Genomic DNA, 115,343 nt, shown 5'->3' with positions numbered 1-115,343 from the left:
TCCAACGTGCCGGCGAACCACGAGCCGATCATGACGGCCGACGCTCCTGCTGCCAGCGCGAGGGCGACGTCGCGCGGGTAACGCACCCCGCCGTCCGCCCAGACGTGGGCGCCGAGCGAGCGGGCCGCTGCGGCCGTCTCGAGCACGGCTGAGAACTGCGGGCGACCGACGGCGGTCATCATGCGCGTGGTGCACATGGCGCCGGGGCCGACACCGACCTTGATGATGTCCGCTCCGGCACCGACGAGGTGCGCGACGGCGTCGGCGGTGACGACGTTGCCGGCGACGAGCGGGATGCCGAGCCGCAGGGACGCGACGGTCCGGAGCGCGCGGAGCATGCCCTCCTGGTGGCCGTGCGCGGTGTCGAGGACCAGGACGTCCACGCCGGCGGCCGCGAGGGCCTTCGCCTTCGCTGCGACGTCGCCGTTGATGCCGACCGCTGCGGCGACCCGGAGGCGGCCGGAGGCGTCGACAGCGGGCGTGTAGATGTCGGAGCGGATCGCGCTCGTCCGGCTGGTGGTGCCGACGACGCGGCCGTGGCGCATCACCGGCGCGAAGTCGACCTCGGCGGCCGAGAGCACGTCGTACACGTGCCGGGGCGTGCCGGCGTCCTCGGCGTCGATGGCGGTCGAGGCGCCGTGCAGCAGGTCGCCGAGGATCGCGTCGGGGCCCGCGGTGCCGAGGCGGTTCGCGGGCACGCAGCCGAGGTACTCGCCGTCGGCGTCGCGGACGACCACCCCGCGGCCGGCGACGGGCAGGAGCTGCTCGAGGGCCTCGGCCACCGTGGTGTCCGCCCCCATGTCGTAGGCGGTGTCGTAGTCGACCGGCTGCTCCTTGACCCAGCGGATCGCGGCGTCGAGGTCCTGCAGGTGCATGTCCTGGGGCAGGACGCCGAGACCACCGCGGCGGGCCAGGGTGGCCGCGAGCCGGGGCCCGGTGACCGAGTTCATGTTGGCGCTGACGATGGGGATCGTCGCGCCGCTGCCGTCGTTCGCGGCGAGGTCCACGTCGAAGCGGCTCGTCACCCCGGAGCGGCTCGGGACGAGGAAGACGTCGGAGTAGGTCAGGTCGTGCGTCGGCCGGGTCTCGTAGAACCTCATGCGCTCCACTGTACGGCTCCGTCAGGGGCCCGGGTCGGGGGCACCACGGCGACCGACTCGCGCCGCGGCTGACACGGAACGGACATGTCGGAGCGGCTAGGCTTGTCCCTGTGCGGCGCAGGGTTGCTCCGCACGACACACACGAGCATCTATCGACGGAGAGTGGGCGATCGGCTGTGTCGAGCCATCTGACCGGAACGGACGAGACCGCGGGCGAATTCGGGGCGAACGAGTGGCTCGTCGACGAGCTCTACGAGCAGTTCGTCGCGGACAAGGAGTCGGTCGACAAGTCCTGGTGGCCGGTCCTCGAGAGCTACCACCGCACGCAGGTCGGTGACGCTCCGGCACCGACGGGCACCCCCGCGGAGCAGGCGCCGACGCAGCAGCAGTCGTCCACGCAGCAGCCCGCCACCGGCGACACCCCCGGCGAGGCCAAGTCCGGCCCGATCCAGGCGAAGACCACCTCGCGCCAGCCGGCACCGCAGCCGATCCCGGCCGAGGCGAACGACGCCGCCGACGACCACGAGGAGACCCACGAAGACGTGGCGACCCCGCTCCGCGGCATGGCGAAGACGCTGGCCTCGAACATGGACGCCTCGCTGACGGTCCCGACCGCCACGAGCGTGCGGACCATCCCGGCGAAGCTGATGATCGACAACCGGATCGTCATCAACAACCACCTGCGCCGGGCCCGCGGCGGCAAGATCTCCTTCACGCACCTGATCGGGTGGGCCATGGTCCAGGCGATCAAGGACTTCCCCAGCCAGAACGTCTTCTACGAGGAGCGCGACGGCAAGCCGTTCGTCGTCGCCCCGGCACACGTCAACCTCGGCATCGCGATCGACGTCCCCAAGAAGGACGGCACCCGTTCGCTCCTGGTGCCGAGCATCAAGCGCGCGGAGACCCTGACGTTCGGCCAGTTCCTCTCCGCCTACGAGGACCTCGTCAAGCGCGCCCGCGACAACAAGCTCACCCCGGCCGACTTCCAGGGCACGACGATCTCCCTCACCAACCCGGGCGGCATCGGTACCGTGCACTCGGTCCCCCGCCTGACGAAGGGGCAGGGCTCGATCATCGGCGCCGGCGCCCTCGAGTACCCGGCGCAGTTCCAGGGCGCGGCGTCGAAGACCCTGGTCGAGCTGGGCATCGGCAAGACCATCACCCTGACGAGCACCTACGACCACCGGGTCATCCAGGGCGCGGGCTCCGGCGAGTACCTCAAGCACGTGCACGAGCGGCTCATCGGCGAGCACCGCTTCTACGACGGCATCTTCGCCGCGCTCCGGATCCCGTACAAGCCGATCCAGTGGGCGAACGACATCAACGTCGACCTCGCGCACCGGGTGAACAAGACCGCCCGCGTGCAGGAGCTCATCAACAGCTTCCGCGTGCGTGGGCACCTGATGGCCGACATCGACCCGCTCGAGTACCGCCAGCGCACGCACCCCGACCTCGAGATCGAGAGCCACGGGCTGACCTTCTGGGACCTCGATCGCGAGTTCGTCACCGGTGGGCTCGCCGGCACCACCTCGGCGCCGCTGCGCGACGTCCTCGGGATCCTTCGCGACGCCTACTGCCGCACCGTCGGCATCGAGTACATGCACATCCAGGACCCGGACCAGCGCCGCTGGGTGCAGGAGCGCATCGAGGTCCCGTACTCGAAGCCGTCGAAGGAAGAGCAGCTGCGCGTCCTCGGCAAGCTCAACGAGGCCGAGGCGTTCGAGACCTTCCTGCAGACCAAGTACGTCGGCCAGAAGCGCTTCTCGCTCGAGGGCGGCGAGTCCACCATCGCCTTCCTCGACACCCTGATCCAGCACGCCGCCGGTGCCGGTCTCGCCGAGGTCGCGATCGGCATGGCCCACCGTGGTCGCCTGAACGTGCTGACGAACATCGCCGGCAAGACCTACGGCCAGATCTTCCGCGAGTTCGAGGGGTCGTCGCTGCCGGGCACGGTGTCCGGGCAGGGCTCCGGCGACGTGAAGTACCACGTCGGCACCGAGGGTGTGTTCCGCACGTCCGACGGCTCGAGCATCCCGGTGACGATCGCCGCGAACCCGTCCCACCTCGAAGCCGTCGACGGCGTGCTCGAGGGCATCGTCCGTGCCAAGCAGGACCGTGAGGCGCCCGGCAGCTTCGGCGTGCTCCCGGTGCTCGTGCACGGCGATGCGGCGATGGCGGGCCAGGGCGTGGTCGTCGAGACGCTGCAGATGTCGCAGCTCCGCGGCTACCGCACCGGCGGCACCGTCCACCTGGTGATCAACAACCAGGTCGGGTTCACCACCCCGCCCGAGTCTGCGCGCAGCTCGGTGTACTCCACCGACGTCGCGAAGACCATCCAGGCACCGATCTTCCACGTGAACGGTGACGACCCCGAGGCCGTCGCCCGCGTCGCGGAACTCGCCTTCGCGTACCGCGAGGAGTTCCACCGCGACGTCGTGATCGACCTGATCTGCTACCGCCGCCGCGGCCACAACGAGGGCGACGACCCCTCGATGACGCAGCCCCTGATGTACAACCTCATCGAGGCGAAGCGGTCCGTGCGCACGCTGTACACCGAGGCCCTCGTCGGCCGCGGTGACATCACGCAAGAGGAGTACGACGAGGCGCACCGCGACTTCCAGGACCGCCTGGAGCGCGCCTTCGCGGAGACCCACGAGGCGCAGACCGGCACCATCCCGGTGATCGAGGTCGACGACGACGGTGCCGTGCAGGGCCTCGAACGCCCGGCCGCGCAGCGCGACGACTCCGAGGTCGAGGTGCACGAGACCGCGGTGTCCGAGGAGCTCGTCCGGGCGATCGGCGACGCGCACAGCAACCCGCCGGCCGGCTTCTCGATCCACCCGAAGCTGCAGCAGCTGCTGACCAAGCGCACCGAGATGACGCGCAACGGCGGCATCGACTGGGCGATGGCGGAGCTCATGGCGATCGGGTCGATCCTGGTCGAGGGCAAGCCCGTCCGCCTCGCCGGACAGGACGCCCGCCGTGGCACCTTCGTGCAGCGCCAGTCGGTGTTCCACGACCGGGTGAACGGTCAGGAGTGGCTGCCGCTGTCGAACCTCACCGAGGACCAGGCCCGGTTCTACGTGTACGACTCGCTGCTGAGCGAGTACGCGGCGATGGCGTTCGAGTACGGCTACTCGGTCGAGCGCCCCGAGGCCCTCGTGCTCTGGGAGGCCCAGTTCGGCGACTTCGCGAACGGCGCCCAGATCGTCATCGACGAGTTCATCTCCTCCGCCGAGCAGAAGTGGGGCCAGCGCTCCGGGCTCGTCCTCCTGCTGCCGCACGGCTACGAGGGCCAGGGGCCGGACCACTCGTCGGCACGCATCGAGCGGTACCTGCAGCTGTGCGCCGAGGACAACATGATCGTCGCGCGGCCGTCCACGCCGGCGTCGTACTTCCACCTGCTCCGCCGCCAGGCCTGGGCGAAGCCGCAGAAGCCGCTCGTCGTGTTCTCGCCCAAGGCGATGCTCCGGCTCCGTCAGGCGACGAGTGCGGTCGGCGACTTCACGAACGGCACCTTCGAGGAGGTCCTCGACGACGCCCGGGTGAGCGACAAGAGCGCCGTGCGTCGCGTGGTGCTGCACTCCGGCAAGGTGCACCACGACCTCCGTGCCGAGGTCGACAAGCGGGGCGTCACCGACGTCGCGCTCGTCCGCCTCGAGCAGCTCGCGCCACTCCCCCTCGACCGCATCCTCGAGGTGCTGGCCGGCTACCCGGACGCCGACGTCGTGTGGGCGCAGGAGGAGCCAGAGAACCAGGGCGCCTGGCCGTTCGCCTGCATGAACCTGTCGCCGCACCTCGGCGGACGGCCGTTGTCCGTCGCCGCCCGACCGGCGAGTGCCGCACCGGCCACGGGTTCCTCCAAGCGCTCCTCGCAAGAGGCCACCGAGGTCATCAACACCGCATTGAGCACGTCCGCCTAGACACGAGGAAGCGCCCCGTCCAGGAGCCCGAGGGACTCCCGCACGGGGCGCTTCGTCGTTCGCGATGCGTGTGAGCGCTACGCGATCTTCGTGTAGCGGACCCCGGCGTCGTGGTAGCCGCGCTTCTGGTAGAACCGGTGCGCGCTGTCCGTCGCGGCCGCACTGACGGCACTGAGACGACGCGCGCCCTGCTCGACCGCCCATGCTTCGAACGTGCCGATGAGCGCGGAACCGGTGCCGAGCCTCCTGGCCGTGTCGTCGACGACCAGCAGCAGCAGCTGCGCCGTCGGTTCGTCGCTCGCGTACGCCCACGTGACCTGCGCGCCACCGACGGCGACGACGCGACCGTCGTCACCGCGGACCACCCAGGTGCGGTGCCCGGCCTCGGGGGTGAGCCGTTCGAGCCGGGCGCGCATCGACGCGGCGTCGACGTCGTGACCGAGCAGACGGACGAGGGTTGCGACGTCGGCGACGTCCGTGTCGGACCAGGAGGTGATCGACTCGACGGAGAGGGTCATGTCGGCCAACCTACCCGGGCGCCCGGTCGTGTTGCGACGGGGTTCCATCGCAGGTGATATTCATATACGCTGTATGCATATCACCCGCCGGGTGAACCGACCGACAGGACAGCCATGCACATCACCTCCCGCCACGGCCGCACCGCCGCCTGGATCGCCTTCCCGCTCGCCGCCGTCGCGAGCGGCGCCCTGATCGCCACGGCCTCGTACGCCGCTTTCTCGAGCAGCACCGACAACGGCGTGAACAACTGGCGCACCGGCGCCGTCGCGCTCACCGACGACGACAAGGGCGTCGCGATGTTCGACGAGGACGACCTGGTCCCCGGGTCCTCCGGCTCGAACTGCATCACCGTCACGGCCGGGACCACCAACCCGTCGACCGTGAAGGTCTACACCGACCAGCAGGCCGACGCCGACGAACTGGCGCAGTACGTCGGCATGAAGGTCGAGCGCGGCACCCTGGGCACCGCCGGGGACTGCAGCACGTTCACCGCCGGGACGACCATCCACGAGGGAACACTGGCCGACCTGATGTCCGCCGACTCCTTCGGCACCGGGCTCGACGCCTGGGCGCCCGCCACGGGCACGGACAGCACGACCTACCGCTTCAGCTACGACCTCTCGCAGGCCGCGCCGAACACCGTGCAGTCGTCCGAGGCGGCCACGACGTTCGTCTGGGAAGCCCAGACCGACTGACCCCGCCCAGGACCGAGCCGAGCACGACGAAGACCACGACCACGACCGACCGCGAGGAGCAGCAGATGCCGACCACCGTGACCCACCGAACCCCCCGGTGCGTCGGCGACGTCCCCCGGCTGCTCCTCGCGGTCACGGCACGCACGGCCCTCTGGTCGGTGCTGCTGCTCGCGGTGTGGGCGTCGCTCCCCACGGCCCTCGGCTGGCACGTGACCACGGTCGTGTCCGACTCGATGGCACCTGGCATCCGGACCGGGGACGTCGTCGCGGCGATGCCGACGGACGGCGATGCGGTGGAACCCGGCCGGGTCCTGCTCGTCGACGACCCTGATCACGACGACCGCCTGCGTCTGCACCGCCTCGAGCGGATCGAGCAGGACGGCGACCTCCGGCTCCGGGGCGACGCGAACCCGTCCGCGGATCGGACCCCGGTCGCACCCGACGCGGTGCTCGGCGTCGGCGTCCTGCGGTTCCCCGGTGTCGGATTGCCGGGCGTCTGGGTGCGCGAGCGGTCGTGGGTGCCCCTGGCGATCACCGCCCTGGTCGCTGCGTTGCTCGTCGTCGCCGGACGCGCCGACCGAGACATCGTCGCAGGGCTCCCCTGCCGCCGGTGCGGTGCCCCGCGTCGCGACCTCCACTCGCCGGCGGTCGCCGAGCCCGGGTCCGCGCCCGGGATCGACCTCGCCCCGACTTCCGCGGCGACGACGGTCGCAGCGGTCACGGTGGCGGCGATCACGCTGACGGTGGTCGCCGGTGCCGGGTTCAGCGGGACGACGGGCACCGCCTCGGCGCTCGGGACCGGCGAGTTCCCGTGCTTCCACCGCGCGGCGGGCGGATCCGTCCTGGCGTGGGACTTCGCGGAGAAGAACGGTCAGCGCGTGACCGATTCGAGCGGCACCGGCGCGGACGGATCCTTCACCTCGGCGGCGGCACGCGTCGACGGCGACTGCGCGGCGAATCCCTACGCGTCGTTCTGGACCGAGGGCAGTGCCGAGGGCTGGGCGGACACGGACACCGCAGTCGACGCGCCGAACACCTTCACGATCGAGGTCTGGTTCCGGACGGACGACACCAGGGGCGGACGCGTGTTCGGCTTCGGCTCCGACCGTTCCGCGGCCTCGGCCCACCGCGATCGTCACCTCTACGTCGACAGCGGCGGCCGGCTGCGGTTCGGCGTCGAGGAGTCCGGGTCACAGTTCAAGTTCACCCTCGGGTCGACGGCCGCGGTCAACGACGGCGAGTGGCACCACGCCGTCGCATCGTTCCGGTCACGCTCGATGGTCCTCTGGCTCGACGGTGTCCAGCAGGGAAGCCGCTCGGACGCCGTCACCCTCCGCCAGTACTCGGGACACTGGCGTGCCGGTCGGCAGACGCTGGCCGGCTGGCCGGGAGCAGCCGGCTACGCCTTCCGCGGGGACGTCGACACGGTACGGGTGTACGACCGGGTCCTCGACGCGGCGACCATCGCGGAGCACGCCGCCGCCGGACGCTGACCGAACACCGGCAGCGCGCCCGACCTCCACCCGACAGGACGGTTGCGGGCCCGTCGGGTCCGCGACCGACTTCGGTGTCAGTGCGTCGCCTGCTCCACCCGGATGCGCGCGAGGATCTCACTGCGCAGCTGGTCGGGAGCGGTCTCCTTGCAGGCACGACGGACGGTCTCCATGAGCACGACGCCGACCCGGTGCTCGGTCTGGCAGTCCTCGCACCCTTCCATGTGCTCGCGGATGTCCGCGGCGTCCTCGTGGCGGAGCTCGTCGTGCAGGAGCTCCTCGAGCTCGGCCTTCGCCTTCGAGCAGTCGCAGCCGCTCATCGTGCGTCCTTCCGTCCGGTGCGACCCGTGGCCGCGGTTGCCTTCGTCGTCTGAGCCGCGCCGCGTCCCCGTCCACGCATCGTCGCCGTCGACGCTGCGTCCGGGACGATGCCGGTCTCACGGGCGTGGTCCGCCAGGAGCCCACGGAGGAGCCGGCGGCCACGGTGGAGGCGGCTCATGACCGTCCCCACGGGGGTCTTCATGATGTCGGCGATCTCCTGGTACGAGAACCCTTCGACATCGGCGAAGTAGACGGCCATCCGGAAGTCCTCGGGGATGGCCTGCAGGGCGTCCTTCACGGCGGAGGACGGCAGGTGGTCGATCGCGTCGGCCTCGGCGGACCGGGCGGAGATCGACTGGGTGACGCTCTCCGCGCCGCCGAGCTGCCAGTCCTCGAGCTCGTCGATGGTGCCCTGGTACGGGTTCCGCTGGTTCTTGCGGTACGTGTTGATGAACGTGTTCGTGAGGATCCGGTACAGCCAGGCCTTCAGGTTCGTGCCCTGCTTGAACTGGCGGAACGCGGCGAAGGCCTTGACGAAGGTCTCCTGCACCAGGTCCGAGGCGTCGGCCGGGTTGCGGGTCATCCGCATCGCCGCGCCGTACAGCTGGTCCATGAAGGGCAGGGCCTGGTCCTCGAACAGAGACCGCAACTCTCCCTCGGAGACGGTCTTCGCGTCCACCGGCTCGTCTGCGGCGTCGTCGAGGGCGGTCTGCTCCTCTTCCACGGCGTCGAGCTGCACCTCGGTCTCCTCGACCAGGTGGTGCGGAGCTGCCTGCGGTTCGTCGGTCGTCATCGCCGCCAAGTCTAGGCCGAGCGTGCCGAGCGTCGTCGGCACCACGGTCAGCACGGTCGCCGTGCCGGTCCGCTCTCGTGCGAGTGTTGCTGTCGCCACTGATCCTCCCGGTGCGTTCAGTACCCTGGTGAACCGATGGCAGACACGACGCATTCCCACAGCGGGGCCCAGCCCGCCGGCCCCTGGATCGCCCCGGTCGCAGGGGGTCCGCTGCGCGGTGACGTCGCGCTGCCCGGGTCGAAGTCGCTGACGAACCGGGAGCTCGTGCTCGCGGCCCTCGCGGACGGCCCCTCGACGATCCGGCTCCCGCTGCACTCCCGTGACTCGGCGCTGATGATCGCGGGCCTCCGTGCGCTCGGCGTCGGCATCGAGGAGCTCGAGCCGGCGGCCGGCACCGCCCCGAACCCCTACGGCCCGGACCTCCGGATCACGCCCGCCCCGATGCACGGCGACGTCTGCCTGGACTGCGGGCTGGCCGGCACCGTGATGCGCTTCCTGCCGCCACTCGCCGCCCTGGCCGTCGGGCCCGTCACGGTCGACGGCGACCCCTACGCCCGCAAGCGACCGATGCACGCCATCGTGCAGGGACTCGTGGACCTCGGTGTCGACGTCGCGGACGACGGCGGCGGCTCGATGCCGTTCTCGTTCACCGGCACCGGCTCGGTCCGCGGTGGTGCCCTGACGATCGACGCGTCGGCGTCCTCGCAGTTCGTCTCCGGCCTGCTGCTGTCGGCGCCCCGCTTCGACGAGGGCCTGCACCTCACCCACGTCGGCGAACGCCTGCCGAGCATGCCGCACATCGAGATGACCGTCGCGGCGCTCCGTGCCCGCGGCGTCCGGGTCGACGAGCCGTCGGTCGGCGAGTGGGTCGTGCACCCCGGCCCGATCGGCGCGCGTGACGTCACGATCGAGCCCGACCTGTCGAACGCCGCGCCGTTCGCGGTCGCCGCGCTCGTCGCCGGCGGCACGGTCCGCATCCGCACCTGGCCCACCGAGACGACGCAGGTCGGTGCCGACCTCGAGACGCTCCTGCTCCTGTGGGGGGCGAGCGTGGCCCGTGACGGTGACGACCTGGTCGTCGACGGCGGCGTCGGGATCCGGGGCGGGGCCTCCCTGCCGGGTCTCCAACTCGACCTGAGCCGCGGCGGCGAACTCGCCCCGGCGCTCGTCGCGCTGGCCGCGCTGGCCGACGGACCGAGCGAGATCACCGGCATCGGCCACCTGCGGGGGCACGAGACGGACCGCCTGGCCGCGCTGGCAGCGGACCTCAACCGGTCTGGAGGCGCGGTGCACGAACTCGACGACGGCCTGCGGATCGAGCCGGCGCCGCTCCACGGCAGCGCCTGGGGCGCGTACGACGACCACCGGATGGCGACCGCGGGGGCGATCGTGGGCCTCGTCGTCGACGGCGTCGCCGTCGACGACATCGGGTCGACCGCGAAGACGCTGCCGCAGTTCCCGGAGCTGTGGGCGGCGCTGGTCGCTTCCTCCGGCTCGGCCGAGTCGGTTCCGACAGGTCTGAGCGCATGAGCTGGTGGGACGACGCCGACGGTGACGACTCCGACGCGGACGAGCCGTACGGACAGTACGACGAGTCGAGCGTGCGGGTGCGTCCGAACCCGAAGGGCAACCGGCCCCGCACGAAGACGCGGCCGACGTACGACGACGCCCCCGTCGGGTGGGTGACGAACGTCGACCGCGGGCGCTTCGGCGTGCTGATCGACGACCACGTCATCACCGCGACGAAGGCCCGCGAGCTCGGCAAGAAGTCCGTCGTCACGGGTGACCACGTGTCGCTCGTCGGGGACGTCTCCGGCGACCCCGGGTCGCTCGCGCGCATCGTGAAGGTCGCCGAACGCTCCACCCTGCTGCGGCGGAGCGCCGACGACTCGGACGAGGTCGAGCGCGTCATCGTGGCGAACGCCGACCAGATGCTCATCGTGGTGGCGGCCGCCGACCCGGAGCCCCGCACCCGGCTGATCGACCGGTACCTGGTGGCCGCGTTCGACGCCGGCCTCGACCCGATCCTCTGCATCACGAAGACCGACCTCGCCGACCCGGCTGCGTTCCTGGCGCACTTCGCCTGCCTCTCCTTGCGGATCGTGACGAGCCGATCGGACGACGTCCCGTTCGAGGCGCTGCACGAACTCCTGGACGACAAGGTGACCGTGACCGTCGGGCACTCCGGCGTCGGCAAGTCGACCCTGGTGAACGCGCTGACCGGGTCCACGCGGGCAATCGGCGTCGTGAACTCCGTGACCGGTCGCGGGCGGCACACGTCGTCCTCGTCGATCGCGCTGCGGGTCCGCGACGGCGGGTGGATCATCGACACGCCGGGTGTGCGGTCGTTCGGCCTCGGGCACGTCGACCCCGCGAACGTGTTCCGGGCGTTCGCGTCGCACGCCGTGCCGGTGCTGCCCGCGCGGGACGGCATCCCGCTGGCGCAGGCGCACGACTGGGAGATCGTCGACCGGGTGCAGGACGGGGAGCTCGGGCCGACCGGCGTCGAGCGGCTCGACTCGTTCCGGGCGCTGCTGACCGGGATGGGTGCGTCCGACCCCGGCTCGGAGTAGCGCGGGATCGTCAGTCCCGGGTGAGCCAGTCGGGCTCGGCTGGTCGGCGCTGGTCGGCCGACTGGTCACGACACCCCGCGGCGCGTTCGTCGAGCGGTCACCAACTGTCGGCTGGCGACGCGGCACCCGACAGTTCGTGACCACTCGAGCGCCGGCGCGCGGTGAATCGTGACCACTCCGGCGGGCGCCCCTCGCACCGTGCAGACCTCGCACCGTGCGAGGGGCGCGCGAACGGTGCGAGGTTGTGCACTCCGTGCGGGCTCGCGCGCCTCGCACGGAGTGCACGACCGCGCACCGGACGTGACCTCGACTCCGGGCCGGCGTCGACAGGCGCGCATCGGGGTTGTACTGTTGCGATCGTGTCTGAAGTTGCAAAGTACAACTTTGCGCCGGCCCCCGCTGTCGACGCCCCGTCCCCGAGCACGACGACGACGTCGCACGCGCACCACTCCCCCACCCACAAGTCCCCACGAGGCCCGAAGCAGCAGCGGTCCGCCAGCGTCCTGCGCCCCGCTGGGCTCGGTCGGGTGCTGCTGACCTTCGCCTCGCACATCCTCGTGCCGCTGTTCCTGGCCGCCGGGATGGGCCTGGCGTACCTCGGCGCCTTCCACGCCCCGGCCCCGCAGGAGCTGCCCGTCGGCATCGTCGGCCAGGGCGCGGCCACCCAGGTGTTCGCCCAGACCGTGACCGACCGGTCCGACGGCGCCCTCGTGGCCCACGTCGTCGCCTCGACGAAGGCGGCCGAGCAGCGGGTGCGCGACCGCGACCTCGCCGCCGTGTACGCGCCGACGTCGACGGGCGCCACGCTCTACGTCTCGACCGCCGCGTCGGAGACCACCGCGACCGCCGCACAGAAGGTCTTCCTGCCGATCGCCTACGAGCAGCACGTGCCGTTCCGCGTGGTCGACGTCGTCCCGACCGGCGACCAGGACACCACCGGCCAGGGACTGTTCTTCCTGCTCGTCGCCCTGAGCGTCGGCGGGTATGCGTCCGCGATCGCCGTGGCCTCGGTCGCGACGAAGCTCCGCGCCGTGTGGACCGCGGTCATCGGGCTCGCCACCGCTGGGGTCGTCGCCGGCATCGGCGTGATCGTCGCCGGACCGGTCTACGGCGTCATCACCACCCACCACTGGCAGGTGTTCCTGTTCGCCTGGCTCTACGACGCGATCATCATCGCGCTCGGCGTGGGGCTGCACCCCGTGCTCGGCCGGTGGACCACCCCGATCCTGACGATGCTGTTCGTGATGCTGAACTTCACGTCGTCGGGCGGGATCTTCCAGCCGGCGTTCCAGCCCGGGTTCTTCGCCGCGCTGCACGCCTTCTGGAGCGGTGCCGCGTGGCTGCAGGCGGCACAGGACCTGCAGTACTTCCCGGACGCCTCGCTCGGGCGGTCGTCGCTCGTGCTCGCGCTCTGGTTGGCCGCCGCGGTCCTGCTCTGCGTGGTCGTGCACGGGCTCGTCGCCCGTCGCACCCGCATCGCCCGCGAGCGCGAGGTCACCCGGCTCGAGGAAGAAGAGGTCGTCGCGGCGTAGCGACGGTAGGTTGGGCGACGTGGACCTCAGCGCCGACCTGGACTTCGCCCGCTCCCTCGCCGACACCGCCGACGCGATCAGCCTCGAGCGCTTCCGTGCCGCCGACCTGCACGTGACGAAGAAGGCCGACAGCACCCACGTCACCGATGCCGACCAGGCCGTCGAGCGTGCCCTGCGCGAGCGACTCGCCGCCGAGCGACCGGACGATGCGTTCCTCGGCGAGGAGACCACGGCGGACACCGGTGCCGAGGCCGTCAGCGAGGGGCACCGGCAGTGGGTGGTCGACCCGATCGACGGCACCGCCAACTACCTGCGCGGCGTGCCGGTCTGGGCGACCCTCATCGCGCTTGCGGTCGACGGTCGCCCGGTCCTCGGCGTCGTCAGCGCCCCGGCCCTCGGCAAGCGCTGGTGGGCTGCCGAGGGCGCCGGTGCGTACTCACTGGACGGCCCGCTCCGTGTCTCCGGGGTGGCCGACCTGGCCGATGCGAGCCTGAGCTACAACAGCATCCAACAGTGGGACGACGACGACCGGCTCGAGACGCTCGTCGACCTGTCGCGCCGGGTCTGGCGCACCCGGGCCTACGGCGACATGTGGTCGTACATGATGGTGGCCGAGGGTGTCCTCGACGTCGCCGGCGAACCAGACCTGAAGCCGTGGGACATCGCGGCCCTCGTGCCCATCGTGGAGGAGGCCGGCGGGCGCTTCACCTCGCTCGACGGCGACCCCGGCCCCTGGCACGGCAGCGCGCTCGCCACGAACGGCCTGGTGCACGACGCCGTCGTCGAGGTCATCCGGCGAGCCGACTAGGCCCGGTCGGCTGACTCCGCGGCCGCGTCGGAGCGTTCGGACTCCCCGTCCGAGCGTCGCGCCGCACGACGCCGCGACAGCAGGTCCGCACCGGCCAGCACCAGGGCGAGCGCCATCAGTGACACCGTGAAGGTCGTGCCGCTGCGGAAGGCGTCGTGGTACGCGTCGAGCCGGCTGGCCGAGCCGGGCCCGCCGGACCCCGACCCCGCGGCTTCGCTCCGCACGATGCCGTAGAAGATGCTCGTCGCCACCGCGGTGCCGATGGCCGTACCGACGCGCTGCCCGAGCTGCTGCATCGACCCCGCCACGCCGGACTGCTCGACGGGGATCTCGGCCAGGGTGAGCGTCTGGTTGGGCGACACCACGAACCCGCCGCCGAGCCCACCGACGAGGAAGGCCCCGGCCATCGCCCACGGGGTCACCTCCGGCGGGGTGGCCACGGCCGCGACCATGAGCAGCAGGAACCCGATGACGACCATCCCGAGGCCGGCCACGACCAGCGCCCGCCCGACCCGGTCGACGATCCGCCCGCCGATGTACGAACCGACCGCGCTCGTCGCGGCGAAGGGGATGCTCACCATGCCGGCGTACAGCGGCGAGAGTCCGATGCCCTCCTGCAGGTACAGCGTGACCATCAGGAAGGACGCCGGCAACGCCGCGAAGTACACGGCCACGATCGACAGCCCGTTGCGGTACGACGACAGTCGGAACAGCTCGAAGTGCACCACGGGCGACTTGCCCTGCCGCTTGAACCGTCGTTCCCAGAACACGAACAGCACGAGGAACACCACGAAGCCGACCAGCCAGAACCACCGGGTCGACGAACCGCCACCACCGCTGGTCAGCACGAACGGCAGCATCAGCGTGACGATGGCGGCGCCGAGCAGCAGGATCCCGACGACGTCCAGTTCGCGGTCCTTCGCCTTCCCCTGAGCCCCCTTCGGCAGCAGACGGACGGCGAAGAGCAGCGCGGCGATCCCGAGGGGCACGTTCATCCAGAACAGCAGCCGCCACCCGGACTCCTCGCCGCCGATCGCGATGAGACCACCGCCGATGGTCGGACCGAGGGCGGTCGAGATGCCGATCATCGCTCCGAACAGCCCGAACGCGCGGCCTCGCTCCGGCCCGCGGAACAGCTGCTGCACCAACCCGATGACCTGGGGCATCTGGATGCCGGCGGCGAAGCCCTGCAGGATCCGGGTGACCATCAGCACCTCGATGTTCGGGGCCACGGCGCACAGCAGGCTCGATCCGGTGAACGCGCTGAGGCCCACGATGAACAGGACACGCCGACTCTTCAGGTCGCCGAGCCGGCCGGCGGGCACGAGGGCGAGACCGAACGCCAGGGCGTACCCCGCCACGATGAGCTGGAGCGACGAACTGGTGGCGTCGAGGGACCGCTCGATCGAGGGCAGCCCGACGTTCACCTTGGACAGGTCGAGGATCGTCAGGGCCGCGACCGCCACGCAGACGGCGAAGGCCCGCCACCTCGTGCGGTCGTCGAGGCGGTCGTCGGTCTTCTCAGCGCTGGACATCCCGTCCGTGCTACACCTGCGGTGGCGAACACGGTCCGGACAGCGCTGTACCCCGGTCGGCTCGGACGGTCCCGATCGGGGTACCACCGAGTCCCAGACGAGCGGCCGGCGCACCCCCCTCGTGGCCCCCCGTACTGGGGGCACGGTTCTGGACATCCGCTCGCAGGAGTCCGCTCGGTGGGCCGGTACCTGAGTTATCGTGCTCCAGACGGCAGGTCACGTGACGCCCTCGGATTCCCTAGATCCGGACGGCGGAACCGACCGGTCGTGTTCGTCCGAAGACCCTAACCCGAGGGGTGATACAGACGATGACATCATCGTTCCCGAGCGGAACCGAGTGCACCCTCACTCGTCGACCGCATCCAATCCACGACAGTTCCGGCGCGCGCGCAGTCGCCGCCGCTCGTCCGCACTCCGCCACGGTCACCCGCCGTGCAGCAGTCCGGTCCGCCTCAGCGCGCCCTGATCGCGCGAACCACACGTTCGCCGACGACCTCCTCACAGCATCCGCCTCCGGACCCGGAGGCCGGTGAGTCATGGCACTCACCGGTCGACGTCTCGAGGTCGACCGGATCGCGACCCTCGCAGTGCTCCCCCGGGAGTCCGCGATGGTCGTGGTCGGCGACCCTGGTTCCGGACGCAGCAGCGTCCTCGACGCGGTCTCGAACCGCGTTTCCCTCCCCGTCGTCCGGGTCGGTGTCAACGGGAGTGAATCCCGTTGGCCGCTGGCCGGGGTGACCTCCCTGTTCACCGCACTCGACGACCCCCGAGCGACCGCGCACATCGCCCACCTCCTGCAGGCCGGCGAGACGGCGGCCGCCGTGACGGCCGGGTTGGCGGCGGCGCACGACTTCCTCGACGCCGTGCACGCCCTCACCCTGCCGCCGACACTCGTGCTGATCGACGACCTCGACCGGATGGACGCGGAGAGCCAGGAGCTCATCGCGTTCCTCGCCGGCCGGCTCGCCGGGACCGCACTGCGCGTCGTGGCCACGGTCCGGTCGGTACCGTCGGACGGTCCGCTCGCGGCCCTGCCGGCGCTCCGGATCGAACCGTTGCCGTCGGACGAGGCACTCGTGCTCGCCCGTGCCATGGCACCGGCCGAGGCGAACGACGGCGTCCTCGCCGTCCTCGCCGAGGAGACCGGAGGCAACCCCGGCGCGCTCCGCGAACAGCTCGCGGTGCTCACCCGGGAGCAGCTCACCGGTGCGGAGCCGATCGTGCTGCCGCTCCGCCCCACTCCGACGACCGAGGCCATCGCGGCACTCGCACTCGGGCCCGCCGCGGGACGCGATCTGGACGTCCTCGCGAAGCTCGCCCTGGTGCCGGTCGCGAAGACCACGGCGTGGGACCGGGACGAGCTGGACGACCTGGTCGGGGCCGGTCTCGCGACCGTCCGCGGGCAGAGCGTCACCGTGCGGGACCCCCTGGTGCGCTCCGCGCTGTACTGGCGGATGCCCGCACGGGACCGCCGTGCAGCGCACGCGGCGTTGGCCACGGCGAGCGCCGAGTCCGACCCGCGGGCCGCCGCGTGGCACCGGAGCTTCGTCGACGACGTCCCCGACGTGGTCGCGCTGCTCCAGGCCGCACGGTCGTACGTCGTGGACGGCAACGTGCACGCCGCGATCGCGCTGACCGAGCGTGCCCTGCACGTCGGCGGCGGGACGGAGGACGAGCACGTGGCGTTGCTCGGTGTCGCGGAGGCGATGCTCGGCAAGCGCCTGCTCGGCTTCGCCGCGCGGTACCTGGCGGCGCTCCGTCCGTTCCGGACGACGCCGAACGAGGTCCGTCGACTGCGCCTGCAGTACTCGGCCGAGTACCTCAGCGGGGACGCCGTGCACGCGGACGAACTCCTCGTCCCCGTCGACACGACCGACCCCACGGACGTGGACGCCATCGCCGGGCTGATGGCCATGGTGGCGTGCTTCCGGGCGGAGGCGTGGGAGCTCGACCAGGCGAAGGACCTGCTGCACCGCATCGAACCGCTCGAGGGGTCGGCGTCCGCGCACACCCTCGAGATCGCGACGACCGCGCGGGAGCTCATCGCCGCCGTGGACGGCGTGCTGCCGCCCGACACCGAGCTGCACGACGGGCTCGCGACGTCGGCGCTCGTGGCGATGTCGGACCCGGCCCTGCTGCTCCTCGCGCATGCCTTGAGCATCGGCGAGCGCTACCGGAGCGCGCGACGGGTGTTCGCACTCGTCCTCGCCCGGGGGCAGGAGACCGCGGCGGTCTGGACCGAGGCGGCCCGGTACCTGACGTCCGAGAACGAGGTGCGTTCCGGCAACTTCCGGCAGGCGCTCCGCGCGATCGACGTGTGGGAGGCCGGTTCGTCGGTCGCCGAGCGGCTGCGCGAGCCGTCCCGGGCGATCGCCGTGGCGTGGCGGCACTTCGCCGAGGGCCGGTCCGCCGAGGCGCTCGACGTCGTCGACCGGTGCCTCGGGCATCGGTCGACCGGTCGGCTGTGGGCGGCGACGGCGAAGCTGCACGCGCTCCGCGGCAAGGTCCTGCTGCTCGACGGTCGTCTCGACGAGGCGGCCACCGCGCTCGAGGCCGCCGACGCGATCGGCCGGTCCCTCCGGAACCCGGCGGTGCTCCGGCACCTCGGCGACCTGGTCGAGGCGTACGTGCGCCTCGGACGGGTCGACGACGCCCGGACCATCACGGCGCGCCTCGCGGCCGACCACCACGCCCGTCCCGGGCGCTGGGGTGCCCTCGTCCTGGCGCGGAGCCTCGCGCTCGTCGCCGACGACACCACTCGCGAGACGGCTCGTCGCCGCGCGCTGGAGCTGTTCCAGCCGCACGACTCGCAGTACGAGCGGGCACGCACCTTCGCAGCCCTGGCCGCCGTCGGCAGCCCGGCCGAGCGTCCGCGCCTCGGAGCGGCGGCCGCAGCGGCCTACGAGGCGGCCGGCCTGCGTCGTCCCCTCGTGACGCCGGCGCCGGCAGCGGCGATGCCGCAGTTCGGCACGCGTTCGTCGTCGCTCCGTTCCGCACCGGTCCCCTCGCCGGCGTTCCCCGGGACGCCGCGCAGCGCCCCGGACGCGTCGGCGGTGCTCACCTCGCTGACCGCCGAGGAGCGTGCGGTGGTGCAGAAGGTCACCGAGGGCTACCGCAACCGCGAGATCGCCTCGTCGCTGTTCATGTCGCAGCGCACGGTGGAACTGCGACTCACGCAGATCTACCGCAAGGTCGGCGCGCGGTCGCGATCGCACCTGGTCGCGCTCCTCACGTAGGAGAGGCACATCCGACCGGGCTCGCAGGCTCGCCCGGCGCTGGGTCCGCGCGCCGCTGGCGCGTCGCTCAGAGCGAAGACCGCGCAGACGGACGGGAGGCCCGGTACCAGCTGGTACCGGGCCTCCCGTCCGTCTGCGCTCCACGTCTTCACGCAACCGACCTCGCAGGCTCGGTCGGCGCTGGCGCCGCGCGCCGCTGGCGCGCCGCTCCACGCGAAGCGCGCGCGGTTGCGGGAGTCCGCACACGCCCGCAGCGCGGTGTGCCCCGCACGCGGGGAACCGCAAGAGCGTCCGACGGGTGTTGCCGTGCGGTCGGCGGCGGGTGAGGCTACTCCTGCACCGACCGCCGTGCCCCTCCCCCGGGGGCCAGCCCGCGGTACCCGAGTCCGGTACCCGAACCTCCCGGCCCACCGACACCGACGTCCGTCCTCGCCTGATCCGAGGACGGGCGTCGGTTCCCGGGCCGGGGGACCCCGGACGCGCGGCAGACCCGACGGCGGTCGGTGCCGCCCCACCACCCCGTTCCACCCACCCTCGTTCCCCCGAAGGGACAGCCGATGTGCGGCATCATCGCGGCCCGCGTGTCTGACGACGCGACCCCCTACCTGCTCGACGGACTCGAGCGGCTCGAGTACCGCGGGTACGACTCCGCGGGCATCGCCGTCCGGACGGCCGTCGGCCGCACCGAGACGATCCGCTCGGTGTCCCGTGTCGGTGACCTGCGCACGCTCGTCGCGGCCCGCTCCGGTGCCGCGCTCACCGGCGTCGGCATCGGCCACACCCGCTGGGCCACGCACGGTGCCGTCCGCGAGGCGAACGCGCACCCGCACGCCGACTGCACCGGCCGGATCGCCATCGTGCACAACGGCATCATCGAGAACGCCGAACAGCTGCGGCAGGCGCTCGAGGCGCAGGGACACCGGTTCCGATCCGACGTCGACTCCGAGGTCATCGCGCACCTGGTCGAGCGGGCCCTGGCGGTCGACCCGGACCTGATGCTCGCGGTGCAGATCGCGACGGCGCAGCTCGAGGGGTCGTGGGCGATCGTCGTCCTGGACGCCCGCGACGGCCGGATGGTCGTGGCGGCGGACCGCTCTCCGCTCGTCGTCGCCCGCTCCGGCCGCGGTGACTTCGTGGCGAGCGACATCGGCGCGATCGCCGAGTGGTGCGAGACCTTCGTGGCGCTCCGCGACGGCGACGTCGTCGAGCTCGGCGAGGCCTGGACCTGGTCGTCCGACGGCATCACGGTGCCGGTGCCGTTCCCCACGCCGTCTCCGTTCGCCGCCGCCGCCCTCGACCTCGGCGACCACACGGACCACATGGCGAAGGAGATCGACGAGCAGGCCGACGTCGTCGCCGGGATCCTGGACCGGGTGACCCGGCGCACGGCCGACGGCAGCATGTGGGTGGGGCTCGGCCTGGCCGGTTTCCACCGGCTGGCGATCGTCGCCTGCGGCACGTCGCTGAACGCCGGCCAGGTGATCGCGACGGCGCTGCGCGGCATCGGTGGTGTGCCCACGGACATCGTCGTCGCGAGCGAGGCCGACCAGGCCGTGCTCGGCCCGGGCACCCTGGTCGTCGCGATCAGCCAGTCCGGGGAGACCGCCGACGTGCTCCGCGCCCTCGACCGCTTCGAGGACCGGCACCCGGTGCTCGCGCTGACGAACAACATGCACTCCTCGCTCGCCCGACGGGCCGACGCCGTGCTGGACTGCCACGCCGGTCCGGAGATCGGGGTCGCGGCCACGAAGACGTTCACGGCGCAGGTCGTGGTGGGCGTCGCGGCGATGATCTCGGCGATGGTGGCGTCCGGCCGGATCGAGCCGTCGCGCGCCCAGGTGCTCGTCGACGAGCTGCGCGACCTGCCGGCCCGGATCGAGCACGCCGCGCGGGTGTCCGCCGAGCGGATGCCGCTGCTGGTGTCGAGCGTCAAGGAGGCGTCCGGGTTCCTGTTCCTCGGCCGCGGGGCCGGCCTGCCGTACGCAGCCGAGGGTGCCCTGAAGCTCAAGGAGCTGAGCTACCGCTGGGCCGAGGCCTACCCCGCCGGCGAGCTCAAGCACGGCCCGCTCGCCCTGGTCGACGACGGCACCCCGGTGGTCGTCATCGACCACGGCGAGCCGAAGATCCAGTCGGCGATCGCCGAGGTCCGGGCCCGCGGCGGCTTCGTCATCACGATCGGCGGCGAGACCGCGGACATCCCCGCACTCGGCCGGCGTGGCACCGGCGACCTGGCCTGGGGCGCGATGACCGCGCCGTGGGGCCCGCTCGAGGCCGTCGTCCCGCTGCAGATGCTGGCCCGCGAACTCGCCCTGCAGCTCGGGTGCGACGTCGACAAACCCCGGAACCTCGCGAAGTCGGTGACGGTCGAATAGCCGGGCGACGCCGCGTGAACCGCCTGACGGTGTTCCTCGCCGTCCTCACCGCCCTGGCCATCGCCGGCACCGTGGTCCTGATCGCGGTGGTGCTGACGACGTCCGTGCTCCCCTGACCGGGACCCGGATCCGCAGGGTCTTCCTGGGCGGGGCTGCGATGCTGGTCCCTTGACCACCGCAGCCCCGCCCCTCGTCTTCGTCGCGCTCCTCATCGGCGCCGTCCTGCCGTTCGTCCCGTTCGTCGGGCGAGTCGCCCGCATCGCCGCGACCATCGCGCACGAGGTCGGGCACGCGATCGTCGTCGTGCCGTTCGGCGGCCGCATCCAGCGGATCGAGCTGCACCCGGACGGGTCCGGCGAGGCCTGGGTCCAGCTCGGTCGGGTCCCCGGCGGCATCCGGTGGCTCGTCCGGATCCTCAACCTGTACGCGGGCTACAGCGCACCGCTCTGGGCCGGGGTGCTGCTGGTGACCGGAGTGCTGCACGGGTCACGCTGGTTGCCCGTGGTCGTGCTCGCGGTGATCGGGCTCGTGGCACTGGCCTTCGTGCGGAACTGGTTCGGTCTGCTGGTCGTGCTCGGCTTCGACGCCCTCGCCCTGTGGGTCGCCGTCCGGCCGTCCGAGGCCACGGTGCTGGTGGTCGCCGCAGTCGGGGCGTTCTTCGTCGTCGACGGGCTGCGCTCGGTGGCGCAGGTCGGCCGCTGGCTGCTCACCGGTGCCCGGGTGCAGACGGACTTCCACATCGCCGCGGCGGAGATGCGCGTGCCGGCGTCGCTGTGGTTCGTGCTGTTCGTCGTCGTGAACGGCGTCGTGGTGTGGCTGGCGCGCGGGCCGCTGCTCGAGGTCTGGGACACCGTCGTCGCCGGCGTCCGCGCGCTCGTCTGAGGCTGCGCTCGCGTAACCGGGGGCCGCAATCGTCTGTCCACGCCGAGGGGCTGCGAGGCTACCGCCAGACGACCCCCGGAGGTGTCCCATGGCGACCGACGTCCACGGCTTCGCGACCGAGCAGGTGCACGGCGGCTTCGTGCCCGACACGGGGCACGGTGCCCGTGTCCCCGCGATCCACATGTCCTCCGGGTTCCTGTTCGACGACTTCGACCAGGCGCGCGACCGCTTCGCCGACACCGACGACGGCTACACCTACACGCGCCTCGGCAACCCGACGAACGCCGACGTCGAGCGTCGCGTCGCGCTGCTCGAACGCGGCGTCCAGGCGATCCTGGTCGGCAGCGGACAGGCGGCGGCGACCGTGGCGTTCCTCGGGCTCCTGCAGGCCGGCGACCACGTCGTCAGTGCCCGGAGCATCTACGAGGGCACCCGCGGGCTGCTGCGGCAGAACCTCGGCCGGCTCGGCATCGAGGTCGACTTCGTACCCGACGCGCGCGACCTCGACGCCTGGGCCGCCGCGGTCCGACCGAACACGAAGGCGTTCTTCGCCGAGACGATCCCGAACCCGAAGAACGACGTCCTCGACATCACCGGCGTCGCCGAGACCGCACACCGCGCCGGCGTCCCGCTGATCGTCGACAACACCCTCGCCACGCCGTACCTGGTGCGCCCGGTCGAGCACGGTGCGGACATCGTCGTGCACTCGGCGTCGAAGTTCCTGTCCGGCCACGGCGCCGGACTCGGCGGCGTGGTCGTCGACGGCGGCACGTTCGACTGGTCCGCCGCGCCCGAGCGCTGGACGCACCTGACCAGCCCGGAGCGGTCGCTCGGCGGCGAGAGCTACGTCGAGCGGTACGGCGACCGCGCGTTCGCCGTGTACGCCCGCGACGTCGTCGCCGCACGCATCGGTCCGGCACCGTCACCGTTCAACGCCTTCCTGCTCCGCCAGGGCATCGAGACGCTGTCGCTGCGGGTCGAACGCCACTGCGCGAACGCGCTGGCCGTCGCGTCCTGGCTGGACCAGCAGCCGGAGGTGACGAGCGTCGACCACGCGGGCCTGGCCTCCAGTCCGTTCCACGACCTCGCCCAGCGCTACCTGCCCCGTGGGGCCGGATCCGTCTTCGCCTTCACGCTCGCCGGTGGCGAAGCCGCCGCGCGGGCGTTCATCGACGCCGTGCAGCTGTTCAGCCGGATGACCCACCTGGGCGACGTCCGCTCGCTGATCCTGCACCCGGCGACCACGACGCACGCCGGGCGCACCCCACAGGAACGTGCCGAGCAGGGCATCGACGACGGCCTGATCCGCCTGTCGGTCGGCATCGAGGACGTCGCGGACCTGCTCCGCGACCTGGAACGCGGGTTCGCCGCCGTGCGTTCCGCAGGCGCCGTCGGCGGTCTGGAGGCGCGTGGAGCGTCGCACGCGGAACACCCGGCAGTCGGTGGGCCGGCCCTCGACCGGCAGGAGCGCTGAATGGCCGAGCCGCAGCACTTCGGGTACTTCTTCTCACGCGGCTTCGGCCCGCAGGCGTGGGGGCGGTCCGACTGGGACTGGGGCCACGACTGGACGAAGCCGGACCTGTACCAGCAGTCCGTCCGGACGCTGGAGCAGGCCGGCATGGACCTGGTCATCGCCGAGGACGCCGTCTCGCTCGGGAACCCCGCGACCCTCGACCTGCGCATCCGACAGGCGTACGGCGGCCCGAAGCACGACCCGCTGCTGCTCGCCCCGTACCTGTTCGCCGCGACCTCGCACATCGGCATCGCGCCGACCGTGAACGCGGGGATCACCCCGCCGTACCTGGCGGCACGACAGTTCGCGACCCTCGCGCACCTGTCCTCCGACCGGCTCGGCATCAACGTCGTCACCGACGTCGGCAGCGCACGGCACGCCGGGCTGCCGCCGCTGCCCCACGACCAGGCGTACGACCGGGCCGAGGAGTGGATCACCCTGCTCCGCCGGCTCTGGCACTCGTGGGGCGACGGGTACGTCGGCGCACCGGACTCCTGGCACTTCGCGGACGGCGACGCGCTCGAAGCGTTCCACCACGATGGCACGTACTTCACCGCCGACGGTCCGCTCAACGCGCTGCCGCTGGCGTCGGACCCCGTGGTCGTCTCCCCGGGCGGGTCGGGTCGTGGACTCGCCTTCGCCGGGACCCACTCGGACGTGCAGCTCGCGCTCGCGCCGCTGTCCGCCCCCGCGGTGACGGACTACCGCGCCCGGGTGATCGCGGCAGCCGAGGCCGCCGGGCGGTCCACCACGGACCTGCGGATCCTGTTCGTGCTCAAGCCCGTGATCGTGTCCTCACCGGAGGAGGCCGACCGCATCGTCGCGGCGTCCGAGCACCCCACCGACGACGCCCTGCGAGCGGCGGCGATCGCGTGGTCGAGTGACTCGGAGACCGACCTGCTCACGCTCGACCTGGACGCCCCGGTGCCCGAGGGGACCTTCGGCGAGCACGTCTCGGCCGGCACGATCCGCGGGCTGCTCGGGGACACCCCGGACGCACCGCTGCGGGAGCTGCTCGCCCGGAAGGCACGGCAGGGGCGGATCGCGTCACGCTCGGGGTTCGTGGGGACCGCCGACGAGTTCGCGGACTTCATCGAGGAGCTCGGCAGCGACGCCGACAACGACGGGATCATCTTCTCGGGCGACCTGCACCCGGCGCAGATCCACCGGACGTTCGGCGACCTGGTGCCCGTGCTCCGGCGCCGTGGGCTCCTGCGACGGGAGTACGGCGCCGGAGGCATCCGGGCGAACCTGTTCGACTTCTAGCGGGAGCGGCCGCGAGCTACTTCTTCTTCTTGGACTTCTTCTTCGCGTCGTCCTTCTTGGACTTCTTCTTCTTGTCGTCGTCCTTCTTCGACTTCTTCTTGTCGTCGTCGTCCTTCTTCGACTTCTTCTTGCCGTCGTCGTCCTTCTTCGACTTCTTCTTGCCGTCGTCCTTCTTCGACTTCGCCTTGCTCGCACCCGTCGGCAGTGACAGGACGGCCGACACGGTCTCCGGCTCCGCCTGCGAGGCGTCGGCGTCGGCGGACGCAGCTTCGGTCTCCGGCGACTCCACCCCGTCGATCGGCTCGACGACCACGGCCGACCCGGTGTCCAGCTCGACGTCGACCGCGTGCTCCTCGAGCACCGGTGCCAGAGCGTCGGCGACCCGCTCGACCGTCAGGACCGCGTCCGCCTCGGCGAGCCGGAGCAGGGCCTGCGCGGTCCGCACCCGGGTGGTCGCCTTGCGCGCGAGGACGTCCGACCGTGCACCCTCGAGGAACGTGCGCAGGGCGCGTTCCACGGCGGAGCGTCCGCGCGGTGCGGCGCGGTCGAGTCGATCGAGTTCCCCGGCGACCCCGGAGACGTCGTCGGCGACGTGCTCGTGGCGGACCGACTCGATGAGCGCGGCGATGGCGGCGGCGGCACGTTCGACCCCGGCGGAGCGCTGGTCGAGCACGACGAGCATCTCGACCACCGAGCCGTAGGTGACGGTCTCGAGGCGGACCGGCTCCGCGCCGCGGCCGCGAACGACCAGGCGGGTGTCGGGGTTCGGCAGCCATGCGGCGAGGGCGGCCACCGTGGCGACGGAGCCCACGATCCGCTCGTACTCGCTGAGCACCACTCGTTCCTGCTCCCGCAGACGGACACGGATCGCGATCTCCTGCACCACGTGCTGACCTCTCGTTCGGGTTCGACGCGAGCGTGTTCTGCGCGCCTGCTCCGGAGCGTAGTCCTGCGGGTCGACGAGACAACGTGCGCCGCACCCGGTGTGGCCTCAACGGCGCCGTCAGGGGTTATGGGAGCCAAGGCCTGCTAATCAGCGAGTCGCTCTGCCGCGAAGCGCACGAGATTCGTCAGCCGACGGAGTGATAGCGGCGATTTTTGAACATTGGGGAAGGTAGTTTGCCGAGTTCCATAGGCAAGCACTAGGCCCCAAAATTCCCGAGGTGACGTCGTTCGATCCTGGATCCAAGCCACGAGTTCCCCATAGAAGGCGGGGTCCGGGGAGCCGCTAACAAAGGTGTCCCCGCAGAACTCCTCCGTCGTAGCATCCTCAGCCGGCCACGGGCCCCCAAAGTAAGCCGAATCGGGGTGGATCCAGCTGGACATCAACATCACGAGCGGATCGACGACCGAAGACGCAAACCCGCTGTCCTCAGAATCGATCACAACCGGAGCCCCATCGCAGACTAAAACGTTCCCGCCGTGAAAGTCGAGATGAGACATGCGGAAGGTCGTGGGCACCCAAAGGTCCAAGTCCGGAGTCGGAACGCCAAGGCCCTCGAGGACGCTCTGCAAGCGGTCTGGCTGGATCACGGGGGGTAATAGATCGACCAGTCGCACGTCCCGGCGTTCACCGGCCGGGAGGGCCGAATCCATTCCCAGACGCAACTGCTCTATCACAGGTAGCGAGCTTCCGTTTGATTCCTTCAAGACGTCAAATAGTGAGACTGGTTCCGGACCGGCAATTTGCAAGACACTAGCAACCGACCCAAACATCGCACCCCTCACCGTTGCCAGTCGACTAGCGACCAGACTATGAGGAAGCAACTCTTGTATCCCATTCGGCGTAGGTGCCGACGCGGAGACCTTAACGATTACGGAGGCAAGTACATGCTCGGCGTCCGCGATGCTACAGCGCCAGACCACGGCCTGCGTCAGCCCACCGGACAAGACCTCCGCACGAATTGAGGTTCCGCCATAGTGAGCCGCTACCCGACGAAGAGCGCGGACTTGGAGGGTGCGAGGCCTTGGGTCACTCATGACCGCAATTCGATTGATCTGTTTTATCGCGGAACTCAGTTCGGCTACAGCACGGTCGAAAAGATCGGTCTGCTGCTTTTTGTACACAGAGACTCTGTCCAACCGATCCCCAAAACCAAACTCGAGCGAACCGGATTTGGCTGTAACCTCCTGGAGGTGATCGAAGTCAGTGTACCCACTGAACACTATGATCCGCGAGTCCGGATGACTGGCCGAAACTTCCCAAAATAGTAGGTCACCAAGTTCATCGACAGCAGTTTCCCCACGCTGCATCGGAAGCTTTCGATCTAGAACAAAGAGATCGACCTCAGACCCCACGGCGCTAAGAGCTTCTCTCGCAGGCCCAACCGCCTCAAACGTGGACACGGAAAAACCCAATCGATTCAACGACGCAACCGTTTCGCCAAGCTGCTGCGCATCATCGTCCACTACAACTGCCAGCGGCTCAACCACTTTCCCACCTCGATCCACTCAAAACGAAAGTAGCGACGCTGGCCCGCCCCGAGATACGGAAAGAGTAGTGCAGCTGATTACAAGCCTGCTTCATGACGCTCAGACCAACCCCTTTATGTCCACTTTTTGTGGTGACCCCTTCCGCACTGACCTCGGAAATGTCGAACCTATCTCCATGGAAAGGATTACTGATCCGGACCCAAAAGCGAGACGAGGTCACTCCCCAGGTTACGGATATATCCCCGGAGAGCCTGAATTCAGAGACGCTATCAAGCGCATTCTGATAGGCGTTCGCGATGATCAACTCGAACAGTCCAAGGTCCGTGTCAAACTCGACTTCTGATGACTCTGCGTGCCCGTCGAAGGCGAAAATCGGCGCATCCAGCGGAATTGGCCACAGCGATTTCAACACGGCCTGTAGCGACGAGCGTTGCATGTCCAACGCTCCTTCCGATCGAATGAGCGCCACCAGGGCGTCGATACGCCTATCCAAGCGGTCGAGAGCGTCGGAAGTACTACTAGCAGCAAAGTCCTCGATCTCCGACGCTCCGGCCCGGCGCGCCCAGCCGATTGGTGGAGCGAGCTCATGACGAATCAACCGGGCAAGTTCCGCCTGTCCAAGCGCGGAATGCTCGACTCCTCCGAGTGAGGACGAACTGGACAAGCCAGGTGCCGGGCTTTCGGAACGAAGACGCAGTACGTCATTCAGTACCGTGCGGACCGGCGTGATGGTTTCGCGCTGCAGGGCACGAGCTATCTCCACAGCACTAGCCTCGAGCGGGTTCCGTTTTAGCCAGTACGCCGCTTGCAATCGAGCATTTGGTGACTCCGACGCTAAGCCATCCCTGATGTTATCAGGCAGTGCCATCGTTTAGACCACCATGGTCACGGTAGAAGTCGTGCCGTCGCTCGAATGCATCCTTACCACCCTCCATCAGTTTTGTGATACTTTTTACGACATCAGGCGCGTCGAAAGCCCCTATTCGCGCCACCTCACCCCGAGCGCCGTCGCTCGACATCACAAGCACGCGTTCCGCAGAACCGAGAACCGGAATATTCGCATTGTGAGTGGCGACGATCGTTTGCGTTCCATCTACGCTCCGCTTTATCAGGCCGGTCACAACGTGATCTACAAGGTAGGCGTTATCAAGATGGTCTTCCGGCTGATCCAAGATGAGAGCGCGGTCGCGCTCCGAAAGGACGATTGGCAAGGTCACAGCACACTTTTGCCCGGTGGACAAGGAGTCCACGCTCTTATCAATTCTTCCGTCGCGAAGGATGAAATCAACAGAGTCTTTCAACCTAATAGATGCAAGCTCTACTAGCGCTTCCTCGCCCTCGAAAGCCGCGTAGACCCGGGTAGCTTGGTCAGATGTCAAATCGCCAACCGACGCCAAGCCGGCGATGTCTTCCCCTTCCACTATCTCAAGTAGGGTACGAGGGAGAATCCTCGACGACAGATCTTCGATAACTGTCGCTCGCGTATGCGTTCCTCGAAGACGATTTGCAAGAACCGTCTTCAGCGAGCTTACGTCCGCAAAATGCTTAACCTCAACGGCGATGTTGTTGGTTACCTGCGCTGTCGTGTCGACCGCAACCCGCTGCCGGCGCACGAAACGCTGCTCTTCGATCTCTTCAATGAAGGCAAAGGCCTCGGCTCGGCGAGAAGCCAGGAGAGCGCCCTCTTTCCGGAGAATATTGACGCGAACGTCGTTCTCCTCAAGCTCGAGCAACTGAGCCTTGACGTTGCGGATTTGCGCGGTAATCTCGCCCAAGCCAGCTTCGCTCGCCTCAAGTTCTGAGCGCAATGGCCCTGCGATATCCGCCAAGCGATTGCCCTCTGAACGTGCAGATTCCAACACGTCGGTGGCTGCCTGAATACTCTCGATCATTGCCTGGTTAGCAGCAGCGATCAAGGCTTGAGACTGAACGAAGCCTTCGCGCAAGGATGCCTGCTCGACGAGTACATGAGGGAATCTGTCGATGACGCGCGAGACCGCGCTGTAACTACGTTGCAACCCATCCTTTGCTTCATCGGCGGCATCACGCACGTCCCCAAGATTCGAAACCTGCCGCGCGTTGTTAGCCGCCTGAGTTTCGACGACCTTCAATCTATTTCGACTAGCGGCGACGGGGCCTTCAGCATCGCCGATCAGGGACGCTTCTTGGGCAGAAAGCAACTCCAGATCCGCGACCAAGGTTGTACGCTTTTCCGAAAGTTCGAGTCGGCGACGCAACTCCGACCTCACTGTTGCCAATTGACGCGTGATCTCCCGCACCTCGCTGTAGTCGATCTCGTGATCCACGACACCTGCACGGAGATCCAAAAGCGATAGACGATTCTGAGCATCCGAGGCAATCCCCTCGAGCTCGCTTTGACCGAGCACCAACACACGGTCAGAGTACGCAGCCTCTACTCCCCGACCTTTAGAATCGACGACGAGTTGACGGGCGGATTTTTCGTCCTCCAGGTCAATCACCACCTCTCCGTCACCTAGGACAGATGAGATGAGGGTCCGACGCTGCCTCTCAAGATCTCTGTCTGCGTGCCTGGCACCGAGTCCGTGTCTAATTAGCTCCAGGAGAGTCGTCTTGCCCACGCCGCGTGGACCTACCACGACGTTCAGCCCTCTGGTGAAGTCGACATCGACTCCATTGAGGAACCCACCCGTGACGCGCAGTCTCGAGATCCACATACGTACCCTTTCGTCCTGAGCAAGCCTAGTGGCGTGACCGACAGCTCCGAGGGCGGTCCGACGTCGTCGTCGGACGGCGCCGCAGGTCCCAGCCCAACGGTGGCGGCAGCACCTGCTGGAGTGCAACTCACTACACAGCGAACGCCCCGGCACTGTCCAGGGGACGGTGCCGGGGCGTTCAGGTGGCGCAGCGTGACAGCGGTTCGTCGTTCGGCGAATGGTGGAGATGGGGGGAATCGAACCCCCGTCCATCGCTGCAATTCGACGTCTTCTACGGGCGTATCCGGATAGTTCGTTCTGCTCGGCCCCGTCCTTTGCTACCGGCTTCTAGGACGACGGGCCCAGTCTCAGTGCAAGTCCCGCACGGCCCTGAGGCGCAACCGTGCAGCAAGTCCTCTGGATGACGTCGGGATCAGGTTAGGGGACGGTCACCTGGCCGACGGACTTCATGTGCTGGGCTGCTTACGCAGCGAGAGCGAAGTCAGTGCGCTTGGAATTGGCACTTGTTGTTTTCCACGGATCGTTAACGAGATAACCGTGGGTCCTCGGCCCGCTTCCCGTCGGCACACAGGCAATGTCGAAACCGATCATCCCCATGCGGGCCGGACGTGCGAGCCGCTGTCACGCTGTTGAGTTGCCAATGCCCCGTGCGGGGCAGTCCCTCAGTCTAGCCGAGGCGATCCGTCGGCGCTACTCCCCGACGCGGTTCCGGGTGCGCATGGCCCGCTCGGCCTCACGCTTGTCGGTCTTCTCACGGAGCGCCTGGCGCTTGTCGAACTCGCGCTTGCCCTTGGCGACCGCGATCTCGATCTTGGCCCGGCCGTCGTGGAAGTAGATCTGCAGCGGCACGAGGGTGTAGCCACCCTGGGCCGTCTTGTGCGAGATCTTGACGATCTGCTGCTTGTGCAGGAGCAGCTTGCGCTTGCGCCGGGGCGCGTGGTTGTTCCACGTGCCCTCGGTGTACTCCGGGATGTGCACCGCGTCGATCCACGCTTCGCCACCGTCGATGTACGCGTACCCGTCGACCAGCGAGGCCCGCCCCATGCGCAGGGACTTCACCTCGGTGCCGGACAGGACCATGCCCGCTTCGTACGTGTCCTCGATGAGGTAGTCGTGTCGGGCACGACGGTTCGTCGCGACGACCTTCTCACCGCGTTCCTTCGCCATGACGACTCCTCTCGATGATGACCGGTGCACTGCGCCGCACCGGATGGCGCTGCGCAGCCCTACAGCCTACTCAACACGGAACGGGCGGCGCACCTTCCCGGCGCGCCGCCCGTTCGCGGATGTGGTGCTGCGTCAGACCTTCAGGTACCGCCGGATCGCGATCGACGCTGACGCCGCGGCGAGGAGCACCCCGATCACGATCACCGCCGGGACCACGATGGCAGCGTCACCCATGCCGATGAACGCCGTGCCCCGGAAGCGTTCGGCCAGGAAGTTCCGGACGAAGAACCACACGACTGCGGTGATCGCACCGCCGGCCAAGACTGCTCCGATGGCGGCGGCGATCACCCCCTCGAGCACGAACGGTGTCTGGATGAACCGGTTCGACGCCCCCACGAGCCGCATGATGCCGAGCTCTCGCCGTCGACTGAACGCCGACAACCGGATCGTCGTCGCGATGAGCAGCACGGCCGCCACGAGCATGAGCGCCGCGATGCCGATCGCCGTGTACGACGAGGCGTTGAGCAGGTTGAAGATCGGTTGCAGGTAGCTGCGCTGGTCGCTCACGCTCTGCACGCCGGCCACCTTCGACAGGCTCTCGACCAGGACGTCGGCCTGGGACGGGTTCTTCAGGTTCACCCAGAAGGTCTCGTTCAGGTACTCGGGCTTGACGAACTCCGTCGCGGCCGACTCCTTGAACTGCTCCTTGAACCGGGCGAAGGCCTGGTCCTGGTTCTCGTAGTACGTCTTCTCGATGTACGGCTTGAGCGTCGAGGACTCCAGCTGCGCCTGGACCTGCTCGCGCTGGTCCTCGGTGGCCTTGGCACCGGTGCAGTTGCCGGTCGTGTCGGTCTCGGTGCACAGGTAGACGGCGACCTGCGCCCGGTCGTACCAGTACCCCTTCATCTGGTTGATCTGCATCTGGAGCAGGATCGCGGTACCGACGAAGGTGAGGGAGATGAAGGTCACGAGGACGACGGAGACGACCATCGACGCGTTGCGCCGCAGGCCCGAGCCGACCTCGGACATGACGAGCCCGAGCCTCATCGGATGAGCCCCGGGATCGTCTGGATGCCGGTGGTGTTGGACACGGTGCCTCGCTGGATCGGGACGGCCTGGGTCTGGTAGCCGCCGGACTGCTCGTCGCGCAGGACGGCGCCGTTCGAGAGCTCGATGACCCGGCGCTGCATCTGGTTCACGATGCTGGCGTCGTGCGTCGCCATCAGCACGGTGGTGCCTCCCTGGTTGATGCGTTCGAGGAGTGCCATGATGCCCGCGGACGTCGTGGGGTCCAGGTTCCCGGTCGGCTCGTCAGCGAGCAGGATCGCCGGCTTGTTCACGACGGCTCGGGCGATGGCCACGCGCTGCTGCTCACCGCCGGAGAGCTCGTGCGGCATGCGGGTGGCCTTGCCGGCGAGCCCGACGAGCTTCAGCACGTCGGTCACGGCCTCGCTGATGAAGCCCTTGCTCTTGCCGATCACCTGCAGCGAGAACGCCACGTTGTCGAACACGTTCTTGTTCGGCAGCAGGCGGAAGTCCTGGAAGACCACGCCGAGGTTGCGACGGAAGTACGGGACCTTCCGCGATGCCAGGGACCCGAGGCGCTGCCCGAGCACGTGGATCTGCCCGCTGGTGGGCTTCTCCTCCTTGAGCACGAGGCGCAGGAAGCTGGACTTGCCGGAACCGGACGCGCCCACGAGGAACACGAACTCACCCTTGAGGATCTCGAGGGTGAGGTTGTCGAGCGCCGGACTCGGGTTGCCCGAGTAGACCTTGGTGACCTGGTCGAATTTGATCATGACCGGATCAGGGTAGGTCGCCCCGCTTGGAAAACAAGCGAGGCGCGCGGCTCACGAACCCCTACTCAGCGGCGGATTGCTTGCGCCAGCGGATGCCCGCGTTGATGAACCCGTCCAGATCGCCGTCGAACACGGCTGAGGGGTTGTTCACCTCGTGCTCCGTCCGGAGGTCCTTGACCATCTGGTACGGCGCCAGGACGTAGGACCGGATCTGGTCGCCCCAGCTCGCCGTGATGTTGCCGGCGAGCTCCTTCTTCTTCGCGTTCTCCTCTTCCTTCTTCAGGAGGAGCAGGCGCGACTGCAGCACGCGCATGGCGGCCGCACGGTTCTGGATCTGCGACTTCTCGTTCTGCATCGAGACGACGGTGCCGGTCGGGATGTGCGTCAGGCGCACCGCGGAATCGGTCGTGTTGACGGACTGCCCGCCGGGGCCCGACGATCGGAACACGTCGACACGGATGTCGTTCTCGGGGATGTCGATGACGGCGGTCTCCGGCATGAGCGGGATGACCTCGACCGCGGCGAAGGACGTCTGGCGCTTGCCGGCGGCACCGAACGGCGACATCCGGACGAGCCGGTGGGTGCCGGCCTCGACCGACAGCGTGCCGAACGCGTGCGGCGCGTCGATCTCGAACGTCGCGGACTTGATGCCCGCTTCTTCCGCGTAGGACGTGTCCATCACGGTGGTCTTGAAGTTGTGCTGCTCGGCGTACCGGAGGTACATGCGGAGGAGCATCTCGGCGAAGTCCGCGGCGTCGACACCGCCGGCACCCGCGCGGATCGTGATGACCGCAGGACGGTCGTCGTACTCGCCGTCGAGGAGCGTCTGCACCTCGAAGTCGCCGATCATCTTCTGGATCGCCTTGAGCTCGGCGAGCGCTTCGTCGGCGGACTCCTGGTCGTCGCCCTCGTTCGCCATCTCGACCAGCACCTCGAGGTCGTCGATGCGCTGCTCGGTGTCGGTGATCTTCTTCAGCTCCGACTGCCGGTGCGAGAGCGCGCTCGTCACCTGCTGCGCGTGGTCGACGTCGTCCCAGAGGTCCTGGGCCCCGGCCTGCTCGCTGAGGTCGGCGATCTCACGCTGCAGGCGGTCGACGTCGACCACCGAGCGGATGTTGCCGAAGGTCTCGCGAAGGGCGGAGAGCTGCTCGGTGAAGTCCAGTTCGACCATGGTCATCGATCCTACCGGCGCGAGTCCGGCTCGGCCGACCGGGAGGCCCGGTGCGGGTCCGCCCCGCTGGTCGCGGTCCTCCCCACGCGCCCTGCACCCCGGCCCCCCGGCCCCGGCCCAGCAGCACCAGGTCGCCGCCGCCTCTTCATCCGGGCCTCCGGTGCGACCTGGGGATGGCGTACCGGCGCAGCCGCACACCGTCGCGGTTCTCGGTCGACGACAGAACGGCGTCGTAGTGCTCCAACACCCCGATGGAGCCGTCGTTGTCGTCGCGGCAGACAGCGACCACCGGGTCGATCCCGACCCGCGATGCGTGCGCGAGCACCTGGCCCAGCGCCCACGTCGCCACGCCACGGCCCCTCGCGGACGGGCGGATCCCGTACCCGACGTGGCCGAACCGCTGCACGCCGGCCGCATCACCCGGAGCCCGGAGCGCGATCCCGCCGAGGACACGACCGTCCTCGACGATCCACCAGAGCGCCCCGGGTCTGGCGTGCAGTCGGCCGACCCAGCTGCGGAACCCGTCCTCGTCACCGACATCGTCGTGTGCGGTGATCCCGAACCCGTCCTCGTGCACGCCCGGCCCCCACTCGGCATGTGCTTCAGCCCACGCCTCGTACATCCCCGCCTGCGGTCTCACCAACTCGAGCATGTCCAAGTATCACAACGATGCGCGTCGGTGGCGATCCCCTCATGGACATCGCGCCAGGCCGTTCTGGGCTGCCTCGAGCAGAGGTCCAGTCGAGCTACCATCGCGCCGTGGCCGGAACAGTTCTGCTCGGAGCGAGCATCGCGGTCTTGCTGGGCACCGTCGCGATCTTCGTGTCGCGTGTGCGGAACCCGGCCTGGGTGCGTGACGCTCGGCTCACCCAGAACGCCAGTCCCGTGATCAGCGTCCTCCTGCTGGCCTTCAGCGCACTCGTGACAGCGCTCGTCCTCGCCCTCGGGGCGTTCTGGGTCGCGACCGGGCACAGCGTCGTCGGGTGGGCGATGGTCTGTCTCGCTGCGACCGGCCTATCGCACGTCTCGGTCGGCGTCTGGATCCGACGGCAGCCGCTTCCGTAGGGGCGAGCACGGCCGAGGACCGCTGGTCGCCCTATCGTCGGCCGCGGGCCAAGAGCGCAAGAACCACGAGCCCCGCGATGACCGCGCCGACCCGAACCAGTCCTGTCATGATTCCCCCTGACGGCGTCGTTCCTCCGCTTCGATCCCGGACGGACCGAGCGCGATGCGCACCCTGAGGACACCACGACACGGCTCACGCCTTCGTTTCCGGGGTGTTCACGACGCCGGGCGAGTGGTGAACGAAGAGGTGTTCCCCTCGCAGCGCGGTCCGCTTCGCGGGGCGGGAGCCCGATCCGCCGGACGTCGGTGTTCCGGCGGCCGAGGCTTGCTCGGTCGAGCTCGTTCGAACGCTCTCGTCGTGACCTCGGCATGACGAAGTCTTCTCCGCCATCGGCTCGGCGAAGGCTTCGTCGCTGCTGTCTGCGGCTAGTTCCGCCTTCGGCGGTCGGACGCCACAACAGCCAGCAGGGCAACGGTACCCAGACCGATGACCGGGAACGCGCCGACCGTGAGCGTCGACACCGCTGGGTCATCGGCGGGCAATGCGAACCAAGCAACACCGACCAGCGCGATCCCTGCCACCGCGAACACGGCCCCGATCGCGAGCACGGCGGCGCGGGCTGACCTGCTCATGATGACCGACTCCTTCCGCTTGCGTGGTCACTGTCCGTTGCACCAGACGACGGGGCCCGGCGCGATGTTGTGGATTGCCACTCCTCGTCCCTTCGCCGCACACGACGTCAGGATGCCGCCTGCGATTGCAAGCCCTCCGGCGATGATCCCCGCCGCCGCTCCACCGATCCCGGTCGCGGCCGTGATGATGCCGACCACGGTAGCCGCACCTGCGCCGGAGGCGATTGCTCCGAGGAGGCGGTTGGTGTTGCAGGAGTTGAGGTAGACGTTGAGTTGGAGACCGGTGTAGTCCCAGCGGTTCTTGCCTGCGCACGCCCTGATCACGCCCGACTGGTCGGCCACGGCCTGCACCATGTCGCGGTCGACGGATGCGTTCTGGGCAGTTCCTCCAGCGATGACCCACCCGGTCGCGAACGCCTCGATGTCCGCCGGACTCGCTCCCGCCGCGCGTGCAACCGCCCCGTCGAACGTGTGCGAATCCGGTGCGACGCCTGTCTGCAGCGCGTCGGCGGTCCTCGGGTCGAGCTGATCTTCCGGAGCAGCCTGGGCTGGACTGGCCACGACGGCCGAGACGACGATCGTGAAAGTCGTGGCGATCCCGACGAGCAGACGCCGGCTTCGGGACATGTGGACGTTCATGGGTACTCCGATCACTCCGTTGTGTGGAGTTGGAATATTACCGTCCGGCGACTCGCCAGTGTCAACCAGTTCGAACGAGGTCGACCGCTACCGCCCGAGCAGCGGCTCCCGCGACGCCATCCCCGCGGCACCGGCCCGTGCGACCGCATCCGGCAGCGCTGTCAGGAACGCATCCACGTCGGTATCGGTCGTCGTGTGGCCGAGCGTGATCCGGAGCGCACCACGGGCGTCCTGCTCCGACAGCCCCATCGCGAGCAGCACGTGCGACGCCTCGGGCACACCGGCCTGGCACGCCGACCCGGTCGAGACCGCGACCCCGGCGGCGTCGAGCAGGAACAGGAGCGAGTCGCCCTCGCACCCCGGGAACGTGAAGTGTGCGTTGCCCGGCAGCCGGTCGACGGGGTCCCCCATCAGCACCGCCGACGGCACGGCCGCACGGACCCCGGCGATCAGCCGGTCGCGCAGGGCGACGAGCGACGGGTGCGGCATCGGCTCGGCGACGACCGCGCTGGCCGCCACGCCGAAGGCCGCGGCCGCCGGGGCGTCCTGCGTGCCGCTGCGCACCTGCCGCTGCTGCCCACCACCGTGGATGAGGGGTTCGACGGTGGCCTTCCGTCCGAGCACGAGCGCACCGATACCGACGGGCCCGCCGATCTTGTGCGCGGAGACGCTGAGCGCGTCGAGGCCGGACCCGGCGAACGACACCGGCACCTGCCCGTAGGCGGCGACCGCGTCGCTGTGCACGGGCACGCCGGCGGCGTGCGCGAGCTCGACGATCCGCGACACGGGCTGGATGGTGCCCACCTCGTTGTTCGCCCACAGGAACGTGACCAGGGCGACGTCCGAGGCGTCGGCGAGGCGCGCCTCCAGTCCGGCGAGGTCGACGCGACCCTGCGCGTCCAACGGGACCACGTCGATGACGGCGCCCTCGTGCGTCTCCAACCAGGTCAGGGTGTCGACGGTGGCGTGGTGCTCGCCGCCGGGGACGACGATGCGGGGTCGCTGGCGGTCGCGCTGACGGGCCCAGAACAGCCCCTTCACGGCGAGGTTGATGCTCTCGGTGCCACCTGAGGTGAACACGACCTCGACGGTGTCGGCGTCGAGCGAGCGGGCGACGGCGGCGCGGCCGTCCTCGAGCAGCATCTTGGCGCGCTGCCCGGCGCTGTGGATGGACGACGGGTTGCCGACGGTGCCGAGGGCATCGGTGAAGGCGGCGAGCGCCTCCGGCAGGATCGGCGTCGTCGCGGCGTGGTCGAGGTAGACCGACAAATGCACCCCCTGGATCGAGCAGTGTCCAGGATACGCGCCGGTCCTCGTACCCTTGTCGCGTGCACGAGACAGCGATCGACCTGACGCCGGGGTTCTCCCTGGGCGGGACCGTCCCCCGGTTCACCCTGCGGTCCGCGACGGCGACGAGCGTCGCCCTGGTCGTGGCGAGCGGGGCGGACCAGGCGACCACCCACCCGCTCGAGCGCGTGCCGGACACGGACGTCTGGACCGCCGAGGTTCCCGGGGTCCGACCGGGCGACCGGTACCACCTGCTCGTCGACGGTCCGGTGGGGCCGCGCCACGGGTTCGACCCGACCCGGCCGCTGCTCGACCCGTACGCGCGCGGCATCCTGCCGACGGGCAACGACGAAGCGGCCGGCCCTCGCTGGACCAGCGTGGTCGTCGACGACGCGTTCGACTGGGGCGGCGTCGTCAAGCCGCAGGTGCCGCTCGACCGCGCCGTGGTCTACGAGGCGAACGTCCGCACCCTGACGGCCGCGAACCCGCACCTGCCGGAGCACCTCCGCGGCACCTACGCGGGGGTCGCGCACGAGAGCACGATCGCGCACCTGCACCGCATCGGGGTCACGACGCTCGAGCTGCTGCCCGTGCAGGCGTTCGACACCGAGCGGTGGCTCCGCGACGCCGGCCGCGAGAACGCCTGGGGCTACAACACGCTCGGGTTCTTCGCCCCGCACGCCGCCCACGCCTCGGCCCCGGCCCAGCAGGAGGGCGCCGACGCCGTCCTGCGCGAGTTCAAGGGCATGGTCCGGCTGCTGCACGAGGCCGGCATCCAGGTCGTCCTCGACGTCGTCTACAACCACACCGCGGAAGAAGGGCTGGGCGGTCCGACGACGAGCCTGCGCGGCATCGACGGCGCGAACCGGTACCGCTGGGCGCGCTCCGCGTCGCCGTACCGGGACTCCTACTACGACACCACCGGGTGCGGGAACACCCTCGACACCTCGGTCGAGGCGACCGCCGACCTCATCGTCGACAGCCTGGTGTACTGGGCGCGCGAGGTGCGGGTCGACGGGTTCCGCTTCGACCTGATGGCCGCCCTGGCCCGCGACGGCGAGCACCGGCTCGACCCGTCGCACCCGCTGCTCGAGCGGATCCGGAGCCACCCCGACCTGCAGGACACCCTGGTGATCGCCGAGCCGTGGGACGTCGGCCCCGACGGCTGGAAGACCGGGTCCTTCGGCGCGGCCGGGGACCGCACGAGCGAGTGGAACGACGGCTTCCGGAACACCGTCCGGCAGTTCTGGCTCACCGACATCGCCGAGGAGCGCCGAACCGGCCTGCCGCAGACCGGCATCGGCCGGTTGGCTGAGGCCTTGACGGGGTCGAGGAGCGTCTTCGGTGCCGACCGTGGCCCGCTGGCCAGCGTGAACTTCGTCACCGCGCACGACGGCTTCACCCTGCTCGACCTGGTGTCGTACGACGGCAAGCACAACGAGGCGAACGGCGAGGACAACCGCGACGGCTCGAACGACAACCGATCCTTCAACCACGGCATCGAGGGCGACACCGCCGATCGCGGGGTGCGCGCCGCACGCGGTCGCTCGATGCGCAACCTGGTGGCGACGCTGATGCTGTCCGCCGGGGTGCCGATGCTCACCGCCGGCGACGAGCGGAGCCGCACCCAGCACGGCAACAACAACGCGTACGTGGTGTCCGAGGACCTGACCCCGGTGGACTGGTCGGACGACGAGGACGCCGAGACCATGACCGAGGCCGTCGCCGCGCTGGCCCGGTTCCGGCAGGCGCACCCGGCACTCCGCCCCACGCGCTTCGGCGTCGAGGGGCAGGAGACCCCCGGTGCCTCGCGGATGTCCTGGTACGGGCCGGACGGGCAGGCGATGACGATCGAGGGCTGGGACCAGCCGGTCCACCGCGCCCTGCAGTACTTCGTCGAGTCGACGCCGGAGCACGAGCCCTTCGACCGCGTCCTGGTCGTCGTGCACGGCAGCGGACGCACCCGCGACCTCACCCTGCCGGTGCGCGAGGACGTCCTCGGCTACCGCCTGGCCTGGTCGAGCGAGAAGCACCGCGACCACGAGCGCCTCCGTCCCGCCGGCCAGGTCTTCACCGCCTACGGCCCCGGCATCCACCTGTTCGAGGTGGCGTAGCGCGCGCAGGCGGGTGCGGCCGGTCGACGCAACCGACAGGCGGACGGGAGGCCCGTGGCGGCCCCGCCACGGGCCTCCCGTCCGCCGTCCGGCGCGCCCGGGCGTGCTCGTCGCGACACGCGACCCGGGAACACTCCCCGTCCTTCCGGGTAGCGTCGCCTCCGTGGCCACCGCAGACCGACCCCGCCGCCCGAAGATCGGGCGCATCCCGATCACCGAGCTCGCCCCGAGGACGCCGAACGGCTTCCCCGGCAAGGCATTCGACGGCGAGGTGATCACGTTCGGTGCAACCGTCTTCCGAGAAGGACACGGCATCATCGGCGCCGACCTCGTCCTCGAACGCCCAGACGGTGGAACCCGCACCGTCCCCATGACCCTCGGCGCCCCCGGCACCGACCGCTACGAAGCCACGGTGCAGGTCGACCACGTCGGCGTCTGGACGTGGCACGTCGAGTCGTACTCCGACGACTGGGCGAGCTGGCTCCACGGCGCACGCCTGAAGATCGCAGCCGGCGTCGACACCGAGGCGACGCTCCTCGACGGTGCCGTGTTGCTCGACCGGCTGGCCGAGGAGACCGGCTCCCCGGCCGCCACCCGCGCAGCCGCACGCGTCCGCGACACCGACCTCGACCCGGCGGAGCGCCTGGCCGCCGTCGACGACCCGCGCATCGTCGCCGAGGTCGAGGACGCCCCGCTCACCTCGCTCCGCACCCACTCCGCCACCCAGCTGCTCGACGTCGAACGCACCCGCGCCGGCGTCGGCGCCTGGTACGAGTTCTTCCCCCGCTCCGAAGGCGCGAAGAAGAACCCGGACGGCTCGTGGAAGAGCGGCGACTTCCGCACCGCGGCCCGCCGCCTGCCCGCCGTAGCGCGGATGGGCTTCGACGTCATCTACCTGCCGCCGATCCACCCCATCGGCACCACCGCCCGCAAGGGGCCGAACAACACGCTCACCCCCGGACCGAACGACCCCGGCAGCCCCTGGGCGATCGGCTCCCCCGAGGGCGGGCACGACGCGATCCACCCCGACCTCGGCACCGAGGACGACTTCCGCGACTTCGTCGAGACGGCGAAGAACACCGGCATGGAGGTGGCGCTCGACTTCGCGCTGCAGTGCTCCCCCGACCACCCATGGGTCACCCAGCACCCCGAGTGGTTCACGCAGCGCGCCGACGGCTCGATCGCGACCGCCGAGAACCCGCCGAAGCGCTACCAGGACATCTACCCGATCCAGTTCGACACCGACCCCGAGGGCCTGGTCACCGAGGTCGAGCGTGTCCTGCGCCACTGGATCGCCTTCGGCATCCGCATCTTCCGCGTGGACAACCCGCACACCAAGCCGCTGTGGTTCTGGGAGCGGGTCATCCGTGAGATCCGCGACGAGCACCCCGACACCGTGTTCCTCGCCGAGGCGTTCACCCGCCCGGCGATGATGCGCGCGCTCGCCGAGGCCGGGTTCCAGCAGTCGTACTCGTACTTCACCTGGCGGAACACGAAGGAGGAGATCGAGGACTACTTCACCGAGCTCTCCCACGAGACGAGCGACTACCTGCGCCCGAACCTCTTCGTGAACACCCCCGACATCCTCACCGAGTACCTGCAGTTCGGCGGCCGTGCCGGCTACAAGGTGCGTGCGGCGCTCGCCGCCACCGGTGCGCCGACGTGGGGCATGTACGCCGGGTACGAGCTCTTCGAGGACGTCGCACGACCGGGCTCCGAGGAGAACATCGACAACGAGAAGTACGAGTACAAGCCGCGTGACTTCGCCCTGGCCGAGGCCGAGGGTGCATCCCTCGCCCCGTACGTCACGATGCTCAACCGGTTCCGCGCCGCGCACCCCGCGCTCCGGCAGCTGCGGAACCTGCACGTGCACGCCGCCGACGACCCGGCGATCGTCGTCTACTCGAAGCACCTGCCGGCGGAGTTCATCCGCTCGGGTCGCGCCGACACCGTGATCGTGGTCGTCAACGTCGATCCGCACTCCGCCCGTGAGGCCACCGTGCACCTGGACCTCGCCGCACTCGGTCTGCCGACCGAGGGCCTGTTCGACGTCCGTGACGTCGTGACCGGTCAGCGCTGGACCTGGGGCGCGTCGAACTACGTCCGCCTGGACGCGTTCCAGGAGCCCGTGCACCTGCTCGTCGTGGAAGGACCCCACCGATGACCACCGACCCGACCGACCCCACGAAGCGCGGACCGGCCGTCCCGCCGGTACCGCCTCCGCCGCCGGCCGTGCCGCGGTACGAGCCGAAGGTCTCCGCCCCGGACGAGGACCTTCCAGGCGCCCCGCCGACCGAGCGCGAGGCACCCGACCGCGGCGTGGCGGAGTCCGCCACGCTCGCGGGGCACCCCGCCGACCCGACGCATCCGCGGCAGCCGTCCGTCGCGGCCGCCGCGCCGTCGGACACCCCGAAGCCCCCGACGTCCGGGGCCACCCCCGTCGTCCGGCCCGCCTCCGTCGACGCCCCGGACGCCCCCACGGCTGCTGCCGCGGCTCGGGCGTCCACCGCGGAGCCGGTCCCGGCCGCGGCTCACGCCGGTGCGCCCACGGACCCGCGTCCGGCACCGATCGAGGACTGGCTGCGTCTGCAGGTCGCCGAGGGCCGGTGGTCCCAGCCGCACGACGTGCTCGGCCCGCACCCGGTCGACGGCGGCACCAGCGTGCGCGTCGTCCGGCACCTGGCCCGCGCGGTTCGGGTCGTGCGCCCCGACGGCGACGACATCGAGCTCACGCACGAGGGCGACGGGCTCTGGGCCGGCGCCACGACCGGTTCGCTCGGTCGCTACCGCGTCGAGTCGGAGTACGACTACGACGAGTCCTCGGACGAGGACGACGCCACCTGGACCACCGACGACGCGTACCGGTTCGCGCCGACGCTCGGTGAGCTCGACCTGCACCTGTTCGGCGAGGGCCGTGACGAGCAGCTCTGGCACCACCTCGGCGCACACGCACGCACCGTCGACGGTGTCGACGGTGTCGCGTTCGCCGTCTGGGCACCCCGCGCCACCGCCGTCCGCGTGATCGGCGACTTCGAGGGATGGGAAGGCCGCACCACCGCGATGCGCCGCCTGAGCGACCTGGGCGTCTGGGAGCTGTTCTGGCCCGGCGCCGTCGTCGGCCAGCGCTACAAGTTCCAGATCCTCACCGACTCCGGCTGGGTGGAGCGGGCCGACCCGTTCGCCCGCGAAGCCGAGATCGCCCCGGCGACGGCCTCGGTCGTCACCGAGTCCACGTACACGTGGTCCGAGGGCGACGCCGCGTGGATGGAGCGCCGCGCCCAGACCACCACGCACGACGCCCCGATGAGCGTCTACGAGGTGCACCTCGGCTCGTGGCGCCCCGGCCTGTCGTACCGCGAGGTCGCCGACCAGCTCATCGGGCACATGGAGTACACCGGCTTCACCCACGTGGAGTTCCTGCCGCTCGCCGAGCACCCGTTCGGCGGCTCGTGGGGGTACCAGGTCACCGGGTACTACGCGCCGACCGCACGCTTCGGCTCCCCCGACGACCTGCGCTACCTGATCGACCGCCTGCACTCCGCGGGCATCGGCGTGATCATGGACTGGGTCCCCGGGCACTTCCCGAAGGACGAGTGGGCCCTCGGCCGCTTCGACGGCTACGCGCTGTTCGAGCACCCGGACCCGCGCCGCGGCGAGCAGCTCGACTGGGGCACCTACGTGTTCGACTTCGGGCAGCCGCAGGTGCGGAACTTCCTGGTCGCGAACGCGCTGTACTGGTTCGAGGAGTTCCACATCGACGGCCTGCGGGTCGACGCGGTGGCCTCGATGCTCTACCTCGACTACTCCCGCACGGACTGGCTGCCGAACATCCACGGCGGCCGCGAGAACCTCGACGCGATCGCGTTCCTGCAGGAGACGAACGCGACGGCGTACAAGCGCTACCCCGGCATCGTGATGATCGCCGAGGAGAGCACCTCGTGGCCGGGCGTGACCCAGCCGACGAGTGCCGGCGGGCTCGGGTTCGGGCAGAAGTGGAACATGGGCTGGATGCACGACTCGCTCGAGTACGTGCAGCGTGACCCGGCGTTCCGCAGCTACCACCACGACGAGATCACGTTCTCGTTCGTCTACGCGTTCAGCGAGCAGTTCACCCTGCCGATCAGCCACGACGAGGTCGTGCACGGCAAGGGATCGCTGTACGGCAAGATGCCCGGCGACGAGTGGCAGAAGCTCGCGAACGTGCGCGCCTACCTGGCGTTCATGTGGGCGCACCCCGGCAAGCAGCTGCTGTTCATGGGCCAGGAGTTCGCGCAGCCCTCGGAGTGGTCCGAGGTGAAGGGGCTCGACTGGTGGCTCCTCGACCAGCCCGGCCACCGGGGCGTGCAGGACCTCGTCGCGGAGCTCAACCGCGTGTACAAGGACTCCCCCGCGCTCTGGACGCACGACGCGACGGCCGACGGGTTCGAGTGGCTGGAGGGCGGCGACGCGCCGCACTCGACCCTCGGGTTCCTGCGGAAGGACGGCGACGACCGCGTCGCGGTGTTCGTGAACTTCTCCGGCGTGCCGGTGGAGCGTCGTTTCGGGCTGCCGACCGCTGGCGAGTGGCACGAGGTGCTCAACACCGACGCGTCCGAGTACGGCGGCTCCGGAGTCGGCAACCTCGGCGTCGTCACGGCGGAGGACACCCCGTGGGCGGGCCGTCCTGCTTCGGCGCACCTGGTGGTGCCGCCGCTCGGCGCCGTCTGGCTGAAGCTGGCCCCGTAGCCCGACCCGCGTCCCGGACGCGACCGACAGACGGACGGGAGGCCCGGTGCCAGCTGGCACCGGGCCTTCCGTCTGTCCGTCGCCGGGTCCATCGCGATGTTCGGGACGCCGTCGTGTCCGCGAGACGCCGTCGTGTCCTCGAGACGCCCCGGAGACACCGAGACGCCGCCGAATTCGGCGGCGTCTCGGTGTGACGACGGCGTCTTCTGCGCCGTCGGACCCTAGTACAGGGCGCTCGCGAGGCGGCGACGCGCCGCGACCACGCGCGGGTCGTCACTGCCGATGAGCTCGAAGTACTCGACGAGCCGGACGCGCAGCGCCTCCCGGTCGTCGCCGAACACCGTCGGCACGAGGTCGAGCAGACGCCCGAAGGCGTCGTCGACGTGCCCGCCCGAGATGTCGAGGTCGGCGACGGCGAGCTGCGCCTGGATGTCCTGCGGGCCGGCGGCCGCAGCCGCACGGATCTCGTCGGCCGTCCGACCGTTCAGCCGGTCGAGCAGCGACACCTGCGCGAGCCCGGCCACGGCCATCTGGTCGTGCGGGTCCTGCAGGATGGCGGTCTTGTACTCCTCGATCGCAGTGGCGTAGTCGCCCCGCTCGATCGCGTCGTACGCGGCCTGGTGGTGCGGCGGGAGCGGTTCCGGCTCCGGCTCGCCCTGCTCGGCAGCCTCGACCGGGGCAGCCCCGTCGACGGTCACACGGCCGGACACGCCGTTCTGCTCGGCGGCCTGGAGCACCTGCTCGTAGACGTCACGGACCTGCGCCTCCGGCAGTGCCCCGACGAACAGCCCGAGCGGGCGTCCGCCGATCACGGCGGCCACGGTGGGGATCGACTGTGCCTGGAAGGCCTGCACGAGCTGCGGGTTCGTGTCGGCGTCCACCTTGGCGAGCACCACGCGGCCGTCGTACTCCGCGGTGAGCTGCTCGAGGATCGGTGAGAGCTGCTTGCACGGCCCGCACCACTCGGCCCAGATGTCCACGATGACCGGGACGACGTTCGACAGTTCGAGGACGTCCTGGAACGTGGCGTCGGTGACGTCGATCACGAGCGACGGGAGCGTCGGGCCGGCACCGTTCGCGGTGCCGACGTCAGAACCGGGCGTGGCTCCGGCGGGACCCGCCGGGGCCGGAGCACCGGACGGCTGGGGCGGCCGCTGTGCGCGGTCGACGAGGGACGACAGGTCCACGGCTCCGCGGAGCCCGGACGGGGTCGGGGGGATGTTGCTCATTGCACCTCACTCGCTGCTGTCAGGCCCTGCGTGAACCCGAGCAGGACCACTTTGCCATCCGAGGCGACCGGCGGCACGTAGAAGAGCAACTGGACGCTGTAGGTCGCGCTGATGCCCTTCTTGCTCGTGTCCACGCCGGACAGCGCCTTCACGGCACCCTCGGTGTTCACCTCGGCGCCCGACGCGGTCGGGGTCACCTTCTCGATCTCGTCCAGGTCGGCGGAGACCAGGGCGCCGGCGTCGTCGGTCGCGATGGCGACGGCGGAGTCGGCGGGGACCTCGGACGAGTACTCGATCTTCGCCGTGTCCGGCAGGGCCTTGGCCTTCTTGTCCTTGTAGGCCTTGCCGATGGTCGTCCGGAGCGCGTCGCCCTCGGTCGCGAACAGGTCGGCGTACTCGCTGGCGGTGTCCTTCGACAGGATGTCGCCGTAGGCGGTCGCGACCTGGTCCGGCTGGATCGTCAGGAGCTTCGACTCCGGCGCGAGCAGCGCGGCGCCGATCGTCGTGGGGGCGAGGCTCGGGATCTTCGCGTCGGCCTCGAGCGAGACGTCGTACGCCACCTTGTAGGGATCGCGGGCGGTGTCCTGCACCAGGGTCAGGGCCTGCGGGGCCGACTTGGCGTCGCAGTCCTCGGCGACGATCGTGAAGACCGTGCGCGGCCAGGTGTCGGTCTGCTGCGGCAGCGCGACGCACACCTGTGCGGCCGAGATCGCCGGCGGCGCCTTGACGTCCGAGTCCTTGCCACGGATCGAGTAGTTGGCCAGGCGGAGGTCGAGTGCCGCTCCGGAGAAACGGGTCCGTGCCAGGTCGCGGTCGCGCGCCCCGTCGGCCTGCTTCGCGACGGCCGCGGTGCGCTGCACGATGCGGGTGATCTGCTGCTTGGTCGCGGCGGTCGGCTCGGTGGTCTCCGCTGCCCCCGTGGCGGTGGCCGTCGGGGTCGGCGTGGCGAGCGAGGGGTCCCCTCCCTGCGGCCAGTAGTCCGAGGAGCAGCCGGCCAGGGTCAGGGCACCGACGAGCAGCACCGGGACGCCGACGAACGCACGCGTGCCGCGACGACCGCGACGCGGCACCTGGGCTCCGGCGGCGGCGGCACGGCGGGAGGCACGCACCCGCGGCGGACGGCTGCCACCGCTGCGACGGCGGGGACCGCGGCCACGGCGCTGGTGCAGGAAGGCGAGGACGAGCAGCACGAGACCTCCGAGGACGAACACGCCGCCGGCCACGAGCAGCGGGCCGACCGCCGGGGTCGCGGTGTCCTGCGGCCAGGTGACGGACACGTCGCTCGGGGCTGCGGCCTGGCCGTCGCTCACGATCAGGACCGAGACGTCCTGGGGCAGGCGGACGGTGAACTGCCCGGCACCGTCGTACTCCTGGTACCAGAGGTCACTGCCCTTCGGCGACGGGACGCTCGTCTCGCTGCCGGAGGTCGACCCGACGAGCGACCCCTTCTCGGCGTCGAAGCGGAGCGTGGTGTGCTCGGCGTCACCGATCCAGGCGTCGACGTCGGCGGTCTTGCCGTACGCCGCGAAGACCTTGCCGGAGCCGGACACGTTGATGCGCTGGTAGCCGGGGTTGGCGTTGAGGGTCGTCCCCGGGATCACCGTCACCGGGGCGGAACTGGTCGTCGAACTCTCGGCCACGAGCGAGGACGGCGGCGCGAACACGGTCCGCTGCCCCACCGCCAGCGCGACGAGCAGCAGGCCGATGACGAAACTGACGATCGCCAGGACGAATCGCACGAACTCTCTCCCTACCGCGCCGGGGTGGGGATGTCGGCGCGCGAATCAGCGACTCAGGATAGCGAGCAACGCTGGACAGCGCATCAATCCGCGCTGTCGCCGGACTCAGACGACCCGCTTCGGCCGCCACTACAATCGACCGCGGGCCGATCCGGGCCCTCCGCCGAGCACCCAGGAGCGACACGTGGCGAACGACGAGGCCGAGTTCGGGACCGAGCTGCGCGGGTACCGCCGCGACGAGGTGGAGCGTTCGCTGAACGACCTGCGCCGCGAGCTCATCAAGTCGAACAACGACCGCGCCGACGCCGCGAAGGAGATCCGTCTCCTGCAGGCCCGTGTGTCCGAGCTGCAGGGCGAGCTCGACGAAGCCGGCACCCCCACCTACAGCGGTCTGGGCACCCGCCTCGAGTCCACCCTGCGCGTCGCCGAGGAGCAGTCGACCCGGCTCATCAGCCAGGCGGACATCGACGCCCAGCGTCTCCGCGCCTCGAGCCGCGCCGAGGCCGAGCGCACCGTCCGCGAAGCGCAGGAAGAAGCGCGGGACACCCTCGAGGACGCCCGCACCCGCGCCACCAACGAGCTCACCCGCGCCCGTGCCGAAGCAGCCGACACCGTCGAGCGCGCCCGCGCCGAGGCCGGGCTGCTCGCCCAGGACGCCCGCAACGAGGCCGCCGCCGTGCGCGGTGCCGCCGTGACCGAGGCCGCCGAGGTCCGCTCCGTCGCCATCCGCGAGACCAACGCGCTCCGCGCCCAGGTGGAGCACGAGGTCGCCGAACTGCGCGAGATCGCCCAGCGCGAGTCGGCCGACGCCCGCACCGCCGCCGCCGAGCTCGACCGCGAGACCGAGCACCGCCGTTCTGTGTTCGAGGCCGACCACGCACGCCGCACCGAGGACCTCGACCGCGAGGAGACGACGCGACGCCAGGCCCTCGAGCGCGAGGTCACCGAGGGCCGTGCCGCCTGGCACCGAGAGCGTGACGAGGAGCAGCAGGCACACGCGCTGGCCCTCGAGACCGGTCGCGCCGAGCTCGAGTCCGAGGTCACCCGCCGTCGCGCCGAGCTCGACAGCGAGATCGCCGACCGCCGCCGGGAGCTCGACGAGGAACTCGCCGCCGCCCGCGCCGGCTGGGACCGCGAACTCGCCGCGGCCCGCACCGCCCTCGCGCAGGAGATCGAGGCCGCCCAGGCGCAGCTCCGGGTCGACGAGGAGCAGACGCGCGTCGAGAACGCACGTCTGGTGCAGGAGACCGCCGACCGGATCGCCCGCGAGCTCGAGGAGCACGACGCCCGGATCGCGCAGGAGCGTGCCGAGGCCGACGCGGCAGCCGAGCGGGCCGTCCGCGAGCACGAGAACGCCATCGCGGCCCGCCGGGAGCGCGAGCACGCCGAGGTCGACACCGAGATCGCCGACCGCCGCACCGCCGAGCTCGGGGTGCTCGAAGCCGAGCGCACCGCCCTCGAGCAGGAGATCGCCACCGCCCGCGCCGGTCTGGCCAAGGAGCGCGACGAGGTCCGTGCCGAGATCGCCCGTGAGCGCGACGAGGCCCGCACCACGCTCGAGTCGGAGCTCGCGTCACGTCGTGACGACGCCGAACAGGACTACCTGCAGAAGCACCACGAGACCGTGACCGAGACGCAGAAGTACCTGGACGAGGCGAACCTGCAGCTCGCCGAGGCCACGCGCCGCGCGACCGAGGCCCGTGAGCGCGCCGAGCGCCTGCAGCAGGAGGCCGACGACCTCGAGCGCACCAGCACCGCCGAGGCGCAGGAGCACGCGCGCACCATCGTCGCCGACGCGCAGGACCGGGTGCACCGGATGGTCGCCGACGCCGAGGAGCGCACGGCCGGCATCATCGCCGAGGCCGAGGACCGCCTGGCGGCGATCCGGACCGAGCGCGAAGCCGTCGCCGGCTACCTCGAGAACCTCCGTGGCGTCCTCACGAACGCCACGGGCCTGCTGGGCACGGCACCCACCGCAGCCTCCGCTGCGTCCCAGGACGACGACGTGGACGTGACCGACCGCTGACGGTCGACGGCCTGGAGGCGCACCCCGCGCCTCCAGACCGGCTCACCTGACCGGCGCGGCGGGCTGCTGGGCGTACCCCGACCGTTCCTCAGACCGGCCAGTGGGTGGGCAGCGGCGCGCTGCCCGGCACGACGAGGTCGGCGATCGCGTCGAGGACGATCCGCACGTACCGCTCCCCCACCCACAGGTGCTTCGCACCCGCGACGGGCACCACCCGGACGTTCGGGGCGAGCGCGAACCGCCTCGCCGCCGCGTCCGGCTGCAGGAAGTCGTCGTGCTCCGGGACGAGCGCCACGACCGGGACGTCGACGGCTGCCCAGCGCGCGAGTTCTTCGTCGGACGTGCGGTGCAGCGGCGGAGACAACAGGACGACCCCGGCGACCGTGCCGGCCTCGACGTGCTCGAGCGCGTGCTTGAGGATCACCTCGGTGCCGAACGACCAGCCGACCAGCCAGGGTGTCGGCAGACCGCGGTCGACCACCTCGGCGACGGCTGCACGGAGGTCGAACCCCTCGGACATCCCCTCACCGAAGACACCCTCGGACGTGCCGCGCGGTGACGTCACCGAACGGAAGTTGAACCGCAGGACCGCGATGTCCGCGAGCGCCGGCAACCGTGCGGCCGCCTTCTTGAGCACGTGTGAGTCCATGAACCCGTGCGCGGTGGGCAGCGGGTGGAGCGTGACGATCGCGCCGCGGGACGGGAGATCGGCGGGCTCGGCGAGTTCGCCGACGAGGGTCAGGTGGTCGTCCGTGACGAGCTCGACGTCGGTGCGACGGGCGGGGAGTTCCGTGGCCGACCGGATCTCCGTGTCGGGCGTGGCGTCGCGCTCGGTCATGCGATGCTCCAGCAGTGGTTGTGCCAGTGCCGCCGCGACGCCAGGTCAGCGGCGTCGCCCAGGACCCCGTCGGCACGCCACACCACGACGTGCGCGGTGCCCGGCAGGACCGTGCCGCCACAGCCCGGGCAGATGTACTCCTTCTGCGCGGACGCGGCGGAGATCGGCTGCACCTGGTACTCGCGTCCCCTGCGGTGCTCGGTGCGCTTCCACGAACCCATCAGCCGGTCGAGGGTGGTCTCCTCGTCAGGCTCGACGTCGCGACCGCGGGGACGCCGCGGTCGGTTGCTGCGCGGCACCCGAGCAGCCGATCAGTACCAGTTGTTGGCCTGGCTGTGACCCCACGCACCACAGGGGGTGCCGTAGACGCCGGCGATGTAGTTGAGGCCCCAAGTGATCTGTGTCGCGGGGTTCGTCTGCCAGTCGGCGCCGGCCGTGGCCATCTTGCTGCCCGGGAGTGCCTGCGGGATGCCGTAGGCACCGCTCGGGTTGTACGCGTTGACGCGCCAGCCGGACTCCTTGTTCCACAGCGAGACGAGGCAGTTGTACTGGTCGGTGCCCCAGCCGCGGGCGGTGACCTGCTCCAGGGCGATCGCCTGCGCACTGCCCGGGTCGGGGGTCGCAGCGACGGCAGCGAGGGTGTTGGCGGCCGAGACCGGCTCGGTCTCGGCAGCTGCTGCGTCGGCGGTGTCGTCGGTGGCCTCGGCGTCGGCCTCGTCGGCTTCTTCGACGACGGGCTTCACGACCTTCGGGGCCGGCACCGTGACGTCGTAGCCGTCACGGTCGGCGGCGACCTCGCCGTAGGTGCCGTGCGCGGTGTACTGCTGCGGCGCCGGCGACTTCACGAGGACCGGGGTGTCGACGGCGGCCTGGGCGACGTCGGCCTGCAGCGGGTTGAACAGCGAGGCGCCTGCGAACAGGAACACGCCGACGAAGGACATCATCGGGGCCGTCGCGCGCTTGCGGGCGACGGTGTTCACCGAGGAGACGCGGGCGGGCTGGGCGAGCGTCGCCGTCGCGCGGCGCTGGACCGTCGCGGTGCGCTGCTTCGCCGTGTGCTGGACCGCCTCGTCGAGGGCGTCGTGGGCGAAGGACGCCACGCGCTCGTCGGACACGCGGTTGGCGGCCACCGACTTCGGCGTCGCGACCGGGCCCGTCATCGCCGACGTGGCCGGTGGGGTCACCCCGAGAGCCGACGTGTCCGTCGATCGGGTTCGCTGCATTGCCGCGCGGCGCTCACCGGAAGCCTGGAGGCCGAGGTGCTCGCGGGAATCGCGGTCGGAGCTTGAGTCTGCCGTGTGCCTGCCCATGAGTAGGACCAGGGTAACGGAACGATCACGGAAAGCGAAGCACCTGGGGACAGCGCGTCGTCATCGGACCGCGAGCATGACCTCCACGACGGCGTCGAGCAGCGCGTCGACCTGGGCTTCGCGGTACCCGCCGTGCTTCGGACGGAAGACGATCGAGCGGACCTCGGTCAGGCTGAGCGGCTTGCCCTCACGGAAGTAGCCGTCGAGCCGGGCCGCGAACGCGTCGACGTCCTTCGGGTGGTAGCCGGTGCCGAGGACGCTGACCCGGCTGAACCGCTGGCCGTCGGGTCGCTCGAGCCGCGCGACGACGTCGGAGGCCTTCGTCCGCGCCTCGGAGTACCAGGCCTTCTTGCCGACCTCGCTCATCTCGCGCTCACGCTCACGGGCGGCGAAGGCGTCCTCGAGCCGCTCCAGGGCGGCGTCGACGTGCGACGTGGAGTACCCGCCCTTGCGCATCGAGAACGCCGTGGCACGGATCTTCGCGGCTTCGATGCCGGGGGCGCTGTCGTCGGCGGAGTACGCGCGCCGGGCGTCCTCGAGGAAACGCTCGACTTCGTCGACGTCGTAACCGAGGGCGGAACGGGCTGCGGTCGGGAAGGTGGTGGCCACGGCGTCATTCTGCCAGTCCCGACCCGTGGCACAACCTGGACGCGCTGAGTGCCGCGTTCAGCCCCGCGTCGGGAAGGGCGGTGTCGCAGGGTCAGTGGTTGACGACGAGGTAGAGCACGTAGGCGACCGCGGCCGACGGCAGGATGCTGTCGATCCGGTCCAACAGACCACCGTGTCCGGGCAGGAACGACGAGATGTCCTTGATGCCGAGGTCACGCTTGATCATCGACTCGGTCAGGTCACCGAGGGTGGCGGAGCCGGAGATGAGCACCCCGAGCACCACACCGGTCCACCAGGGCAGGCCGAGCATGAGCCAGGCGACCAGGATGCCGACGACGATGCTCGCCGCCACGGACCCGGCGAAGCCCTCCCAGGTCTTCTTCGGGCTGATGCGCGGTGCCATCGGGTGCTTGCCGAAGTTGAGCCCGGTCGCGTACGCACCGGTGTCGACCGCGACCACCACGAGGATGAACCCGATCACCCAGAGCTGGCCGTCCGGCTGCGCGGACAGCAGGACGACGCAGGCGCCGAGCAGGGAGATGTACGCCTGCACGAACAGGCCGTTCGTGAGGTCACGGGCGACGTTGCCCGCCGGCGGCTTCGGCCGCGCGAGGGCGACCTCGACCAGCCGCCAGACGCTGATCAGGACGATGCCACCGAGCAGGGTGAACAGCGCTGCCACCTGGCCCAGCAGGAACGCCGCCGGCACGATCGCGATCGCGACGGCCACGCTCGGGATCCGCGGGACGTCGCGTCCGGCGAACCGCATCGCGCTCGTCAGCTCGTACACCCCCACGCCGAGCAGGAAGGCCGCGACCACCATGAAGGACGGCTTCCAGAGGAGCAGCGTGCCGAGCATGACGACGGCGAACACGAGCGCGATGCCGATCGCCGCCGGCAGGTTGCGCCCGGTCCGTGCCGTCAGCGCTTCGTTGCGCGCGCCGAAGTCGGCCTTCCGCTGGCGGAGCTGCGCCTCGAAGTCGGTGCGGGCCGCTCTAGCGCGCGCATCGAAGTCCTGACGGAGCCCCTTCTTCACGGGCCCGCTCGACGCGGGCCCGTGCTCTGCTGTGGGGCGGTCATCGCCCTGGTCGGAGCGACGCATCAGACCTCGAGGAGTTCGGCTTCCTTCTTCTTCAGCGACTCGTCGATCTGGTCGACGTGCTTCTTCGTCAGGGCCTCGAGGTCCTTGTCGCCGCGCGAGATCTCGTCGTCGGAGATCTCACCCTTGAGTGCGTCGAGGTCGTCCTTGGCCTTGCGGCGGATGTTCCGGACGACGACCTTGTGGTCTTCGCCCTTCGTCCGCACGAGCTTGACGAACTCCTTGCGGCGGTCCTTGGTGAGCTCCGGGATCGTCACGCGGACGATGTCGCCGTCGTTCGTCGGGCTGGCGCCGAGGTTCGGGAAGGTCGCGATCGCGCGCTCGATCTCCTTGAGCGCCGTCTTGTCGTACGGCGTCACGATGAGCGTGCGGGCTTCAGGCGTCTGCAGCGACGCGAGTTGCGCGAGCGGCGTCGGCGTGCCGTAGTACTCGACCGGGATCTTCTGGAAGAGCGCCGCGTTGATGCGGCCGGTGCGGACGGTCGAGAAGTCGTCCTTGGCGACCTCGACAGCCTTCGCCATCTTCTCGGTGGCTTCGGTCAGGACATCACTGATCACGGTGTTACTCCTTCGGTGCTGGCGTCGAGTCTAGTCAGCGCCAGGGGTCAGTTGCTGACGACGGTGCCGATGCGCTCGCCACGGATCGCGGCCTGGACGTTGCCCTCGCCCTCCATGCCGAAGACGTGCATCGGCATGCCGTTGTCCATGCAGAGCGAGAACGCGGTGGCGTCGACGACCTTGAGGCCCTTGAGCAGCGCGTCCTGGTAGGTCACGTGGTGCAGCTTCTCGGCGGTGGCGTCCTTCTTCGGGTCGGCGGTGTACACGCCGTCGACGCCGTTCTTGGCGACGAGGACCTCGTCCGCCTTGATCTCGAGCGCACGCTGCGCCGCCACCGTGTCGGTGGAGAAGTACGGCAGTCCGGCACCGGCGCCGAAGATGACGACCCGGCCCTTCTCGAGGTGCCGCTCGGCGCGCCGCGGGATGTACGGCTCCGCGACCTGGGTCATCGCGATCGCGGACTGCACGCGGGTCGCAGCGCCCGCCTGCTCGAGGAAGTCCTGCAGCGCGAGTGCGTTCATCACCGTGCCGAGCATGCCCATGTAGTCGGCGCGCCCGCGGTCCATGCCGCGCTGCGAGAGCTCGGCTCCGCGGAAGAAGTTTCCCCCGCCGACGACGATCGCGATCTCGACCTCGCGCGCGGCGACGGCGATCTCCTTGGCGATGGTGCCGATCACGTCGGGGTTCACCCCGAGGGAGCCGGCGCCGAACGCCTCTCCCGACAGCTTCAGCAGAACGCGGCGTCGTCCGGTCTTCTCGTCGGTCATCTGGTCCGCACCCTTCGTCGTGGTCTCGTGGAAATGTACTCGCGGATGTATCGCGCGCGTGTCGTGCCGGCGCGCGCGAAAAACGGGGCCAGGAACCGCGTTGGTTCCTGACCCCGTCACGGGTTCGTTACGCGCCGACCTTGACGCGGGCGAAGCCCTGGATCGTGATGCCGGCGTTCTCGGCGGCCTTCGCGACGGAGATCTTGTTGTCCTTCGCGTAGTCCTGGTCGAGGAGCGACACCTGCTTGATGTAGGCGTTCACCCGGCCCTCGACGATCTTCGGGAGGGCGGCCTCGGGCTTGCCCTCTTCGCGCGTGATCGCCTCGACGGTCGCGCGCTCCTTCTCGATGGCGTCGGCCGGGACCTCGTCGCGGGTCAGGTACGTCGGGTTCGCGAACGCGACGTGCTGCGCGATCGAACGTGCCTCGGCAGCGTTGTCGCCCTCGTACGCGATGACGACGGCGATCTGCGGCGGCAGGTCCTGGCTGGTCTTGTGCAGGTAGATCTCGAAGGCCGAGCCCTCGACACGGCGGACCGTGCGGACCTCGAGCTTCTCGCCCAGCGCGGCAGCGGCCTCGTTGACGACCTCGAGGACGGTCTTGCCGTCCAGCGGTGCGGCGTTGGCAGCAGCGACGTCGGCGGCACCGGCAGCGGCGACCGCACCCAGCACCTTGTCGGCGAGGGTCGTGAACTTCTCGTTCTTCGCGACGAAGTCGGTCTCGCTCGCGAGCTCGACGACCGTGGCGGCGCCGTTCTCGGAGGTGGCGACGACGACGCCCTCGGAGGTGGCACGGTCGTCGCGCTTGGCGACGGCCTTGGCACCCTTGATGCGGAGCAGCTCGACGGCCTTGTCGTAGTCGCCGTCGGCCTCGACGAGCGCGTTCTTCGCGTCCATCATGCCGGCGCCGAGGTCCTCGCGGAGCTTCTTCACGTCAGCAGCGGTGAAGTTTGCCATTGACTGGAGTCCTTTCTGGACTGTACGTGTGTGGAGAGTGGAACTGGGGCGCCGGACCCGGTCGGGTCCGGCGCCCCGGTGGCTCACTCGGCGGGGGTGGTCTCCGCGGCTGCCTCGGCCTCGGCCGTCGGCTCCGCGTTCTTCGCCTCGTCGGCGATCGGCTCGCCGATCTCCTTCGCGGCGACCTGCGCGTCAGCGTCGTTCTCCTCGACCGGAGCGGCGGGCGCCTCGGTCGTGGCGGCGGTCTCGCCACCGAGGAGCTCCTGCTCCCACTCGGCGAGGGGCTCGCTGGCCTCGTCCTCGTCGCCACCGTTGTGGCGGGTCTTCAGGCCCTCGGCCGCGGCGTCGGCGACGATGCGGGTGAGGAGGCCGACGGAGCGGATCGCGTCGTCGTTGCCCGGGATCGGGTACGTGATCTCGTCGGGGTCGCAGTTGGTGTCGAGGATGCCGATGATCGGGATACCGAGCTTCTGCGCCTCGTCGACGGCGAGGTGCTCCTTCTTGGTGTCGACGATCCAGAGCGCGCTCGGGGTCCGCGTGAGGTTGCGGATACCACCGAGGGTCTTGTGGAGCTTGTCCAGCTCGCGCTTCTTGATGAGGAGCTCCTTCTTGGTGAAGCCCTTCGTCGTGTCGTCGAAGTCGATCTCCTCGAGCTCCTTCATGCGCGCGAGGCGCTTGGAGACCGTCTGGAAGTTCGTGAGCAGACCGCCGAGCCAACGCTGGTTGACGTACGGCTGGCCGACGCGGGTCGCCTGCTCGGCGATGGAGCCCTGGGCCTGCTTCTTGGTGCCCACGAAGAGGATCGTGCCACCGTGCGCGACCGTCTCCTTGACGAAGTCGTACGCGCGGTCGATGAAGGCCAGCGACTGCTGCAGGTCGATGATGTGGATGCCCGAGCGCTCGGCGAGGATGAAGCGCTTCACCTTCGGGTTCCACCGACGGGTCTGGTGTCCGAAGTGGACGCCGCTGTCGAGCAGCTGGCGGATGGTGACGACGGCCATGTGCCGTCCTCCTTCTGTGTTCTCGGCGCGCAGCCGTGCTCTCGCACGTCGCTGCGGACCTGTTGCGGTTGTGTCGATCACGACCGTCGGTCGTGGTCCCTGGTGTCCTGGCACGCGACCGCCCGCTCGTGAGAGCGGGACCGGTGGTCGGGTACCGAGCCGATGAGGGCCTGGTGGACACGCGAAGTCAGCGCGCATCAGCACGCTGCTGGATAGATGCTAACAGAAGGGAGGCCCGGATCACGCGCGCCTCGCGGCTGACGTGATCCGGGCCTCCTGTCCGGTCGGTGGTGCGGATCCGCGCGGATCCGCACGTCCTGATCAGGCCTTGGCGTCCGCCGTGTCGCCGTCGGCGGAGATGCCCATCTCCTCGAGCGAGCGGCCCTTCGTCTCCGGGATCTTCGCGATGACGAAGAAGAGCGACAGCAGCGCGAACAGCGCGTAGATGCCGTAGGTGACGGTGAGGTTGAAGCCGGAGAGGACCGGGAACGAGATCGTCACGATGAAGTTCGCGATCCAGTTGGCGGCCGAACCGATGCCGAGCGCCGTGGCACGGATGCGGTTCGGGAACATCTCGCCGAGCAGCACCCACATGAGCGGACCCCACGTGGCGCCGAAGGACACGACGAAGAGGTTCGCGAAGATCAGCGCGATGACGCCCCAGGAGCCGGGGAGGCTCGGGCTGCCGTCGACGATCGTCGCCTGCGAGAACGCGATGGCCACCATGGTGAGCGAGACGAACATGCCAGCGGAACCGGCGACGAGCAGCGGCTTGCGGCCGACCTTGTCGACCAGGAAGATCGCCACGAAGGTGACGGCGACGTTGACCACCGAGGTGATCGTGGAGATGAGGAACGAGTCCTCCTCCTTGAAGCCGACGGCCTGCCAGAGCGTCGTCGAGTAGTAGAAGATCACGTTGATGCCGACGAACTGCTGCAGCACGGCCAGGATGATGCCCACCCAGACGATCGGCTGGAGCCCGAAGCGGTTGCCCCGGATGGAGCCCTTCTTCTCGTTGGCTTCCTTCTTGATGCCGTCCTGGATCTCCTCCAGGCTCGTGTTCACGGTGTCGCGCGGGACGATCTTGCCCATCACGACGCGCGCGTCGTCAGCACGGCCCTTGGTGAGCAGGTAGCGCGGGGACTCCGGCAGGGTGATCGCCAGGACGCCGTAGACGACCGAGGGGATCACGCCGACCAGGAACATCCAGCGCCAGGCCGCCAGGCCCCACACCTCGGCCGAGGCGCTGCCCGCCGTGACGGCGAAGAGCTGGTCGGACAGGAGCGCGGCGAAGATACCGAGCGTGATCGCCAGCTGCTGGAACGAGGCCAGACGCCCGCGGATCGCCTTCGGGGAGACCTCGGAGATGTACGCCGGTGCGATGACCGACGCGGTCCCGATGCCGAGCCCGCCGACGAGACGCCAGATCACGAGGTCCCACGTGGCGAACGCGAACGCGGACCCGATCGACGAGACGAAGAACAGCACCGCGGCCCAGAACATGATCCGGGTGCGGCCGTAGCGGTCGGCGAGACGACCGGCGAAGTAGGCGCCGAACGCACAGCCGATCAGGGCCGATGCGACGGCGAAACCGCTCGCCGCGTCGGAGAGGTTGAACTCGCCCTTGATCGCGTCGACGGCGCCGTTGATGACGGACGAGTCGAAGCCGAACAGGAAGCCACCGACCGCCGCCGCGATGGCGAACAGGGTGACCTTCCCCTTGAACGCACGGTCTTCGCCGTGCCCGGTGGTCGTGGTGGACACGATGCTCCTGGGTTCTGCCGCCGTGCTCTGGTGCAGCACGGTGCCCCGGCGGTCGGCTGGTTCGCCGTCCGAGCGGCGTTGCGTGGTCCGGAGCGGCCCCGACTGTACTCCTCGGCGGGCGGGTGGTCATAACCGGGGGCGGATCGGGACGGCGCGGGGGCGCGCGGGCTCGCTTGCGCGGCGACGCGGAACGACACTGTCGCCGTCGTACGACGTCGGTTCTGTCGCTTCCGTCCTCGGCACGTTCCTCCCCAGGCCGGGAGGCGCGACTCCCCCTCCACGGATCGCCCCGGTCCGCCCCGGGGCCGGGTTCCACTGCCCAGGCTGGGGGCATGCGATCGAGTGCACGTCCCGTCCTGCTGACCGTGGTGTGCGCGGCGGTGCTGAGCGGGACCGTGGCGTTCGGTGCCGCGCCGTCGACGGGCGCCGGGGCGACGGCGGGCGCCGGGACGACGGCGGGCGCTGTGACCGAGCCGGGCCGGGTCGAGGCTCGCTGGGTCTGGCCCACCGGATCGCGTGTGGTCGAGCGAGCGTGGGAGGCACCGTCCTCCGACTACGCCGCCGGGCATCGCGGGCTCGACGTCCCCGCCACCCTCGGAGCGACCGCTTCAGCCGTGGACGACGGCACCGTGGCGTTCGCGGGTGCGGTCGGTGGCCGCACCGTCGTGACGATCGACCACGGTGGCGGGCTCGTCAGCACCCTCGACTCGGTGACGCCCTTGGTCGCCGCGGGTGATGAGGTCACGCAGGGCACGCCGGTCGGGCGGGTCTCGGTCGGGCACTGTCCTGCCTCGGCGCCGTGTGTGCACCTCGGTGCGCGGGTCGACGGCCGGTACGTCGATCCCTTGCCGTACCTGCCGTCGGCGGAGTGGCCGGTGCTGCTGCCCGAGTCGGCATGGCCCGGCTGATCGCGCACGGGCGCGAGTGACGGGCGCGAGTGTCGGGTGCACCCGGTGTCGGGCACACCGGGTGTCGGGCACACCGGGTGTCGGGTGGCGCACGGTTCAGGCGCGCGGGTGGGCCGTCCGGTAGACCTCGCGCAGTCGCGCCGACGACACGTGGGTGTAGATCTGCGTCGTCCCGAGGCTGGCGTGGCCGAGGAGCTCCTGCACCGCGCGCAGGTCCGCTCCCCCGTCGAGCAGGTGCGTCGCCGCGGTGTGCCGGAACGTGTGCGGGCCGCTCGGCCCCTCGCCCGGCAGGTCGCCGAGCAACCGGGCCACCACGCGGTAGGCGCTCCGGACGCCGAGTCGGGCACCACGGTCGCCGAGGAACAGCGCCACGCTGGCCGGCCCCTCCGCACGCGCGGCGACGACCGGCCGTCCGCGCTCCAGCCACGCCTCGAGCGCGTCCCGCGCCGGCACGCCGAAGGGCACCACCCGCTCCTTGCCGCCCTTGCCGAGCACCCGCACGGTCAGGCGCCCGCGGTCCAGATCGGTCACGTCGATCCCGACGAGTTCGCTGACCCGGATGGCCGCCGCGTACAGGAGTTCCACGAGAGCACGGTCCCGCAGTGCCGACGGGTCGTCCGTCGCCGCGCGGGCGCCGAGTCCGTCGAGCAGGGCACGCACCTGGTCGGCCGACACCACACGGGGCAGGTGGGCCCCGCCCTTCGGCGCGCGGAGCCGGACCCCGGCGTCGGTCGCGGTCACCCCGGTCTCGCTCGCCCACCGGGTGAACGCGCGGACGGACGAGGACCGCCGGGCGATGGTCGACCGGGCGAGCCCTCGATGATCGGCGTCCCAGAGCCAGTCACGCAGGAGCTCGAGCTCGACGTCGGTGACGCGGTCGATCCCGCGCATCTCGGCGAACACCACGAGCTGTTCGAGGTCGCTCGCGTACGCGCGGAGGGTCTGCTCGCTGAGTCCCCGCGCGTGACGGGCGTGGCCGAGGAAGGCGTCCACCGCCACCACGAGTCGACCGTCCGTCCGCGCAACCACGACGTCAGCGTACGGCCGCCCGCCGTCATGCCAGTCCCCACCCGCCGCCACCGGATACGACGAGCCCCTGCAACTGCGCCAGTGCGAGCGCATCGGCGACATCGGCGGGCGACATCCCCGCCCGTCGCGCGATCTCCGCCTCGGGCAGCGCGCGACGGCCGAGCGCGTCGAGGACGCGGGTCACCTCGGGGTCCTGCCGGCCGGACAGGAGCGGTTCGTCCGGCACCGCTCCCCCGCCCTGTTCCGGAGCCGTCCGCGTCGCCGCGGTCGGGTCGCCCGGGTGCACGACGATCTGTGCACGCCCCTGCGCGATGAGCCGGTGGCAACCGACCGACGCAGCGGAGGCGAACGCCCCCGGGACCGCGAACACCGGCCTGCCGAGCTGTGCGGCGTGGTGGGCGGTGTTGAGGGCCCCGGACCGCGCGCCGGCCTCGACCACGACCGTGACGTCGGCCAGCGCGGCGATCAGGCGGTTCCGGCCGAGGAAGCGCCACCGCGTGGGCCGCGTCCCCGGAGCGGACTCGGCGAGCAGCGCTCCCTGCCGCGCCACGTTGTGGAGGAGCTGCGCGTTGCCGGCCGGGTAGAGCTGGTCGATGCCCCCCGCGAGGACCGCGACGGTGGGGGCTCCGGCGGCGACGGCGACCCGGTGCGCCACCGCGTCGATGCCGTAGGCGCCACCGCTCACGATCGTGCATCCGGCGTCCGCCGCACTCGAGGTGATCTCCGCCGCAGCCTCGGCACCGGCCACCGTGTTCGCCCGGGATCCGACGACTCCCAGCGCCGGCGTCCCGCCGCCGAGGTGTGCGCCCGTGCTGCGTGTCCAGAGCACCACGGGCGCGTGCGGGCCGAGGTCGTCCACGGCGGAGGGCCAGCCGTCACTGTCCGGCACGAGCAGACCGGCACCGACCGCACCGGCAGCCGCGAGCACGTCGCCCACCTGGACACTGGCCAGCCGCGGCCGCCAGCGTCCGACCGCGGCCTGCAGCACGCCGAGCAGGACCGCGGGGTCCTCGGCGCCGGGCACCTCGGCCTCGACGCAGTCACCCAGCAGCGCGTCGAACTCGTCGTCGGCGGCGAGCAGCACGGCGCCGAGCGCGCGCTCCGGTCCGAGCCCGGCGATGAGTTCCCCGGCGACGGAGTCCCCGGGCTCCACGATCGCGGACCACGCGACCCGCGCGGCGGCCTGGACCGGGTCGACGGCAGCGCCGCCCCGGCCGAGCATGCGTGCCACGGTGTCGAGCAGCTCCGTGCCCGCGGGTGTCACAGGGCGCTCCGCAGTGCGAGAGCGCCACGGACGTGGGCGCCCGTCGGTCGGTCGACCGCGTCGAGGTCAGCCAGCGTCCACGCCAACCGCATCACCCGGTCCCAGCCGCGCATCGTCAGGGTTCCGAGGTCGAGCGCACGGTCCAGGTCCGCCGTCGATCCGGGCTCGATCCGGCCCGCAGCCCGGAGCCACGTCCCGGTGACCTCGGCGTTCCGCGACCAGCCCGTCCCGTGCAACCGCTCCGCCATGCGGGCCCGAGCCGCCGCCACCGCAGCACGCGCCACCGCCGTCGTCGGCGTGCTGCCGTCCGCGTCGCGCATCCGTCCGGTCGTCACCCGGGGCACGAGCACCCGGATGTCCATCCGGTCGAGCAGCGGGCCGGACATCCGACCGAGGTACCGGCGGACGGTGCTCGGCGAGCACTCGCAGGGCTGCCCGTGCGCGCCGCCCGCGTTGCCGCACGGACAGGGGTTCGCGGCGAGCACGACCTGGCAGCGGGCGGGGAACTCGGCGGCACCGGCGGCACGGTGGATCGTGATCCGACCGGACTCGAGCGGCTGCCGGAGCGCGTCGAGCACGGCACGCGGGAACTCCGGGGCCTCGTCGAGGAACAGGATCCCCCCGGTGGCGCGCGACACGGCACCGGGGCGCAGCACCCCGGACCCACCGCCGATGAGCGAGACCGCCGAAGCGGAGTGGTGCGGTGCCTCCCAGGGTGGCTTCGTGCTCCACGACGCGGGCCCGAGCCCGGCGACCGACCGGACCGCGGCGACCTCGAGCGCCGTCTCGTCGTCGAGGTCGGGCAGCAGCCCGGGCAGTCGTTCGGCGAGCATCGTCTTGCCGGCACCCGGCGGCCCGAGAAGCAGGGCATGGTGTCCACCGGCAGCCGCCGCGATGAGCGCTCGGACGCCGACCGGGTTCCCCACGACGTCCGACAGCTCGGCCACGGGACGTGGCACAGCCGTGACCGGGACCGGCAGCACCGGGTCGACCTCGACCGTCGGCAGGAGCGCCCCGGCGTCGATCGCGGCCGCACGCAACGAGTCCACGCCCCGGACCCGGACCCCGGTGACCACCCTGGCCTCGGCCAGGTTGCCGACCGGCAGCACCACGCGGTCCACACCGGCGTCGCGTGCAGCGATCAGCATCGGGATCACGCCGGGGACCGGACGCACCCGACCGTCGAGGCCGAGTTCACCGATGTAGACGATGCGCTCGGAGACGTCCGGGGCGAGGCCGGCCCCGGCGAGCACGGCCATCGCGATCGCGAGGTCGAACCCGGAGCCGCGCTTCGGGATCGCCGCCGGGGTCAGGTTCACCGTGATCCGGCGTGCCGGCAGCGGGCACCCGGCGTTCGCGGCGGCGGACCGCACACGCTCACGCGCCTCGCCGAGGGAGGTGTCGGGCAGACCGATGATGCTGAACGCCGGCAGCTGGCTCGTCAGGTGCGCCTCGACCTCGATACGCCGGCCGGTGACGCCGAGCAAGGCGACGGCAGCGGCGCGTCCGATGCCGGTCACAGCACACCCGCCAGGTGTTCGACGACGGTGCGCGGCCCGTCGACGTGGACCGCGACGACGTCGATGCGGACCGAGCGGGCCGAGACCTCGGGGTGCGCGTCGAACCACTCGGGCACGAGTCGTCGCATCCGACTGAGCTTCGCCGCCGTGATCGCCTCGAACGGATGACCGGTCGCGGCTCCAGACCGGGTCTTCACCTCGATGAACGCGAGCGTGCAGGAATCCCACGCGACGATGTCGACTTCCCCCCTAGCACATCGCCAGTTCCGCTCGAGCACCCGGAATCCCCGCGCTTCGAGCCAGGTCACCGCCTGTTCTTCACCGAATCGTCCGAGTCGACCGTTCCGGAGTGATCGCCCCGGTGGACGTTGCACCTGCTGTTCCATGTCGTTGCCTCCACGACAACGATCTCCGGAATGAGCACATCGCCAGGCAGCGCAGAAGTATCTGTGGAATCAGCATGGACGGACCAGCCCTGTGGAGGAAAGAAGAAGGACCCGGGCGATCGAGATCACCCGGGTCCTGCTCCGATGAGCGTCAGTGCGCTGCTGCGTAGGCTTCCTGCACCTGCGTCGAGATACGGCCACGGGAGGACACTTCGTACCCGTTCTCCTTGGCCCACTCGCGGATCTTGCCGAGCTCTTCCGAGTTGCCGCGCTTGGGCGCCGACTTCGGTGCGGAACCGCCACCGGCCCGACGGCCCGAGACCTTGCGCGCTGCGGCGATGTAGTCGGAGATCGCCTCGCGGAACTTGTCGACGTTGTCGTTCGACAGGTCGATCTCGTACGACGAACCGTCGAACGCGAATTCGACCGTCCGGCCTTCACCGGTGGTGATGGGCGAATCGTCGAGGTCGTCGACGAGCTGGACGGTGACCTTCTGTGCCATGGGGTGCTCCTGTTCGTGGGGCGGGAATATCCCCACCAGAATAGCGCGAACAATTCCCCGGCGGTTCAGATCGCCGGCGATTCACCCGGAAAGAAGAAGAATGAGAATTGACGATCACTCGTCGAGTGCGAGTTCCTTCGGCAGTTCGAGTTCGCGTGTCGTGAGTTCCTCGACGTTCACGTCCTTGAACGTGAGCACGCGGACGCCCTTCACGAAGCGGTCCGAACGGTAGACGTCCCACACCCAGACGTCGTTCATCGTCAGTTCGAAGTAGAAGTCGTGCTCCGTGTCACGGCGCACGAGTTCGACCTCGTTCGCCAGGTAGAAACGGCGCTCCGTCTCGACCACGTAACGGAACTGCGAGACCACGTCTCGGTACTCGCGGTACAGGGCCAGCTCGACCTCGCGGTCGTAGTCGTCGAATTCGTCCTCATCCATTGCGCCCACAGTCTACGGCGACCAGCGCCCGAACGGACGACGCGGTCAACCGGCGAGGGCGTCGAGCTCGTCGAACCCGTCCAGCGAGACGCTCGAGGCCTGGTGCAGCCACGACTTCCGGTGCAGCGCGTGCGCGCCGATCGTCCGGATCGCGTCGTAGTGCGCCGTCGACCCGTACCCCTTGTTCGACACCCACCCGTAGTGCGGGGCTTCGTCGTGGGCCGCGATCATGACCGCGTCACGAGCGACCTTGGCCACCACGGACGCCGCGGCCACCGAGGCGCAGTCGCGGTCCGCCTTGACGCGGACGACCACGTCGAGCGGATCCGTCGCGGAGCGGAGTGATGCGGGCAGGGCACGGCTCAACCAGTCGAACGACCCGTCCAGCACGACCACCGCTCCGTCGAGGGACACCCCGTCGGCCACCAGAGACCCGAGCGCCTGCGCGCCGGCAGCACCGAGAGCGGAGACGATGCCCTGCTGGTCGACGAACTCCGCCGACGTCATGCCCACGGCGGTCCGGGCCCAGCGCTGCACGACCGGCACGAGGTCGTTCCGCCGGGCCTCGGACAGCAGCTTCGAGTCGGCGAGCCCCTGGGGCACCCGGCCGATGTCGAGCGTCACGGCGGCCACACCGACCCCGACCGGCCCGGCGATCGCACCGCGGCCGACCTCGTCCATGCCGATGACCGTCACACGGCCCGCAGCCAGGAGACGCTTCTCGACGCGCAACGACGGGCGGACGGCGGTCACTCGTCGCGCTCCTCCACGCCGGCGAACACCTCGGGATGGTCGTCGAGCCACGTCCACCGGCTCGACGGCCAGGAGATGACGAACGCACGACCGGTGACGTCGGACAGCGGGACGAAGCCCTTGGACGGGGTGTCCCCGTTGTAGCGGGAGTCCTTCGAGTCGTTCCGGTTGTCGCCCATCACCCAGATGGTGCCCTTCGGCACGGTGACCGAGAAGTCGGTCGCCGACGCGGGTGCGCCGGCGGGGAGCTTCAGGTACGGCTCCTTGATCGGGACGCCGTTGACCGACATCTGCCCGAGGTCGTTGCAGCACGACACCTTGTCACCCGGCAGGCCGATGACCCGCTTGATCAGGTGGTCGTCACTGTCGCCCGTCCCGAGACCGACCTGCGTGAGGAGCCAGTCGATCGCCTTGGCGGGCTGTGTGTCCGGCGTGACGCTCGGTACCTCGGCCCCGGTGAGCCATCCGCCCGGGTCCTTGAACACGACGACGTCCCCGCGCTTCAGTGCGACGGCGTCGGGCACGAGCTCGTTGACGATCACGCGGTCGTTGATCTGGAGCGTGTTCTCCATCGACGCGGACGGGATGTAGAACGACCGGATCAGGAACGTCTTCACCAGGAAGGACACGAGCAACGCGGCGATGAAGATGATGACGAGGTCGCGAAGGAATGTGAGGACGCCGTTCCGTTGCTTCTCGGCACGTGGCCTGCGCCCGGAATCCTCTGTCGTATCCGTCATTTCCGCTCTCGTTCGAACCACCGACTCCCCACAATGGGAAGAGCCCCCCGTCGATGCACAACCGTACATGGACGAGGGGCTCGCAGCGTCGCCCGGCTCGCGGACGCTCACTGTGAAGGCGATCAGGCGTCGCGCTTCTCCTTGATCTTGCGGCGGGCAGCCTTGCCGCGGAGCTCGCGCAGGTAGTAGAGCTTCGCACGACGCACGTCACCCTTGGTGACGATCTCGATGTGGTCGATGATCGGCGAGTGCACCGGGAACCAGCGCTCGACGCCGACCTGGAAGCTCACCTTGCGGACCTTGAAGGTCTCGCCGATGCCGTGGCCCTGACGGCCGATGACGACACCCTGGAAGACCTGGATACGCGAGCGCGTGCCTTCGACGATGTTGACGTGCACCTTGATGGTGTCGCCGGGGCGGAAGTCCGGGACGTCGGTCCGCAGCGATGCTGCGTCGACGTTGTCGAGGAGCTGGCTCATGGTGGGTTTCACTCTCTGCGGACGCGCACGGGTCGCCGCGGATCGAAGGTTCGGAAAGTGGTGGTGCGTGCCCGGTGTCGGCGACTCCCCCGTGGCAGAGTCCAGCCAGGGCACAGCGTTCAATACTGCCACAGACACCGGCGGAGACAAAACGACGAGGATGGACCCATGATCGAACTCCGCACCCCCGCCGAGCTGGACGGCCTCCGTGTCGCCGGCCGGTTCGTGGCCGATGTCCTCGACGAACTGCTCGAGACGGTCGACGTCGGCGTCAACCTGCTCGACCTCGACCGGGTCGCGGCCCGGATGATCGCCGAGCGTGGCGCGGAGAGCTGCTACGTCGACTACCACCCATCGTTCGGCATGTCCCCGTTCGGCAAGAACCTCTGCACCTCGGTCAACGACGCCGCCCTGCACGGTCTGCCGCACGATCGCACCCTGCAGGACGGCGACCTGGTCAGCCTGGACTTCGCCGCGAGCGTCGACGGCTGGGTCGCGGACTCCGCCGTCAGTGTGCAGGTCGGCACGCCGCGTGACGAGGACCAGGCCCTCATCGCCACCGTCGAACGCGCACTGACCGCCGGCATCGCCCAGGCGGCCCCCGGCAACAAGCTCGGCGACGTGTCGCACGCGATCGGGCACGTGGCACACGAGGCCGGTCACAGCGTCAACCTGCAGTTCGGCGGGCACGGCGTGGGCCACACGATGCACGGGGACCCGCACGTGCCGAACGACGGCCGTCCGGGTCGCGGCCTGAAGCTCCGGCCGGGGCTGGTCGTGGCGATCGAGCCGTGGCTCATGCAGACGACCGACGAGCTCTACCAGGACGACGACGGCTGGACCCTGCGCAGCGTCGACGGCTCACGTGCCGCGCACGTCGAGCACACGGTCGCGGTCACCGAGGCCGGCCCCGAGGTCCTGACCCTGCGTCGCGCCCAGCGCGCCGACCCGACCGCCTGACGGACTGGAGGCACGGTGCGGGCCCGCCCCGTGCCTCCAGGCAGACGCGACGGAGCCGGGTTTCGTGCTCAGCGACAGTCCACGCGGAACGAACCGCGAGGAGTGTCGGTCAGCCCGAAAGTCCTTCCAGCAGGCAAGCGCGCCAGCCGGTCAGGCAGGCGGCAGCAGGTCCGGACGGACGCGCCGCGTCCGCTCCAGCTGCTGCTCGTGCCGCCAGGCACCGACGCGGGCGTGGTGCCCACTGAGCAGGACGTCGGGCACGTCGAGCCCGCGCCAGGAGGCGGGCTTGGTGTACGAGGGGTACTCGAGCAACCCGTCCTCGTGGGATTCCTCGACCAGCGACTCGGGGTTGCCGACGACGCCGGGGACGAGTCGGCCGACGGCCTCGATGATCGCCATCGCGGCGACCTCGCCACCGTTCAGCACGTAGTCGCCGAGCGAGAGCTCGACGACGGTGGCTCGTGACGACGCCCACTCGAAGACGCGGGCGTCGATGCCCTCGTAGCGCCCGCAGGCGAAGACGAGGTGCTCGTGTTCGGCGAGCGAGCGCGCGATCGACTGCTTGAACGGTGTGCCGGCCGGCGTCGGGACCACGAGGGTCGACGAGCCGTCGGGCCGGAAGAGGGCCTCGAGCGCCTGCGCCCACGGCTCCGGCTTCATCACCATGCCGGCGCCTCCGCCGTACGGGGTGTCGTCGACGGTGCGGTGCCGGTCGGTGGTCCACGAACGCAGGTCGTGCACGTGCAGGTCGAGCAGACCGCCGGAGCGGGCCTTGCCCAGCAGGGACACGTCGAGCACGGAGAAGAACTCCGGGAAGATCGTGACGATGTCGATCCGCACGGGAGCTAGTCCGTGACCGTCTCGGGACGGGCGGTGTCCTCGGGGTCCTCGAACAGGCCCTGCGGCGGCGTGACCGTGACGGTGCCAGCGGCGATGTCGACCGCGGGCACGATGGCCGAGACGAACGGCACGAGGACCTCGCCGCGGGACGGCGTGTCGATCGCGAGCAGGTCCTGCGCTGGCATGTGGTCCACGCGGGCGACGGTGCCGACCTCGACGCCGTCGCGGAGGACCTTCAGCCCGACCAGCTGGTGGTCGTACCAGGCGTCGTCCTCACCGGTCTCGGCGTCGGCGTCCTGCTCGACCCAGAGGATGATGCGCGCCAGGGACTCGGCCGCGGTGCGGTCGTCGATCCCGGCGAAGAACGCGACGGGGTGACCGTTGTACCAGCGGAGTTCGTCCAGCTCGAGGGTCTTGCCCGACCACGGTGAGTCGTCGGGGACCTGGAGCGTGAAGGTGGCGCCCGGGGTGAACCGACGATCCGGGTCGTCGGTGTAGAGCTCGAGCTTGATGCCGCCCTTGAGCCCGTGCGCCTTCGTGATTCGACCCACCCGGAGCTGGGTCGTCTCCCTAGGAATCGGTGTCCACCACGTCGACCCGCACGCGCTTGCCGTCGGCCAGGGCCGTGACGAGCGTGCGGAGCGCCTTGGCGGTGCGCCCGGCGCGACCGATCACGCGGCCGAGGTCCTCGGGGTGCACGCGCACCTCGAGGACCTCGCCGCGTGGGGAGGTGGAGCTGGCGACGCGCACGTCGTCAGGGTGATCGACGATCCCCTTGACGAGGTGCGTCAGCGCGGATTCGAGCAAGGACTACGCCTCGGTCGTCTCGTCGGCGGTCTCGGCGTCGTCGGCCTTGGCGGCGGGAGCCGTCTTCTCCGACTTCGGCTTGAGGACGGCCTTCTTCGAGGAGTCGACCTGGAAGGGCTGCTTCGGCTCGGCGACCTTGACCTTGGACTCGGTGTCCTTCTCGCCCTTGAACTTGGCCCAGTCGCCGGTCAGCTTGAGGAGGGCCGCGACCTGCTCGGTCGGCTGCGCGCCGACGCCGAGCCAGTAGAGCGCACGCTCGGACTCGATCTTGATGACCGAGGGCTCCTCGGTCGGGTGGTACTGACCGATCTCCTCGAGGACACGACCATCGCGCTTGGTGCGCGAGTCGGCGACGACGATGCGGTAGTAGGGCGCACGGATCTTACCGAGACGCTTCAGACGGATCTTGACAGCCACAATTGCTCCTGTTTGCTTTCGTTGTGGTTGAACTGGAACCGCGGGCGTGGGGGCACACACGGCGAAAGCTCGAGAGAGATCGCTCACAGCTGGATAGAGGGTCGAGCTGCGGCGATTCGACCGTTCATTCTTGCAGATTCCCGGCCGTGATGCGAGCCGACTCGCTACGGCGCGAGTCGCCGCACCGCTTCGAGCGCCTCGGACGTCGCGCGGACCGCGTCCACGCTCCGTGCGTCCCGCGCGCCGCCGACGACGGCGTACGGCACACCGGCGGCCTGGAGGCCCGTGGCGAGTCCGTCGGACGTGTCGCCCTCGGCGTCGCTCGCGCGCTCCTGCCCGGCGCAGATCACGACGCTGTCCGCCGGCACGCCGACCTCGTCCCCGTGCTCGTCGCGGACCCAGAGCACGCCGGGCTCGATGCGCAGGTACTCCTGCACGCCGCCGAGCATCCGCACCCCGGCGTCGCGCAGCCGACCGATCGCGACCCACCGCGACGTGATGCCGATCCCCTGGCCGAACTTGCCCGATCGACGGAGCACCGTCACCTGGGACCCCGGCCGTGTGGTGCGCGGGGCAGCGGGGAGTCGCTGCGGCACGTCGCCGACGAGCTCCTCGGAGACGTCGAGGTCCCACCGGGCCGCGAACTCGGCGGCCCGGACGGCCTCGTCGGGCGACTCGGTCAGGAACGCCGCGGTGTCGACGCCGATGCCGCCGCCACCGATGATCGCGACGGTGCCCTCGGGGACCCCCTCGCGGAGCGCCCGTTCGTAGGACAGCACGTGCGGCAGGTCGCTGCCGGGGACGTCGATGCTCCGCGGGACCACCCCGGCCGCGAGCACGACGGCGTCGCTGTCGACGAGGTCCCGAGCCGTGGCCGGGCGTCCGAGGTGGATCGTCGCGCCCCGCTCCGCGAGCTCGGCACGGGCGGAGCGCACCGTGGCGGCGTAGTCCTCCTTGCCCGGCACGAGTGCAGCGAGGCCGAACTGGCCACCCAGGCGGTCGGACGCCTCCCAGACGGTGACGTCGTGGCCCCGTCGAGCGGCGTCCACGGCGGCGGCGAGTCCGGCCGGCCCGCCCCCGACGACGTCGACGCGCTTCGGGTCGGTCGTCGGGCGTGCGGGGAACGCGACTTCGCGGGCGGCCCGGGGGTTGACGAGGCAGGACACCGGGGCGCCGACGATGGAACGGTCGAGGCACGCCTGGTTGCAGCCGATGCACGTGTTCACCAGGGCGAACCGACCGGCGAGGGAGCGGTTGACGAGCGCGGGGTCGGCGAGGAACGGCCGGGCGAGGGCCACCGCGTCGAGCAGTCCGTCGGCCAGCACCGCTTCGCCGTCGCGCAGGTCGGTCATCCGGTTCGAGGCGATGACGCGGACCCCGGGGTACGGCGACGCGCGCACCACCCCGGCGATCCGTTCGGCGTAGGCGAGCCAGGCCCCGTGCGGCACCGCGGCCTGCACCGTCGGGGTGCGGGACTCGTGCCAGCCGATGCCGACCGAGATGCCGTCGAGCCCGAGCGGCAGCAGGTCGTGCACGAGCGCGTCGACCTCGTCGTCGGTCGAGGACCCGGGCATCAGGTCGGCGCCGGACAACCGGATCGTCACGGCGAGCTCGGGGACCGCGGTGCGGACGGCCCGGACGACCTCGACCGCGAAGCGCCGGCGGCGTTCCGCGTCGCCACCCCACTCGTCGTCGCGCAGGTTGGTCAGCGGTGACTGGAACTGGTTGATCAGGTACCCCTCGGACGCCATGATCTCGACGCCGTCGAACCCGATGTCCCGGGCGCTGCGGGCCGCGGCGGCGAAGTCCTCGATGGTCCGCTCGACCTCGGCCGACGTCAGCTCGGTCGGCACCACACCGCGGGCGGCCGCCCACGGCAGGGCCGAGGGCGCCACCACCCGCTGCGGGTCCCCGTGCCGGTCGACCATGCCAGCTGCGAGCGCGTACCGACCGGCGTGGAACAGCTGCGCGAGGATCGTCCCGCCCTCGTCGTGCACGGCGTCGACCGCCACCCGGAACCGCTCGTCGGCTCCCCCGACGCCGAACACCGCGAAGTCCGGACCGCCGCGGGCCTCGTCGTTCACCGCGATGCCGCCCGTGATGATGCACGCGACACCACCGGCGGCCCGTTCGCGGTAGAACGCCGCCATGCCGGCACCGCCGTCGTCCTGCACCTCGAGCCCGGTGTGCATCGACCCCATCACCACCCGGTTCGCCAGGTGCAGGGGGCCGAGGGTCCAGGCGGACGCGACGGTCCGGAGGGAGTCCGGCACGACGGGGGCGGAAGCGACGCTGCTCATGCGCCCATTCTGCGGGGTCCGCACGAACGGCACCCGTTCGTTGTGCGTGTCCGACAACGTTCCGGGCAGGATGGACGGCATGGACATCCGCTTCACCGAGTCCCGCCCGTCGACCATCGGCGTCGAGTGGGAACTCCCGCTGGTCGATCGGTCGACCGGCGACCTCGCACCCCGCGCCCCCGCCGTCATCGCCGCCGTGCACGAACGGCTCGGTGACCACGACCGGGTCACCGAGGAGCTGCTGACCAACACGGTCGAGGTCGTGTCGAGCGTCCACGATCGGGTGGGGGCTGCGACGAGCGAGCTGTCCGGCATCATCGGCGAGGTCATCGACGCCGCCGAGCCGCTCGACGCCCAGGTGATGTGCTCCGGCACGCACCCGTTCGCCGTCTGGGACCAGCAGGAGATCACCCCGGACAGCGAGCACTACACGACCCTGATCGACCGCACCCGCTGGTGGGGTCGGCAGATGCTCATCTGGGGCGTGCACGTGCACGTCGGCATCGACGACCGCGACAAGGCCGTCCCGATCATGAACGCGATGCTCGCCTACGTCCCGCACCTGCAGGCGTTCACGGCCTCGAGCCCGTTCTGGGGCGGGACCGACACCGGCTACGCCTCGAACCGGGCGCTCATGTTCCAGCAGCTCCCGACGGGCGGGCTCCCGCCGCAGCTGGGTGCCTGGGCGAACTTCGAAGAGGTGGTGGGCGACCTCACCCACACCGGCGTCATCGACAGTGTGAAGGACCTGCGCTGGGACATCCGCCCGTCGCCGGGCTGGGGCACCCTGGAGAACCGGGTCTCCGACGGCATCTCGACCCTGCACGAGGTCGGCGCCGTCACCGCGCTCGTCCAGTGCCTGGTCACCGCGTGCTCCGACCGCCTCGACGCCGGCGAGACCCTGCCGACCATGCAGCCGTGGTTCATCCGCGAGAACAAGTGGCGCGCGGCCCGCTACGGCATGGAGGCCGAGATCATCACGAACGCCGCCGGCGACGAGCGGCTCGTGACCGACGAGGTGCACGACCTGGTGCAGCGGCTCGACCCGATCGCCGAACGCCTCGGGTGCCAGGACGAACTGCACCACCTCGACACCATGATCGAGCGCGGTGCGTCGTACCAGCGGCAGCTCCGGGTCGCGCAGGAGAACGGCGGCGACCTGCGCGCCGTGGTCCGCCACCTGGTGACGGAGTTCCGCGACGCGCTCTAGCCGCGACCTACCAGAATCGGGCGTACCTGGTCGAATCGGGCGTACCTGGTCGAATCGGGCGTACCTGGTCGAATCGGGCGTACCTGGTCGTTTCTTTCGACCAGGTACGCCCGATTCCGCTTTCCAGCGCGCGTGCGATGGGAAGGAACGTCGCGACGGGACCACGACAGGACGGGAGGCCCGTGGCGGATCCGCCACGAGCCTCCCGTCCGTCAGGTGGTCGCGACTAGCGACCCAGGAACTTCTGCAGGCTCGCGAGCTCTTCCTCGGTCGGCGCCTTGCCGCCCTTGGCGCCACCGAGGCCGAGGCCGGACCCCTGCGGGGCCTGCTGCGGAGCAGCCGCGGCACCGGCCGCGAGGGCCGCTCGCTTGGCCGGGTTGCCGACCTTCGACTTCTTCTTGCCACCCTGCTGCTGCTTCTTGCCACCGTGCATGCCGGGGATCGGCCCCATGCCCGGCATCTGCGGCACACCACCGCGGGCGACCGTCTTCATCATCTTCGCGGCCTGCTCGAAGCGGTTCACCAGCGCGTTGACCTCGGTCACCGTCGAACCGGCGCCCTTGGCGATGCGGAGCCGGCGCGAGCCGTTCAGCAGCTTCGGGAGCTCACGCTCCTGCGGGGTCATCGACTGGATGATCGCCTCGGTGCGGACGATCTCGCGCTCGTCGAAGTTGTCGAGCGCCTCGCGCATGCCCTTCGCGCCCGGGAGCATGCCGAGCATGCCCTTGATCGAGCCCGCCTTGCGGAGCTGCTGCATCTGCTGCAGGAAGTCGTTCAGCGTGAAGTTGTCGGTCGCGATCTTGTCCGCGACCTTGCGCGCCTCTTCCTCGTCGAAGGCGCCCTGCGCCTGCTCGATGAGGGACAGGATGTCGCCGAGGTCGAGGATCCGGCTCGCCATCCGGTCCGGGTGGAACGGCTCGAAGTCGTCGAGCGATTCACCCGTCGACGCGAACATGATCGGACGGCCGGTCACGCTGGCCACCGACAGGGCCGCACCACCGCGGGCGTCACCGTCGAGCTTCGACAGCACGACGCCGGTGAAGTCTACGCCTTCCTGGAAGGCACGTGCGGTGTTGACGGCGTCCTGACCGATCATCGCGTCGATGACGAACAGGACCTCGTCGGGGTCGACTGCCTTGCGGATGTTCGCGGCCTGCTTCATGAGCTCGGCGTCGACGCCGAGACGACCGGCCGTGTCCACGATGACGGTGTCGTACTGCTGGTCGACCGCGGCCTTGATGGCGTTCTTCGCGACCTTGACCGGGTCGCCGACGCCGTTGCCGGGCTCCGGAGCGAAGACGTGCACGCCGGCCTGCTCACCGACGACCTGCAGCTGCTGCACGGCGTTCGGACGCTGGAGGTCCGCCGCGACGAGCATCGGCGTGTGGCCGTCCTTCTTGAGCCACTTGCCGAGCTTGCCCGCGAGGGTCGTCTTACCGGCACCCTGCAGACCCGCGAGCATGATGACCGTCGGCGGCTTCTTCGCGAACTCGAGCCGTCGCTGCTGCCCGCCCAGGATGCCGACGAGTTCTTCGTTGACGATCTGGACGACCTGCTGCGCCGGGTTGAGCGCGCGGTTGACCTCGTCGGAGAGGGCCCGCTCGCGGACCGATGCGGTGAACGCCTTGACGACCTCGAGCGCGACGTCGGCGTCGAGGAGCGCCCGCCGGATCTCGCGGACGGTGCCGTCGACGTCGGACGGAGTCAGCCGACCCTTGCTCCGCAGATTGCGGAAGGTCTCGGTCAGCCGATCGGAGAGTGAACCGAATTGCGCCATGATCCGTCGATTCTACAAGGCTCCCGACCACCGCACGGGTCCGTTCACCGCAGGAGGACGCCCTCGGTCAGTGCGAGCGGCGCGGGGAGGCCCAGGTCGATGACCACCGGTGCGCTCGACGGGCTCCGGTCACCGGTCGGGAACCACCGCCGCTCGGGCGACACCAGGATCACGAGACCGTCCACGTCACCGACCGCCGCGAAGGACTCCCCCGGCGGGTTCGCGTACGGCACGAGACCGGCGCGTCGCAGCGCCTCGACGGCACGGAGGACGTCGGGCACGGGCACGCCGACCTCGCTGACCGAGACGAGCGGGATGCCGGCGCCGTCGCCGTAGTCGCCGTCGCCGTCGCCGTCGCGCCCGACGTGCGCCCCTGCGGACAGGTCCCGCCGCTCGATCAGTTCGAGGAGCTGCTGGTCGGGCCCCTCGAAGTAGACCGACCGCGAGTTCCAGTTCGGCGGTCCCTCGAACTCGTCCTGGTCGTCGGTACCGAGCACCGTCGTCAGTCCGGCGATCCAGGCCTTGGCCGCGTCGAAGGTCCCCGTGGGGATCGTGATCGCCAGGTGCAGGGCACCGGTCATCTCCGACAGCTCGCGGAACACCAGGAGCGACGAGCCCACCACGACGCGGACCACGGCGGCGGGGTCGGGACCCGCGTCTGCCTCGTCCACCTCGACCGGGCAGCCCAGCCGTTCGTAGAAGCGGGCGGTGTCGGCGAGGGACCGGGTGGCGAGCTGTACCTGTCGGATGTCCATGCCCACATCGGATCATCTCAACCATTGTCGAGGTCAAGCACCAGGTTGTTGGACGCCGTCCAGAAACTGTCGTACGCTCGGCGCATGCCGGAACTCGAGATCCTGCGCCACCCCGGCCTGCTCGACTACGCGGACGGGCTCGCCCTGCAGCGGGACCTGCACGCCGACGTCGTCGCCGGCCGTTCTCCCGGAGCACTCGTGCTGTGCGAGCACCCGTCCGTGTACACCGCCGGTCGCCGCACCGAACCGTCCGACCTGCCGACGAACGGCGCACCGGTGGTCGACACCGACCGTGGCGGCCGCATCACCTGGCACGGTCCGGGCCAGCTCGTCGCGTACCCGATCGTCCGGCTCGCCGAACCGCTCGACGTCGTCGCCTGGGTGCGGGACCTGGAGCAGGTCGTCATCGACGCCGCGGCTGCCGTCGGGGTGCACGCCGAACGGGTCGCGGGTCGCAGCGGTGCATGGATGCCGGGCACCGACGGCTCCCCGGCCGCCAAGGTCGGGGCGATCGGCCTGCACGTCGCCGAGGGTGTGACGACCCACGGCATCGCGATCAACTGCGACAACGCCCTCGACGCCTACGCCGCGATCGTCCCGTGCGGGATCGCCGATGCCGGGGTCACGACACTCAGCGCAGCGGCGGCACGCGTCGGCGCTGGCGCGGTCACGGTCGACCGCCTCGCGCCGCTCGTCGCGCAGCGCGTCCAGCAGGCCGTCGACGGCATGCACACCGGACACCGGATCAGCACGACGCACGCCGGCTCAGCGCCCACTCGACAGGAGACCCTCGTATGACCCTCGCCCCCGACGGCCGCCGCATGCTCCGGGTCGAGGCCCGGAACGCCCAGACCCCGATCGAGACGAAGCCCGCCTGGATCAAGACCCGCGCGACGCAGGGTCCGGAGTTCCGCGAACTCTCCGGCCTGGTGCGGGACAAGCAGCTGCACACCGTCTGCCAGGAGGCCGGCTGCCCGAACATCTTCGAGTGCTGGGAGGACCGCGAGGCCACCTTCCTGATCGGCGGCTCGCAGTGCACCCGTCGCTGCGACTTCTGCCAGATCGACACCGGCAAGCCGGAACCGCTCGACCGCGACGAGCCCCGCCGGGTCGCGGACTCGGTCGTGTCGATGGGCCTGAAGTACGCGACGGTGACCGGCGTCGCACGCGACGACCTGCCCGACGGCGGCTCCTGGCTCTACGCCGAGACCATACGGGCGATCCACGAGCACTCCCCCGGCACCGGCGTCGAGATCCTGGTGCCGGACTTCAACGGGCGACCCGACCAGCTCGGCCCGGTGTTCGACGCCCGCCCCGAGGTCTTCGCCCACAACGTCGAGACGGTGCCGCGGATCTTCAAGCGCATCCGCCCGGCCTTCACGTTCGAGCGGTCGCTCGACGTCATCACCCAGGGCCGCGACGCCGGACTCGTGACGAAGTCGAACCTCATCCTCGGCATGGGCGAGGAGCGCCTCGAGATCGAGGACGCCCTGCAGCGCCTGTACGACGCCGGCACCGACATCATCACGCTGACCCAGTACCTCCGTCCGTCGCCGCGGCATCTGCCGGTCGCGCGCTGGGTCAGCCCTGCGGAGTTCGTCGAGCTCCGCGAGGTCGCCGAACAGATGGGGTTCGCGGGGGTCCTCGCCGGGCCGCTGGTCCGGTCGTCCTACCGGGCGGGCCGGCTGTGGGCGCGGGCGACGGTGGCCCGCGGCGGCACGGTGCCCGAGCACCTCTCCCACCTGCTCGACGCGACCCCTGGCCGGCAAGCCGTCTGACGCGCGGCGCCGCCGACGTTTCGCGCTGAGCGACACTTCACGTGCTGCGGAGCACGTGAACTGTCGCTCAGACCGAAATCCGGTGCGTCCGGCCGACACGGTGACAGACGGGAGGCGCGGTGCCAGCTGGCACCGCGCCTCCTGTCCGTCAGGTGGTGACGGCTACTTCGCGTCGGCCTCGACCGACTCCTTCGGCTGGCCCGTCGGGGTCAGCCCGCGCTCCTGGCGGCGCTTCGAGACCACCAGGGACGCGGTCGTGGCGACCGCGATCGTCAGCGCGATGAAGCCCAGCGAGAACCAGATCGGGATCTCCGGCGCCCACTCGATGTGCTCGCCACCGTTGATGAAGGGCAGCTCGTTGACGTGCATGGCGTGGAAGACGAGCTTCACACCGATGAACGCCAGGATGACGGCCAGGCCCTGGCCGAGGTAGATGAGCCGCTCGAGCAGCCCGGCGATCAGGAAGTAGAGCTGTCGGAGACCGAGCAGCGAGAACGCGTTCGCGGTGAACACGATGAAGGCGTCCTGCGTGAGCCCGAAGATCGCGGGGATCGAGTCGAGCGCGAAGAGCACGTCGGTCAGACCGATCGCGACCATGACGAGCAGCATCGGGGTGAACAGGCGCTTGCCGTCGACGCGGGTGGTCAGGCGGTCACCGTCGTAGTGGTCCGACGTCGGGATGATGCGCTTGAGGATCCGGATGAGCCGGGATTCGCCCTCGCTGCCGTGGTCGTTGCCGCTGCGGGCCTGCGACCAGGCGAGCCAGAACAGCAGCGCACCGAACAGGTAGAAGACCCACGAGAAGTTCTCGATGATCGTGACGCCGAGGGCGATGAACACGCCGCGGGCGACGAGCGCGATCGCGACGCCGACCAGCAGGACCTTCTGCTGGAACTCCTTCGGCACGGCGAAGCTCGACATGATGATGAGGAAGACGAACAGGTTGTCGACCGACAACGCCTTCTCGGTGAGCCACCCGGCGAAGTACTCACCGCCGGCCTGTCCGCCGCCGAAGACCAGGATCCCGATGCCGAACAGGATGGCCAGGCCGATGTAGAAGGCCGACCAGAACGCGGATTCGCGGATGTGCGGCACGTGCGGTGTACGCACGTGCGAGTAGAAGTCGAACACCAGCAGCGCGAGGATGCCGGCGATGGTGATGAGCCAGACGAAGAGTGGGACGTCCACGGTTTCCTTCAGGTAGGGCGCTGCACGGGCTGTTCACGAACTTGTCGGACACGAACACGTGGGTACGCCGAGGCCTGAAGGTCTCTTCCGTCACGCTGCACCGGAACCGGTGCCGCACGACCGGCGCCCCGGGGCCGGATCGTTCCGGACCGTACTGACGGGGACACCGAGAGGGAATACTCCCCTTCGTGTGACCGAGCATACCGGGCACAGCGGACATGCGCCGCGCTCTAAGCTGGGAGCATGGCGAGTTCCTGGTCACTGTCCACACGGCTGCGCGGCCTCTTCCAGCGCAAGACGATCGACGAGACCACGTGGGAGGACCTCGAGACCGCCCTCATCGGTGCGGACTTCGGTCCGGACATCTCCGAGGAGATCATCGAGGACCTGCACGCCCGGGTCGACCGCTACGGCACGACGGACCCCGCCGACCTGCAGCGCATGCTCCGCGAGGTCCTCGAGGAACGGCTCTCCAAGCTCGACACCACCCTGAAGCTCAGCGCGCGTCCCGCCGTGGTGCTCGTCGTCGGGGTGAACGGCGTCGGCAAGACCACGACGATCGGCAAGTTCGCCAAGTTCCTGAAGACCTACGACCGCACGGTCCTGGTCGGCGCGGCGGACACCTTCCGCGCCGCTGCCGTCGAGCAGGTCGCCACCTGGGCCCAGCGCGCCGGCGTCGACGTCGTCCGTCCGTCGCAGCCCGGGCAGGATCCGGCATCGGTCGCGTACCAGACCGTCGAGAAGGCGATCCGCGACCAGACCGAGATCGTCGTGATCGACACCGCCGGGCGCCTGCACACCAAGGCCGGCCTGATGGACGAGCTCACCAAGATCAAGCGCGTGGTCGAGAAGCAGACCGAGATCAGCGAGGTCCTGCTCGTCCTCGACGCGACGACCGGGCAGAACGGACTCGCACAGGCCCAGGCCTTCATCGAGGGCGCCGGTGTCACCGGTCTCGTCATCACGAAGCTCGACGGCTCGGCCAAGGCCGGCTTCGTGCTGAGCGTGCAGGAGAAGACCGGCATTCCGATCAAGCTCATCGGTCAGGGCGAGGGCATCAACGACCTGACCGGCTTCACGCCGCACGTGTTCGTGCAGAACCTGGTCGGCTGAGCGGACGCGGCCCCGTCGGCTGAGCGAACGCGTTCCTGCCCCGAGGAGTAGCGTCCCTGACGGCCCGGGCGTCTGCTCGGTCTCGTTCCAGGGATAGGAGACCCTCATGCCCGCACTGCTGATCATCGCGATCATCGTCGGCCTCGTCCTGCTCTTCAGCGGCATCTTCGTCGGTGCGCTGAAGTTCCTGCTCTGTCAGGTGCGTCCGGACAGGACGCACCTGACAGAGCGGGAGGCGCGGTGCCAGCTGGCACCGCGCCTCCCGTCATTTCGTCCGGTCGCGACCGCAGCCTCCGTTTCGCGCCCAGCGACACGTCACGTCGCCGCAGCCGCGTGAGGTGTCGCTCAGTGCGTGAGAGCGCTGCGTCGACTACGCGACCGCGTCCGCCGGCTCGCGCTTCTGCACCCGCTGCCCGACGACGGCGGAGACGCCGTCCTGCCGCATCGACACCCCGTACAGGGCGTCGGCGATCTCCATCGTGCGCTTCTGGTGCGTGATGACGATGAGCTGGGAGGATTCGCGGAGCCGCTCGAACACGGTCAGCAGGCGGCCGAGGTTGGCGTCGTCGAGTGCCGCTTCGACCTCGTCCATGATGTAGAACGGCGACGGCCGCGCGGTGAAGATCGCGACGAGGAGCGCCACCGCCGCCAGGGACCGCTCGCCGCCCGACAGCAGGGTCAGGCGGTCGATCTTCTTGCCCGCGGGCTTCACCTGCACGTCGATCCCGGTGCCGAGCAGGTCGGTCGGGTCTGTCAGGTTGATCGACCCCGAGCCGCCCGGGAACAGGATCGGGAAGATGACGTCGAACGCGTCCTTCGTGTCGTTGAACGCCGACTCGAAGATCGTCTGCATCTTCGTGTCGAGCTCGTCGATGATCGTCAGCAGGTCCGTCCGGGTCTTCTGGAGGTCCTCGAGCTGCTCGGCGAGGAACGCGTGCCGCTGCTCGAGCGCCTGGAACTCCTCGAGGGCGAGCGGGTTCACCTTGCCGAGCTGCCCGAGGTCGCGCTCCGCGGCCTTGAGCCGGCGCTCCTGCTCGGCACGGACGTAGGGCACGGTCTCGACGTCGGCGGGGTCGACCTCGTCGGTGGTGTCGAACTCGGGCAGGGCCGGGCCGCCGGGCAGGGTGGACTCGGCGTCGACGAGGGTGAGCGAGTCGTCGTCGGTGTCGGTGTGTGCGTCTGCGTCTGGTGCTGCGGCTGCGTCGTCCGGTTCGGTCACGCCCGCCGCTGTGGCTGCTGCGGCCGCCGCCGCCCGCTCCGCATCGCGGTGCTTCCGCGCGAGCACCCGCGGGTCCACGAGCACGTCGACCGGCACCGGCACGTCCGGCCCGTACTCGGCCACCAGCACCGCCTCGGTCAGCCCGAGTTCGCTCTGCGCCCGGTCGAGCACACCGGACACGTGCAGCTTCTTCTCGTAGATCTCCATCTCGAGCGAGTGCACGCCGTCGGTGATGGTCTGCAGGCGGTCCCGCAACTCGCGCTCCTCGTTGCGGATCGTCTGCAGCTCGGTGTTGCGCTTCGACCGCTCGGCTTCTTCCGTCGCCAGCTGGACCCGGGCCTCGGCGAGCGAACGGTCGACCGCGCCGAGCACACCGGGCAGGTCGGCGAGCACGGCCTCGGCGGTGCGGATCTGACCGCGGCGGATGACCGCGAGCCGTGCGGCTTCCTCGGCGGCGGCGCGCTCGGCCTCGAGCTGGCGTTCGAGCTGGTCGGCGCGGTGCCGTTCGGCGCGCACCCGCTCGCGCACGGTCTCGACCTGGATCCGCTGTTCGACCTCGGCGGCGCGTGCAGCCTCGAGCGCGTCCTGCAGCGCGGGACGCTCGGAGGCGTCGACCACCGGGCGCTCCTGCTCGGTGAACGTGCGGTGGGCCGCCTCGGCGTCGGCGAGCACGGCCTCGGCTGCCTCGACGGCGCCGTCGGTCTCGGCCAGCGCGGCACGCAGCCGCTCGACCTCGGCCACGGCGTTCTCCGCCTTCGCCCGCGTCGACGCGCTCGTGCGGTCGTACTCGGCCTTCGCCCGGGTGTACGCGCGGGAGGCCGCATCGGCCTCGTCCGCACGGCGTCGCGCATCCTCGACGGCGCTGCGCGCGGCCTGGAGGCCCGTGGCCGCGTCCTCCGCGTCCGTCGCGATCGCGTCGCGTCGCGTCACGGCGTCGTCGCGCTCGGCGACGAGCTCGATGCGCGAGGTCACGCGCTCCCCGCCGCCGGTCACGCGGACCGCACGCACGAGGTCACCGGACCGCGTGACCACCGTGGCGTGCGGGGCGGCCGTGAGCACCGCCTCCAGGTCGAGGTCGTCGGTCTCCGCGACCAGCGTGTCGCGCAGGATCGACGCGAGCGCCGGCGGTCCCTGCACCAGGTCGGTGGCACGGCGGACGGCGGCAGGCAACGTGTCGGGCAGGGCCGCGGGGACGGGCGCGGCGTCCGCGACGACGACGTCGATCCGGCCGAGGTCGGCAGTGCGGGCGTGGTCGACGGCGTCGAGCGCCGTCCCGCGGTCGTCGGCGAGGACGGCGTCGGCGAGGCCCTCGAGCGCCGTGGCGATGGCGGCTTCGAACCCGGGCGTCACCGTCAGGCTGTCGGCCAGGCGCCCGACGATGCCCGCCCGGCCGGCGTCGATCAGGGCCTGCGATCCGTCACGGACCTCGATCGACATGCCGAGCGCCGTGACCCGGGCGTCGAGGGCGTCCCGCTCGCGCTCGAGGGCGTGGAGGCGGTCGCGCTGCTCGTCGCGGGTGGTCTGGACACGTTCGAGCTCGGCACGCGCCTGCTCGAGGGTCTCCGCGAGTACGGTCTCGTCGACCCCCTCGGACGGGTCGACGCCGAGTTCGGCGAGGGCCGCCGCCGCGCGTTCGGCACGCTCCCCCGCCTCGGCCAGTGCCCGTTCCCGCCGCTCGCGGTCGGCCACGGCGGAACCGCGCTTCGACCGGGCGACGTCGACGGCGCTGGCGAGCCGCTGTGCCTCGAGGTCGTGCTGCGAGACCCGGGCAGCCTGGGCGGCGATGCGTTCGTCCAGGGCGTCCAGCGCGGCCCGGGCATCCTGCACGGCACGGGCGGTGGTCACCGAGCTGCCCTGCATCGCGTCGGCACGGGTGGCGAGGCGGTCGGCCTCGGCCCGGACCCCGGCGACGCGCTCGGGCGTGACCGTCGGGCCCTGCTGCGGGGCGTCGGCCTGCTGCGCGAGGAACATCAGGCGCTGGTTCGCCAGGCTCGACAGGCCGCGGAGGCGCTCCTGCACGCTCTCGAGCCGGTGCACGACTGTGCGGGCGCGGTCGACGTCGTCACCGACCATGCTCTGCTCGACGTGCTGCTGGCGCACCCGCGTCTGGTCGAGCCGCTCGGTCAGGACGATGCGCTCGGACTTCCGGCCCGCCTCGACCTCCTGGTGGTCGTGCAGCTCGCGGCGCAGGCGCACCACGTCGTCGGCGAGGAGGCGGGCCTTGGCGTCACGGAAGACGGCGGCGACCGACTGGGCCTTGCGGGCGACCTCGGCCTGGCGTCCGAGGGGCTTCAGCTGCCGCCGGATCTCGCCGGCCAGGTCGGACAGGCGGGTCAGGTTGGTCTGCATCGCGTCGAGCTTGCGGAGGGTCTTCTCCTTGCGACGGCGGTGCTTCAGGATCCCCGCGGCCTCCTCGATGAAGCCACGGCGGTCCTCCGGGGTGGCGTGCAGCACCTTGTCGAGCTGCCCCTGCCCGACGATCACGTGCATCTCACGACCGAGGCCGGTGTCGCTCAGCAGCTCCTGCACGTCGAGCAGCCGGCAGTTCTCGCCGTTGATCGCGTACTCGCTGCCGCCGTTGCGGAACAGCGTGCGCGCGATCGTCACCTCGGAGTACTCGATCGGCAGGAGGCCGTCGCTGTTGTCGATGGTCAGCAGCACCTGGGCGCGGCCGAGCGGGCCGCGGGTCGAGGTGCCGGCGAAGATGACGTCCTCCATCTTGCCGCCGCGGAGGGTCTTCGCCCCCTGCTCCCCCATCACCCAGGCGAGCGCGTCGACGACGTTGGACTTGCCGGAGCCGTTCGGGCCGACGATGCACGTGACTCCCGGCTCGAACGCGAACGTCGTCGGCTGCGCGAAGGACTTGAACCCCTTGATGGTCAGGCTCTTCAAGTACATGCGGTCTCCGGATGCTCTGGTTGGCGTCAGGCTAACGCGTACGGGCGCGGGGACGGGGTTGGCACACGGGGCAGATGTGGCTCGACCGGTTCATGAACGCTTCGCGCACGATCGTCGTGCCGCAGCGTGGACACGGCTTCCCCTGCTGCCCGTAGACGTTCAGGCGCTGCGAGAAGTACCCGGACTGCCCGTTGACGTTGACGTACTGGGCGTCGAAGCTCGTGCCGCCGTCCTCGAGCGCGCGCCGCAGGATGGCACGGACCTCGTCGAGCAGTCGTCGCAGGTCGGCACGGGTGAGGCGTTCGGCGGCGCGGTCGTAGTGCAGCTTCGCGGCCCACAGCGACTCGTCGGCGTAGATGTTGCCGATGCCGCTCACGACGCCCTGGTCGAGCAGCACCCGCTTGATGCCGCTCGAGCGCTTCCGGGCCATCGCGGCGAACCGGTCGTCGTCGAACGCGGGGTCGAGCGGGTCGCGGGCGATGTGCGACACCTGCCCCGGCACCCACCGGCGCCACACGGCATCGGGGTCGATCGCGTCGACCTGCCCGCCGAACCCGGCGGGAGCACCGTCGATCGTGGGGACCATCGCGTCGATCGCCATCGAGCCGAACGTGCGCTGGTCGACGAACTCGAGTTCCACCGCGGGCTCCGCCGCACCCGAGCGGTCGGTGCCCGCGGGCTGCACGTCGATGAGGATCCGCCGGTGCTTCGCGGCCGGTCGACCACGACCGAGCAGGATCTGCCCGCTCATGCCGAGGTGGGCGACGAGCGCCTCGGGCCGATCGCCCTCGTGCTCGGGCTGCAGCGGCATCCAGAGGAACTTGCCCCGCCGGACGGCCGCGGCGATGGTGCGACCGGTCAGACGGTCGGCGAAGTCCTCGGCGGGGCCGTCGTGCCGGGTGAGGGCGCGGTCGTCGATGACGTCGACGTGGAGGATCCGCGCGCCGCTGACGGCGGGTTCGAGACCGGCGCGGACGACCTCGACCTCGGGGAGTTCGGGCACGCGGTCAGGCCGCTCGACCGGACAGCCGGGTCCAGGCGTCGAGCGCGGCGGCCATCTCGGCGGCCTTCTTGCTCGAGCCGGTGCCCGAGGCGATGTCCTCGCCCTGCAGCACGACGGTCGCCATGAAGGTCTTGTCGTGGTCCGGGCCGGTCTCGGTGACGCGGTACGCCGGGTTGCCGAGCGAACGGCTGGAGGCGAGCTCCTGCAGGCTCGTCTTCGGGTCCATCGCGGCGCCGAAGCGGTCCGGGTCGATCATCAGCGGCTCGACCAGGCGGAGCACGAGCTCCGTCGCCGGATCGGGGCCCGCCGACAGGTAGGTGGCGCCGATGACGGCTTCCACGGTGTCGGCGAGGATCGACGACTTGTCGCGCCCACCAGTCTGCTCCTCGCCCTTGCCGAGGCGCAGGTAGTTGCCGAGCCCGATCATCCGGGCGATCTCGGCCAGTGCCACCGTCGACACGAGGCTGGCCCGACGCTTGGCGAGGTCGCCCTCGTCGAGGTCGGGGAACGACGTGTAGAGCTTCACGGTCACGGCCTGACCGAGGATCGAGTCCCCGAGGAACTCGAGGCGCTCGTTGTGCTTGATGCCTCCGTGCTCGTAGGCGTAGGAGCGGTGCGTCAGGGCGAGCTGGAGCAGCTCGAGGTCGATGTCGGCCCCGAGGATGCCCTGCAGACGAACGACGTCCGGCCCCGCGGGGCGAGACCCCGCAGCGCCGGACGTTGTCGTCATGCGTTCGGTCCGATCAGACGTCGGCGACCTTGCGGCCCTTGTACTCCATGTACAGGGGCGTGCCGGCCGAGTCCTCGACGACCTTCGCGCGGTGCGGGAGGCTGTAGGTGACCTGACCGTTCTCGATCGTCTTCACGAGCTGGATCGGCGTGGCCTTCCACTGCGAACGACGGGCGTGCGTGTTCGCACGGGACTGCTTGCGCTTGGGAACGGCCATGGTGAATCTCTTTCGGTTGGTCGGTGGTCGGTACGGGGGCTGGCGGTGTGGGGACCTACTCGGTCTCGGCCCGCTCCTCGCCCTCGGTGGTCTTCGGTGCGGTGGTGTCACCGTCGGTGGATCCTGCAGCGCTGCCGTCGAGCTCGATCGCGCTGAGGGCTGCCCAGCGGGGATCCAGCACCTGACGAGCGGGCTGCTCGCCGAGGTCAGCCAGACGCTCACCCGTCACCGGGTCGAGTCCTGGGCAGTCCGGTCGGCAGACCGGCTGGAACGGCAGCGACAGCACCACCGCATCTCGAACGACCTGTTCGGTGTCCACGTGGTCATCGCGAACGAAGAAGTCGAAATCCTCCGAGGCATCATACGCGAACAGTTCGGCGAAATCGACCTCGATCGGTTCGCTGATGTCGATGAGGCAGCGCGAGCACTCCCCCGTGGCGTCGGCCGAAGCGTGTCCGGACACGAGGACGCCCTCGTGCAGGCCCTCGAGCCGGACGTCGATGCGCAGTTCCGCACCCTGGCGGACGGCGATCAGACCGGCCCCCATCGCGTCGGGCACCTCGATGTCGAGCGAGTGCTCGCGCATCTCGCCCGGCCGGTGCGCGAGGTCGCGCACGCGCAGGGCGTAGGGGCTGTTCACGGGGGAAGACACGATCGACAAGCCTAGCGCGATCGGGGCCGAGAGTCGAGGTGGCGACAGGCGTGTCCGGACGCGGTGGGCTCAGCGGGCGTGCTCAGCGGGCAGCGAGGGCGTCGGCGACGGTCGTCGGCACGTACGGCGTGACGTCACCGCCGAGGGACGACACCTGGCGGATCAGCGAGCTGGACACGTGCGCACGCGACGCGTCGGGCAGCAGGAAGACCGTCTCGACGTCGGCGAGGTGGCGGTTCATGATCGCCATCGGGGTCTCGTACGCGACGTCCTCGCCGGAGCGGACGCCCTTCACCAGGACCTTCGCGCCGACCTGGCGGCAGTAGTCGACGAGGAGCCCGGAGGTCCACTCCCCCACCGTGACCGTCTCGGGCGCGCCGACCTCGACGAGCGACTCGCGGATGAGCCGCACCCGGTCGACGGCCTCGAACATCGCGGGCTTCTTGTCGGGGTTGTGCACCACGAGGACGTGCACCTCGTCGAACAGCCCGGCCGCCCGGCCGATGACGTCGAGGTGCCCGAGGGTGACGGGGTCGAAGGAACCGGGGACCACCGCGATCTGCGCCATGCCAGCGACGATACCGCCCGGCACGCTGTGCCCCGCGGTCAGTTCTTGCCGAGGAACGCCGCGTCGGACTCGTCGAGGCGCCTGGCGAGGGCGTCGCGGAGGGCCGGCGATCCCTCGAGCTCGGGATCGGGCTCGAGCACGCGCTCCGCTTCTCCGCGCGCATCGACGATGAGGTCGGCGTGCTCGACGACCCGGAGCAGGTTGAGCGAGGACCGGCCACCTGACTGCCGTTCGCCGAGGACGTCGCCCTCTCGTCGGAGCTCGAGGTCGACCCGGGCGAGCTCGAAGCCGTCGTCCGAGGCCGCCACCGCGTCGACGCGTTCGCGCGAGGTCGTCTCGAGCTCGGCCGTCGTGACCAGCAGGCAGACACCCGCCCACTGGCCACGGCCGATGCGGCCGCGGAGCTGGTGGAGCTGCGAGACCCCGAACCGGTCGGCGTCGAGGACGGCCATCATCGCGGCGTTCGGCACGTCGACCCCGACCTCGATCACGGTCGTCGCCACGATCACGTCGAGGTCGCCCGCGGCGAAGGACGTCATCACGCGGTCCTTCTCGTCGGCGGTCATCCGCCCGTGCAGGACCGCGATCGAACGCCCCTCGAGCACGGGCATGGTCCGCATCCGCTCGGCGGTGGCGAGCACGGTCGCCGGAGCCCGCTTCGGGGTGTCGTCCTCGCCCTCGGCCGGTTCCGGCTCGCCGTCGTCCTCGGTGTGGGCGTCGTCGATCGCCGGGCAGACGACGAACGCCTGGCGGCCCTTGGCCAGTTCTTCGGCCATGCGTGACCAGATGCGGGGTTCCCAGCCGGGGTGCTCCGCCAGCGGGACGGTGAAGGACTCGACGCCGGCGCGCCCCGACGGCATGCCCGTGATGGTCGAGACGTCGAGGTCACCGAACACGGTCATCGCCACGGTGCGCGGGATCGGTGTGGCGGTGAGGACGAGCACGTGCGGCGGGGTCGCGCCCTTCGTGCGGAGGGCCTCTCGCTGCTCGACACCGAAGCGGTGCTGCTCGTCGACCACCACGAGCCCGAGCTCGGCGAAGTCCACCCGGTCCCCCAGGAGCGCGTGCGTGCCGACCACCAGCCGCGAGCTGCCCGACGCCGCGGCGAGCAGGGCACGGCGACGTTCGTCGGTGGACTGCGAGCCGGTCAGGATCACCGGGCGGAGCTCGGCCGCCAGGTCGGGTCCGAGGAACTTCACGATGGACCGCAGGTGCTGTGCCGCCAGGACCTCGGTCGGGGCGATGAGTGCGGACTGCCCGCCGGACTCGGCCACGGTGAGCATCGCGCGGATCGCCACGAGTGTCTTGCCGGACCCGACCTCGCCCTGGATCAGCCGGTGCATGGGCCAGGTGCGGGCGAGGTCCTGGTCGATGTCGGCGCCGACGGCCCGCTGGTCGTCGGTGAGTGTGAAGGGCAGGGTGGCGTCGAAGCGTTGGAGGATGCCACCGGGGGCGGCCACGCGCGGGGTGGCCTCGGTGCGACGGGCCGCGATCCGGCGCTGCACCAGGGCGGTCTGCAGCACGAACGCCTCGCGGTAGCGCAGGGCGTCCTGCGCGCGCTTGAAGTCCGCGACCTTCTCGGGGCGGTGCAGCAGTTCGAGGGCCCGGCGGAACGGCACGAGGTCGAGCCGGGACCGGGCGGAGGCCGGCACCGGGTCGGGCAGGTCCGGCAGGGTGTCGAGGATGATGCCGATGGACTTCGCGATCTGCCACGACGTGAGGGAGGCCGTCGCCGGGTAGATCGGGATCGGCTGGCGCGACCACCGGATCGCCTCGTCGGAACCGGGCTCGGCGGCGGCCCGGGGGTCGTCCGGGTCGAACAGCTCGTAGTCGGGGTGCGCGAGCTGTCGGGCACCGCGGTAGTCGCTGACCTTGCCGGAGAAGATGCCCCGGGCTCCGGGCACGAGGTCCTTCGTGCGCCACCCCTGGTTGAAGAACGTCAGGGTGAGGAGCCCCTTGCCGTCACCGATCTTCGCTTCGAGGATGGAGCCTCGGCGCGCACGCATGGTGCGTTCGCGGACGTCGACCACCTCGGCCACGATGGTCACCGGTTCGCCGATGGCCAGGGAGTCGAGGGCTGTCAGCGCACCACGCTCGGCGTACCGGCGTGGCGCGTGCTCGAGGAACTCGCCCACCGTGCGGTACCCGAAGGCCTTCTCGATGGCGGTCGCCGTCCGACCGCCGAGCACGTTCGCGAGCCGCGCGTCGAGCGGCGCCGGACCGAGGTCGGGCGCGGCCGGCGCAGCGGGGGTTCCGGAGGTGACCACGCTCCAACGGTACCCGGCAGGACCGACCCCACCCGCGCCTCCCGAGCGGCCTGTGGAGAACGCCGGACCGGACCCGCCGGGCCGATACGGTGGCTGCATGACCCGCATCATCGCCGGCGCCGCCGGCTCCCTGACGCTCCGCGTGCCGAAGTCCGGCACCCGGCCGACGAGCGACCGCGTGCGCGAGGCGCTGTTCTCGTCGCTCGAGGCACGGGGGCTCGTCGAGGACACGTCGGTGGCCGACCTGTACGCGGGGACCGGCGCCCTCGGACTCGAGGCGGCGTCACGCGGTGCGGTCGAGGTGGTCCTGGTCGACCGGGCGTCGGCCGCAGCGCAGGCGTGCCGGGCGAACGCGAAGGCCGTGCAGCAGCGGATCCCGGGTGTCCGGATCGACGTGCAGCCCCAGCCGGTGCTGGGTTACCTGCGCGGGACCGTCCGCACCTTCGACCTGGTGTTCATCGACCCGCCGTACGACGTCACCGAGCACGAGCTCGCGGAGGTGCTCGAGACCCTGGTGCCGAAGCTGACGCCGGACGCCGTCGTCGTGGTCGAGCGGAGCAAGCGCTCCCCCGAGCCCACCTGGCCGGCGGGCCTCGAGCCGTTCAGCAAGCGCAGCTACGGCGAGACGGTCGCGTGGGAGGCCGTCGCCGCCGGCTGAGGCAGCCGGTCGGCCGGTTCAGCCGGCGGCGCCGTCCCAGTCGGCGTAGGGATCCCAGCCCGTCGTCGGGACCGGGGAGCCGTCGCGCAGCAGGTCCGCGTCGCCACGCTCCCGCACGACGCCGATGCGGCGGAAGCCCCCGGGCAGGACCGCGTCCGCGGGGAACGTGGCGAGCAGGCCGTGGTCTTCGCCACCGTGCAGCGCGACCTCGTCGAGGTCGGTGGCGGCATCGAGCTCCAGGGTGACGCGGCTCGCGCGCGCCATCCGGCCGGCGTCGATGGCGAGACCGTCGGAGAGGTCGAGCATCGCGGTCGCGCCGGCTCCGGCCGCGAGCGGCCCGTCGGCGATCGGGGGCACCGGACGCCGCTGTCGCCCGACATCGAGATCCGTGTCGGCCCCGCTCGCCACGGTCGCAGCAAAGTCCGGCTCACCCCCGTCGTCGACGCCGTCACGGAACAACCGCGCGAGTCCGCGGGCGGCACGTCCGAGCTCGCCGGACACCGCGAGCACGTCACCGACGCTCGCGCCCGACCGGAGCACGGGCGCGCGGCCCAGCAGGTCACCGAAGGCGGTGACGGCCACCGTGAACGTCGCCGAGGTGGAGAGGTCTCCCCCGACGACCCCGCACCCGGGAGCGAGTGCGTCGACCGCGAGCCGGAACCCGTCGGCGATGCCCTCGAGGACGGCCACGGGGGTGTCCTGCGGCGCCGCGAGGGCGATCACGAGCCCGCTCGGAGCAGCACCCATCGCCGCGACGTCGGAGAGGTTCGTGGCGGCGGCCTTCCAGCCGATGTCCGTCGGCGAGGACCACGCCCACCGGAAGTCCGGGCCGTGCACCATCATGTCCGTCGTCACGACGAACCGGCCGTCCGGGGCAGCCACGACGGCGCAGTCGTCCCCGGGGCCGAGGATCGGCGTCCCCGCGGGCAGGCGGCTCGTGATGCGGTCGAGCACGGCGAGTTCGCCGAGCTCCCCCACGGTCGGTCCGGCCCAGGCGTCGTACGTCGCGTCCACACGAGAACGGTAGCCTGGACGGCGATGGACACCGCGCGCCGCACCCCTCGCACCCTCGCGATCGTGGGGGCCGTGATCGCCCTCGCCGCCGGGCTGACCGGGTGCACCAACGCCGTGTCGATGTCCGCCGCCCCCTCGGCCGACGCCGCGGCGTGCGCAGCCGTGCAGGTCCGGCTCCCGGCGACGGTGGACACGAAGTTCGACCTGCGGAACACGAACGCGCAGTCGACGGCGGCCTGGGGCGATCCCGAGGTGGCGGTCTACCACTGCGGCGTCGCGGTGCCGACGGTGTCCGACCTGCCCTGCTTCTCGCAGGGGGGCGTGGACTGGATCCGCGACGACCGCGGCGACCAGGTCGTCTTCACGACGTTCGGTCGCTCACCGGCCGCGCAGGTCGTCGTCGACTCGACGAAGACCACGTCGACCGTCGTCCAGGAACTCTCCGACGCCGTGTCGACGCTGCCGGAGGACGGGCACGAATGTCTCGACCCGGCCGACGTGCAGGGCTGACCCAGCGGACGGGGCAGCACCAGCTCCACCAGTGTCTCGACCCGGCCGACGTGCAGGGCTGACCCAGCGGACGGGGCAGCACCAGCTCCACCAGTGTCTCGACCGGGCCGACGTGCAGGGCTGACGGCCCTGGTCAGCGGACGGCTGCGCGACCCAGCTCGATGAGCTCCGTGATCAGCTCCCCGTAGGACACCCCCGACGCTGCCCAGCAGCGCGGGTACATCGACAGCGGCGTGAAGCCCGGCATCGTGTTGACCTCGTTCACGACGAAGCCGTCGTCGGTCAGGAAGCAGTCGACACGGGCGAGCCCGGAACCGCCGATGGCCTCGAACGCACGGGCGCCGATCGACCGGATCTCGTCGGTCTGCGCCTCGGTCAGCGGAGCCGGGCAGAGCAGCGACTCGTCGCCACCCAGGTACTTCGACGCGAAGTCGTAGAAGCCGTCCTCGGCCACGACGATCTCGCCGGGAAGGCTGGTGCGCGGCACACCGTCGCGGCCCTCGAGCACGGCGACCTCGACCTCGCGGCCGATGACCCGGGGCTCGACGATGACCTTGGAGTCGTGCTCGAACGCCAGGTCCATGGCGGCACCCAGCTGCGCGGGCTCATCGACGCGTGAGACGCCCATGCTCGACCCGGCGCGGGCCGGCTTGACGAACAGCGGCCAGCCGTGCGCGGCGATCGTCTCGGCGACGTCCACGGGGTCGGCCGCCCACTGCCGGCGGAGCACGGTGGTCCACGGTGCGACCCGCAGCCCGGCGTGCTCGAGCACGGCCTTGGCGACGTGCTTGTCCATCGCCAGCGCACTCGCGAGCACCCCGTCGCCGACGTAGGGCAGCCCGGCGATCTCGAGCAGCCCCTGGATCGTGCCGTCCTCGCCGAAGGGACCGTGCAGGATCGGGAACACCACGTCGACCGGGATCGCCGTGACCGTCCCGTCGGGGTGGGACACGACGAGTTCGTTGCTGGCGGGTGAGGTCGGGAACGCGATCCGCGTGCCGTTGTCGGGCACGGTCGGCAGGGCACCGTCGCGGATCGTCCACTGCGCCGGGTCGTCCGACTGCAGGGTGAAGGCACCGTCCTGGGTGATCCCGATCGGCACGAGGTCGTACTCGGCCCGGTCGACGACGTCCATGATGCCGCCGGCGGTCACGCAGCTGATCTCGTGCTCGCTCGAGCGACCGCCGAAGAGCACGGCGACGGTGGTCCTGGGCATGGGGGTTCCCTCGGGGATCGTGGGCACGGGAGTCCCTTCGTGACTCGGTGCGGGACCGGTCACTCGCCCTGCGGCTCGTCGGTCTCGGTGAGGTGCGGCGCGATGTTGCGCGGATCGAGCCTACCGGCGAGGACCTCGCCGACCTGGCTGACGATGGGCATGTCGACCCCGTTCGCCGCAGCCAGCTCGAGGATCGGGGCGACCGAGGCCAGCCCCTCCGCCGTCTGGTTCATCTGCCGGACGACCTCGTCGAACCGGTAGCCCTGGCCGAGCAGCCGGCCGGCGGTGTTGTTCCGTGACAGCGGTGACTGGCACGTCGCGATGAGGTCGCCGAGGCCCGCGAGCCCGGACAGCGTGGAGGACTGCGCCCCGAGCGACACCGCGAAGTCGGTCATCTCGGCGAGGCCACGCGTGATGATCGAGGCCTTGGTGTTCTCGCCGTAGCCGACCCCGTCGACGATGCCGATCGCGACGGCGATGAGGTTCTTCAGCACGCCGCCGAACTCGGTGCCGATGACGTCGGTGTTGATGAACGACCGGAAGTACGGGTTCGTCGCGACCGCGGCGACGGCGGTCGCGGTGTCGATGCTGGAGGACGACACCACGGCCGCGGTCGGCTGCCGACGGGCGATCTCGAGCGCCAGGTTCGGGCCACTGGCCACCGCGATGCGGTCCTGGTCGATGCCGAGGCCCTGCAGCAGGACCTCACTCATCCGCAGGCCCGTGCTCTTCTCGACGCCCTTCATCAGGCTGACCACCGGCACGTCGGCCGGCAGGAGTTCGCGGATCGCGGCGAGGTTCGAGCGCAGGGTCTGCGAGGGCACCGAGACGTACACCTGCGAGGCGCCGTCGAGCACGCGCTCGAGCGACGTCGACGCGGTCAGGGTGCGGGGCAGGTTGATGCCGGGTAGGTAGTCCGAGTTGCGCTTCGTCTCGGTGATCTCGCGGGCGACCTCGGGACGCCGGGCCCACACCACGGTGGAGGCACCGCCCTCGGCGAGGACCTTCGCGAACGTGGTGCCCCAGCTGCCGGCACCGATCACGGCGACCCGGGGCTTGTCGGTCGACTGCATGACCACCCGGATCGCAGCGGTGTCGAAGGCCCCGGGAGCCGCAGCAGCGGGGTCGGGTCGGTCGTCGTGGGGTCGGAGGTCACTCAAACCGGCCGGTCTCCTTCTGGTTGTTCGCCGCCGGGTCCCAGCGGGTCGCGGGTGCCCGTTCGCCACGCAGCACCTCGAGCAACGCGGTGATCTCGCGCATGACGAGCTCGGTGGCCTGACCGAGCATCTGCTGGTCGATCGGGCGGCCGCGGTAGGCCGACAGGTCGACCGGGTCGCCGATGATCACGTCGACGCGGGACGGCGGGAACAGCCGGAGCTTCTTGCCGTAGCGCGCCATGATGTTCTGCGTGCCCCAGTGGGCCATCGGGATGAGCGGCACGTCGTTCTCGAGCGCGATCCGCACCGCCCCGGTCTTGCCGCGCATCGGCCAGAGGTCGGGGTCACGGGTCAGCGTGCCCTCGGGGTAGACGATGATCGCCCCACCCTGTTCGACCAGGGACCGGCCGCCGCCGAGCGGGTCGCTCAGTCGGGTCCGACCGGAACGCTCGACGGGGATCTGCCCCATGCCGGACATGAGCTTGCCGACGACGGGCACCCGGAACAGGGACGCCTTCGCGAGGAACCGCGGCGCCCGCTTCGAGATGTACACGGCGGTGCCCACGACGAGGGGGTCGATGTTCGTGAAGTGGTTCGGCGCGAGCACGAACGCGCCCTCCGCCGGCAGGCGGTTCGGGCCGTGCCAGTGGTAGCGCGCCGAGAAGCGGAACGTCGGGATGACGATCGAGGCGACGATGCGGAAGGCGGTGTTCAGCTCGCCGCGCCGCCACCGGCGCCCGCGCACGGGGATGCCGGTCGCGACCTGCGCGTCGGAGCCGCCACGGGCCTCCAGGCCGTCGCCGTTTCCTTCAGCCGGCACTGTGCCTATCCAGCAAAATCGAAATCGGCGCCGAGCTTGCGCAGCTTCGGGATGAAGTGCTCGTAGCCGCGACTGATGATGCCGACGTTGGTGATGTGCGACTCGCCCTCGGCGGTCAGCGCCGCGATGAGGTGGCTGAAGCCACCGCGCAGGTCGGGGACGCGGACGTTGGCGGCGTGCAGCTTCGTCGGACCGGTGACGACGGCGGCCTGCTCGAACGGGCGGCGGGCGACACGGCGGTCGTGGCCGGGGAGCCCCTCCTTGTGCACGACGATGTCGGCGCCCATCTCGTTCAGGGCGTCGGTGAAGCCGAAGCGGTTCTCGTAGACGGTCTCGTGCACGATGCTCTGGCCCTCGGCCTGGGTCAGTGCGACGACGAGCGGCTGCTGCCAGTCCGTCATGAAGCCGGGGTGCACGTCGGTCTCGATGACGACGGGCTTCAGGGTGTCCAGCTCGCGGTAGAACCGGATGCCGTCCTCCTGGATGTCGAACCCGCCGCCGACCTTCCGGAAGACGTTGAGGAACGTCATGAGCTCCTGCTGGTTCGCGCCCTCGACGAAGATGTCACCGTTGGTGGCGAGCGCGGCTGAGGCCCAGCTGGCGGCCTCGTTGCGGTCGTTGATCGCTCGGTGCGTGTAGCCGCGGAGCGACTCGACGCCCTCGATGAAGATGACGCGGTTCGGCTCGACCGAGACGATGGCGCCCATCTTCTGCAGGATCGCGATGAGGTCCATGATCTCGGGCTCGATCGCGGCGTTCCGCAGCTCGGTGACGCCCTTGGCGAGGGTCGCCGAGAGCAGGACCTGCTCGGTCGCGCCGACGCTGGGGTACGGCAGCTCGATCGAGGCGCCCTTCAGACCGTCCGGAGCCGTCAGGTGGATGCCGTTGACCTGCTTGTCGACGACCGCGCCCATGGCACGCAGGGCGTCGAGATGGAAGTCGATCGGGCGGTCGCCGATGCGGCAGCCACCGAGGTCGGGGATGAACGCCTCGCCGAGCTTGTGCAGCAGCGGCCCGCAGAACAGGATCGGGATGCGGCTCGAGCCGGCGTGCGCGTCGATCTCGGCGAAGTGCGCCGACTCGACGCGCGACGGGTCGAGGATGAGCTCGCCTCGTGCAGGATCGGTGATGCGCACGCCGTGCACCTCGAGCAGCCCGCGGACCACCTTGACGTCGGAGATGTCCGGCACGTCGCGGAGGATCGACGGGGTGTCACCGAGCAGCGACGCCACCATGGCCTTGGTCGCGAGGTTCTTCGCCCCACGGACCTCGATGCGTCCCACGAGCGGCTTGCCCCCGCGGATGACGATCTCGTCCGACTTGAGGCCCACGCGCGCCCCTGCGGCCGCTGCGTCCTGTACGAGAGAGTTCACTACTTCACCGGCAATGTCTTCGGCCGCCAACTGGAGCGGCGGGATTCGAACTCCGTGATCGAGGTCTCGTCACGGAGGGTGAGCCCGATGTCGTCGAGCCCTTCCATCAACCGCCAACGAGTGTAAGCGTCGATCTCGAAGGGGACGTCCACATCCCCCAGCGACACGCGCTGCGTCACGAGGTCGACCGTCGCCTCGATGCCCGGGTTCGCCTCGATGGCGGCCCAGAGGCGCTCGACTTCCGGTTCGGTCACGATCGCGGTGACCAGGCCCTGCTTGCCGGCGTTGCCCTTGAAGATGTCCGCGAAACGGGGTGAGACGACCACCGAGAAGCCGAAGTCACGGAGCGCCCAGACGGCGTGCTCGCGCGACGACCCGGTGCCGAAGTCCGGCCCGGCGACGAGCACACGGGCACCCTGGTAGGGCTCCTGGTTCAGGACGAAGTCGGGGTCCTGGCGCCACCCGGAGAACAGGGCGTCCTCGAAGCCGGTCTTCGTGACGCGCTTCAGGTAGACCGCGGGGATGATTTGGTCGGTGTCGACGTTCGACCGCTTGAGCGGCGCGGCGATGCCGGTGACGGTGGTGATCCTGTCCATCAGAAGGTCCCCTCGGTGGCGGTGGCGGACGTCGCCGCCGCGATCTCGTCGTCGGTGGCCAGGTCCCACGGGCTGGACAGCGTGCCGCGCACCGCGGTGGCGGCGGCGACGAGCGGCGAGACCAGGTGCGTGCGACCGCCCTTGCCCTGGCGCCCCTCGAAGTTGCGGTTCGAGGTGCTGGCGCAGCGCTCCCCCGGAGCCAGCTGGTCCGGGTTCATGCCGAGGCACATCGAGCAGCCGGCGAACCGCCACTCGGCGCCGAACTCGGTGAACACCTTGTCGAGCCCCTCGGCCTCGGCCTCGAGCCGGACCCGCGCGGAGCCGGGCACGACCATCACGCGGACGCCGTCGGCCTTGGTGCGGCCCTTGATGATCGACGCGAAGGCCCGCAGGTCCTCGATGCGCGAGTTCGTGCAGGACCCCATGAACACGGCGTCGACGGCGATGTCCTTCATCGGGGTGCCCGCGGTGATGTCCATGTACTCCAGGGCTCGGCGTGCGGCGGCCTGGTCGTTGGGGTCGCTGTAGGCGGCCGGGTCCGGCACACTCTCGGACAGCGAGACGCCCTGGCCGGGGTTCGTCCCCCAGGTGACGAAGGGCTCGAGGTCGTCGGCGTCGATGAACACCTCGGCGTCGAACACGGCGTCGTCGTCGGTGGCGAGGGTCTCCCAGTACGCGACGGCGTCGTCCCAGTCCGCACCCGTGGGCGCGTGGTCGCGGCCCTGCACGTAGTCGTAGGTGGTCTGGTCGGGGGCGACCATGCCGGCGCGGGCACCGGCCTCGATCGACATGTTGCAGATCGTCATGCGCCCCTCCATCGAGAGCGCGCGGATCGCGGAGCCACGGTACTCGAGCACGTAGCCCTGCCCGCCGCCCGTGCCGATCTTCGCGATGACGGCCAGGATGATGTCCTTCGCCGTCACGCCCGGGCGCAGCGTGCCCTCGACGGTGATCGCCATCGTCTTGAACGGCTTGAGCGGCAGGGTCTGCGTGGCGAGGACGTGCTCGACCTCGGACGTGCCGATGCCGAACGCCATGGCGCCGAAGGCCCCGTGGGTGCTCGTGTGCGAGTCGCCGCAGACCACGGTGATGCCGGGCATGGTCAGGCCGAGCTGCGGGCCGACCACGTGGACGATGCCCTGCTCCTTGTCGCCGAGGGAGTGCAGCCGGACGCCGAACTCCTCGCAGTTGCGACGGAGGGTCTCGATCTGGATCCGGCTCGTCGGGTCCGCGATGGGGCGGTCGATGGCGAGCGTCGGGGTGTTGTGGTCCTCGGTCGCGATCGTCAGGTCGAGGCGGCGGACCGGACGTCCGGCCTGCCGCAGGCCGTCGAACGCCTGCGGACTCGTCACCTCGTGCACGAGGTGGAGGTCGATGTAGAGGAGGTCGGGGTTGCCGTCCTCGCCCTTGACCACGACGTGGTCGTCCCACACCTTCTCGGCGAGCGTCTTTCCCATGAGCTCAGCCCTCCTCGTCCTCGTCGATGCGCCGCGGACCGCGGCACGATCAGGCGACTCTACCATTGGTATACCAACACGCGTCACCCCGCCCGCCGCACGCACGTCACCCCGCCCGTCGCACGCGCGGCACCCCGTGGCCGGGCGGCCTGGAGGCCCGTGGCGACTCCCCGACACCCGTCGCGGTGGGAAGATGGTGACGACATGACGACACCTGCGCACTCGACCCGGACCATCAACCTCGAGGGCGCAGCTCGCGCCGCGATCGCCGGTGGCGCACCACTCGCGCTGCTCATCGCACTCGGCATGCCGGGGTACGCCGCCTTCGCCATGTTCGCCGGCTTCACCGCCATCTTCGGCGCGACCGAGCCCTACCGGCAGCGTGCCGTCACCACCGGCGTCGCGGGTGCACTGCAGGCGCTCTGCATGTTCGCCGGCATCGGGGTCGGGCTCGTCGGGTCGCCGCTCTGGCTGCAGGCCGTGGGGCTCGTCGTCGTCCTGGTCGTCGCGGTCTGCACCCTCTCCGCGCTCCGGGCGATCCCCGCGCAGCCGATCTTCCCGGTGTTCGCGTTCGTCGTGTCCGCACTGGTGCCGATGCGCCCGGCCGACGTCCCGCTGGTGGCGACGATCATCGTGTGCTCGGTGGCCTGGGCCTGGCTCGTCGCGATGTCCGGCGCCGTGCTCCGCCGGGTGTTCCACCCGCACGCCCCGCACCGGTTCCGCCCGCTGGCCGACCGCAAGCACCGGTCACTCGCGGTCCTGAGGACGCCGGCGCTGTGGGAGACGGTCGGGCTCAACGTCGTCGGCTCGCTGGTCGCCGGGGCGGTCGCGGAGTCGATCCCCGGGCTCGGGCACCCCTACTGGGCGGTGATCGCGGTGGTGTCGACCCTGCCGGCGAACCGGCAGCGGCACACCGTCGTCCGCGCGGGGCAGCGCGTCATCGGCACGATCGGCGGCACGGTGATCGCGGTCGGGATCCTGCTGCTCGAGCCGTCGGCCTGGTGGATCGTCCTGCTGGCCGTCGTCGGGCAGTTCTTCGCGGAGATCTTCGTCGCCCGGAACTACGCCGCCTGCCTGCTGTTCCTCACCCCGCTCGCCCTGGCGGTGTCGTGGCTGAGCCTGCCCGAGGCGCCGCAGCTGCTGGCCCTCGACCGCATCGCCCAGACCGTGCTCGGTGCCGTGGTCAGCGTGGGGCTGCTGCTCGTCGGACGCGCGATCGAGCGTCGGCGCGGGCGTGCCCTGGGTGCGACGAGCGCGATCCGCACCGTCTGAGGCGCGCCCTCCCGGGCGTACCGGGTCGAATCGGGCGTACCGGGTCGAATCGGGCGTACCTGGTCGAATCGGGCGTACCGGGTCGAATCGGGCGTACCTGGTCGAACCGGGCGTACCTGGTCGTTCCTTTCGACCAGGAACGCCCGATTCCACCTTCCATCGCGCCTGACAGGGGAAGGAACGTACGCAGACGACGGACGGGAGGCCCGTGGCGGCGCCGCCACGGGCCTCCCGTCCGTCGTGTGGTCACGACCACCGTCCCGCGGAAGCGACAGATCGCCGCGGAACATCCGCACGAACCTGTCGCTTTCGCGGCCGGGACGGCCCGGCGTCCCGTGGGTCTGTCGCTTTCGCAAACAGGTCCCACCGACCACGGCGTCAGTCGCGCGGCTGGATGTTCCAGGCGTCGATGACGGGGCGGCCGTGCTCGTACCCGAGGATGCTGACCGAGGCGGTGCCGAGCTTCAGCACGGCGCCGTCCTGTGGCGCGAGGCGGATCCACGCGGCGCCGAGCGCACGCAGCACGTGGCCGTGGGCGATGAACACGGCGTCGTGGCCCTCGGCGAGCACCGGACGGGCACGGTTCAGGATGCGCTCGACGCGGACCCGGACCTCGGCGGCGCTCTCACCGGGGGTGTCACCGGCGGGGACCCCGTCGGTCCACAGGTCCCACGGCCCGTGGCGCAGCACCTTGATCTGCGGCGTGGTCAGGCCCTCGTACGCGCCGTAGTCCCACTCGTACAGGTCCTCGTCGGTTTCCGGCTCGACGCCGATCAGGTGCGCGGTGTCACGGGCACGCTGCAGGGGGCTCGACAGCGCCAGCGCGAACGACCGGTCACCGAGGTAGCGGCCGGCGCGCTTCGCCTGCTCGACACCGTTCTCGGTGAGGGGGATGTCGGTGCGGCCGGTGTGCTGCCCGCTCTTCGACCACTCCGTCTCTCCGTGACGGACGAGGACGAGTTCGCCGGGGCGTTCCGAGGTCATGAGTTCCTTCCGATCCAGAGGCCGAGCGCAGCTGCGCCGACCGAGACGACGAGCATCCCGAGGCCGTTCAGGACGGCGAGCCGGGGCTTGCCGGATCGGAGGAGCTGTACGGTCTCGACGCTCGCCGTCGAGAACGTCGTGTACCCACCCATCATGCCCGTCCCGAGCACAGCGACCGTCGAGGCGGGGAGGGTGCCGGCCTGCGCGAGGCCCGTCAGGACACCGAGCACGAGCGATCCGGAGACGTTGATGAGCAGGGTGCCGACCGGGAACGCGGCGAACCGCGAACCGGCGAACCGGGCCTTGACGACGCCGTCGAGCACGAAGCGCAGGGCGGCGCCGGCTCCCCCACCGACCGCGACCAGGAGCAGTTCGACCGGGCTCATCGGGCGTCCTGCAGCGGTTCGGGGCGGGTGCGGGGCCGGGTGGCGGCGGCGACCCACAGACCGAGGACGACCGCGACGAGTCCGAGCACGACCGACAGCAGTGCGTACCCGCTGCCCGCCGTCCACCGACCGAGGTCGAGCAGCTGCGCGGTGTCGTCGGCCAGCGTGCTGTAGGTCGTGAAGCCGCCGAGCACACCGGTGCCGACGAACAGCCGGACCGCGCGACGTCGACCGAGGTCGGGTCCGCGGCGGGCGAGGGCGTCGAGCAGGAACCCGAGGCAGAACGCCCCGACGACGTTGATCGTGAGGATCGTCCAGCTGATGCCGTCGTGGGCGGGGAAGGCGGTCGCGAGCAGGGCCCGGGCCGCCGTGCCGATCGCACCGCCGAGGGCGACCAGGGCGATCAGCCGCCAGCGCAGGTGCGGTGGTCGTTCGTCGTGCACGGAGGGCTCCTCTCGACGACGACCCAGGCTAGCCGAGACGACGAAACCCCCGCCGAGCCGGAGCTCGTCGGGGGTTTGCGTGCTGGTGACCCCAGCGGGATTCGAACCCGCGTTACCGCCGTGAGAGGGCAGCGTACTAGGCCGCTATACGATGGGGCCGTTCCGACAACTCGACAAGTATTGCACAAGCCGCGCATCCGCACCAAAACGAGGCGTGTCGCCCGGGTGTGCCGCCATGCCCGAGCAGGCATACGGTGGGTCGATGACGGCGGACCACGATGCGATCGCAGCGGTTCGGCACGTCGGCAGCAGCCCCTCGGCCACCGTGCGGGTCGGGCTGTCGGGGTGGCAGTACGACGGCTGGCGCGGGGACTTCTACCCCGAGGGGCTCGCGAAGCGGCGGTGGCTCGAGCACGTGGCGGCACGGTTCCCGACCGTGGAGCTGAACGGATCCTTCTACTCGCTGCAGCGCCCGGCCCGGTACCGGGCGTGGCGCGCGGCCTCGGGCGGGCAGCCGTTCCGGTTCGCGGTGAAGGGTGGCCGGTACGTCACGCACATGCTCCGGCTGCGGAACGTCGAGACCGCACTGGCGAACTTCTTCGCCTCGGGCCCGCTCGAGCTCCGCGACACCCTCGGCCCGGTGCTCTGGCAGCTGCCCGAGCGGTTGCTGCCGACCCCCGAGGTGCTCGACGTGTTCCTCGGGCTGCTCCCCCGGACGCACGGTGCGGCCGCCGAGCTCGCGAGCCTCCACGACGACAAGGTCCCCGACGAACCGGACGGTCTCGTGCAGCCCGACGAACCGGGCCGGTCGATCGAGCACGCCCTGGAGGTTCGGGCGCCCGGCTTCGGGGACGAACACCTCGACGTGCTGCGCCGGCACCGCGTCGCCCTCGTCGACTCGCACGCCGGGGACTTCCCGCGCTTCCGGGCGGACACCGGGGCGCCGCTCGCGTACCTGCGGTTGCACGGTGCGCCGCGGACCTACCACGACGGGTACTCGCCGCAGGCACTCGGCAGCTGGGCGACGACGGTGCTCGAGCACGCCGACGCCGGCCGTGACGTGTACGTCTACTTCGACAACGACGCCGAGCGGCACGCCCCGTGGGACGCCCTGGCGCTCGACCGCCTGGTCGCGGAGCGACTGCGCCGGCGCGGGCGCCGAGCGCGCGACGAGTGAGCAGAAGACACCGGTTGCGCGGACGCGACCCGTCGCCTTCTGCTCATCCCGTGACGGACAGGAGGCCCGTGGCGGCGCCGCCACGGGCCTCCTGGCCGCGCAGCGCAGCCCTAGAGCGTCAGCGACTCCCCCGGACGCAGCACGACGAGCGAGCCGGAGGGCTCCACGGCCTCGCGCAGGCGTCCCGTGTGCATGCCGTACCCGACCTCGGAGAGCGTCGCCTCGTGGATCGGGTAGGCGCGTGCCGGGGCGATCGCGGCGACGTAGTCCATCATCTCGGCGACCTTGAGCCACGGCGCCCCGACGGGTGCCGCGAGGACCTCGACCGGGACGCCCGGGTCGGTGTAGGAGTCGCCCGGGTGGAACAGCCGACCGTTCACGAGCACGCCGGTGTTGTCGACGACCGGCACCGACGAGTGGATGAGCTGGTGGCGTGTGCCGTGGAAGCTGAGCGCGAACGGCCCGACCGTCCGGTGGTCGCCCTCGGTGACGACGTCGACCGGGATGCCGGCTTCGGCGAGCGCCGCGCGGACGCCCTCGGGCCCGATGACGACGGCGCCGGGGTTCGCGTCGAGGATGCGCCGGACCTGCTCGGGGGTGACGTGGTCCGGGTGCTCGTGCGTGACGACGACGGCGACGACCCCGGTCGCGTCGACCGGTCGCGTGAAGTTCCCGGGGTCGAGGACCAGGCGGGCGTCCCCCTCGGTGATGACCTGGCAGGCGTGTTCGAGTTTGGTGACCTCCATGCGGGCGACCCTACGCGGCACCGTGCGGGCGGGGCCCCGTCGTCGCGCGGACGACCAGGTGTGCGGAGGCCGTCGACCCGGTGCCGCGGCATCGAGCGCCGGAACGACCGGTCGCGGTCGCCGCCCGGTGCGACCCGGGAGGCCCGTCAGCCGTCCGTCCCACCCGGCGCGTCGGTCGGTCCGTCCGGTCCACCGCGCCGGGGCACGTGCGCCGGAACGCTCCGGTGCGCAGTGGCGGCCGACCGCCGTCCGGTGTGTGGCGGTCGTCGCGCTGCGGGTGCGACCTCGTCCCAGCCGGCGTGCTGGTGCACCCGTCCGTCCGCGCCGGGCCGGGGGCGGCGACCGGTGGGGTCTGTGACAGCCGTGCGTACCGGGGGCACCGGGGGCGCAGCCCCCACGCCCTGGGCTGCGGATCCACCCGCGCCGCCCTGCGCCGTCGTCCGGCGGAGCACTGCGACCCGCCACCGGTCGAGCGCCACGACACCGAGGACGCACACCAGCAGGGTGAGTGCCCAGCCGAGCGCCGGACGCCCGGTGAGCTCACAGAACACCGTGACGCCGAGGAACAGGACGCCGAACATCCCGACGAAGCCGATGGACTCCTCGATGTGGGCGGTGGGACGGGTAGGTCCACGCTGTGCCATGGTCGTCAGCCCTTCACGCCGCCGGCGGTGAGCCCCGCCACGATGCGCCGCTGGAAGATCAGCACGAGGACGACGAGTGGGATCGTGACGATCGTGCCGGCGGCCATCACCGCCGTGTAGGGCTCCTGGTGCGGCTGCGACCCGGCGAACGAGGCGATCGCCACCGTCACCGGCTGCGTCGCGTCGCTCGAGAGCTGCGACGAGATGAGGTACTCGTTCCAGCTCGAGATGAATGCCAGGATCGCCGTCGTGAACACCGCGGGTGCGGCCAGCGGCAGGATGATCCGACGGAACGCCTGCACCCGGGTGCACCCGTCGATGCGTGCGGCCTCCTCGAGGTCCCACGGCATCTCGCGGAAGAACGACGCGAGCGTGTAGACGGTCAGCGGCAGCACGAACGAGATGCTCGGCAGGATGAGGGCCTGGTACGACCCCATCCACCCGATGTCGGTGAACAGCTGGAACAGCGGCGAGATGAGGGCGACGCCGGGGAACATCGACGCCGCCAGGATCGCGCCAGCGATGAGCGACTTGCCGCGGAACTCGAGGCGGGCGAGGGCGTACGCCGCCGTCGTGCCGACGAGCAGGGCGATGATCGTCACGACACCGCCGATGAGCAGGCTGTTCGCGAGGGCACGTCCGAGGTGGTTGCCGAGCGAGGTGGAGAACGCCGTCGCGTAGTTGTCGAGCGTCACGTGGGTCGGCCACGGGGTGGCGTCGAACGTGAAGCCGACGTCGCGGAAGCTCGTGACCACCATCCAGTAGAACGGCAGGAGGCACCACACTGCGATGACGACTGCCTGCACCGCGGTGCGGATCCGCGGCCCGGTGTCCCGCCGCACCCGGACCTCGGTGCGGTCGACGGCACGGTCGCGCGAGCGGGCGGACGACCGGGGACGGTCTGCTGCGAGCGTCACTTGAGTTCACCCTTCTGCTGGGCGGCCTGCGTCTGCACGACGTTGGCGCCGAGGAACCGCACGAACAGGAACGCGACGACGAAGATCACCAGGAACGTGATGGTGGACAGCGCCGACGCGGAGTTGAAGCCCTGCCGGATCTGTTCGACGACCAGGATCGACAGCGTCGTGGTGGCGTTGCCGGAACCCCCGCCGCCGCCCGTCAGGATCTGCGGCAGGTCGTACATGCGCAGCGCGTCGAGCACGCGGAACAGGATCGCGACCATGAGTGCGGGCTTGATCAGCGGCAGGGTGATGAGCACGAACCGCTGGAGGGTCGAGGCGCCGTCCATCTTGCCGGCCTCGTAGACCTCCTCCGGGATCAGCTGGAGCCCGGCCAGGATGAGCAGCGCCATGAACGGGGTGGTCTTCCACGTGTCGGCGATGATCACCGCCCACCGGGACGCCCACTCACCGCTGGTCCAGAGGACCTGGTGGCCGATCACCTGGTTGAGGACGCCGTTCGCGTCGAAGATGAAGTACCAGAGCTTCGCGGTGACCGCGGTCGGGATCGCCCACGGCACCAGGATCGCGGCACGGACGAGGGCGCGGCCCCTGAAGTTGCGGTTCATGATGATGGCCATCCACACGCCGATCACCGTCTCGGCGAGCACGGTGACGACGGTGAAGAAGAACGTGTTGCCCATCGACACCCAGAACTGCGAGCCGAGGCTGCCGGGCGGGCAGGCGACCTCGCCGCATCGCTGGCCGAGCCAGTGCACGTAGTTGGTGACGCCGGCGAAGCCACCCTCGACGAAGAGCTGGGTGGTCTTGTCGAGGCCCTGGTCGAGCTGGAACGACTGGATGACCGCGCTGACCACGGGGTACCCGATGACGACCGCCAGGAGCGCGATCGTCGGGCCGATGAGGTACACGGCCCAGCGGCCGTGCTCGGCGTTGAGCCCGCCTCTGCGCCGCTGGCGCTTCGGTCCCGTGCCCGTCGGGCTCGGGATGGCTGCGGGGATCTCGGTTGCTGCTGACACGTGTCGGCCTCCTTGCCGGGGTGTCGGAACGCGGGTGGGGACGGACAGGAGGCCCGTGGCGAGCCCGCCACGGGCCTCCTGTCCGTCGGGTGCGGCGTGCGCCGCGTTCCCCTAGCCGCTGGTCGCCGCCGTGAGGGCGTCCTGCATGTCCTTCGTGGCTTCGTCGACCGACTTCGATCCCTTGAGCGCCGCATAGGTGTTGTCCTGGATCGCCTTCGTCACGGCCGGGTAGAACGGCGTGACCGGGCGCGGCTCGGCCGACTCGATCGACTTGAGCAGTGTCGGCAGGTAGGGCAGCTCCTTCGTGAGCTCGGGGTCGGTGTACAGGTCACCCACGACCGGGGCGAGCGAGCCCTGGGTCGCGAAGAACTTCTGCGTCTCGTCCGAGACCAGGAACTCGAGGAAGTCGTGTGCTGTCGCCTTGTGCTTCGAGTACACGCTGATCGCCGCGTTGTGCCCGCCGAGCGTCGAGGCACCGACGCCGTCGGCACCGGGGATCGGGGCGATGCCGAAGGTGTCCTTGACCTTCGACGAGCCGTCGGTCTTGGCGAGGCTGTAGACGTACGGCCAGTTGCGCAGGAACAGGAGCTTGCCGGCCTCGAACGCCGTGCGGCCCTGCTCCTCCTGGTAGGTGATCGCCTCGGCCGGGATGTTCCCGTCCTCGAACGCGTCGACCAGGTTCTGCAGCCCGGCCTTCGCCTCGTCGGTGTCGACGTCGGGCGCACCGTCGCTGCCGAGCACCGAACCACCGGAACCGTTGATCGCCTCGGACGCGTTGACGGTGAGACCCTCGTACTTCGCGAACTGCCCCGCGTAGCAGCCGATGCCGGCGTCCTTCGCGATCGTGCAGTCGTCCATCATCTCGTCCCACGTCGTCGGGGGCGTCTTGACCAGGTCCTTGCGGTAGTAGAGCAGTGCGCCGTCGGACGTCTGCGGTGCCGCGTAGAGCGTGTCGTTGTAGGTCGCGGTCTTCACCGTCGACGGCAGGAGCTTCGAGGTGTCGAGCTCCATGTCACCGGTGAGCGGGGTGAGCCACTTCTTCGCGGCGAACTCCGCGGTCCAGACGACGTCCACGTCGACGACGTCGTAGTTCTCGTCCTTGGCCTGGAAGTGCTGCACGAGGTCGTCGTGCTGCTGGTCGGCCTGGTCGGACTGCTCCTTGAAGGTGACCTTCTCGTCCGGGTGGGCCTTGTTCCACTTCGCGATCAGCGGGCGGACGACGTTCGAGTTGTCCTTGCCCTGCACGTAGGTGATGGGCCCGCGGCTGTCCTGGCCGCTCTGGGCGTCGTCGTCCGCCGAGCTGCCGCTCGAGCAGCCGGTGAGCACGAGGCCGATGACCGCGATCCCCGCAACGGACGCGGACCGCACCCTGGCGCGTGTTGTCTTCACAGCGTTGTCTCCTCGTCGAGATCACCAGGGCGGGTCGGTCGGGTGACGACGGCACAGGCCCTGGAGCAGGCGACGCTGCCTGCTGGTGGAGGAAGCTACGCCCGCCCCGGCTGCACCACAACCGGTTGCACGACATCCGTGACCTGAGTGTGACCCTTGCGGTTCCCGAGACTTCCTGGATGAGCGCTCACCCTCGTTCGGGGCACACGCTCCGCACTGCGGAACCCCGCACGAACCCCGCCACTGCGCGGCCGGTCCGTTGTCCGGACACCACGGGCGGCCCTAGCGTCCCGACCATGACCCTGCACTCCTCCGTCACCGTGCCCGGCCCCCGTCGGGTCGTCAGCGTCGACCTCGACGCACCGCTGCCGCGCCTGGTCGCCGACGAGTCGGGGTCCTCCGCGCTCGTCGTCGGCTACCGCGACGGCTTCCCCGTCACGACCCTCGACGTGCTGCTCACCGCGGACCCGGCCGACGCCGCCCGTGCGATGGCGCCCCTGGTGGACGACCTCGCACGGACGTCCGGCGTTGTGGAGACCCCGATCCCCGACCTCGAGCTCCCGCTCATCTCGATCGTCGTGTCGACCATCGTCACCCGGGTCGAGGACATCCGGAAACTGCTCGACTTCCTCGAGCACCTCGATTACCCGCGGTACGAGGTCATCCTCGTCGACAACCGCGTGAAGCTGCCCGAGGTCGACGCACTGCCCGGGCTGCTCGAGGGCCGTGACGTCCGGCTGGTCACCGAGCGCCGGCCGGGCTGCTCCGCCGGTCGCAACGCCGGGGTCGCCGCGGCGCACGGCGAGATCATCGCGTTCACCGACGACGACGTCCGGGTCGACCCGCAGTGGCTCCGCTCCATCGGCACGCGCTTCGTCCGTGAGCCCGAGGTCGCCGCGGTCACCGGGATGATCCTGCCCGTCGAGCTCGAGACCCCCGCCCAGATCTGGTACGAGGCGTACTACGGCGGCTTCAGCGGCGAGCGCACCTTCCAGCCGGTGACGATCGTGCCGGACGACGTCCCCGGGGTGATGCGCCACGCGCAGGCCACGGCCGTCCGCCCCGACGGCTCGGTGCAGAAGCACTTCGCCGTGTACGGCATCGGCGGCTACGGCGCCGGCGCGAACTGGGCGGTCCGACGTTCCGCGTTCGACGCCGTCGGCGGGTTCGATCCCGTGCTCGGCGCCGGTGTGCCCGCCCGCGGTGGCGAGGACCTGGCGATCTTCATCGACATCCTGTGGAGCGGTGGTCGGATCGGCTTCGAACCCCGTGCGGTCGTGCACCACCGGCACCGGCAGGACCTCGCCGGGCTGCACGGCCAGCTGCACTCGAACGGCGTCGGGTTCACGGCGCTGATGTGCGAGCTCATCGCGAAGGACCGCCGGCACGCGCTGGTGCTCGCGCGGCTGATGCCCCGCGCCGGCAAGATCAAGCTGAAGCAGCTCGTGTCACGGCTGGCGGGCCGGCGTGACGCGGCGGCCGAGACCATCACCGAGGCCTCCACGACCCGCATCCCGCGCTCGCTGGCGTACCACGAGTTCCGCGGCTTCCCGGCGGGTCCGGCGGCGTACTTCCGCAGCCGTCGGTTCTGGCGCGAGGTCGAAGAGGGCCGCTTCCGCCCGTAGGCGGCGCGCAGGAGACGTCCGCACCGGACGGACGGGAGGCCCGTGGCAGCGTCGCCACGGGCCTCCCGTCCGTCCGGTGCGTGCGGTGCGGTGCAGGCGGCGCTTGCCGTGCGTGCCGCGCACGCGGCGCGCGGTCGCCCGCGCCGCGGTCACCCGCGCCGCGACCGCCCGACCACGTACCGCCACGGGCCGCCCAACGCCGCCACGAGCTCGACGCGCTTGAGGCCGGCCGTCGCCTCGCGGAACGCGTCGTCGACCGGCCACCCACCCACGGCGTCCACAGCGGCGGACACCTGGTCCGCGCCGGTGCCGGCACCGGCACCGGCACCGGCCCCCTGGCCGAGCGCGCCGAGCTGCCGCAGCGCCCCGACCGCCCGACGGAGCACGGCCAGTGCGGTGCGCGGTCGCAGCATGAGCTTCGCGACCCATGCGCCGAGGCCCGTGCCGTAGCCCAACGCCTGCGAGCGCAGCGCCGCCCGGTCCGGCCGGTGCTTGTGCCAGACGACGGCCGAGGGCTCCACGGCGAGCGCGCCGCCGGAGAACAGCACCCGGGTGAACAGGTCGGGGTCCTCGCCGGCGCGGGCCAGGGTGCCCGGACCGAGTGCGACGTCGAACCCGCCCAGGGCGAGCGCGGCCGAGCGGCGGAGCGACATGTTGGCACCGGTGCCGAACGCGCCGACGGAGAACGGGAACAGCGGCAGGTCGGCCGGCGGCGCCGACGTGCGGAAGACCCGACGGTCGGTGTTGCGCGCCCAGGTGACGCGCTCGTCGAAGTACCGCTGCGTGGGGGTCCGGAGTTCACCGCTTGGCACGAGGCCGGTCACGCAGACGACGTCCGCGTCGCGGGCGTACGCGTCGGCGAGCGCTGCGAGCCAGTGCCGGTCGACGACCACGTCGTCGTCGACGAAGGCGACCACGACTCCGGACGCGAGGGCGAGTCCGGCGTTCCGTGCGCGCGAGACGCCGGGTCGGGCCTCCAGGACGTACCGCAGGCGCGGCTCCGCGAGCGACGCGACCACGTCGCGGGTGGCGGACGTGGTGGGCGCGTTGTCGACGACCAGGACCTCGAAGTCGTCGTGCTCGGACGCGAGCACCGAGCGCACGCAGCGGCGCAGGTCCTCCGGCCGGTCGCGGGTACCGATGACGACGGAGATGCGTCCGACCGGCGTCCCCGCGGGGGCGGCCGGGAGGCCCGTGGTGCGCAGCGCGCGCAGGGCCGGTCCCAGCTCGGCCGGGTCCACGCCGCCGCCCGCGTCGACGCTGACGTCGACGAAACCGGCGATCTCGCGTCCGTCGCGGACGAGCAGGCGGGCGCGGCCGAAGCCGGTGGCGTCGGCGAGTTCGACGGCGGACGCGGCGAGCGCCTCCTGTCGGTCGACGGCGCCGACCCAGGCTGCGCCGGCCCAGGCGGGCACGTCCGATGACGGCATCGCGGGCGTGAGCGTGAGCACGCGGGTGGTGGTGGCCTGCTGGTCGGTCATGCTCCGATGCTCCGGTGGGGCTGCAGCGGGGTCAACGGCGGCCGCACGCGGTTGCGGCGACGGTCGTCCGACTTGCGGTTTGCCGCCAGCACACGCCCCCGGACGGTAGGGTCGTGAGGACGACTCGGCGGCAGCACGCCGGGCACGAGGAGGACGCATGTCGATGGGCCCCACCGACGAGTTCGGCGCCGTGCTCCCCTCGGAACAGAGCGTCTTCGTGGTCGACGCCGTGACCTGTGTCTGCGGCCACGTGCAGGACGCCCACGAGCACTACCGTCCCGGCACGGACTGCGCCCTCTGCGACTGCCAGAAGTTCCGCCGAAAGCGCTGATCAGGCGCTTTCGAGCACTGACCGATCGGGGGCGGTGCGGGAAACCGCCGCTTCCCCGCAGACGGGCACGGGTCGCCTTGTCGGCCCCGGAACGCCGCGGTTAGCGTCGCGTCCATGGCCATCTCCCCCGCGGTTCCCGCGTGCATCGTCCTCGCCCACGAGGACCCGGCACACGTGCGCCGACTCGTCGAGGCGCTCGACCCGTTCCCGGTGTTCCTGCACTGCGACGCGCGCACCCCCGAGAAGGTGTTCCGCGCCATGACCGACGGGCTGCCCGACCGTGTCCGGCTGCTCCCCCGCATCCGCACCGGCTGGGCACGCTGGGAGAACGTCGCCGCCGAGGTGTCCGGCTACCGGGCGGCCCTGGCTTCGACCGACGCCTCGCACGTGGCCGTGCTGACCGGCAGCGACTATCCGCTCGCGAACCCGACCGAGATCTCGGCGCTGCTCGAGGCCCACCGCGAGCAGTCGTTCATCTCGGTCAACCCGCTGCCGTTCGCACCGTGGGGCCGTGACGGCGGCATCTCCCGCATCCGCTTCCGGCACTGGGCGTGGCGGAAGCACATGCTCCGGCTGCCGGTCCCCCGCCGCGTGCCGGCGAACGTCTCCTTCGCCGGCGGCTCGCAGCTCAAGGTCCTCGCGCGCCAGCACGCCGCCGCCGTCGTGGACACCGTCGACCAGCGCCCCGACCTGGTCCGGTTCTGGCAGCGCACCTGGGTCGCCGATGAGACCTTCGTGCCGTCGGTGCTCAACTCACCGTCGCTGACGCCGGGGTTCGCCGACGAGCACGTCTCCCAGCCGCTCTGGTGGATCGGGTGGGACGGCACGGCGCGGAAGAGCCCGCCGTGGTTGACCGTCGCCGACGCGGGGCAGCTGCTCGAGCGTCGGACGGACGCGGACGTCGAGGTGCAGCACCTGTTCGCGCGGAAGTTCTCGACCGACCGGAGCGCCGACCTGCTCGACGTCGTGGACGCCGCCTTCGGGCTGCGCCAGGGCGCGGGCGCGTCGACGGCGTCGGGGTCGGCGTCGGCGCGGCGGGACGCGGCAGCGGTGGTCGCGCCGTGAGCTTCCCCCCGCAGACCCGCCGCGAGGCCCGTGCAGCGCGCGAGGCACCCGTACCCGTCGCCGCCGTGCCCGAGTCGCTCGACACCGGTTCGGTCGCGGTGCGGAAGGGCGCATCCGTCCTGTTCGGCCGCGGCCTGCTCTACGTCGTCGTCTGGTCGATGCAGCTCGTCGTCTCGTCGCTCATCTCCCCGGTGCTCGCGCACCTCATGCCACCGGCCGAGTTCGGCGTCCTCGCCTCGGCCATCGCCCTGTACCAGGCGCTCGTCGTCCTCGCCGTCCTCGGCATCGACCAGGCGTCGGTGCTGCAGCGCGCCGAGGACGGCGACGACCGCCGGGCGCGCGGCCTCCTGGCCGTCGGCATGATCACCGCGAGCATCGTCACCGTCGCCGCGCTCACCACGATCCCCGTCTGGGCCGACGCCGCCGGCTTCGTCGGCAACCACCCACTGCTCCTGGTCGCGGTGCTCTGGACCGGCCCGGCCGCGATCGTGCAGATCTCCCTGGCGCTGCTCGTCGCCCAGGACCGCATCCGGGTCTTCGCGGTGACGAGCCTGCTGTCCTCGATCGGCGGCTCCGTCATCGGCCTCGGGCTCCTCACCTGGGTGCAGGCCGACGCGACCACCTACGCGTGGGGTGGCGTCGTCGCCCAGGGCGTGGCGATGGTCATCGGCATCGCGGCGACCCGTCCGCGTCTCGCCGGCCTGTTCGACGGCAGGACCACGGTCCGCGCGTTCCGCCTCGGCGTCCCGATCGCCCTCGGCAACCTGTCGTACTTCGTGCTGAACGCCGGCGACCGGATCGTCGTGCAGCGGCTGCTCGGCCCGGACGAGGTGGCCCGTTACCAGATCGCCTACGTCGTCGGCTCGGCCGTCATCCTGCTCCTCACCTTCACCAACCAGGCGTGGGCGCCGCACTTCGCCGCCCTCCGCGACCCGGTCGCCCGCCGGCAGCTCGCGATGCACTCCCGCGACGAGCTGTACAAGATGCTCGCGCCGGTCCTGCTCGCGGTGACCCTGGTGTCACCGGTGGCGCTGCCGATCCTCGCCCCGGCGTCGTACCGGGTGCAGGAGCTCTCGGTCGTCGTCTTCGTCGTCGCGATCACCGCGTTCCCCGTCGTCGCCAGCGGCGCGACCGGACGCCTGCTCCTGGTCGAACGCCGCGGTGTGGCCGTCGGGGTGATCGCCGCGATCGCCGGGGCCGTGAACATCGGCGCGAACCTCGTGCTCGTGCCCGTGCTCGGCATCGCCGGCGCCGGCCTCGCCACCGTCGTCGCCTACGTGATCCTGGCCGCCATGCAGCTGCTGGCCCTGCCGGACCGCCGCGAGTGGCGTGGACCGGGCGCCCGGATCGTCCTGACGACCCTCGCCGCGCTCGCCGTGGCCGCCGCGTCCCTGCTCCTGCCACAGGACGTGCTCTGGAACTGGGTCCGCGTCGCCGGGGTGGTCGCGTGCTTCCCCTGGTTCCTCCGCCGACTGAAGACCGCAAGGGGTGGTGTCTCGTGAGACCGCGACAGGCTGCGAACGACGGCACCCGCCGACTCCGTGTCGGCGTCCTGGTGACCGGACTCGCCATCACCGGCGGACTCGAGCGCTGTGTGCTCGAGGACACCCGCGAGCTCGTCGCCGCCGGCCACGAGGTCGAGGTCTGGCACCGGAACGCCCGGTCCCCGCGCGCGGCCGAGGGTCCGCTGCCCTACGAGGCGATGGGCGTGAAGCTGGTGGAGGCCACCGACTACCGGTTCGGGGTCACGACAGCGCTCCGCGATTCCTGGCGGTTCGCCCGTGAGGGGCTGCGGATCCGACGATCGCACCTCGACGTCCTGTGGTTGAACCGGCCCGAGTACCTGCCGTTCGGCCGGGTCGCGTCGCTGGTCTCCGGAGTCCCGCTCGCGGTGCACCTGCACCACGCCCCGAACTACCGCCGGCTCGGACCGATCGCGGGCGGCCGCACCCGCTACTTCGCCGTCTCACACGCGATGGCCCGAGCCTGGGCGGAGGCCGGCGTGCCGACGGACCGCATCACGATCGTGCCGAACGGCGTCGACACCGGCGCGTTCCCGGCCGCGACGCCGGCGTCGATGCACGATGCCCGCGCGGCCCTCGGCATCCCCGAGGGCACCCCGACGGTGCTCTACTACGGTCGGCTCACCCGGTCGAAGGGCGTGCTCGCCCTCCTGGAGGCATGGGGTCGCGTCCGCACGGCCGCTGCGGCCCGCGTGCCGGTCACCACTCCCGCCGTGGCCGGTCCCGCGGCGCCCGCGCCGCTCCTCGTACTGGCCGGTGCGCTCTACCCAGAGGAGGCGGACGCCGTGCACGCCGCGATCGCCGCGCTCCCCGCCGGTTCCGTGCTCGTGCTGCCCGAGCGGGACGACGTCGTCCCGCTCCTGCACGCCGCCGACGTCGTGGTGGCGCCGTCCATCGAGCCCGAGGGCTTCGGGCGGGTCGTGGTCGAGGCGATGTCCGCCGGCCGTCCCGTCGTCGCGGCGGCGTCCGGCGGCACCGGGGAGATCCTGTCGGGAGACTGGGCGCGGTACACCGTCGACCCGGCCGACCCCGACGCGCTGGCGGAGAGGCTGCTCGACACCCTCGACGACGCCGCGATCGACCCGTCCCTCGCCGAACGGTGTCGCGCGTGGGTCCGTGACCGCTACGGGCGCGAGCCGCACGTGCGAGCGCTGCTGCTGGCACTGCTGGCGCACGCCCGGCGCTGACCGGGCCGGGCCCGACGCCGTCAGCCGGCGCTGGGCTCGGCGGACGGCAGCGTGGCCTCGGGGCTCTCGCCGTCCACGGGCACGTCGATCGTCATCCAGTCGACCAGGAGGGACCCGGCGGCGTCCCGGGGCGGCAGCCCCTCGAGGGACCCGGTCTGCACCACCAGGTGCATGCGCTCCACCGGGATGTCCTGCGTCGTGCTCCCGACGACCTCGTCGTCCACCAGGAACGACATCCGCGAGGGCGTCCACTCGATCGTGTACGTGTGCCAGTCGGCCAGCGACGCGTCGGTCTCGTGGTGGACGCACTTCTCGGCCGGGTCGACCAGGCAGTGCACGTTGAGCCAGGCCGGTGCACCGAGCGCGCCCTCGGGGAAGTCGATCTCGCCGTGCGCCCAGACGTTCTCGTCGCTCCAGAGCAGCACCGCCACCCCGTACCCGTCGACCTCGTCGCTCTTCATCCGGATGCTGTACCGCCCGGAGGTCTGACCACCCCATCGTCCGTCGACGAGCGGGACGACCCCGCCGGCGAGCGGGGTACCCGCCTTCGTCGTGCGCAGGTGCATGTCGAGCATCCCGTCGTGGGCGCTCAGCGTGGACGCCTGGTACCGACCGGTCCCCGCGGTGTCCGCGAAGCCGTGGTAGACGGTGAACCGGTCGTCGTAGGCCGCCTCGAACCCGCCCGGCGGGGTCGTGTCGTCGAAGTCCTCGGAGAACACCCGGGTCCAGCCGTCACCGTCGCCGGTCGGCATCGCGACCCCGCTGGGCCCCGGACCGACTGACGTCGTGCCCGTGGTCGCGGCGGCGACGGCGCCGGCCGCGATCACCAGGGCACCGGCCACGACCGCGACCCGCCGTCCCCGTTTCCGGAGCGGGGTGCGGTGACGGGAGAGCCCGGAGCCGTGGGCGGGTGCGGCGCCGTGTGCTGCGGCCGACTGCTCGTCGACGGGGCGGGGTCCGTCCTCGTCCGGGGTCATCCGGCTGCCCATGCGCGGACCTCCGAGAGACCGACGTTGATCGTGCTGTTCGACACCCCCGTGGTGGTGAACCGCACCCAGGTGACGTTCCGGGCGGTGAAGTCGATCGTCCTGGCACTGCCGTCGTTCGGGAGCTCACCCACGGCGACCCGAGTGCCGTCCGAGAACGTCAGCGTGCCGCCCGTGATCTGGTCGTCGCTGTTCGGACGGTCGTGCAGGACGATGCGCTCGAGCGCGACCGGGGTGGCCCAGTCCAGCTGGAGCCAGATGCCGGTCCGCCCCCAGGGCACGGCCCACTCGGCGGAGTGGTCGACCGGGTGGCCGGACACCACGCCGTCGACGGCCTTCGCGACGGTCTGGCCGTCGGCCGGGTTGTCGGCGATCGCCGTCGGGGTCGCCGAGGCGGTGACGTCTCGCAGGCCCGGAGTGGGCGTCGGGGTCGGGGTGGGCGTGGGAGTGGGCGTGGGCGCT

Annotated in this window: 103 protein-coding genes, 1 tRNA gene and 1 other RNA gene (1 of these 105 running past the window's edge); 33 read left to right on the top strand and 72 right to left on the bottom strand. The window is 70.8% G+C overall.

The features are described 5' to 3' along the window. Window positions 1-1,100: the 5' portion of a GMP reductase gene (gene guaB1 / locus KK097_RS09200; protein WP_214528581.1), read on the bottom strand. 340 nt of this gene lie to the left of the window's left edge; the window shows 1,100 of its 1,440 coding nt (coding positions 1-1,100); its start codon is at window positions 1,098-1,100; its stop codon lies off the left edge, out of view. 176 nt (window positions 1,101-1,276) lie between these two features. Between guaB1 and KK097_RS09195 the strand changes: the two genes are divergently transcribed. After that, complete coding sequence (locus KK097_RS09195; protein ID WP_214544416.1) at window positions 1,277-5,023, top strand: multifunctional oxoglutarate decarboxylase/oxoglutarate dehydrogenase thiamine pyrophosphate-binding subunit/dihydrolipoyllysine-residue succinyltransferase subunit; 3,747 nt, start codon at window positions 1,277-1,279, stop codon at window positions 5,021-5,023. Window positions 5,024-5,100: 77 nt separating this feature from the next. Here the strand turns inward: KK097_RS09195 and KK097_RS09190 are convergent, their stop codons facing one another. Then, entirely contained in the window at window positions 5,101-5,541 is a 441-nt protein-coding gene (locus tag KK097_RS09190) for a GNAT family N-acetyltransferase (protein WP_214544415.1), read from the bottom strand. A 114-nt stretch (window positions 5,542-5,655) separates the two neighbouring features. Between KK097_RS09190 and KK097_RS09185 the strand changes: the two genes are divergently transcribed. Together KK097_RS09185 and KK097_RS09180 are read left to right on the top strand one after the other, a co-directional pair. Continuing rightward, the gene (locus KK097_RS09185) at window positions 5,656-6,237 is read left to right on the top strand and encodes a hypothetical protein (protein WP_214544414.1); all 582 of its coding nucleotides are present in this window, start codon (window positions 5,656-5,658) and stop codon (window positions 6,235-6,237) included. Window positions 6,238-6,302: 65 nt separating this feature from the next. Next, window positions 6,303-7,730, top strand: coding sequence for a LamG-like jellyroll fold domain-containing protein (locus KK097_RS09180; protein ID WP_214544413.1), 1,428 nt, complete (start codon window positions 6,303-6,305; stop codon window positions 7,728-7,730). A gap of 77 nt (window positions 7,731-7,807) precedes the next feature. Here KK097_RS09180 and KK097_RS09175 read toward each other — a convergent pair whose 3' ends face one another. Then, window positions 7,808-8,050, bottom strand: coding sequence for a zf-HC2 domain-containing protein (locus KK097_RS09175; RefSeq protein ID WP_214528586.1), 243 nt, complete (start codon window positions 8,048-8,050; stop codon window positions 7,808-7,810). Next, window positions 8,047-8,844, bottom strand: coding sequence for a sigma-70 family RNA polymerase sigma factor (locus KK097_RS09170; RefSeq protein ID WP_250896609.1), 798 nt, complete (start codon window positions 8,842-8,844; stop codon window positions 8,047-8,049). The genes KK097_RS09175 and KK097_RS09170 overlap by 4 nt, the downstream gene beginning before the upstream one ends. A 135-nt stretch (window positions 8,845-8,979) precedes the next feature. Here KK097_RS09170 and aroA point away from each other — a divergent pair, with 135 nt between their 5' ends. The 4 genes from aroA to hisN all read left to right on the top strand — a co-directional run bounded on the left by aroA (window position 8,980) and on the right by hisN (window position 13,757). Next, complete coding sequence (aroA, locus tag KK097_RS09165) at window positions 8,980-10,374, top strand: 3-phosphoshikimate 1-carboxyvinyltransferase (RefSeq protein ID WP_214544412.1); 1,395 nt, start codon at window positions 8,980-8,982, stop codon at window positions 10,372-10,374. Next, window positions 10,371-11,417, top strand: coding sequence for a ribosome small subunit-dependent GTPase A (rsgA, locus tag KK097_RS09160; protein WP_214544411.1), 1,047 nt, complete (start codon window positions 10,371-10,373; stop codon window positions 11,415-11,417). The genes aroA and rsgA overlap by 4 nt, the downstream gene beginning before the upstream one ends. 359 nt (window positions 11,418-11,776) lie before the next feature. After that, window positions 11,777-12,949, top strand: coding sequence for an ABC-2 transporter permease (locus KK097_RS09155; RefSeq protein ID WP_214544410.1), 1,173 nt, complete (start codon window positions 11,777-11,779; stop codon window positions 12,947-12,949). A 19-nt stretch (window positions 12,950-12,968) separates the two neighbouring features. Then, entirely contained in the window at window positions 12,969-13,757 is a 789-nt protein-coding gene (gene hisN / locus KK097_RS09150; protein ID WP_214544409.1) for a histidinol-phosphatase, read from the top strand. Here hisN and KK097_RS09145 read toward each other — a convergent pair. After that, window positions 13,754-15,292: an MFS transporter gene (locus tag KK097_RS09145; protein ID WP_214544408.1), complete on the bottom strand. Its 1,539-nt coding sequence runs from the start codon at window positions 15,290-15,292 to the stop codon at window positions 13,754-13,756. The genes hisN and KK097_RS09145 overlap by 4 nt on opposite strands. A 536-nt stretch (window positions 15,293-15,828) precedes the next feature. Here KK097_RS09145 and KK097_RS09140 point away from each other — a divergent pair. The 5 genes from KK097_RS09140 (at window position 15,829) to KK097_RS09120 (ending at window position 24,561) form a co-directional block, all read left to right on the top strand. Then, complete coding sequence (locus tag KK097_RS09140) at window positions 15,829-18,528, top strand: helix-turn-helix transcriptional regulator (protein ID WP_214528592.1); 2,700 nt, start codon at window positions 15,829-15,831, stop codon at window positions 18,526-18,528. A gap of 557 nt (window positions 18,529-19,085) precedes the next feature. Then, window positions 19,086-20,900, top strand: a complete 1,815-nt coding sequence (glmS, locus tag KK097_RS09135; RefSeq protein WP_214528593.1) for a glutamine--fructose-6-phosphate transaminase (isomerizing) — start codon at window positions 19,086-19,088, stop codon at window positions 20,898-20,900. A gap of 168 nt (window positions 20,901-21,068) precedes the next feature. Continuing rightward, window positions 21,069-21,782, top strand: a complete 714-nt coding sequence (locus KK097_RS09130; protein WP_214528594.1) for a M50 family metallopeptidase — start codon at window positions 21,069-21,071, stop codon at window positions 21,780-21,782. Between the two features lie 88 nt (window positions 21,783-21,870). After that, window positions 21,871-23,256, top strand: coding sequence for an O-acetylhomoserine aminocarboxypropyltransferase/cysteine synthase family protein (locus KK097_RS09125; RefSeq protein ID WP_214544407.1), 1,386 nt, complete (start codon window positions 21,871-21,873; stop codon window positions 23,254-23,256). After that, window positions 23,257-24,561 (top strand): LLM class flavin-dependent oxidoreductase, encoded by a 1,305-nt coding sequence (locus tag KK097_RS09120; RefSeq protein WP_214544406.1) that lies wholly within the window; start codon window positions 23,257-23,259, stop codon window positions 24,559-24,561. A 16-nt stretch (window positions 24,562-24,577) separates the two neighbouring features. On the opposite strand, the gene KK097_RS09115 is transcribed toward KK097_RS09120, so the two are convergent. The 9 genes from KK097_RS09115 to KK097_RS09075 form a co-directional block, all read right to left on the bottom strand. After that, window positions 24,578-25,447 carry a hypothetical protein gene (locus tag KK097_RS09115; protein WP_214544405.1) on the bottom strand — a complete coding sequence of 290 codons (870 nt, stop codon included), beginning with the start codon at window positions 25,445-25,447 and terminating at the stop codon, window positions 24,578-24,580. Between the two features lie 1,539 nt (window positions 25,448-26,986). Then, window positions 26,987-27,757, bottom strand: a complete 771-nt coding sequence (locus tag KK097_RS18650; protein ID WP_214544404.1) for a GHKL domain-containing protein — start codon at window positions 27,755-27,757, stop codon at window positions 26,987-26,989. Window positions 27,758-27,848: 91 nt separating this feature from the next. Then, window positions 27,849-29,690: an AAA family ATPase gene (locus KK097_RS09105; protein WP_214544403.1), complete on the bottom strand. Its 1,842-nt coding sequence runs from the start codon at window positions 29,688-29,690 to the stop codon at window positions 27,849-27,851. A 218-nt stretch (window positions 29,691-29,908) separates the two neighbouring features. Next, window positions 29,909-30,285, bottom strand: a transfer-messenger RNA (tmRNA) gene (gene ssrA, locus KK097_RS09100). A 95-nt stretch (window positions 30,286-30,380) separates the two neighbouring features. Next, window positions 30,381-30,857 (bottom strand): SsrA-binding protein SmpB, encoded by a 477-nt coding sequence (smpB, locus tag KK097_RS09095; RefSeq protein ID WP_214528601.1) that lies wholly within the window; start codon window positions 30,855-30,857, stop codon window positions 30,381-30,383. 132 nt (window positions 30,858-30,989) lie between these two features. After that, window positions 30,990-31,904 carry a permease-like cell division protein FtsX gene (gene ftsX, locus KK097_RS09090; protein WP_214528602.1) on the bottom strand — a complete coding sequence of 305 codons (915 nt, stop codon included), beginning with the start codon at window positions 31,902-31,904 and terminating at the stop codon, window positions 30,990-30,992. Next, entirely contained in the window at window positions 31,901-32,656 is a 756-nt protein-coding gene (ftsE, locus tag KK097_RS09085) for a cell division ATP-binding protein FtsE (RefSeq protein ID WP_214528603.1), read from the bottom strand. The genes ftsX and ftsE overlap by 4 nt, the downstream gene beginning before the upstream one ends. A gap of 61 nt (window positions 32,657-32,717) precedes the next feature. After that, window positions 32,718-33,827: a peptide chain release factor 2 gene (prfB, locus tag KK097_RS09080; RefSeq protein ID WP_071244840.1), complete on the bottom strand. Its 1,110-nt coding sequence runs from the start codon at window positions 33,825-33,827 to the stop codon at window positions 32,718-32,720. A gap of 145 nt (window positions 33,828-33,972) precedes the next feature. Beyond that, complete coding sequence (locus KK097_RS09075) at window positions 33,973-34,467, bottom strand: GNAT family N-acetyltransferase (RefSeq protein ID WP_214544402.1); 495 nt, start codon at window positions 34,465-34,467, stop codon at window positions 33,973-33,975. 119 nt (window positions 34,468-34,586) lie between these two features. Between KK097_RS09075 and KK097_RS09070 the strand changes: the two genes are divergently transcribed. Further along, window positions 34,587-34,892, top strand: a complete 306-nt coding sequence (locus tag KK097_RS09070; RefSeq protein ID WP_214528605.1) for a hypothetical protein — start codon at window positions 34,587-34,589, stop codon at window positions 34,890-34,892. 426 nt (window positions 34,893-35,318) lie between these two features. Here the strand turns inward: KK097_RS09070 and KK097_RS09065 are convergent, their stop codons facing one another. The 3 genes from KK097_RS09065 to KK097_RS09055 form a co-directional block, all read right to left on the bottom strand. Beyond that, complete coding sequence (locus tag KK097_RS09065; protein ID WP_214544401.1) at window positions 35,319-35,525, bottom strand: hypothetical protein; 207 nt, start codon at window positions 35,523-35,525, stop codon at window positions 35,319-35,321. 27 nt (window positions 35,526-35,552) lie between these two features. Further along, window positions 35,553-36,164 (bottom strand): hypothetical protein, encoded by a 612-nt coding sequence (locus KK097_RS09060; RefSeq protein ID WP_214528607.1) that lies wholly within the window; start codon window positions 36,162-36,164, stop codon window positions 35,553-35,555. Between the two features lie 87 nt (window positions 36,165-36,251). Then, on the bottom strand, window positions 36,252-37,433 hold the full coding sequence (locus tag KK097_RS09055) for a cysteine desulfurase family protein (RefSeq protein WP_214544423.1): 1,182 nt from the start codon (window positions 37,431-37,433) through the stop codon (window positions 36,252-36,254). A 59-nt stretch (window positions 37,434-37,492) separates the two neighbouring features. Between KK097_RS09055 and KK097_RS09050 the strand changes: the two genes are divergently transcribed. The 3 genes from KK097_RS09050 (at window position 37,493) to glgB (ending at window position 44,290) form a co-directional block, all read left to right on the top strand. After that, window positions 37,493-39,565 (top strand): glycogen debranching protein, encoded by a 2,073-nt coding sequence (locus KK097_RS09050; protein WP_214544400.1) that lies wholly within the window; start codon window positions 37,493-37,495, stop codon window positions 39,563-39,565. Between the two features lie 163 nt (window positions 39,566-39,728). Then, window positions 39,729-41,729 carry an alpha-1,4-glucan--maltose-1-phosphate maltosyltransferase gene (locus KK097_RS09045; protein WP_214544399.1) on the top strand — a complete coding sequence of 667 codons (2,001 nt, stop codon included), beginning with the start codon at window positions 39,729-39,731 and terminating at the stop codon, window positions 41,727-41,729. After that, entirely contained in the window at window positions 41,726-44,290 is a 2,565-nt protein-coding gene (gene glgB, locus KK097_RS09040) for a 1,4-alpha-glucan branching protein GlgB (RefSeq protein WP_214544398.1), read from the top strand. Before KK097_RS09045 ends, glgB begins: the two co-directional genes overlap by 4 nt. A gap of 221 nt (window positions 44,291-44,511) precedes the next feature. Here glgB and KK097_RS09035 read toward each other — a convergent pair whose 3' ends face one another. Next, on the bottom strand, window positions 44,512-45,519 hold the full coding sequence (locus KK097_RS09035) for a tetratricopeptide repeat protein (RefSeq protein WP_214544397.1): 1,008 nt from the start codon (window positions 45,517-45,519) through the stop codon (window positions 44,512-44,514). Further along, window positions 45,516-47,258 (bottom strand): DUF8094 domain-containing protein, encoded by a 1,743-nt coding sequence (locus tag KK097_RS09030; RefSeq protein ID WP_214528612.1) that lies wholly within the window; start codon window positions 47,256-47,258, stop codon window positions 45,516-45,518. Before KK097_RS09030 ends, KK097_RS09035 begins: the two co-directional genes overlap by 4 nt. Before the next feature lie 184 nt (window positions 47,259-47,442). Between KK097_RS09030 and KK097_RS09025 the strand changes: the two genes are divergently transcribed. Continuing rightward, on the top strand, window positions 47,443-49,284 hold the full coding sequence (locus KK097_RS09025; RefSeq protein WP_214544396.1) for a coiled-coil domain-containing protein: 1,842 nt from the start codon (window positions 47,443-47,445) through the stop codon (window positions 49,282-49,284). An 88-nt stretch (window positions 49,285-49,372) separates the two neighbouring features. Here the strand turns inward: KK097_RS09025 and KK097_RS09020 are convergent, their stop codons facing one another. The 10 genes from KK097_RS09020 to KK097_RS08975 all read right to left on the bottom strand — a co-directional run bounded on the left by KK097_RS09020 (window position 49,373) and on the right by KK097_RS08975 (window position 58,184). Beyond that, on the bottom strand, window positions 49,373-50,122 hold the full coding sequence (locus KK097_RS09020; protein WP_214544395.1) for an alpha/beta hydrolase: 750 nt from the start codon (window positions 50,120-50,122) through the stop codon (window positions 49,373-49,375). After that, complete coding sequence (locus tag KK097_RS09015; RefSeq protein WP_214528615.1) at window positions 50,119-50,421, bottom strand: Rv1322 family protein; 303 nt, start codon at window positions 50,419-50,421, stop codon at window positions 50,119-50,121. The genes KK097_RS09020 and KK097_RS09015 overlap by 4 nt, the downstream gene beginning before the upstream one ends. Before the next feature lie 12 nt (window positions 50,422-50,433). Further along, window positions 50,434-51,306, bottom strand: coding sequence for an aggregation-promoting factor C-terminal-like domain-containing protein (locus KK097_RS18035; protein WP_307858377.1), 873 nt, complete (start codon window positions 51,304-51,306; stop codon window positions 50,434-50,436). Window positions 51,307-51,492: 186 nt separating this feature from the next. Continuing rightward, window positions 51,493-52,041, bottom strand: coding sequence for a DivIVA domain-containing protein (locus KK097_RS09005; RefSeq protein ID WP_214528616.1), 549 nt, complete (start codon window positions 52,039-52,041; stop codon window positions 51,493-51,495). Window positions 52,042-52,132: 91 nt separating this feature from the next. Then, window positions 52,133-53,143, bottom strand: coding sequence for a phosphatidate cytidylyltransferase (locus KK097_RS09000; protein WP_250892728.1), 1,011 nt, complete (start codon window positions 53,141-53,143; stop codon window positions 52,133-52,135). After that, a complete protein-coding gene (frr, locus tag KK097_RS08995) occupies window positions 53,143-53,697 on the bottom strand; it encodes a ribosome recycling factor (RefSeq protein ID WP_027465871.1) in 555 nt (184 codons plus the stop codon). The genes KK097_RS09000 and frr overlap by 1 nt, the downstream gene beginning before the upstream one ends. Before the next feature lie 47 nt (window positions 53,698-53,744). Continuing rightward, the gene (pyrH, locus tag KK097_RS08990) at window positions 53,745-54,464 is read right to left on the bottom strand and encodes a UMP kinase (protein WP_110859085.1); all 720 of its coding nucleotides are present in this window, start codon (window positions 54,462-54,464) and stop codon (window positions 53,745-53,747) included. A gap of 127 nt (window positions 54,465-54,591) precedes the next feature. Beyond that, on the bottom strand, window positions 54,592-55,419 hold the full coding sequence (gene tsf, locus KK097_RS08985) for a translation elongation factor Ts (protein WP_214528617.1): 828 nt from the start codon (window positions 55,417-55,419) through the stop codon (window positions 54,592-54,594). An 83-nt stretch (window positions 55,420-55,502) separates the two neighbouring features. Next, entirely contained in the window at window positions 55,503-56,420 is a 918-nt protein-coding gene (gene rpsB, locus KK097_RS08980; protein WP_027465874.1) for a 30S ribosomal protein S2, read from the bottom strand. Window positions 56,421-56,741: 321 nt separating this feature from the next. Continuing rightward, the gene (locus tag KK097_RS08975; RefSeq protein WP_307858378.1) at window positions 56,742-58,184 is read right to left on the bottom strand and encodes a sugar porter family MFS transporter; all 1,443 of its coding nucleotides are present in this window, start codon (window positions 58,182-58,184) and stop codon (window positions 56,742-56,744) included. Between the two features lie 332 nt (window positions 58,185-58,516). Here KK097_RS08975 and KK097_RS08970 point away from each other — a divergent pair, with 332 nt between their 5' ends. Next, the gene (locus KK097_RS08970; RefSeq protein WP_214544394.1) at window positions 58,517-59,092 is read left to right on the top strand and encodes a murein hydrolase activator EnvC family protein; all 576 of its coding nucleotides are present in this window, start codon (window positions 58,517-58,519) and stop codon (window positions 59,090-59,092) included. Between the two features lie 96 nt (window positions 59,093-59,188). Here KK097_RS08970 and KK097_RS08965 read toward each other — a convergent pair whose 3' ends face one another. The 9 genes from KK097_RS08965 to rplS form a co-directional block, all read right to left on the bottom strand. Further along, window positions 59,189-60,121 carry a tyrosine recombinase XerC gene (locus tag KK097_RS08965; RefSeq protein ID WP_307858379.1) on the bottom strand — a complete coding sequence of 311 codons (933 nt, stop codon included), beginning with the start codon at window positions 60,119-60,121 and terminating at the stop codon, window positions 59,189-59,191. A gap of 25 nt (window positions 60,122-60,146) precedes the next feature. After that, on the bottom strand, window positions 60,147-61,385 hold the full coding sequence (dprA, locus tag KK097_RS08960; RefSeq protein ID WP_214544393.1) for a DNA-processing protein DprA: 1,239 nt from the start codon (window positions 61,383-61,385) through the stop codon (window positions 60,147-60,149). Then, complete coding sequence (locus KK097_RS08955) at window positions 61,382-62,905, bottom strand: YifB family Mg chelatase-like AAA ATPase (protein ID WP_214528621.1); 1,524 nt, start codon at window positions 62,903-62,905, stop codon at window positions 61,382-61,384. The genes dprA and KK097_RS08955 overlap by 4 nt, the downstream gene beginning before the upstream one ends. Then, complete coding sequence (locus KK097_RS08950; RefSeq protein WP_214528622.1) at window positions 62,902-63,291, bottom strand: YraN family protein; 390 nt, start codon at window positions 63,289-63,291, stop codon at window positions 62,902-62,904. The genes KK097_RS08955 and KK097_RS08950 overlap by 4 nt, the downstream gene beginning before the upstream one ends. 151 nt (window positions 63,292-63,442) lie before the next feature. Beyond that, the gene (locus KK097_RS08945; protein WP_214544392.1) at window positions 63,443-63,793 is read right to left on the bottom strand and encodes a histone-like nucleoid-structuring protein Lsr2; all 351 of its coding nucleotides are present in this window, start codon (window positions 63,791-63,793) and stop codon (window positions 63,443-63,445) included. Window positions 63,794-63,907: 114 nt separating this feature from the next. Then, window positions 63,908-64,231, bottom strand: coding sequence for a DUF2469 family protein (locus KK097_RS08940; protein ID WP_017888251.1), 324 nt, complete (start codon window positions 64,229-64,231; stop codon window positions 63,908-63,910). 45 nt (window positions 64,232-64,276) lie between these two features. Further along, entirely contained in the window at window positions 64,277-64,984 is a 708-nt protein-coding gene (gene rnhB, locus KK097_RS08935; protein WP_214544391.1) for a ribonuclease HII, read from the bottom strand. Continuing rightward, a complete protein-coding gene (lepB, locus tag KK097_RS08930; protein ID WP_214528624.1) occupies window positions 64,981-65,724 on the bottom strand; it encodes a signal peptidase I in 744 nt (247 codons plus the stop codon). Before lepB ends, rnhB begins: the two co-directional genes overlap by 4 nt. 122 nt (window positions 65,725-65,846) lie before the next feature. Continuing rightward, the gene (gene rplS, locus KK097_RS08925) at window positions 65,847-66,203 is read right to left on the bottom strand and encodes a 50S ribosomal protein L19 (protein ID WP_198656144.1); all 357 of its coding nucleotides are present in this window, start codon (window positions 66,201-66,203) and stop codon (window positions 65,847-65,849) included. A gap of 168 nt (window positions 66,204-66,371) precedes the next feature. On the opposite strand from rplS, the gene map reads away from it, so the two are divergent. Continuing rightward, window positions 66,372-67,163, top strand: coding sequence for a type I methionyl aminopeptidase (gene map, locus KK097_RS08920; RefSeq protein WP_214544390.1), 792 nt, complete (start codon window positions 66,372-66,374; stop codon window positions 67,161-67,163). Between the two features lie 150 nt (window positions 67,164-67,313). On the opposite strand, the gene trmD is transcribed toward map, so the two are convergent. The 5 genes from trmD to KK097_RS08895 form a co-directional block, all read right to left on the bottom strand. After that, window positions 67,314-68,003 (bottom strand): tRNA (guanosine(37)-N1)-methyltransferase TrmD, encoded by a 690-nt coding sequence (trmD, locus tag KK097_RS08915; protein ID WP_214528626.1) that lies wholly within the window; start codon window positions 68,001-68,003, stop codon window positions 67,314-67,316. A 5-nt stretch (window positions 68,004-68,008) separates the two neighbouring features. Continuing rightward, window positions 68,009-68,554: a ribosome maturation factor RimM gene (gene rimM, locus KK097_RS08910; RefSeq protein ID WP_214544389.1), complete on the bottom strand. Its 546-nt coding sequence runs from the start codon at window positions 68,552-68,554 to the stop codon at window positions 68,009-68,011. A 19-nt stretch (window positions 68,555-68,573) separates the two neighbouring features. After that, window positions 68,574-68,810 (bottom strand): RNA-binding protein, encoded by a 237-nt coding sequence (locus KK097_RS08905; protein ID WP_017888258.1) that lies wholly within the window; start codon window positions 68,808-68,810, stop codon window positions 68,574-68,576. A gap of 3 nt (window positions 68,811-68,813) precedes the next feature. Then, window positions 68,814-69,227 (bottom strand): 30S ribosomal protein S16, encoded by a 414-nt coding sequence (rpsP, locus tag KK097_RS08900; protein WP_214544388.1) that lies wholly within the window; start codon window positions 69,225-69,227, stop codon window positions 68,814-68,816. A 164-nt stretch (window positions 69,228-69,391) separates the two neighbouring features. Continuing rightward, window positions 69,392-71,527, bottom strand: a complete 2,136-nt coding sequence (locus tag KK097_RS08895; RefSeq protein WP_214544387.1) for an oxidoreductase — start codon at window positions 71,525-71,527, stop codon at window positions 69,392-69,394. A 70-nt stretch (window positions 71,528-71,597) separates the two neighbouring features. On the opposite strand from KK097_RS08895, the gene KK097_RS08890 reads away from it, so the two are divergent. Beyond that, complete coding sequence (locus KK097_RS08890; RefSeq protein WP_214544420.1) at window positions 71,598-72,737, top strand: glutamate--cysteine ligase; 1,140 nt, start codon at window positions 71,598-71,600, stop codon at window positions 72,735-72,737. 226 nt (window positions 72,738-72,963) lie between these two features. Here the strand turns inward: KK097_RS08890 and ffh are convergent, their stop codons facing one another. Together ffh and KK097_RS08880 are read right to left on the bottom strand one after the other, a co-directional pair. After that, entirely contained in the window at window positions 72,964-74,514 is a 1,551-nt protein-coding gene (gene ffh / locus KK097_RS08885; protein ID WP_214528630.1) for a signal recognition particle protein, read from the bottom strand. Window positions 74,515-74,558: 44 nt separating this feature from the next. Further along, on the bottom strand, window positions 74,559-75,269 hold the full coding sequence (locus KK097_RS08880) for a VOC family protein (protein WP_214544386.1): 711 nt from the start codon (window positions 75,267-75,269) through the stop codon (window positions 74,559-74,561). A gap of 84 nt (window positions 75,270-75,353) precedes the next feature. On the opposite strand from KK097_RS08880, the gene lipB reads away from it, so the two are divergent. Then, window positions 75,354-76,067: a lipoyl(octanoyl) transferase LipB gene (gene lipB / locus KK097_RS08875; RefSeq protein WP_214544385.1), complete on the top strand. Its 714-nt coding sequence runs from the start codon at window positions 75,354-75,356 to the stop codon at window positions 76,065-76,067. Further along, window positions 76,064-77,047, top strand: a complete 984-nt coding sequence (gene lipA, locus KK097_RS08870) for a lipoyl synthase (protein WP_214544384.1) — start codon at window positions 76,064-76,066, stop codon at window positions 77,045-77,047. The genes lipB and lipA overlap by 4 nt, the downstream gene beginning before the upstream one ends. A gap of 162 nt (window positions 77,048-77,209) precedes the next feature. Here the strand turns inward: lipA and KK097_RS08865 are convergent, their stop codons facing one another. Then, a complete protein-coding gene (locus tag KK097_RS08865; protein ID WP_110859106.1) occupies window positions 77,210-78,235 on the bottom strand; it encodes a TerC family protein in 1,026 nt (341 codons plus the stop codon). Between the two features lie 243 nt (window positions 78,236-78,478). Between KK097_RS08865 and ftsY the strand changes: the two genes are divergently transcribed. Then, window positions 78,479-79,348, top strand: coding sequence for a signal recognition particle-docking protein FtsY (gene ftsY / locus KK097_RS08860; RefSeq protein ID WP_017888268.1), 870 nt, complete (start codon window positions 78,479-78,481; stop codon window positions 79,346-79,348). 106 nt (window positions 79,349-79,454) lie between these two features. Further along, window positions 79,455-79,685 (top strand): hypothetical protein, encoded by a 231-nt coding sequence (locus KK097_RS08855; protein WP_214544429.1) that lies wholly within the window; start codon window positions 79,455-79,457, stop codon window positions 79,683-79,685. 33 nt (window positions 79,686-79,718) lie between these two features. Here KK097_RS08855 and KK097_RS08850 read toward each other — a convergent pair whose 3' ends face one another. From KK097_RS08850 to KK097_RS08820, 7 genes are all read right to left on the bottom strand, one after another. Continuing rightward, window positions 79,719-83,465, bottom strand: coding sequence for an AAA family ATPase (locus KK097_RS08850; RefSeq protein WP_214544383.1), 3,747 nt, complete (start codon window positions 83,463-83,465; stop codon window positions 79,719-79,721). Window positions 83,466-83,496: 31 nt separating this feature from the next. After that, window positions 83,497-84,468 (bottom strand): bifunctional DNA-formamidopyrimidine glycosylase/DNA-(apurinic or apyrimidinic site) lyase, encoded by a 972-nt coding sequence (gene mutM / locus KK097_RS08845; RefSeq protein WP_214544382.1) that lies wholly within the window; start codon window positions 84,466-84,468, stop codon window positions 83,497-83,499. 4 nt (window positions 84,469-84,472) lie between these two features. Continuing rightward, window positions 84,473-85,198: a ribonuclease III gene (gene rnc, locus KK097_RS08840; RefSeq protein WP_214544381.1), complete on the bottom strand. Its 726-nt coding sequence runs from the start codon at window positions 85,196-85,198 to the stop codon at window positions 84,473-84,475. Between the two features lie 13 nt (window positions 85,199-85,211). Continuing rightward, window positions 85,212-85,415: a 50S ribosomal protein L32 gene (gene rpmF / locus KK097_RS08835; protein ID WP_017888273.1), complete on the bottom strand. Its 204-nt coding sequence runs from the start codon at window positions 85,413-85,415 to the stop codon at window positions 85,212-85,214. 55 nt (window positions 85,416-85,470) lie between these two features. Further along, on the bottom strand, window positions 85,471-86,055 hold the full coding sequence (locus KK097_RS08830) for a YceD family protein (protein WP_214544418.1): 585 nt from the start codon (window positions 86,053-86,055) through the stop codon (window positions 85,471-85,473). 94 nt (window positions 86,056-86,149) lie between these two features. Continuing rightward, window positions 86,150-86,635, bottom strand: a complete 486-nt coding sequence (gene coaD / locus KK097_RS08825) for a pantetheine-phosphate adenylyltransferase (RefSeq protein ID WP_214528637.1) — start codon at window positions 86,633-86,635, stop codon at window positions 86,150-86,152. A 38-nt stretch (window positions 86,636-86,673) separates the two neighbouring features. After that, complete coding sequence (locus KK097_RS08820) at window positions 86,674-88,902, bottom strand: ATP-dependent DNA helicase RecG (protein WP_307858381.1); 2,229 nt, start codon at window positions 88,900-88,902, stop codon at window positions 86,674-86,676. A 97-nt stretch (window positions 88,903-88,999) separates the two neighbouring features. Between KK097_RS08820 and KK097_RS08815 the strand changes: the two genes are divergently transcribed. Then, entirely contained in the window at window positions 89,000-89,560 is a 561-nt protein-coding gene (locus tag KK097_RS08815) for an RsmD family RNA methyltransferase (RefSeq protein ID WP_214528639.1), read from the top strand. Between the two features lie 18 nt (window positions 89,561-89,578). On the opposite strand, the gene thiL is transcribed toward KK097_RS08815, so the two are convergent. Then, window positions 89,579-90,574 (bottom strand): thiamine-phosphate kinase, encoded by a 996-nt coding sequence (thiL, locus tag KK097_RS08810; RefSeq protein ID WP_214544379.1) that lies wholly within the window; start codon window positions 90,572-90,574, stop codon window positions 89,579-89,581. Window positions 90,575-90,598: 24 nt separating this feature from the next. On the opposite strand from thiL, the gene KK097_RS08805 reads away from it, so the two are divergent. Then, window positions 90,599-91,084 (top strand): DUF3515 family protein, encoded by a 486-nt coding sequence (locus KK097_RS08805; protein ID WP_214544378.1) that lies wholly within the window; start codon window positions 90,599-90,601, stop codon window positions 91,082-91,084. Window positions 91,085-91,217: 133 nt separating this feature from the next. Here the strand turns inward: KK097_RS08805 and KK097_RS08800 are convergent, their stop codons facing one another. The 6 genes from KK097_RS08800 to leuC form a co-directional block, all read right to left on the bottom strand. Then, the gene (locus KK097_RS08800) at window positions 91,218-92,300 is read right to left on the bottom strand and encodes a D-alanine--D-alanine ligase family protein (RefSeq protein WP_214528642.1); all 1,083 of its coding nucleotides are present in this window, start codon (window positions 92,298-92,300) and stop codon (window positions 91,218-91,220) included. 59 nt (window positions 92,301-92,359) lie between these two features. Beyond that, a complete protein-coding gene (locus KK097_RS08795) occupies window positions 92,360-93,373 on the bottom strand; it encodes an NAD(P)H-dependent glycerol-3-phosphate dehydrogenase (RefSeq protein WP_214528663.1) in 1,014 nt (337 codons plus the stop codon). Between the two features lie 79 nt (window positions 93,374-93,452). Next, window positions 93,453-94,277 carry a lysophospholipid acyltransferase family protein gene (locus tag KK097_RS08790; protein ID WP_214544377.1) on the bottom strand — a complete coding sequence of 275 codons (825 nt, stop codon included), beginning with the start codon at window positions 94,275-94,277 and terminating at the stop codon, window positions 93,453-93,455. Window positions 94,278-94,282: 5 nt separating this feature from the next. Further along, a complete protein-coding gene (gene murA / locus KK097_RS08785; RefSeq protein WP_214528644.1) occupies window positions 94,283-95,650 on the bottom strand; it encodes a UDP-N-acetylglucosamine 1-carboxyvinyltransferase in 1,368 nt (455 codons plus the stop codon). After that, a complete protein-coding gene (gene leuD / locus KK097_RS08780) occupies window positions 95,650-96,246 on the bottom strand; it encodes a 3-isopropylmalate dehydratase small subunit (RefSeq protein ID WP_214544376.1) in 597 nt (198 codons plus the stop codon). Before leuD ends, murA begins: the two co-directional genes overlap by 1 nt. Continuing rightward, the gene (gene leuC, locus KK097_RS08775; RefSeq protein WP_214544375.1) at window positions 96,246-97,703 is read right to left on the bottom strand and encodes a 3-isopropylmalate dehydratase large subunit; all 1,458 of its coding nucleotides are present in this window, start codon (window positions 97,701-97,703) and stop codon (window positions 96,246-96,248) included. The genes leuD and leuC overlap by 1 nt, the downstream gene beginning before the upstream one ends. A 204-nt stretch (window positions 97,704-97,907) precedes the next feature. Between leuC and KK097_RS08770 the strand changes: the two genes are divergently transcribed. Next, the gene (locus KK097_RS08770; protein ID WP_214544374.1) at window positions 97,908-98,975 is read left to right on the top strand and encodes an FUSC family protein; all 1,068 of its coding nucleotides are present in this window, start codon (window positions 97,908-97,910) and stop codon (window positions 98,973-98,975) included. Between the two features lie 378 nt (window positions 98,976-99,353). Here the strand turns inward: KK097_RS08770 and KK097_RS08765 are convergent, their stop codons facing one another. The 4 genes from KK097_RS08765 to KK097_RS08750 form a co-directional block, all read right to left on the bottom strand. Further along, on the bottom strand, window positions 99,354-99,959 hold the full coding sequence (locus KK097_RS08765) for a histidine phosphatase family protein (protein WP_214544373.1): 606 nt from the start codon (window positions 99,957-99,959) through the stop codon (window positions 99,354-99,356). Continuing rightward, entirely contained in the window at window positions 99,956-100,345 is a 390-nt protein-coding gene (gene crcB / locus KK097_RS08760) for a fluoride efflux transporter CrcB (protein WP_214544372.1), read from the bottom strand. Before crcB ends, KK097_RS08765 begins: the two co-directional genes overlap by 4 nt. After that, window positions 100,342-100,788 carry a fluoride efflux transporter FluC gene (locus KK097_RS08755; RefSeq protein ID WP_214528650.1) on the bottom strand — a complete coding sequence of 149 codons (447 nt, stop codon included), beginning with the start codon at window positions 100,786-100,788 and terminating at the stop codon, window positions 100,342-100,344. The genes crcB and KK097_RS08755 overlap by 4 nt, the downstream gene beginning before the upstream one ends. A gap of 83 nt (window positions 100,789-100,871) precedes the next feature. Continuing rightward, window positions 100,872-100,947, bottom strand: a tRNA-Glu gene (locus KK097_RS08750). 103 nt (window positions 100,948-101,050) lie between these two features. On the opposite strand from KK097_RS08750, the gene KK097_RS08745 reads away from it, so the two are divergent. Further along, the gene (locus KK097_RS08745) at window positions 101,051-101,965 is read left to right on the top strand and encodes a DUF72 domain-containing protein (protein WP_214544371.1); all 915 of its coding nucleotides are present in this window, start codon (window positions 101,051-101,053) and stop codon (window positions 101,963-101,965) included. 110 nt (window positions 101,966-102,075) lie between these two features. Here KK097_RS08745 and KK097_RS08740 read toward each other — a convergent pair whose 3' ends face one another. The 5 genes from KK097_RS08740 to KK097_RS08720 all read right to left on the bottom strand — a co-directional run bounded on the left by KK097_RS08740 (window position 102,076) and on the right by KK097_RS08720 (window position 106,683). Then, complete coding sequence (locus KK097_RS08740; protein WP_214544370.1) at window positions 102,076-102,711, bottom strand: MBL fold metallo-hydrolase; 636 nt, start codon at window positions 102,709-102,711, stop codon at window positions 102,076-102,078. A 146-nt stretch (window positions 102,712-102,857) separates the two neighbouring features. Next, window positions 102,858-103,355, bottom strand: a complete 498-nt coding sequence (locus tag KK097_RS08735) for a hypothetical protein (RefSeq protein WP_214544427.1) — start codon at window positions 103,353-103,355, stop codon at window positions 102,858-102,860. A gap of 5 nt (window positions 103,356-103,360) precedes the next feature. Next, on the bottom strand, window positions 103,361-104,272 hold the full coding sequence (locus tag KK097_RS08730) for a carbohydrate ABC transporter permease (RefSeq protein ID WP_214544369.1): 912 nt from the start codon (window positions 104,270-104,272) through the stop codon (window positions 103,361-103,363). Beyond that, window positions 104,269-105,294 (bottom strand): carbohydrate ABC transporter permease, encoded by a 1,026-nt coding sequence (locus KK097_RS08725; protein WP_214544368.1) that lies wholly within the window; start codon window positions 105,292-105,294, stop codon window positions 104,269-104,271. The genes KK097_RS08730 and KK097_RS08725 overlap by 4 nt, the downstream gene beginning before the upstream one ends. Window positions 105,295-105,405: 111 nt before the next feature. Beyond that, complete coding sequence (locus KK097_RS08720; RefSeq protein ID WP_214544367.1) at window positions 105,406-106,683, bottom strand: ABC transporter substrate-binding protein; 1,278 nt, start codon at window positions 106,681-106,683, stop codon at window positions 105,406-105,408. A 296-nt stretch (window positions 106,684-106,979) separates the two neighbouring features. On the opposite strand from KK097_RS08720, the gene KK097_RS08715 reads away from it, so the two are divergent. Beyond that, window positions 106,980-108,308 (top strand): glycosyltransferase, encoded by a 1,329-nt coding sequence (locus tag KK097_RS08715; RefSeq protein WP_214531525.1) that lies wholly within the window; start codon window positions 106,980-106,982, stop codon window positions 108,306-108,308. A gap of 149 nt (window positions 108,309-108,457) precedes the next feature. Here KK097_RS08715 and KK097_RS08710 read toward each other — a convergent pair whose 3' ends face one another. Next, window positions 108,458-109,789 (bottom strand): glycosyltransferase family 2 protein, encoded by a 1,332-nt coding sequence (locus KK097_RS08710; protein WP_214544366.1) that lies wholly within the window; start codon window positions 109,787-109,789, stop codon window positions 108,458-108,460. Window positions 109,790-109,946: 157 nt separating this feature from the next. On the opposite strand from KK097_RS08710, the gene KK097_RS08705 reads away from it, so the two are divergent. From KK097_RS08705 to KK097_RS08690, 4 genes are all read left to right on the top strand, one after another. Further along, the gene (locus KK097_RS08705) at window positions 109,947-110,120 is read left to right on the top strand and encodes a hypothetical protein (RefSeq protein WP_214531527.1); all 174 of its coding nucleotides are present in this window, start codon (window positions 109,947-109,949) and stop codon (window positions 110,118-110,120) included. Window positions 110,121-110,234: 114 nt separating this feature from the next. Then, a complete protein-coding gene (locus KK097_RS08700; protein ID WP_214531528.1) occupies window positions 110,235-111,185 on the top strand; it encodes a beta-1,6-N-acetylglucosaminyltransferase in 951 nt (316 codons plus the stop codon). Next, the gene (locus KK097_RS08695; RefSeq protein WP_214531529.1) at window positions 111,182-112,687 is read left to right on the top strand and encodes a lipopolysaccharide biosynthesis protein; all 1,506 of its coding nucleotides are present in this window, start codon (window positions 111,182-111,184) and stop codon (window positions 112,685-112,687) included. Before KK097_RS08700 ends, KK097_RS08695 begins: the two co-directional genes overlap by 4 nt. Further along, the gene (locus KK097_RS08690; protein WP_214544365.1) at window positions 112,684-113,895 is read left to right on the top strand and encodes a glycosyltransferase family 4 protein; all 1,212 of its coding nucleotides are present in this window, start codon (window positions 112,684-112,686) and stop codon (window positions 113,893-113,895) included. The genes KK097_RS08695 and KK097_RS08690 overlap by 4 nt, the downstream gene beginning before the upstream one ends. A 20-nt stretch (window positions 113,896-113,915) precedes the next feature. On the opposite strand, the gene KK097_RS08685 is transcribed toward KK097_RS08690, so the two are convergent. Both KK097_RS08685 and KK097_RS08680 read right to left on the bottom strand, forming a co-directional pair. Beyond that, entirely contained in the window at window positions 113,916-114,884 is a 969-nt protein-coding gene (locus KK097_RS08685; protein WP_214544364.1) for a glycoside hydrolase family 16 protein, read from the bottom strand. Next, window positions 114,869-115,343: DUF7402 domain-containing protein (locus KK097_RS08680; protein WP_439647650.1), on the bottom strand; the 475-nt coding region annotated here is incomplete at its 5' end. The genes KK097_RS08680 and KK097_RS08685, both read right to left, overlap by 16 nt.

This window comes from Curtobacterium flaccumfaciens, from assembly GCF_018598405.1.
GTDB lineage: Bacteria > Actinomycetota > Actinomycetes > Actinomycetales > Microbacteriaceae > Curtobacterium > Curtobacterium aurantiacum.
This window is presented reverse-complemented; position numbering and strand designations above follow the sequence as displayed.

What these genes read in the sequence shown, in the direction of transcription:
- KK097_RS09060 (WP_214528607.1), bottom strand. Translation starts at nt 36,164, where the DNA reads ATGAACGTCCACATGTCCCGAAGCCGGCGTCTGCTCGTCGGGATCGCC.
- KK097_RS09000 (WP_250892728.1), bottom strand. Translation starts at nt 53,143, where the DNA reads ATGCGTCGCTCCGACCAGGGCGATGACCGCCCCACAGCAGAGCACGGG.
- leuD (WP_214544376.1), bottom strand. Translation starts at nt 96,246, where the DNA reads ATGGACAGGATCACCACCGTCACCGGCATCGCCGCGCCGCTCAAGCGG.
- KK097_RS08880 (WP_214544386.1), bottom strand. Translation starts at nt 75,269, where the DNA reads ATGGACATCCGACAGGTACAGCTCGCCACCCGGTCCCTCGCCGACACC.
- KK097_RS08710 (WP_214544366.1), bottom strand. Translation starts at nt 109,789, where the DNA reads ATGACCGACCAGCAGGCCACCACCACCCGCGTGCTCACGCTCACGCCC.
- rsgA (WP_214544411.1), top strand. Translation starts at nt 10,371, where the DNA reads ATGAGCTGGTGGGACGACGCCGACGGTGACGACTCCGACGCGGACGAG.
- KK097_RS08795 (WP_214528663.1), bottom strand. Translation starts at nt 93,373, where the DNA reads ATGCAGTCGACCGACAAGCCCCGGGTCGCCGTGATCGGTGCCGGCAGC.
- KK097_RS08815 (WP_214528639.1), top strand. Translation starts at nt 89,000, where the DNA reads ATGACCCGCATCATCGCCGGCGCCGCCGGCTCCCTGACGCTCCGCGTG.
- KK097_RS08705 (WP_214531527.1), top strand. Translation starts at nt 109,947, where the DNA reads ATGTCGATGGGCCCCACCGACGAGTTCGGCGCCGTGCTCCCCTCGGAA.
- coaD (WP_214528637.1), bottom strand. Translation starts at nt 86,635, where the DNA reads ATGGCGCAGATCGCGGTGGTCCCCGGTTCCTTCGACCCCGTCACCCTC.
- KK097_RS09020 (WP_214544395.1), bottom strand. Translation starts at nt 50,122, where the DNA reads ATGACCGAGCGCGACGCCACGCCCGACACGGAGATCCGGTCGGCCACG.
- ftsE (WP_214528603.1), bottom strand. Translation starts at nt 32,656, where the DNA reads ATGATCAAATTCGACCAGGTCACCAAGGTCTACTCGGGCAACCCGAGT.
- crcB (WP_214544372.1), bottom strand. Translation starts at nt 100,345, where the DNA reads ATGAGCCCGGTCGAACTGCTCCTGGTCGCGGTCGGTGGGGGAGCCGGC.
- KK097_RS09105 (WP_214544403.1), bottom strand. Translation starts at nt 29,690, where the DNA reads ATGTGGATCTCGAGACTGCGCGTCACGGGTGGGTTCCTCAATGGAGTC.
- ftsX (WP_214528602.1), bottom strand. Translation starts at nt 31,904, where the DNA reads ATGAGGCTCGGGCTCGTCATGTCCGAGGTCGGCTCGGGCCTGCGGCGC.
- prfB (WP_071244840.1), bottom strand. Translation starts at nt 33,827, where the DNA reads ATGGTCGAACTGGACTTCACCGAGCAGCTCTCCGCCCTTCGCGAGACC.
- lipB (WP_214544385.1), top strand. Translation starts at nt 75,354, where the DNA reads ATGCCGGAACTCGAGATCCTGCGCCACCCCGGCCTGCTCGACTACGCG.
- KK097_RS08800 (WP_214528642.1), bottom strand. Translation starts at nt 92,300, where the DNA reads ATGCCCAGGACCACCGTCGCCGTGCTCTTCGGCGGTCGCTCGAGCGAG.
- lipA (WP_214544384.1), top strand. Translation starts at nt 76,064, where the DNA reads ATGACCCTCGCCCCCGACGGCCGCCGCATGCTCCGGGTCGAGGCCCGG.
- KK097_RS08805 (WP_214544378.1), top strand. Translation starts at nt 90,599, where the DNA reads ATGGACACCGCGCGCCGCACCCCTCGCACCCTCGCGATCGTGGGGGCC.
- rnc (WP_214544381.1), bottom strand. Translation starts at nt 85,198, where the DNA reads ATGACGACAACGTCCGGCGCTGCGGGGTCTCGCCCCGCGGGGCCGGAC.
- ffh (WP_214528630.1), bottom strand. Translation starts at nt 74,514, where the DNA reads ATGGCGCAATTCGGTTCACTCTCCGATCGGCTGACCGAGACCTTCCGC.
- KK097_RS09180 (WP_214544413.1), top strand. Translation starts at nt 6,303, where the DNA reads ATGCCGACCACCGTGACCCACCGAACCCCCCGGTGCGTCGGCGACGTC.
- KK097_RS09145 (WP_214544408.1), bottom strand. Translation starts at nt 15,292, where the DNA reads ATGTCCAGCGCTGAGAAGACCGACGACCGCCTCGACGACCGCACGAGG.
- KK097_RS09125 (WP_214544407.1), top strand. Translation starts at nt 21,871, where the DNA reads ATGGCGACCGACGTCCACGGCTTCGCGACCGAGCAGGTGCACGGCGGC.
- KK097_RS09065 (WP_214544401.1), bottom strand. Translation starts at nt 35,525, where the DNA reads ATGAGCAGGTCAGCCCGCGCCGCCGTGCTCGCGATCGGGGCCGTGTTC.
- ftsY (WP_017888268.1), top strand. Translation starts at nt 78,479, where the DNA reads ATGGCGAGTTCCTGGTCACTGTCCACACGGCTGCGCGGCCTCTTCCAG.
- aroA (WP_214544412.1), top strand. Translation starts at nt 8,980, where the DNA reads ATGGCAGACACGACGCATTCCCACAGCGGGGCCCAGCCCGCCGGCCCC.
- glgB (WP_214544398.1), top strand. Translation starts at nt 41,726, where the DNA reads ATGACCACCGACCCGACCGACCCCACGAAGCGCGGACCGGCCGTCCCG.
- KK097_RS08770 (WP_214544374.1), top strand. Translation starts at nt 97,908, where the DNA reads ATGACGACACCTGCGCACTCGACCCGGACCATCAACCTCGAGGGCGCA.
- KK097_RS08685 (WP_214544364.1), bottom strand. Translation starts at nt 114,884, where the DNA reads ATGGGCAGCCGGATGACCCCGGACGAGGACGGACCCCGCCCCGTCGAC.
- KK097_RS08895 (WP_214544387.1), bottom strand. Translation starts at nt 71,527, where the DNA reads ATGAGCAGCGTCGCTTCCGCCCCCGTCGTGCCGGACTCCCTCCGGACC.
- KK097_RS08950 (WP_214528622.1), bottom strand. Translation starts at nt 63,291, where the DNA reads ATGGAACAGCAGGTGCAACGTCCACCGGGGCGATCACTCCGGAACGGT.
- KK097_RS08715 (WP_214531525.1), top strand. Translation starts at nt 106,980, where the DNA reads ATGACCCTGCACTCCTCCGTCACCGTGCCCGGCCCCCGTCGGGTCGTC.
- KK097_RS08745 (WP_214544371.1), top strand. Translation starts at nt 101,051, where the DNA reads ATGACGGCGGACCACGATGCGATCGCAGCGGTTCGGCACGTCGGCAGC.
- rplS (WP_198656144.1), bottom strand. Translation starts at nt 66,203, where the DNA reads ATGAGCCAGCTCCTCGACAACGTCGACGCAGCATCGCTGCGGACCGAC.
- KK097_RS08970 (WP_214544394.1), top strand. Translation starts at nt 58,517, where the DNA reads ATGCGATCGAGTGCACGTCCCGTCCTGCTGACCGTGGTGTGCGCGGCG.
- KK097_RS08765 (WP_214544373.1), bottom strand. Translation starts at nt 99,959, where the DNA reads ATGACCTCGGAACGCCCCGGCGAACTCGTCCTCGTCCGTCACGGAGAG.
- KK097_RS09190 (WP_214544415.1), bottom strand. Translation starts at nt 5,541, where the DNA reads ATGACCCTCTCCGTCGAGTCGATCACCTCCTGGTCCGACACGGACGTC.
- KK097_RS09175 (WP_214528586.1), bottom strand. Translation starts at nt 8,050, where the DNA reads ATGAGCGGCTGCGACTGCTCGAAGGCGAAGGCCGAGCTCGAGGAGCTC.
- KK097_RS09035 (WP_214544397.1), bottom strand. Translation starts at nt 45,519, where the DNA reads ATGAGCAACATCCCCCCGACCCCGTCCGGGCTCCGCGGAGCCGTGGAC.
- KK097_RS08735 (WP_214544427.1), bottom strand. Translation starts at nt 103,355, where the DNA reads ATGGCACAGCGTGGACCTACCCGTCCCACCGCCCACATCGAGGAGTCC.
- KK097_RS08945 (WP_214544392.1), bottom strand. Translation starts at nt 63,793, where the DNA reads ATGGCACAGAAGGTCACCGTCCAGCTCGTCGACGACCTCGACGATTCG.
- KK097_RS08740 (WP_214544370.1), bottom strand. Translation starts at nt 102,711, where the DNA reads ATGGAGGTCACCAAACTCGAACACGCCTGCCAGGTCATCACCGAGGGG.
- rpmF (WP_017888273.1), bottom strand. Translation starts at nt 85,415, where the DNA reads ATGGCCGTTCCCAAGCGCAAGCAGTCCCGTGCGAACACGCACGCCCGT.
- KK097_RS08890 (WP_214544420.1), top strand. Translation starts at nt 71,598, where the DNA reads ATGGACGGCATGGACATCCGCTTCACCGAGTCCCGCCCGTCGACCATC.
- KK097_RS08855 (WP_214544429.1), top strand. Translation starts at nt 79,455, where the DNA reads ATGCCCGCACTGCTGATCATCGCGATCATCGTCGGCCTCGTCCTGCTC.
- KK097_RS09185 (WP_214544414.1), top strand. Translation starts at nt 5,656, where the DNA reads ATGCACATCACCTCCCGCCACGGCCGCACCGCCGCCTGGATCGCCTTC.
- KK097_RS08700 (WP_214531528.1), top strand. Translation starts at nt 110,235, where the DNA reads ATGGCCATCTCCCCCGCGGTTCCCGCGTGCATCGTCCTCGCCCACGAG.
- smpB (WP_214528601.1), bottom strand. Translation starts at nt 30,857, where the DNA reads ATGGCGAAGGAACGCGGTGAGAAGGTCGTCGCGACGAACCGTCGTGCC.
- leuC (WP_214544375.1), bottom strand. Translation starts at nt 97,703, where the DNA reads ATGGGAAAGACGCTCGCCGAGAAGGTGTGGGACGACCACGTCGTGGTC.
- lepB (WP_214528624.1), bottom strand. Translation starts at nt 65,724, where the DNA reads ATGACGGATACGACAGAGGATTCCGGGCGCAGGCCACGTGCCGAGAAG.
- pyrH (WP_110859085.1), bottom strand. Translation starts at nt 54,464, where the DNA reads ATGACCGACGAGAAGACCGGACGACGCCGCGTTCTGCTGAAGCTGTCG.
- glmS (WP_214528593.1), top strand. Translation starts at nt 19,086, where the DNA reads ATGTGCGGCATCATCGCGGCCCGCGTGTCTGACGACGCGACCCCCTAC.
- KK097_RS09120 (WP_214544406.1), top strand. Translation starts at nt 23,257, where the DNA reads ATGGCCGAGCCGCAGCACTTCGGGTACTTCTTCTCACGCGGCTTCGGC.
- rpsB (WP_027465874.1), bottom strand. Translation starts at nt 56,420, where the DNA reads ATGGCCGTCGTCACCATCCGCCAGCTGCTCGACAGCGGCGTCCACTTC.
- tsf (WP_214528617.1), bottom strand. Translation starts at nt 55,419, where the DNA reads ATGGCAAACTTCACCGCTGCTGACGTGAAGAAGCTCCGCGAGGACCTC.
- map (WP_214544390.1), top strand. Translation starts at nt 66,372, where the DNA reads ATGATCGAACTCCGCACCCCCGCCGAGCTGGACGGCCTCCGTGTCGCC.
- KK097_RS09140 (WP_214528592.1), top strand. Translation starts at nt 15,829, where the DNA reads ATGGCACTCACCGGTCGACGTCTCGAGGTCGACCGGATCGCGACCCTC.
- KK097_RS08850 (WP_214544383.1), bottom strand. Translation starts at nt 83,465, where the DNA reads ATGTACTTGAAGAGCCTGACCATCAAGGGGTTCAAGTCCTTCGCGCAG.
- KK097_RS09170 (WP_250896609.1), bottom strand. Translation starts at nt 8,844, where the DNA reads ATGACGACCGACGAACCGCAGGCAGCTCCGCACCACCTGGTCGAGGAG.
- KK097_RS08940 (WP_017888251.1), bottom strand. Translation starts at nt 64,231, where the DNA reads ATGGATGAGGACGAATTCGACGACTACGACCGCGAGGTCGAGCTGGCC.